We start from the raw sequence: 115,343 nt of genomic DNA, 5'->3' as shown, positions 1-115,343 counted from the left end.
GGTTTCAGCGCGTCGTTCAACTGGCGCTATGTCGGATCGCTGACCAATGCGGACAATTCGGGTGATCCGGCGATCGGCGGCACCGACGCGCGGGCACGGACCAGCTACTACCGGGTCGCACCGCAGAGCTATTTCGATCTCGCGCTCAACTTCGCGATCGCCAAGCAGTTCTCGCTGCGTCTGATCGCGAACAACCTGTTCGACAAGAATCCGCCGATCGTTGTGGACTCGTACAGCGTCGCGCTCGCGCGGACCAACACGATCCCGTCGCGCTACGACTCGCTCGGCCGCAACATCGCAATCGGTACCACGATCAAGTTCTGATCCTTCCTCTCCCCCGACCTGAGGGCTCGCCAGCGATGGCGGGCCCTTTTTTTGTGCCGTACGACGTGGCTATGGGTTGGCGGACGGGGCCAGTTCGGCGGGGCGGTGCGTTACAGCATCGAAGGAGCCGACATGAAGATCATGACGCTACGATCCCCCGCGGGTCTCGACAATATCGTGGTCGCCGAGCGGGGCGATCCAGGCGCGCCGCCGTCGGGCGCGATCCGGGTTGCGCTGCATGGCAGTTCGATCAATTTCCACGATCTCGGCGTTGCGCTTGGTCGGATGCCGACCGGAGACGGTCGCGTGCCGCTGTCCGATGGCGCGGGGATCGTTGAAAGCATTGGCGAGGGCGTGACCGAGTTCGCGGTCGGCGATCATGTGGTCTCGTGCTTCTTCCCGGATTGGCAGGACGGCGCGCCCACCATCGGCGATTTCAGCCGCACGCCGGGCGACGGTATCGACGGGTTCGCGCAGACCCACGTCGTGCTGCCCGCAACTGCATTCACCAAGGCACCCAAAGGCTATGATTCCGTCGAGGCCGCCTCGATCACGACTGCGGGCCTCACCGCGTGGCGCGCGCTGGTGGTCGACGGCAAGCTGAAGGCGGGGGACACGGTGCTCCTGCTCGGCACGGGCGGTGTCTCGATCTGGGCGTTGCAGATCGCCAAGGCGATGGGGGCGACAGTGGCGATCACATCGTCGTCCGACGAAAAGTTTGCCCGTGCCCGCGACCTGGGGGCCGACTTCACGCTCAACTATCGGAGCGAGCCGGGCTGGGGGCGAAAAGTCGCGGACTGGACCGGCGGGCGCGGCGTCGACCATGTCGTCGAGGTCGGCGGCCCTGGTACGTTGGCGCAGTCGATAGACGCGGTCAGGGTCGGCGGGCACATCTCGTTGATCGGCGTGCTGACGGGGATCGGCGGCGAGGTGCCGACCGCAGCGCTGATGGGCAAGCAAGCGCGGTTGCAGGGCCTGATCGTCGGTAGTCGGCGCGAGCAGCAGGATTTCGTCCGTGCGCTGGAAGCGACCGCGATCCGCCCGGTGATCGACCGTCGTTTCGCGCTGGACGATCTCGCCGAGGCGTTCGCGTTCCAGCAGAGCGGCGGGCATTTCGGCAAGATCGGGATCGAGTGGTAAGGAGGATGACGAACATGGCCGAGACGAAGAACGCGATACTGTACCGGATGATCCTGCCGGATCACACCTGCCCGTTTGGCGTACGCGCGAAGACGATGCTCGAGCAGAACGGCTTCCAGGTCGACGACCGAATCCTGCGGTCACGGGACGAAGTCGACGCGTTCAAGGACGAGCACGGCGTCGCTACGACTCCGCAGGTGTTCATCGATGGCGAGCGGATCGGCGGCAGCGACGATCTTGAGCGGTATCTCGCAGCATGACGACCAGCGAACCCTTCCCATCGGCCACAGGTCTGTCGCGCACTGCATCGGTGGCGATCGTCGCGGCAGTATTAGGCGTTAGCGCTGTGCTCGGTCGACGCAATGCCCCGGATCCGTCGCATCCGCGGATTCGGCGCTGGTACAAACGCCTCGACAAACCGAGCTTCACGCCACCCGACGCAGTCTTCGGCGCGGTCTGGCCGGTGCTCGAAACCGGGCTTGCGGTCGGCGGTTATCGTCTGCTTCGTCAACCCGCCGACAGCACGCGTAACGCCGCGGTAGGCCTGTGGCTGCTCAATACCGGCATGATCGGCGCGTGGACCGAGATCTTCTTTCGCAAGCGCGATCTCGATGCCAGTGCGATCGCGTCCGGCGCGATGATCGTCAGCGGCGCCGCGTATGTCGCGACCGCCGCGAAGGTCGATCGTCCGGCGGCGATCCTTGGCGCGCCGTTCGTGGCGTGGCTGGGGTTCGCGACGGTTTTGGCGGCGCGGATTTCGGCGCGAAACGACGATGGAGCCGAGACGACCACATGACCAAATTGACGGTCTGGCATGACGGGTCCTGCCCGCTGTGTCGGCGCGAAATCGCGCTGATGCGGCGGCTCGATCGTCGCGGTGCGATCGAGTTCGTCGACGCGAGCGCGCCGGGCACGGTCTGCCCGACTGACCGCGATGCGCTGCTGGCACGGTTCCATGCCTCGGAAGACGGTCGGATGCTGTCGGGCGCGGAAGCGTTCGCCGCGATGTGGCGCGCCATACCGGTGTTACGGCCGCTCGGCCTAGCGGCGCGAAACGCCATAGTGCTCGCAATCCTCGAGCGAACGTATCGGGGATTCCTCCACGTCCGCCCGAGGCTTCAGGCGCTGATGCGCTGACTTACCACGCGGCTCAGCGCTGGTATCTGGCGATCAGCGCGCGGCGCAGCATCCGGTCTTCGAGCGAGTAATACAGCGCAATCTGGTCGCCGTGCGCAACCGTCGAGGCCGCGAACGCGATATCGGTGGCATCGCGGTTTACGGCGGGCGGGGGGAGCAGCAATGGCTCGATCCCGCGACCGGTGACGCGCGCGAAGTCCGGGCTGAAGCTGATCCAGCCGATCCGCCAGCGGGCGTCGTGCGTCGCGCCATTGTAGAACATCACCGGATCTTCCCCCGGCATTTGCCACATCGGACCGGTCGATAGGTGCCAATTGTCCCAGCTGTCGTCGCGGATGTCGAACGGGTCGGGCTGGACGGTCCACGGTCCTTTGGCGGTCGGCCCGGAGGCCATGCCGATCCGCGACGCGCCCTGCGCGGCATATTCGTAGAACAGCCGCCAGTCGCCCGCATAAGTCTGCGCGAGCGTCGCTTCCTTGATGTTGCCTTCGCCGGGCGGGGCTTTCAGGACCAGATCCTGCTTGGTCAGTGCGGTGAGATCGAGCCCTGCTGCCAGGATCATGCAGCCCTGCGACCGGGCCGCATCGACGCCGGTGTAGTAGACCAGATATTCGTTGTTCGGGGTCACCAGGACGGTCGGGTCCTCGCATCCTCCAAGATCCTCGGCGCCGGGGCCCGGGACGATCGCAAGCCCCGGATCCATCGTGAAGGTCAGGCCATCGCGACTCTCCCCGCGCGCGATGACGCCAGTCGGGTCATGCGGGCCAAGCGGATTGGGCACGCCGCGCACCATGATCCGGTGGAGATTACCTTCCTTCCACACGAAAGGGCTCATCAGGTCCATGCCGTCGATCACCGAGCCTGCGGAAATGGCGACCGTGTCGAGCTGTTCGACCGCGTAGGTGATCATCGGTCAGGCGCCCTGTGCAACAGTAAGCGACAGCGCGCCGTCGATCGTGACGGTGGTGCCGGTGATATAGTCCGCGGCGGGGGACAGCAGGAACGCGACGAGCGCCGCAACCTCGTCGGGACGACCGGCACGCTTCCACGGGATCGCCGCTTCCTTGGTCGCCAGCTCCTTCGGATTGTCGACCGCGGACTGGTTCATCGGCGTCAGGATCATGCCCGGCGCCACGCCGTTCACCGCGATGCCCTTAGGCGCCAGTTCGAGCGCAAGCGTTGCGGTCAGCTGAGCCAGCCCGCCCTTTGCCGAATCGTAATCGACGCCGCCGGGGCGGGGCGCGCGCTCGTGGATAGAGGAGATGTTGACGATACGGCCCTTGGCGCCCTTCGCTTCGAGCCCGCGCACCAGTCGCCGGCAGGTGAGGAACGGCCCGTAGAGATCCGAGCGGATGACGCGGTCGAACTGCGCCAGTTCCATGTCGGCGAGCATCACGCCGCTCATGTTGAGCCCGGCCGAATTGACCAGCAAGCTGACCGTGCCGAACGCAGACTCGGCTTGCGCGAACAGTCGTTCGATCGCCGCCTCGTCGCCGACATCGGTCTGCACGGCGATCGCGCGCTCCTTCCCGCCGATCGCTGCACAGACGGCATGCGCCGCGTCCGCGTCCTTAAAATAGGTAATCACGACGCGCGCGCCGGAGTCACCCAGGCTCTTGGCGCAGGCGGCGCCGATCCCGGACTCGCCCCCGGTCACAATGACCACCTGATCGTCGAACAGGCTCATCGTATCGTTCTCCGTAAAACATGACGGCTAAGGGGGCGTCATTTCGGAGGTGCAACGCACCATCGATACCAAGGATGCGTCTGTATACGATGACATCTATGTCACGATCCGCACCGTCCGAAACGGCCGGATCAAGGGCGGATTTGGCCGCTCCCCTGGACGAGATATTTGTAGCTCGTCAGCTGCTCGACCCCAACCGGTCCGCGCGCGTGCATCTTGCCGGTGGCGATGCCGATCTCGGCGCCCATGCCGAATTCGCCGCCGTCGGAAAACTGCGTCGAGGCGTTGTGCATCACCACCGCGCTGTCGATCGCGAGCATGAACCGGCGCGCGGCGGCGGCGTCGCGCGTGAGGATCGCATCGGTATGCCCCGACGAGTGTTCGGCGACGAAGGCGATCCCCGCCTCGAGCCCATCGACGATCTTGATCGAGGCGATCGCGTCGAGATATTCGGTATCCCAGTCGTCCGCGCCGGCCGTCGCGAGCCGCGGCTCGATCGCGACCGCTTCGGCGTCGCCGCGCAGTTCGCAATCGGGCATTGCGTCGACCAGCGCGGGGAGCAGCGCGGACGCGATCGCACGATCGACGACGATGCTTTCGGTCGCGCCGCACACGCCGGTACGTCGCAGCTTGGCGTTGCGGATGATCGCCACCGCTTCGGCGACGTCGGCCTCGGAGTGGACATAGCTGTGACAATTGCCGTCGAGATGGAGCAGTGTCGGCACGCGCGCCTCGCGCTGTACCAGTTCGACCAGACTACGACCGCCGCGCGGGATGGCGAGATCGACATGGTCGACCGCACGGAGCAGTTCGCCGACGACCTGGCGGTCGGGCGTGTCGACGGTCTGGACCGCGTTTTCGGGAAGACCGGCAGCCCGCAGACCCGTCTGCATGCACGCGACGATCGCGGCGGTCGAACGGCGGCTTTCGGATCCGCCGCGCAGGATGATCGCATTACCCGATTTGATGCAGAGCCCGCTGGCGTCGGCCCCGACATTGGGGCGCGATTCGTAGATCATCGCGATCACGCCGATCGGCACGGCGACGCGGGTGATCTCCAGTCCGTTCGGCCGGGTGAACCGGGCCAGTTCGCGGCCGACCGGGTCGGGCAGTTCGGCGATATCGTCGAGCGCCTGCGCCATCGCCTCGATCCGTGGTTCATCGAGCCGGAGCCGATCGAGGAAAGATTCGGGTTTGCTGTCGGCGACGCTCGCCACGTCCGCTGCATTGGCCTCTAGCAGTGTCGGCACGGCATCACGCAGCGCAGCGGCGGCGGCGCGCAGAGCTTGGTTTCGCGCCGCGCCATCGCTAACGGCGAGACGCCGGGCTGCGCGTCGTGCGTTCTTGCCTAGCCGTCCTACCATTTCGGCGGCGGGGCCGGGGGCGGGGTCGCTTGCGGCGCGGGCAGGGATCACGTCCATCACGGTCATCGACAGTCTTTCCAGTCGGCAGGTTGCGGCACTCGCCCAGACCCTGCCGACCTCTTACCGTCGCGACTGCCCATGGCGCAATCGCGAGGGCAGTCTCGACGGCCGCGTCAGTCGATGTCGACGGGGTTGGTGACGATGATCGTCGGTCGTCCCGCGGCGAGATCGCGGGCAGCCAGACTGAAAGCCTTGAAATGGTCGGAGGCCATGTGCTGCTGCACGGCGGCATCGTCGACATAGAGCTCGTTGAACACGAAGCGCTGCTCTCCCTCGGCTTCGCGCCACAACTCGTAGTGCAGAACGCCGGGTTCGGCCCGCGAGGCGGCGACGCAGGTCTTGGCAGCGGCGATGAAGGCGTCATCCTTGCCAGGCAGCACGGACACCAGCGCGACGATTTTCACGGTCATGTATCTCTCCTGTTTTCGTAGCGTCCGCCGTGCTCCCGCCGCCGCCGCGACGCAACCGTCTCGTTCACGCGCACAGCCCTGCCGGCGGACCGACGGGGGCCGGCACCGAGGGCGGACCCTGCAGCGAAGGCGAGGCGGTCGGACGGGTGAGGTCCGTGGCGGCGGCATAATAGGGGTCGGTCTCCGCTTCCGCGAGCGTAACGAAACGAAATCCCATCGACGCGTAGAGGCTCAGCAATCTGGGCAGCATGCGTGCATCGAACGCGCCGACGTGCATCAGCAGCACATAGGGGATGTCGTGCCCGAGTTGTGCCTTGGCGCGGGCGCGTGATGCGAGCGCCGCGGTGCGCGCCGCCGCGAGATATCCGGTTTCGAGCGTCGCGATCGCCGCCGGATCGCGCTTCGCGGCGCAGGCGGCGTAGGGCGGGTTCCAGTTATAGTCGTCGAAGCTCATCGTGACCGCGGCGACGCGGTAGCCGCGCGCCTTCAGCGCGTTGCGGACGGCGTCGCGGTCCGCGATCGACTTGCCTTCGGACAGGAACGGGTAGCGGAACCAGTGCCAGTCGGTGCCTTTGGCGACACGCGCGAGCGGGGCTTCGTTGCGGACGATATCGGCGACGAACGCGCTGGCGCCGACCTTCGCCAGATCGCCGTGCGAATAGGTGTGATTGCCGAGTGGTAGTCCCGCGGTACGCCATGCCGCGATCGCGGCTGCGGCATCCGCCGGATTATCCAGCCCGAACCCCGCATTCATGAACCCGAAGGCGGGTGCTCGGGCCGCGGCGAGCGCGGTGGTGATACCCCGGATCACGTCGGCGCGCGTCTGTCCGGGCGCGAGCGGACCGTGGGCCGGGATATCGTCGAAGGTGAGCGCGATCGCCGGGCGCGTATCCGCACTGCTCCTCAACGGTACGGGGGCGACAGGAACCGGCGCGACCGCACCGATCACCTGGCGCGTCGCCTTGCCGAACAGGGTCAGCGGAACCGCCTCGCCCATCTTGCGATATCCCGCCTCGGACGGGTGGAGGTGGTCGCCCGAATCATACGCCGGAGCGAGCCGGTCGGGATGCTCGGGGTCGCGCATCACGCGGTCGAAATCGATCACCGCGTCGAACGTGCCGGACGTGCGGATGAAGGTGTTGATCGCCTGGCGGTCGGCTTCTGTGGCGGGGCCGGGGTGGTAATAGTCGTTGCCCCCGAACGGCGTGATCGTGCTGCCGATCATCGTGATGCCGTGGGTATGCGCGCGGGCCACAAGCTGGGTGTAAGCTCCGGTGACCTGCGCGACGATCGCCGCGTGCTGCGCGGGTGTCGCGGGCGCTTCTCGCGTCAGCACGCCGAGATCGTTGACCCCTTCGAGTAGGATCGCCCAGCGCACTCCGCTGCGCGCGACGACATCGCGGTCGAACCGCGCCATCAGATTGGGACCGAGCCCGTCGAGCAGGATGCGATTGCCGCCGATCCCGGCATTGACGACGCCGATCCCGCGCGTCGCCGGGGTGCCACGGAGGCGTTCGGCGAGAATATCGGTCCACCGCGTGTTGTGGTTGGGCTTTACGCCGTAGCCGTCGGTGATCGAGTCGCCGATCGCCACGATCGTGCCGGTGTTTGCGCCTATGGTCGTGGCGCCCGACACTTCGAGATCGGCGAGCGTGTACCAGTGCGTCGTCTGTTTTGCGCCGGCGAACCCCGGATCGGCGACGTGATCGCCGGCGAGCGTGTAGCTGAAAGCGCGAGCGCCGGGGTGGCCGGTCTGCGGGACGGCAGCTTCGGGTAGATACAGGCTGATGGCGACGTCGGCGCCGGGCGCGACCGGCATCGCGACGGGGTCGGAATAGAGTTCGGCGCCTGCTGGAATGATCGCCCCCGCCTGCCCAGCGAACGTCAACGCCGCGCCGCCGCCGACCTGGGGTGTGGCGGGCGCGCTCGTTCGCGCGATCCGGGCTGAGCCGATCGCGAGTGGCTGCGTCCCGAACGCGTTCGACAGGCGCACGCGGACCCGGTCTCCGCCTGCCGATAGCCGTATGATCTGGCGAAGCGTGACGGCGGCCGCCCGATCCGCGGGCAGTGCATTGTCGCCTTCCGCGATCATCTGCGACGATCCCCAGCTGGCCATCCAGTGCGGGGTGGACACGTGCCGGGTGGAGACGTGGCGGGCGGTATCACGCGCGTCGGCGCTTGCGACTATCAGCACGCCGGCGAGGATTGCGGTTGCCCAACGGCTCATCGGTCGATCCTTGCAGTCTTTGCATCGTGGCGAGGCTTGCGGGCAGGCGCTGCTGCGATCGCGCCCGCAATGGCTGCGCGCATCGGCTTTGCGACGAATGCCGCGTCGTACGGGCAGGGGCGGCGACGCGCTTTGTCCGCCCGCGGCTCGAACCCTTCGATCCAGCTGTAGCGATCGGTCATCCCCCACAGCATGATGTCGCGCAGCGAGGGGTAGGCGAGCATCAGGTCGAGATAGCCGCGGGTATAGTCCGCAACCGCGCGATCGCGCACCGCGATATCCGCGGGCAGCGCGTTATCGCGGACGTCGAGCTCGGTGATGACCAACTCATAGCCCATCGCCGTCACCGCATCGAGGAAACGCCGCCACTCCCCTTCGAGCGCGGCGATGGTCGCGCGCGTATCGATGCCCTGCGTGATGATATGCGATTGCACGCCAAGCGCATCGACGGGGATTTTTCGCCGCCTGAAACCCTCGAGCAGCTTGAGCACGCCCGCACGGTGATGCGCGTTGCCGGGCTCCCAACTCATATAGTCGTTGTAGACGAGCTGCGCGTGCGGCGCCGCCGCGCGCGCGGTGTGGAACGCGAGATCCAGCGTCGCCTCCGGCCCGCCCAGCGCGCGCGACAATGCGGTCTGGTAGAGGCTTCCGTCCGCTGGCGTCACCGCCTCGTTGACGACATCGTAGCTGCCGATCCGAGACCCGTAGCGACGGCAGACGGTGGTGATGTGTCCGACCAGCATCTGCTCCGCAGCCCGTTTTGGATTGGCGCCGAAGTCGTACGCTTCCTCCCAGCGGGGCATCCATTTGGGCTGGTGCCACAGGAGATTGTGGCCGCGCACCGGCAGTCCGTTCACCTCGGCCCAGGCCATCATCGCGTCCATGTGGGTAAAGTCGAAACTGGTCGCGGTGGGCCGGATCGCCTGCCATTTCATCTGGTTCTCAGGGACCAGAAGTCCGCAATCCCGTTTGAGCAATGCGGCATAAGCGGGGTTTGCGAACGATCCGCGGTCGGCCCCCGGGGGGCTCCAGCCGAAACAGGATCCCAACCGCATGCCTTTCGGCGCCGCGATCGACTGAAGCCCGGTCCCGTCCGTCCTTGGTACTGCTGAACTTTGAAACGGAACCCTGGCACTGGCGCACGCCGAAACCGCTATTCCGCCGAGCATCGCAAGCCCGCGGCGTCGCGTGATCTCACCCGAATTCAGCCGATTGCTCATGCGTTTGCGCCTTTCTTCGAACGACATGCCGGGCGGCATGGCTGGGGGCCAGACCTGCGGGATATCAGGTACATCATTGCGGGTTGCCCGGAGCATAGGGAAAACGCTGCGCCTTGTACCACGCCAGATCATGCGCGGGCGGCGCCGTGCCGGCAGGGAGCGCCCGACCGTTGACTGACATCCAATAGGCAAGGCTCGCATCCCGCCACCACTGAGCTTCGCGCTGTTGCACGGCCAGATAGGTGGCGGTTTTTGCCCAGCGCTCGGCATCGATATCGGGTTTGAGCGCGTCCCATTTGCGGCTCATGTCCGCGACGTAAGCGACGCCTGAGTCGTATTCATGGACCATCTCCGCCCATAATGTCTGGCCCGACGCCATCCGCCGATCCCAGGGGACATGGTGGAACCACAGCAACTCGCGTTCCGGCGTCGTTGCCGGATCGGCAAGTCGGCGGGCGAGGGCGGGGGCGTACTGCGCGACCGCGTTGCTGCCGGTGCGCGTGCGGTCGAAGCCGATCCCGGCTTTGTCGGCGCGGTGGTAATAGACCGGGTTCCATTCGGGGCGCTTGAGGTCGGCGATCCACGGTCCGGGGCCGTAATGATGCCCCGTCGCCATGACGTGCGCGAGGCCAAGCGGCGTCATGTAGTCGACCACCGCCTCGCGCGAGCCCATCATCATCGCGACGATCGGATCGACGATCTTGGGCGAGGGGGCGAAGGTCATCGCCGCCCATTCGCGCGCGACCGGCGCTGCGCCGAGCGTCGGATCCCACGCCATCCGGCCGAACGCGTACCAGTTCGCCTGGTTGAACGTCGAGCCCGCCCAGTCGCGGTCGCGGCCGATATTGGCGACGCCTGCCATCCCGGTCAGCGTGTGACCCTTGACCGAGCCGTCGACGACATCGGCGACGGTCTCGCCCGGCCGCTGCATCGTCTCGCTGCCGAGAGTCTCGGCGAACAGCGGGCCGAGATAGGCGAGGTGCGTGGCGAAACCGAGATATTCCTTGGTGATCTGGAATTCGATCATCAGCGGAGTCTTGGGCATCGCGCCGAACAGCGGATGGAACGGTTCGCGCGGCTGGAAGTCGATCGCGCCGTTCTTGACCTGGACGATGACGTTGGATGCGAACTTGCCGTCGAGTGACTTGAACTCGGTGTATGCCTGTTTGGCGCGGTCTTCCGGGTCGGTTTCCGCGTAGACGAACGCGCGCCACATCACGATGCCGCCATGCGGGCGCACCGCGGCGGCGAGCATGTTGGCGCCGTCGGCGTGGCTGCGATGATAGTCGCGCGGACCGGGCTGACCCTCGCTGTTCGCCTTCACCAGGAATCCGCCGAAGTCGGGGATCGCGCGGTAGATCTCGTCGCTCTTCGCCTTCCACCACGCGGCGACCTGCGGATCGAGCGGATCGGCCGTCTTAAGACCACCGAGTTCGATCGGGGCCGAGAACCGCGCCGACAGATACACCTTGATCCCGTACGGCCGAAACACGTCGGCAAGCGCGGCGGCCTTCGCAATATACGGCGCGGTGAGGCTGTCGGCCTTCGCGTTGACGTTGTTGAGGACGGTGCCGTTGATCCCGATCGACGCGTTGGCACGGGCATAGTCCGTGTAGCGCGGGTCGTGGAAATCGGGGAGCGTCCACCAATCCCACAGCGAGGCGCCGGCATAGCCGCGCTCGACCACGCCATCGAGATTGTCCCAGTGGTTCAGCACGCGCAGTTTCACGCGCGGCGTCGAGGTCAGGTCGATCCGGTCGAGGCTGCCGCCGGTCTGGAGGTGACGCAGCAAGGCGAAGCTGCCGTAGAGCACGCCACGATCGGTGTTGGCGGTGACCAGGAGCACCCCGCGGTTGCCGAGCGTGACCTGGCGGACGCGGTACCCCTCGTCGCCAAGCGCTGCGAGCGGAAGATGCAGCGCGGCGACGGCGCGATCATCGGCGGTGGCTAGCAGGATGGTCGGCGCGCTCGTGCCGAACAACGCCGCGCCCCGCCGCAGTTCCTCGGCCGCTGCGCGGAACGTGGCCGTATCGCCGCGCGCTTCGATCGTCGGAACGCGGTGCGTACTCGTGGCCGCCAGCGTGCGATAGCGAAGCCAGAGGTCGTACCCGTCTTCGGCATACGCCGTTCCGGTCATACCAATTATCGCCGCAAAAAGCAGCGCGAACCTAACGATCAATCGGCTGAGTGCCGTCATAATCCTCTCCCGCGGTTCCACGATCGATTGACAGGATCGCGGATGACCAGTCATGGTATCGCTATCACGACGATGGCTTCGACAGCAATGCCGCGTTTCAGATCGGGAGATGAAGATTGCCGGGCACACCAACTGTTACGATCGCACCGACGCGGCGCGACCTTCTTGGGTTGTTCGGATCGGTTTCCGTCGGCGGATTGATCCCCGGTATCGCGCAGGCTGCGACCGCGTTGCCGATCTACCGTGACGCGCGTGCGCCGGTCGATCTCCGGGTTCGCGACCTGATGGCGCGGATGACGCTGGAAGAGAAAGTTGGCCAGACCATTTCGCTGTGGGCGACCAAGGCGGACGTGATGACGCCGGGCGGGCTCGATTTCGATCCGGCGCGCGCGTCGGCGGCGTATCCGGCGGGGTTCGGCCAGGTCACGCGGCCGTCCGACAAGCGCGGCGGGCCGTCGGTGGCCGCAGTCGCCGGCGGGACGGGGGCACAGTGGCGCGGGTCGGCCTCGACGATCGCTTTCGTCAACGCGGTGCAACACTGGGCGCGCGGCACGCGGCTCGGCATCCCGGTGATCTTCCACGAAGAGTCGCTGCACGGCTACATGGCGCCCGACGCGACGATGTTCCCGCAGGCGATCGGCATGGCGGGCAGCTTCGACCGCGACCTCATGCGACGCGGACAGGCGATCATCGGTCGCGAAGTGCGCGCGCACGGCAGCCACCTCTCGCTGTCCCCGGTCGTCGATATCGCCCGCGACCCGCGCTGGGGGCGGATCGAGGAAACGTTCGGCGAGGATCCGTATCTGTGCGGCGAAATGGGCGTCGCCGCGGTCGAGGGCTTACAGGGCGACAGCACGACGCTGGCACCCGGCAAGGTCTTCGCGACGCTGAAGCACATGACCGGGCATGGCCAGCCCCAGGCGGGCAACAATATCGGCCCCGCACCGATCGGCGAACGCGAACTGCGCGAGAGCTTCTTCCCGCCGTTCCGCGCGGTCGTGACGCGTACCGGGATCGGCGCGGTGATGCCCTCGTATAACGAGATCGACGGCGTACCGAGCCATGCGAACCACTGGCTGCTCGGCGAGGTGCTGCGCGGCGAATGGGGATTTTCGGGCGCGATCGTCAGCGATTACGGCGCGATCGAGGAGCTTGACACGATCCATCACGTCGCGCGCGACCTCAACGGGGCGGCGAAGCTCGCCTTGGCGGCAGGGGTGGACAGCGCGTTGCCGGACGGGATCGCGTTTCGGACGTTACCTGCGCAGGTGCGGGCGGGGACGGTGCCGATCGCGGCGGTCGATGCGGCGTGCGCGCGGATGCTGGCGTTGAAGTTCCGCGCCGGTTTGTTCGAGGAGTCGGCAGTCGATCCCCGTGCCGCCGCTCGCCTGACCGGTAACGCGGAAGCACGCGGCGTCGCATTGGACGCGGCGCGCAAATCGCTGTGCCTGCTGACCAACGACGGCACGCTGCCGCTCGCGCCCAAGGGCAAGATCGCGGTGATCGGGCCGAATGCGGCGATCGCGCGGCTTGGCGGCTATTCCGCGCCGCCGCGCGAGACGGTGTCGCTGCTCGACGGCGTTCGGACGTTCGTGGGTAATGCAGCGACGATCGTCCATGCGCAGGGCGTGTTCATCACGCAGAGCGAGGACCGGTCGCAGGATGCGGTGCTGCTCGCCGATCCCGCCAGGAACCGCGCGCTGATCGCCGAGGCGGTCGCGGTCGCGCGCGGTGCCGACACGATCATTCTCGCGATCGGCGATACCGAGCAGACCAGCCGCGAGGGGTTCTCCAAGAACCATCTCGGCGATCGCACGACGCTCGACCTGATCGGCGAGCAGAATGCGCTGTTCGATGCGCTGCACGCACTGGGCAAGCCGATCGTGGTCGCCGCGATCAACGGGCGTCCGCCAAGCTGGCCCAATGTGATGGCGAAGGCCAACGCGGTGCTCGAATGCTGGTATCCGGGGCAGGAGGGCGGCACGGCGATGGCCGAGGCGCTGTTCGGGCGGATCAATCCGGGCGCCAAGCTGCCGGTGACCGTGGTCCGCGAAGTCGGGCAGGTGCCGCTCTATTACAACCGGAAGCCGTCGACCGAGCGCGGTTATCTGTTCGCAGAGACGGCGCCGCTGTTCCCGTTCGGCCACGGCCTCAGCTACACGCGCTTCGACATCAGCGCACCGCGGCTGTCGGCGGCGAAGATCGGCATCGCCGGTAGCGTCGGGGTCGAGGTTGACGTCGCCAATATCGGGCAGAGGGCTGGCGACGAGGTCGTGCAGGTGTATGTCCGCGATCAGGTGTCGTCGGTGGCGCGGCCGGTGATGGAGTTGAAGGGGTTCGAACGCGTAACGCTCGCGCCCGGCGAGCGGCGGACGCTGCGGTTCACGCTGGGGCCGGATGCGTTCGCGTTGTGGGACGTCGACATGCGCGAGGTCGTCGAACCCGGCCTGTTCACGATCATGGCTGGATCGAATTCGGCGCAGGTGAAGACCGCAATCCTCGAGATCGCCTGACCCATCGACAAGCGAGGGTGCGCGGGCAGGCCGCGCACCCTCGGCAGATTACCAGATGTGAACGCGCTGCGCCGGCATCAGGTAGAGCGCATCGCCGGGCTTGACGTTGAACGCAGTATACCAGGCGTCGACATTCCGGACGATGCCGTTGACCCGGTAGAAGGGCGGTGAGTGCGGATCGGTCAGCAGACGCGCGCGCGCCGCGCCTTCGCGGAGCTTCGCCTGCCATGCCTGCGCATAGGCCAGGAAGAACCGCTGGTCGCCGGTGAGACCGCCGATCACCGGTGCCTTGCCGTGCACCGACTGGTATTTCCGATACGCCGCATAGGCGGTTTCGACGCCGCCGAGATCGCCGATATTCTCGCCGAGCGTTAGCGCGCCCTTCACGTGCACGCCGGGAATCGGCTCATACGCGTCGTACTGCTTCGACAGCGCGGCGGTATGCTTCGTGAAGGCGGCGCGCGCTTCGGGCGTCCACCAATTCTCGAACTTGCCCGATGCGCTGAACTGGCTGCCCTGATCGTCGAAGCCGTGGCCCATCTCGTGGCCGATGATCGCGCCGATCGCGCCGTAATTGACCGCTGCATCCGCGTTGGGATCGAAATAGGGCGGTTGCAGGATCGCCGCGGGGAAAGTGATCTGGTTGTTGAGCGGGTCGTAATAGGCGTTCACGGTCTGCGGCGTCATGCCCCACAGGCTGCGATCGACAGGCTTGCCGAGGCGCGACAGGTCGAGTTGGTGGTCGAACTCGCCCGATCGCATCGAATTGCCGAGCGGATCGCCGCGGACGATATTGAGCGCGCTATAGTCGATATACTTGTTTGGGTGGCCAATCCGCGGATCGAAGGCTGCGAGCTTGGCGAGCGCCTGCGTCTTGGTCGGCGCGTCCATCCAGGTGTTGGCCCCGATCCGCTCCTTGTAGGCGGCGCGCAGGTTGGCGATCAGTTCGCCCATCTTGGCTTCGCTCTGCGGCGGGTAGTGGCGCTTGACGTAGACTTCGCCGACGGCCTCGCCCATCGTACCGTTGACGACGGCGATGCCGCGTTTCCAGCGGGCGCGCTGCTGCGGCTGGTCGGCCATCGTCTTGCCGTAGAAGTCGAACGTCGCCTGATCGAACGCCCTGGGGAGGACAGGTGCGCTCGCGGACGCGAGGCGGAACTTCATCCAATCCTGCCAGGTCGAGACCGGCGTTGCGGCGAACAGCTTGGCCAGCTCGGTCAGCGCGGTTGAGTTCGTCATGTAGACGATCGGGAAATTGCCATAGCCGGCGGTCGTCAGCAGCAGCGGCCAATCGAAACCGGGCGCCAGCGCCTTGCGACCGGCAGCGTCCATCGGCTTCAGCATCGCCTTCAGGTCGCGCGATTGGACGGGGGACCACTGCACCTTCGCCATCGCGGTTTCGAGCGCGACGATCCGGTCCGCCTTGGCCGACGCGTCGGCAATCCCCGACAGCGTCAGGATCTTCTCGACATAGGCGCGGTAGGCGGTGCGGAAGGTGTCGTACTTGGCACCCTGTTCGAGATAGTAATCGCGTCCGCCCATCCCGAGCGAACCCTGTCCGGCGGCGACCGCGTAACGCGTCGGATCGGCAGGATCGGGCAACTGGCCGATCTCGACCGGCGAGGCATAGCCGACCGTCGAGAACAGCGTCTGCAGTTTCTGCTTGTCGCCGGCCGCATCGATCTTCGCGAAATAGGGCTTCAGGGGTGTCGTGCCGGCGCGTTCGATCGCCGCCTCGTCCATGAAGCTGGCGTAGAGATCACCGAACTGTTTCGCGCCCGGCCCGACCGCCGCAGGATCGCGCGCGGCGTCGTCGAGGATGGTGCGAACCTGTTGCTCGGCCTGATCGGCCAGGACGACGCTGCCGCCGGCCGAGGTCCGGTCCGCGGCGATCTCGGTACGCTTGTTCCAGTTGCCGTTCGCGTAGGTCCAGAAATCGTCGCCGGGTTTCACCGATTTGTCGGCGGCGGTGAGATCGATTCCGAAGGTTCCGTAGCGCGTGCCGGTCGCGGCGGCGGTTGCGGGCGCCGTCTGCGCGAGCGCGGGTGAGGACAGCGCCAGTACAGCGACGCTCAGCGACAGACGCGAAACATGGTTGAACAGCATCGAGGCTCCTGTGGAAATTGCCGACCGAGTCCAGAGGTATCGGGGCGGGGATCGAATGGGCGAACACGGCGAGGTCGGGCTTTCGCCCTGTTGGGGGGAAGCTGACGCGGAACAGGGACCGTAGCAATATGAATTCGATCGCGATTGGATCGGTCGTCTGTCCTCGGCACGACGGTCTGCTCGGACAAGATCAACCAGTGGCAGGTTGGCTTGTTCGGCCCTCGTTGCAGGCGAAGGCGGTCTTGCCGTGAGATCCTGTCACGCAATTAGTCTTACATATTGACCGCGCTTCGAGGGCCCAATATCGGTTGCGGCAGATAAAAACGGGAGGATCGAAATGCGCCAACTGTATCGCAACGTCGCGCTGGCAATGACTCTGATGACGACCACGGCGATGTCCGCCTCCGCGCAGGATGCGCCCGCGGCCGCTCCGGCTAGCGCCACGGCGACGGTCGGTATCGATGCGAGCCGGCCCGGCCCGGTGATGAACCGACAGGTATTCGGACAGTTCGCCGAGCATCTCGGCCACGGCATCTATGGCGGGATCTGGGTCGGCGAGAAGTCGTCGATCCCCAACGACCACGGTTATCGTCGCGACGTGCTGGAGGCGCTGAAGGCGGTCAAGGTGCCGATGGTGCGCTGGCCGGGCGGGTGCTTCGCCGACGAATATCACTGGCGCGACGGCATCGGCACGCGCGGCAAGCGGCCGATCAAGATCAACACCAACTGGGGCGGCGTGAACGAGGACAACGCGTTCGGGACCAACGAATTCATGGGGTTCGCCGAACGCTTGGGCGCCGAAGCGTATATCTCCGCCAACGTCGGCAGCGCGCCGCCGAGCGAAACCGCGCAGTGGCTCGAATACATGACCTCGCCGAATGGCTCGACGCTCGCCAAGGAGCGCGCGGCGAACGGCCACCCCGCACCGTACAAGGTGCCGTATGTCGGCATCGGCAACGAGCTCTGGGGCTGCGGCGGCAACATGCGCGCGGAATATGCCGCCGACCTGACCAACCGCTACGGCGTGTTCGCCAAGTCGGGGAACGGCAAGATGCTCCGGATCGCCAGCGGCCCCAGCGAGGGGGATTACGACTGGACCGACACGATGATGCGGATCGCGGGCAAGAACATCGACGGCCTGTCGCTGCATTACTACACGCGGCCGCGCGACAAGGTCTGGACCGACAAGGGCCCGGCGCTTGGCTTCTCGGAGCATGAATGGGCGCTGACGATGCAGCATACGCTGCAGATGGACGAGTTCGTCACCAAGCATTCGGCGATCATGGACAAATATGATCCGGGCAAGACCAAGTGGCTGGTCGTCGACGAATGGGGCACGTGGTATGATCCGACGCCGGGCAGCAACCCCGGCTTCCTGGTGCAGCAGAACAGCGTCCGCGATGCGGTGGTCGCCGGGCTCAACCTCAACATCTTCGCGCATCACGCCGATCGGGTGAAGATGGCAGCGATCGCGCAGATGGTGAACGTGTTGCAGGCGATGCTGCTGACCGACGGCGCGAAGATGGTGAAGACGCCGACCTATTGGGTGTTCGACCTGTACAAGCCCTGGCAGGATGCGACGACGCTGCCGGTCGATCTGAAATCGCCCTGGTATCACGAGTCCGAAGTGGCGGTGCCGGCGGTCAGCGTCTCGGCGGTGCGCGATGTCGCGGGCAAGGTACATGTCGCGCTCGTCAACCTCGATCCGCATCGTGCGATCCCGGTGGCGATGACGCTCGCGGGCGTTCAGGCGAGCGGCGTGACCGGGCGGATCGTCACGGGCACGACGATGGACGCGCATAACAGCTTCGAGCAGCCCGATACGGTACGACCGGTCGCGTTCAACGGCGCGCAGGCGGCGGGTGGGACGGTGTCGGCGACGTTGCCGCCGATGTCGGTGGTCGTGCTCGACCTGCAATAAGACGGCGCCCTACCGCTCCCGGTCGGGAGCGGTAGGGCTTTCGTATTCAGAGCGGTAGCGGCAACGCGCGCGTGGTGGTGAACGCCGCCGACTGGCCGGGGACGCCGGTGCCGGGTTGGCCGCTGCCGACCGTCACGCGGTATTTACCGGCGATTACCCGGCGCGTGCCGTCGGTCGATACGCTGCTGAGATCGCGCGGCGACAGGTCGAAGCTGACACTGCTGCGTTCGCCCGGTTTCAGTGCAATGCGCTTGTATCCGCGCAACGCCACGCGCGGCGTGCCCGGGTGGTCCGGGAAATTGAGATACAGCTGAACCACTTCGTCGCCGGCCCGTGCGCCGGTGTTGCGGACTTCGGTGGTGACCCGCAGTCCCGTTTCGGGGCCGGTGGCGGCGGGTGTCACCTTTAATGGCGTGTAGGCGAAGCTGGTGTAGCTCAGGCCGTGGCCGAAGGCGTAGACCGGCTTGCCCTCGAAATAGCGGTAAGTCCGACCTTTCATCGCATAGTCGCTGAAGGGCGGCAGGTCGGCGACGCTGCGATAGAAGGTGAGCGGCAGGCGGCCTGCGGGGTTGGTCCGGCCGCTCAGGACGTTGGCGATCGCGCGGCCCCCGGACTGTCCCGGATACCACGCCTCGACGACCGCGGCGGCGTTATCCTTCGCCCAGGCGAGGTTGATCGGGCTGCCGTTCATCGCGACGACGATCACCGGCTTGCCGGTCGCCTTGGCCTTGGCGAGCATCGCCACCTGGTCCGCAGGTAGGTCGAGCGTGGTCTTGTCGCCGCCTTCGAAGCCCGGCACCGTGACGCCGGTCTCCTCTGCCTCCAGGTCGGAGGTTAGGCCAACGACCGCGACCAGCACATCGGCGGTAGCGGCTGCGCGAGTCAGGTCGGCATCGGGGGAGGCCGAGATCCGCTTCCACACGAGGTCTGCACCGTCGTTCGACGTGACGCGGAACGGATAGCGGCGGCCCTTGACGAGGTCGAGCGTGGTGAAGGTCGGCAGGTCGTTCCACTGCGACCCCTTGCGATCGGACGCGACCGCGCCGGCGAATTCGAGCACGCCGCCTTTGCCCGAGAGGCCGACCCGGTAGGTGCCGCTTTCGGGGGGAGTCAGCGATCCCGCCCACACCGTGCGGTGGTGCGTGTCGACCTTGGCGAGCGAGAGATTATAGTCGCCGACGTCGCGCTCGACGCGTTCGGCGACGGGCGTGTCCTGATAGCGGATCGCGTCGAGCTGCTGCTTCATCGTCGCGGGATCGAACAGCGCTGGCAGCTTTTTGGTCGGGTTGTAGTAGCGCACGAGGACGCCCGGTTTGCCGTCGGGCGTGCGCAGCGCCGACGTCGGTACGCGGTCGCCGTCGGTGACCGAGGGGGAGAACGGCACCAGCGTGACGTCGCCCGCCGGCATCACCGACCGTAAGCCGTCGAGGACCGACACCGGCGGCGCGGACAACGGTGACGAGTAATTGCCGCGCAGCACCCGCGTCGCGTCGCCGAGCGGGCCGATGACCGCAAGTTTCGTGCCCGGCTTGAGCGGCAGGATGCCGGCGTTCTTGAGCAGGACGAGGCTTTCCTCGGACGCCTTCAACGCCAGCGCGTCGTGCGCGGGCGTGCCGATCTGCGCGACCGGTACGACACGATCGCGCCCGGTCTGTATCCCCGGCAGGTCGCCGTTGCGGATGCGCGCGGAGAAGAGCCGGACCAGCGACCGATCGATGTCGCCGACCGAGATCAGATCGCGGTCGAGCGCCTCGCGGAAGCGTTCGCCGAGCCCCGCCTGATCGCCGAGCGTCGCGGTGTTACATTCATTGTCGACGCCGGTTTTCAGGGCGGTAGCGACGGCGCTCGCCTGATCGGGGGCGTAGTGGTGGTTGTCGGCGATATCCTTCACCGCATCGCAGTCGGACACGACGAAGCCGGTAAAGCCCCAAGCCTGGCGCAGATGATCCTTGAGCAGCAGGTCGCTCGCGCACGCTGGCTGCCCGTCGATGCGGTTATACGCGCACATGATCGAGCCGGCACCGCCCTCGACGATCGCCGCGCGGAAGGCGGGGAGATAGGTGTCCTCCAGATCGTGCGGCGAGACGAACACGTTGGCCTTGTGCCGCGTCGATTCAGGCCCGCTGTGCACCGCGAAATGCTTGGGCGTGGCGATCACGTCGGGCAGCGACGGATTGGGCCCTTGCATCCCGGTGACGAAGGCGACCCCCATATGGGCGGCGAGGAACGGATCCTCGCCATAGGTCTCCTGCCCGCGACCCCAGCGCGGATCGCGGAAGATGTTGACGTTGGGCGACCAGGTATCGAGCCCGGTGCCGATCCGCCCGAGCCGTCCGGTCTGGCGGCCCAACGTGTGCAGCGCGCGGACCTCCGTGCTGATCGCACCGGCGACATCGTGGACGAGCGGCGCATCGAAGCTGGCGGCGAGGCCGATCGGTTCGGGGAAGTTGGTGGTCGGCACCGGGCCGAGCGCGCCGTGAAGCGATTCGGTCCACCAGTTGTAGGCGGGAATGCCGAGCCGCGGGATTGCCGGCGCGACGTTAAGCAATTGCGGGAGCTTCTCGTCGACGGTCATCCGCGCGACGATCGCCGTGGCGAGCGCGTCGGCCTGGGTACGCGCTGCATCGGTCTGCGGTGCTGGCGACATCTGCGCCTGAAGGGGCAGGGCGGCGAGCGCAGCTCCGGTCAGCATGAGTGCGCGCATTGCGCCGAACATCGACTTGCCCTTCGCTGTGTTTCGCGAGTTTAACACCCCAGCATCCTCCTTTATTTTGTAGGAGTGACCTTAAGCCGGGAGGGGGCGCAATGGCTACGACATTTCGTTGGTTCGACTTAGCTCGGTAGTATTTTTACTGTGACGCGGAATATAGAATACTATCCTGCCGCGTTGACAGGGCTTGCATCTAGCCTGACAAGATCCCGCATAATCAGAGGATACGCGCGCTGACTTGCAGGGTCATGCGTGACGATCGGCACGGACGAGGATCAGACAATGCGCACTACTCGCCGACACGGGATAACGGCTGCTCTGACGGTTTTGCTGTCGACCACTGGGGTGCAGGTTGCGGCGGCGCAGGCCGATCCGCTGACGCCGACCGGCCGCTGGAGTGCGAACCAGCGCGGCGATGCCGCGCTGCCGCCGATGGGCTGGAGTTCGTGGAACGCGTTCGCGACCGACATCACCGAGGACAAGATCCTCGCATCGGCGCGGGTGATCGCGGACACGGGACTGGCGGCCAAGGGCTATCGCTATATCAATATCGACGATGGCTGGTGGTTGAAGCGGCGTCTGTCGGATAGCCGGATGATGATCCGATCGGCGAATTTCCCGTCCTCGGTGATCGCGGGCAAGGACCCGAGTTTCCGGCCCTTCACCGACAAGTTGCACGCGATGGGGTTCAAGGCGGGGATATATAGCGACATCGGGCGCAATTCCTGTGGTCAGGTCTTCACCTCGACGATGCCCAACCAGCCCGAAGGCAGCGTGATGGAACGCGAGATCGGGCTGTACGGCCATGTCGACCAGGATATCCGGCTGTATTTCAAGGACTGGGGGTTCGACTTCATCAAGGTCGATGCGTGCGGCATCCGCGGTTTGCCGGCGAGCAACCCCGCGGTCAAAGCCGGCAAGTACCGCGCGTTCGTGCCGCTGATCGACGCGGACTCGCTGGCGCGCACCGACATCCCCGCGGTGCGCGGGTTGTACACCCAAGTCGCCGACGCGCTGGCGAAGTATAACGACGCGAACGACTATCTGTTCTCGCTGTGCCTGTGGGGATCGGCCGATGTCCGCGCCTGGGGCAAGAACATCGGCGGCATATCGCGGACCAGCGAGGACATCTCGCCGCATTGGGGGCGGATGCTGCACAATCTCGACACCGTGTCGCGGCGCGCGCTGTATGCGCATCCCGGATCGTGGAACGACCCCGACATGCTGTTCGTGGGCAGCGGCGATTTCGACGAACGGCACATGACCGAAGCGAAATCGCATTTCGCGCTGTGGGCGATCGAGAACGCGCCGCTGTTCATCGGTTACGATTTGCGTAAGGCGTCGCCGGCGTTGCTCGACCTGATCGGCAACGCGCGGATCATCGCGGTCAATCAGGATCGCGCGGGCAATCAGGCGACGCTGGCGTTCGATACCGACGAGGTGCAGATCTTCGTCAAGACGCTGGCCAACGGCGACAAGGCGGTGGCGGTGTTCAATCGCGGCAGCGGCGCGGCGGACGTTGTCCTGACCGCCGATCATCTTGCCTATCGCGATACCGCCGATGTCGAACTGACCGATCTGTGGACCGGCGCGCACAGCAAATTCCGCAAGCAGCAGAGCCTGAAGCTGGCCCCGCGCGAAACGCTGATCTTCACCGCGAAGGGCGATCGGCAGTTGCGCGACGGCGTGTTCCTGTCCGAGCAACCGGGCAGCGTCAACCCGGCGGTCGACGGGGTGGAAACGCCACAACCCGATCCGCTGGTGCACCGTGCGCCGCTGGCGTGGCAGGGCACGCGAGGAGCGGGGGATTTTCCGCGCTACGGTGGCTGGGGCGGGGCGCGCGTCGATCGCACGCCCTACGACCAGCCGCTGGGGGTGGCGGGGGAGGCGCTGCCGCACAGTCTCGGCGTGCTCGCCAATTCGCGGCTGGAGGTACGCAACACCGGCTATCGCACGCTGCGGACGCGTGTAGGGATCGACGATTCGACGACCGACCGTGCGCGGGCGGTGACCTTCCTGGTGTACGGCGATGGGCGGCTGTTGGCGCAGTCGCGGGCGGCGCGGGGCGGCGAGGCGACGCAGGAGCTGTCGGCAAACGTCGCGGGGGTGAAGATCATCGAACTGGTCGCGCGCAGTCCGGGTGCCGGTGGCGCGCAGATCTCGGTCGACTGGGGCACGGCTGCGCTCACGCGTTGACGAAACGGACGACGTCGGCGGCTAGCCCTTTCGCGCAAGACGTGTTTCCCCGCGAAGGCGGGGATCCAGACTGGGCTCCCGCCTTCGCGGGAGAACACGGAAGGGCATGCTGCCATGCCCCGGCGGACTCGTCCTTGTTCGAAGGGATGGGCATCGACGACGTCGGTGGCGCGCGTCATTCGGCATATGGGCAGTGTTCTGGCGTTGCGGCAGTCCGACGATTGCGCGTCACCGGCATGACGAAGAAAAGGGCTGATCTGTCGGTCTCGAACGTGAATGCCGATCCGCCCTAACGCGTTGCTCAGCGCTCCATCGCGCTGCGCGTATCCTCCAGCGCGAGCGTGACGAGCGCGGTCATCGCCGCGCTCGCGCCTTCGGCATCCTCGGCGGCGATCGCGTCGAAGACCTTGACGTGATCGGGGATCGGATCGCGCGGCAGCGCGCGCAGGCGTTGCTTGTACTGCGTCGTCCAGTTCACCGCGGCGCCGATCGACGCGCTGAGCACGACCATCGCGTCGTTCTGCGTCGCCTGCAATATCGTGTCGTGGAACGTGCGGTCGGCTTGGCGACCCTGCTCGGTCGCGAGTGAAAAGCGCTTCATCGCGGCGAGCGCGTCGCGCATGATCTTCAACTCGGCCTTGTTGCGCCGTGCCGCCGCCATCGCCGCGGCGGCGGGCTCGATCACCATCCGCATCTCGAACAGGCTGCGGACGAGTTGCGGATCGGGTTCGCCGGTAAACGCCCAGGCCAGCACGTCGGGATCGAGCAGGTTCCAGCGATTGCGCGGCAGCACCCGCGTTCCGGCCTTGGGCCTGCTCTCGACCAAGCCCTTGGCGGTCAGGACCTGGATCGCCTCGCGGTAGGCGCCGCGCGACACATTGAGTTCCTCGGCGAAGGCGATCTCTCCCGACAGCGTCTCACCCGGCGAGAATTCGCCCGACAGGATCGCCACGCCGAGCTTGTTCGCCACCGCGCCACGCAACCTGCGGCCCGACGATCGCAGCGGCGACGTCGCGTCGGGGGCCGTGTCCGGTGTCGCAGAGAAGGGTTCGTCCATAACTTCGTACTATGCCTCTATCGTCGCGGGACAACACTACCAATTGCTCGGAGCAATCGGAACAGGTGTTTGACGATCGCGGCAGTCGCTGTCGCCGACGCAAAGGCAGGCCCCGCGGCGATACGATTCCCGTGACAGGATCGTCTCGCCGCGGGGCCGGGCATCACATGAAGCGGTTCATCAGGTTCTCGATCCGCTCCTGCCGACCCGAGCGCGGCTTCGGATCGATCGCCCGCTCGCCCGCCAGATCGGCGATCGTCGCGAGGTCGCTGGTGCCGATCATCTTGCCGAGTTCACCGTTCCAGCCGGCGTAACGCTCGGTCTTGAACGCGTCGAGACGACCGTCCTCGATCAGCGCCGCGGCGTTGAGCAGGCCCTTGGCGACGACGTCGATCCCGCCGACATGACCATAGAACAGGTCGATCGGGTCCATCGACTGGCGGCGGACCTTGGCGTCGAAGTTGAAGCCGCCGGTCTTGAACCCGCCAGCGCGCAGGATCTCGACCATCGCGAGCGTGAGTTCCTCGACCGAGTTCGGAAACTGATCGGTGTCCCAGCCATTCTGCGGATCGCCGCGGTTGGCGTCGATCGAGCCGAAGATGTCGAGCGCCGCGGCGGTGGCGATCTCGTGCTCGAAGGTGTGGCCCGACAGCGTGGCGTGGTTCGCCTCGATGTTGACCTTCACCTCGTTCTCGAGGCCGTAGCGCTTGAGGAAGCCGTACACGGTGGCGGTGTCGAAGTCGTACTGGTGCTTGGTCGGCTCGTGCGGCTTCGGCTCGATCAGGATCGTGCCCTTGAAGCCGATCTTGTGCTTGTGCTCGACCACCAGGTTGAGGAAGCGGCCGAAATTGTCGAGCTCGCGCTTCATGTCGGTGTTGAGCAGCGTCTCATAGCCTTCGCGACCGCCCCACAGCACGTAGTTCTCGCCGCCCAGACGGTGCGTCGCCTCAAGCGCGTCGCGGACCTGCATCGCGGCGAATGCGAACACCTCGGGGTCGGGATTGGTCGAGGCACCGGCGGCGTAGCGCGGGTGGCTGAACGCGTTGGCTGTGCCCCACAGGAGCTTGCGACCCGACGACGCCTGGAGCTTTTCGAGGTGGTCGACCGCTTCGGCGAAGAATTTGCGATGCTCGGCCACCGAGTTCGCGTCGGCCATCACGTCGACGTCGTGGAAGCAGTAGAACGGAACGTCGAGGCGCGTGAAGAAATCGAATGCCGCCTCGCGCTTTTCCGCCGCCGCCGCGCTGTCGTTGGCGCCGCGATGCCACGGGCGATCGAACGTGCCGCCGCCGAACACGTCGGAGCCGGGCCAGCAGAAGGTGTGCCAGAAGCAGGCGGCAAAGCGCAGATGCTCGGCCATCGTCTTGCCGAGCACGACCCGGTCCTTATCGTAGAAGCGGTAGGCGAGCTCGTTGGTCGTATCTGGGCCCTCGTACTTGATCGGGGCGATGTCGGCGAAGAAGTCGGCCATCAAAAATTCCTTGGCGAGTTTTTGGGGGTGATGCGGGAATAGGCGGCACGGAACGCGTCGCGCTTGGCCGCGAGCGTGTCCGCGATGGCGGGATCGGGGACGATGGTGCGGGCGACGGGCGGCGCGACGCAGACCGAGGCCGGATCGCCGCCGTCGACCGCGAGCTGTGCGAGCCGGGCGGCACCGAGCGCGGGGCCGACCTCACCGCCTTCGAGATAGACGAGTTCGACATCCATCGCCGCGGCGATGATCCGGCCCCAATAGCCCGAGCGCGCGCCGCCGCCGATCACCGACAGGCGATCGACTGTGGTGCCGGTCTCGCGCAGCACGTCGAGCCCGTCGGCCAGCGCAAAGGCGACGCCCTCCAGCACGGCCTGCGCTAGGCGATTGCCGTCGGTGTCGTTGTCGAGCCCGAGGAACGCGCCGCGGACGTCGGCGTCGTTGTGCGGCGTCCGCTCGCCCGACAGATAGGGGAGGAACAGCTCGGGGCCGCCGGCCGGACCGACCGATTCGGCGCGCGCAAGCAGGTCGGCAACGCTCTGCGTGCCCGTGATCCGTGCCACCCAGTCGACGCACGAGGCAGCCGACAGGTGCACCGACATCTGATGCCACAGGCCGGGCAGCGCGTGGCAGAAGGTGTGCGCGGCGCGCTCCGGGCTGGGCCTGAAGTCGTCGGTGGCGACGAAGATCACGCCCGACGTGCCGAGCGACAGCAGCGCGTCGCCGTCACGCACGACGCCGACACCGACCGCGCCGGCCGCGTTGTCGCCGCCGCCCGCCGCGACCGGCACGCGCGGCATGCCCCAGGCCTCGGCGATGTCGGCCTGCAACTGGCCGGTGATCGCCGAGCCTTCGAACAGGCCGGGCATATTGGCGGTGGACAGGCCGCATGCCGACAGCAGCGTGTCGCTCCAGCGTCGCGCGCCGACGTCGAGCCACAGCGTGCCGGCGCTGTCCGACAGATCGGACGCCTTGTCGCCGGTCATCTGCAGCCGGACGTAATCCTTGGGCAGCAGCACCGTCGCGATCTTCGCAAAGACGTCCGGCTCGTGATTGCGCAGCCACAGCAGCTTGGGCGCGGTGAAGCCCGGCATCGCGATGTTGCCGGAGATCGCGCGCAGTTCGGGGACCGCAGCCTCCAACTCCGCGCACTCCGCAGCGCAGCGCCCGTCGTTCCACAGGATCGAGGGGCGCAGCGGCCGGTCGTCCGCGCCGAGCACGGTCGCGCCGTGCATCTGCCCGGCGAGACCGACGCCGCGAACCGAGCGCCGGACGCTGGGGTCGATCGCCAGCACCGCCGCATTGGTCGCGCGCCACCACGCATCGGGATCCTGTTCGGACCAGAGCGGGTGGGGGCGCTGCACGGTAAGCGCGGCAGTGCCCTGGCCGACGACCGCGCCGGCTTCGTCGAGCACCACCGCTTTTACGCCGGACGTGCCGATATCGATTCCGAGAAACATGCGATTACTTCTTGAACGGATCGATGGTGCGGATCGAGCCATCGGGATTGAAGGTGAGCTCGGTCATCTTCGCCGATCGCAGATGGTTGCGGTTGGACAATTGCGTATCGTGGTAGACCAGCTGCCACGTGTTGCCGACCTTCAGGATCGAATGATGCGTCGTCCAGCCTTGCACCGGCAGCAGGATCTTGCCCTGATAACGGAAAGGGCCAAGCGGGCTGGTGCCGGTCGCATAGGCGATGAAGTGCGTGTCGCCGGTCGAATAGGTGAAATAGTATTTGCCGCCGCGCTTGAACATCCACGAGGCTTCGAAGAAGCGCCGGTCGTGATCGCCGCCGAGCAACGGCTTGCCGGCTTCGTCGAGGATCGCGACGGCGCGCGGGGGCGCGGCAAACTGCTTCATGTCGGGCGTCAGCTTGGCGACCTTGGGCATCAGCGCGGGCTTGCCGTCCTGCTTGAGGTCGGTGTCGCCGGCGTTCGGATCGAACCTGCCGGTCGCCCAGCGCTGCAATTGGCCACCCCAGATGCCGCCGAAATACATGTAGCTCGCGCCGTCGGTATCGGTGAACACCGCGGGATCGATCGAATAGCTGCCCTTGATCGGCATCGGTTCGGCCTTGAACGGACCGACCGGCGACTTCGACGTCGCGACGCCGATCCGGAAGACGCCCTTGGCGTCGCGCGCGGGGATGTAGAGGTAATAGGTGCCGTTCTTGTACGCGGCGTCCGGCGCCCAGCTCTGCTTCGACGCCCAGGGGATGTTCTTCACGTCGATCGCGACCGGATGGACCGTCACCGGTCCGCCGACCCGGTCCATGCTGAGGACGCGGTAGTCGTGCATCGCGTACTGGTTGCCGAGATCGTCGTCGGGGATGCCCGCGTCGACGTCGTGGCTGGGATAGATGTAGATCTTGCCGCCGAAGACATGCGCGGACGGGTCGGCGGCGTAGATCTCACGAGTCAGCGGTTGCGCGCGATACTGTTTGCCGTCCGGGCTGACCGTCGATCCGGTCTTGGGCGGCGTCGATTGCGCGCCGGAGATCGTCGCGGTGAGCGCGATGGCGGCCAGGGCCACGCCGGGGAACAGACTGTAGCGCATTGCGGATCGGTCCTCTCTCTGTACCGCCTGCTCTCTATGAAGCCTGTCGGTGAATATCGATACCGCTACCATATGCCCGGTATCGCCATTGGGCAAGCGTTCACGCCCTACGGCGTAGAATTCATTCCCGAGTTTCGGCGATCTCCCTCGGCGCTCGTATTTACGGTACGCTTGGGCGAATCTTGCCGCGCCGGTTGCGGTCCCCGATCGTTGCGCTAACACCCCTGTCATGACAGTTCATTCGCCAGCGCCAACTCGCTCCTCGCGCCGCGGAGGCTCGACTCCCACCATCAGCGATGTGGCGGCGCGCGCCGGGGGTTCCCCGATGACCGTCTCGCGCGTGATCAACGGCGAGACCAACGTGCGGCCCAAGACGCGCGAGACGGTGAATGCGGCGATCGCAGCGCTGAACTATGCGCCCAATCCCGCGGCGCGCAGCCTAGCCGGGGCAGGGCAGACGCGGATCGGTCTGTTGTACAGCAATCCGAGCGCAGGCTTCTTGAGCGAATTCCTGCTCGGCAGTCTCGAACAGGCGAGTCGCCGCGATGTGCAGATCGTCGTCGAGAAGTGCGAACTGGGCGATCACGAGCTCGAGGTGACCCGACACCTGATCGAGGGCGGGATCGACGGCATCATCCTGCCGCCGCCGCTGTGCGAAGCGGCCGGCGTTCTCGACCTGCTTGCCAAGGCCGGCATCCCGGCGATCGCGGTGGCGACGGCGATGCCATCGGCGGACCAGCTGGCGATCGGCATCGACGATCGCGAGGCGGCATCGATGATGACCCAGCACATCATGGACCTTGGCCATCGGCGGATCGGCTTCATCACGGGCGATCCCAACCTGTCGGCCAGCGCCCAGCGCTATGCGGGCTATACCGCCGCGCTCGAACAGGCGGGATTGCCGTTCGATCCGAGCCTGGTCGCCGACGGCCTGTTCACCTACCGCTCGGGGCTCGACGCCGCGGAGCAACTGCTCGCGCTCGAAAATCCACCGACCGCGATCTTCGCGTCCAACGACGACATGGCGGCGGCAACGGTGGCGATCGCGCATCGACGCGGCATCGACGTGCCGGGCGACCTGACGGTCTGCGGATTCGACGACACGACGCTGTCGACCGCGATCTGGCCCGAGCTCACGACCATTCACCAGCCGATCGCGGATATGGCGCGTGCGGCGGTCGATCTGCTGGTCACGGCCATTCGCCAGTCGGGCAGCGGCGCGAAGATCGAACGCCACCAGACGCTCGATTTCACCCTGATCCGGCGGCAGTCCGACGCCGCGCCGCGCCGGAGGCCGCGCGAGAGCCGCACTTGACGCGCGCACCAGACTTGATAGCGATACCATAGAGACGCGGATCGGCCGATCGATACCAGCGCCATTGTTGAGGATTGGGTGTGATCGAACCGACGCTAGATCCTCGCAAGGACCGGCACCACGCCGGTGGACGCGGCTGTCGATCCGCCGCGCCACGGCCGTCGCGGTCGCCCGCATGATCGGCGTTTCCGAAACATCTGGACGACTGGCCACATGCTGAGGCCGCGTCCGCACACCATCACGCAACATGCACAAATCAGCCGATAATAACGGCATTTAGGAGGGGTTATGTCGGAGAGTATCAGAGGATCGGGCGGATCGGCGGTGAACTACGGTTTCATCACCGCGATCGTCGCCGTCGCGACCATCGGCGGGTTCATGTTCGGCTATGATTCGGGCGTGATCAACGGCACGCAAAAGGGGCTCGAAGCGGCCTTCGCGCTCGGACGGCTCGGGATCGGCGTCAATGTCGGTGCGATTCTGGTCGGGTCGGCGATCGGTGCATTCGGTGCCGGCCGATTGTCGGATGCGATCGGTCGCCGCAGCGTCATGATGCTGTCGGCAGTGCTGTTCCTGGTATCGGCGCTGGTCGCGGGCGCGGCGGGCTCGTCGGCGATCTTCATTCTGGCGCGGATCATCGGCGGCCTCGGCGTCGGCGCCGCCAGCGTCACCTCGCCGGTCTATATCTCCGAAGTCACGCCGGCGGCGATCCGCGGGCGCCTGTCGAGCGTCCAGCAGGTCATGATCATCTCGGGCCTCACCGGCGCGTTCGTCGCGAATTTCGCGGTCGCGCGCTATGCTGGCGGCTCGACCGCCGAGTTCTGGCTTCACCAGTCGGCGTGGCGCTGGATGTTCTGGTTCCAGGCGATCCCGGCCCTGGTCTATCTGATCGCGCTGACGGTCATCCCGGAAAGCCCGCGCTTCCTGGTCGCCAAGGGGCGCGACGAGCAGGCACGCACTGTCCTGACCCGGCTGTTCGGTCGCGAGGAGGCCGATCGCAAGGTGATCGAGATCCGCAATTCGCTCGCCAAGGATCACCACAAGCCCAAGCTGTCCGATCTGCTCGACAAGACCACCGGCAAGGTCCGGCCGATCCTGTGGGCGGGCATCGGTCTCGCGATCTTCCAGCAGTTCGTCGGCATCAACGTCGTGTTCTATTACGGCGCGGTGCTGTGGGAGGCCGTGGGCTTCACCGAGGACAACGCGCTCCAGATCAACATCCTGTCGGGCGTCCTCTCGATCGCGGCGTGCCTGTTCACGATCGCGACCGTCGACAAGATCGGCCGCAAGCCGCTGTTGCTGGTCGGTTCGGCGGGCATGGCGGTCACGCTGGCGATCGTCGCCTATGCGTTCTCGACCGCGGTCACCGACGCGGCGGGCGCGGTCAGCCTGCCGGGTCACAACGGCCTGATCGCGCTGATCTCGGCCAACCTCTACGTGATCTTCTTCAACGCAAGCTGGGGCCCGGTGATGTGGGTGATGCTCGGCGAGATGTTCCCGCAGCAGATCCGTGGTTCGGGGCTGGCGGTCGCCGGTTTCGCGCAGTGGATCGCCAACGCGGCGATTTCGGTGAGCTTCCCGGCGCTGGCGGTCTCGCCGGGGCTCAGTGTGACGTATTTCGGCTACGCGTTCTTCGCGGCGGCGTCGTTCTTCTTCGTGAAGGCGATGGTCAACGAGACGCGCGGACGCGAACTCGAAGACATGCAGGGGTGATCCTCGCGGGAGGGCTTCGGCCCTCCCGTTGTTTCAGGGGATAACGATTATCGGTCGAGCAGCATCCGCTCGATCTGTGCATATCGCTCCGCTCAAGCGTGCCCAACACGTCGCTTTAGTACGCGGCCTTGGCGTCGCGCGGTCGCGCTGCGTGTCACCGGATTACGGGCCGGTATCCGCACGGTTCGGCGGCGGATTTTCCTAATTTTTCAATGCCCGTCGCGTTTGACGTAGGTGAAACCGTTAACGATTGTAATTTATCAGCTATCCCGAAAGGGAAGCCCGTGCGTGACTATCTAGAGAAGGCTCGGCTTGACGCTTTGCACCAGCTCAAGCTGCTCGATACGCCGTCGAGCGAGAGCTTTGATCGTATCACGCGCATGGCCAGCCAGATTTTCGGGCTTCCGGTAGCGGCCATTTCGCTGACCGATCGCGATCGACAGTGGTTCAAGTCGCGGGTCGGAATCTCTCACGACTCGATCACGCGACGAAAGGCGCCGTGTTCGCAGGTCGCCGAATCGACGAGTCCGCTGGTCATCGAGGACTTGCAGGCGGACTGTTTTTACGCCGAAAGCCCGTTGGGTCTTGCCGGCACCCGGTTCTACGCGGGCGCACCTTTGGTAACGCGCGACGGCTATGGTCTCGGATCGCTTTGCGTGCTCGGCACCGAGCCTCGGCAAGCGTCCCCCGCCGAAATGGCCGCGTTGACCGATCTGGCTGCGATGGTGATGGCGCAGATCGAACTGCAGCATGCCTTTGGCCGGATCGATCCGATCAGCGGCATGCCCAACCGCAATCAGTTCTGCGAGGATCTGGTCGATCTGGCGCGCGATCACCGCGGCGAGCAACGCCTGGTGGTCGTCGTCGATCTGGCGCGCGACGAGCAGATCAACCGGATCATGCGCGTGATGGGCGGCAAGCGCGTCGACGAGTTGATTCGGGAGGCGGCACTCTCGATCCGGCAGGCGTTGAGTTCCTCCCGTGTCGCCTATCACGTCGGCCCGGCGCAGTTCGCCTTTCTGGGGCCACGCGATGTCGACCAGGACGCGTATATGGCGGTGCTGGCATCCGCGTTCGCGACGATCCGGGCGTCGTCGTCGGCCCGGTTCGTGACCAACGTCGCGATCGGCGTTCGCGCGTTCACGCTGGGTGACGCGGCGGCCGACGACGTGTTGCGCGCGGCGGCCAGCGCGGCGCAGGATGCCCGGCAGGTGGATGGTGCGATCGCGCTGTATTCCCCGGCCAGCGACATCGCGCATCGCCGTCAATATACGCTTTTGCAGGACTTCGGGACCGCGCTCGAAGCCGGCGATCAGCTTCGGCTGATGTTTCAACCGCGTGTCGAACTGGCGACGCGGCGCTGTATCGGCGTCGAGGCGTTGCTGCGATGGCGGCACCCGGTGCTCGGTGAGATATCGCCCGCCGAATTCATCCCGATCATCGAGCACACGTCGCTGGCCCGACCGACCACGCAGTGGGTGCTGGACGCGGCGATGGACCAGCTCGTCGGCTGGAACGAGGCCGGCATAGGCGTTGCGGTTTCCGTCAATATCTCGGCCGCCAATCTCGAAGAGACGGACCTGATCGAACGCATCCAGCTGGGGATGCTGCGGCGACAGCTGCGCCCCGATCAACTCGAGATCGAACTGACCGAAAGCGCGATCATGGATCACCCCGAGCAGGCGCTGGCGATGCTAGCGGAACTGGCGACGGCGGGCATCTGCCTCGCGATCGACGACTTCGGCACGGGGCATAGCAGTCTCGCCTATCTGCAGAGGCTGCCGGCGCAGGTGGTCAAGATCGATCAGGCGTTCGTGCGCAACCTCCGTGCGACGAGCGGCGCGGACTTCGTGCTCGTCGAGACGATGGTCGGCCTTGCCCAGAAGCTGGGCTACCGCGTCGTCGCCGAGGGCGTCGAAAGCGAGGACGCGGCCAACGTCCTCGCGCATATCGGGTGCGAAGAGGCGCAGGGCTTCCTGTTCGGGCGACCGATGGACGCGTCGAACTTCGTACGGTGGCTGTCGAGTTCGGATACGGGGAACGCGCCGATCACCAGCGCCGCCTGAGGCGCGTGCCACTGTCGTCGGCCGGTCGGGCGCAGGGCGATAAATAGCGTTTGTCGGCAGGCGCTGGTCGCTCCGAGGGGAATCGAACCCTTGACCTCTACAGCCCTTGCCATCGAAGCGGAGGGGGCAGGTCTTCGGCTGCGTAGTCGATCTGGAGCACGCGTCGGCGACGTGGTGGATCGGCTGCGCGCGAGCCGTGAACTATCGGCGTCGCGTAGAGCCAGACATCGCCGCGGTTCGCGCGGCACAGGCGCTCGCCGCGCTCCTCGACGACATGCTCGATGCTCGCTTCCGGCAGGTGACCGAGCCGGTGGGAGCCGGGTGCGATGCGGAGCGGGGCATTCGTGGCGTCGATGGGATCGAGGTGGACGCGGATCGTGACCATCCTCTCCAGCAACGCGAAGGGCGGTTCGACCTGGACGAGTACGGCCTTCACCGTCCAGGGGCCGAACCCGTCGATGGCAGCACGCTGCTCGACGACGATGGTGCGATCCTGATGCCAGCCGAGCGCCCAGTTCCGGGCTGGCGTCTTGTCGAACAGCACGGCTCGGACGGGGCGTGCGTTGGGCCCCAGGGCATATCCGGCGATGCGGCCAATGGGACCGTCCACCGCGAGCATGCCGCGCAGGGCAGGGGCGGACCCGATCCGCACGCCGGGGACGTCGCGGGGTAGGTCTGCCACGGCCTGTTCGATCGAAAGACACGCGGCAGGATCCAAGGCTCCCGCAAAGATCTGCGCGCCGTCGTCTTCGAAGCGCAGATCGGTTTCTACGGGTTGGGCCTGGGGATTCATCACGTCAGGCTGGCGGGTTGCCCGACCCGCCATTGAGAGCACCGGGATGTTTGTGGGCATCGGCGGAGGAGCTTCGCGCAGGCGTCGCGTCGGCGCTGCTGCCGGCGAGCATGCCGTTCAACGAGCTGCCGGTCATGCCGAGTTCGGCCATCAGGCCATCGATGAGCGGGCCACCGACGCGGTAGCGCATCGCCGCTGCGACCGCGGCATCAGCGAGATTGCCCTGACCGCCGCCGGATGCGCCGTCGCTGCTCCCGTCGCCGTGTAGCCCTCGGGCATCGAGGATGCTGATCTTGTCGATGTTCTCCATCGGCTTGCTTGCCGCGGCGATGATGGCAGGCAGCGCTTCGAGCATCGCGCGGCGGATCAGCAGCGCTGTCTGCGCGTCGCTCAGCAGGTTAGTCGCCTCGTTGATCGATGCTTGACCCGCCGCATCGACCTTGAACGCTGCCTCGCGCCCTTCCGCACGGGCCTTCTCGGCATCGGCTTCGGCAGTCGCTTCGGTGCGCAGGGCACTGGCGCGGGCCTCTGCGGCTTCCTTATCGGCGGTTGCGGCGACGGTGATGCCGACCGCCTCTTCCTGCGCGCGCTGGGTGGCGGCGATCACCGCGACGTTCTTGTTGCGGTTGGCGATCTCGGTCGCCTTGGCAGTCGCGACGCTTTCCTCGGCGCGGACGGCGAGCGCACGCGCCTCGTTGGCGGCGGCAGTCGCGGTCGATTCCTCCTCGGACTTCTGCGCGGTCTGCACCGCCGTCGTGATGCGTGCGATCTCGATCGTGCGGTCGCGTTCAATGGTTGCGGTCTGGATCGCACCGTCGCGGGCGATCGTCGCGGTCTGGATCACCTTGTCGGCTTCGGTCTGCGCGACGGTCTGCGCCTGGCTGGCGGTGATCCGCGCGATTTCGGCGAGACGGGTCTGCTCGGCTTCGGCGGTCGCGATCGCGGTCGCCTGTTCGGCGCGGCGGGCGGACAGCGTCTGCTCCTGCGTCAGGCGCGCCTGCTCTGCGGCCTGCGCGATCTCGAGCGACTGGTTGTTGGCGTCGAGGTTACGCTGCTCGATCTCGACGCGGTTGGTCGCGACGATGTCGTTGCGGATCTTCTTGCGCTCCTCGATCGTCCGCGTGAGCACGGTCAGCCCCTCGGCATCGAACGCGTTGTTCTCGTTGAAATGCTCGAACGCGGTCTGATCGAAATGCGTGATGCTGACGGACTCGAGCTGGAAGCCGTTCATGTCCAGGTCGGTCATCAGCGCCTCCTGCACCTTCTGGATGAAGTCGGCGCGGTTGGCGTGGAGGTGCTCCATCGTCATCGTCGCGGCCACCGATCGCAACGCCGAGACAAGTTTGCCGTCCAGCAGCGACTTCACCGCATCGGGGCTGTTGACCGAATCGCCGAGCGTCTGCGCGGCGGCGGCGATCGATTCCGCGTCGGGCTTCACCTTGATGTGGAACAGCCCGACGACGTCGACGCGCAGCTTGTCGAGCGTGATCAGCGCGTCCTTGTTGAGACGCGACACCTCCAGCTTCACGGTGGTCAGGCGGACCTGCATCAGTTCGTGCAGCACCGGGATGACCATGATGCCGCCGTTGAGGACGACCTTCTCGCCACCGAAGCCGGTGCGGATCAGCGCCACGTCCTTGGTCGCGCGCCGGTATAGCCGGGTCAGGATGATGCCGATCACCACCAATGCGAACAGCACGATGCCGGCGTAGATCAGGACGTTCAGAAGCTGTGCGGGCATGAAACCCTCCCCGGTTATGATTGTGGTCGGATCGACTGCAGAAGCGCGTTGGCGTCGGGCAGTGCGTAGAAGAGTTTGCCGTCGCGGCGGACGATCAGCGCGGTCTCGCCGGTGGCGATCGCGTCGTCGTCGTCATGCGGCTCGACCATGATGAAATGCGCCTGCCCGTGTTGGTCGACGATCTTCGCGCGGGCCGGCGATCCGCGACGCGCGGTGCCTTCGAGGATGGTGCCGCGGCGGCGCAGGAAGTCGTCGGTCGAGATCACGCTGGTTTCGAAGCCGGGCATGATCCGGGCAAGGCCGTTGGCGGCGAGCGTGTTGAGCAGGCTGCCGACGATCAGCGCGCCACCCGAGGCGACGCCCCAGTGCAGCGGGCCGCCGATCAAGGCGGTCGAACCCTGCTGGATGGCGATCCCGGCCAGCGTGAAGCAACCAAGCAGAGACGTCAGCCAGATCAGGATCGGCAGTTCGTGGCCAAGTCCGAGCCAGTCGAGCACGCCGCCGCCATCGGCTTCGGCATGTACGTCCGCGTGGAGATCGAGATGGCCGAGCCCAAGACCGATGGCCTCGATCAGTCCGATCCCGATCATCACCACGAACGCGATCGCGAACGGCACGTAGGCGGGCGTCAGGAAGATCGCGAACATAGGCCGTAGTGCTGGTTCGGGTTCTGCATCGGCGAATGGGTAGCGGACAGATGATAACGCTTCGTTGCGAAACGCCGGCCGATCCGGTCTTTGCACGCCATGTGTCGATACTCCCCGGAGCAAGGCTAGCCCTACGCCGAGGCATTCGCAACGCGGGCCGAGGGAAACCGGCCGGGTTTGGATTCATCCTCTGCACAGGATCTGCACGACAAGCGAACGGATCGCACACGGACCTCGCGATCCGACGCTCACGGGACCGCGGCAAAGCCGATCCTCGACGCCCTGTTCGTCACGCGCCGGGCGATCTGGAATAACGGATCGGCACGACTGGCGTCGATTGCCGCCGCCGCGTTCGGCATGGTGCTGGTCGACGATCCAAGCGTTCTCGAATGGCTTCTGTTTTGGACCGCGGTATCGCTTGCCGCACTCGTGCCACGCCACGGGCTCGACGATGCGCTGGCTTGGTCGCGCAGGCTTGGCTGGCAGGCGATGTCGGCCGTTATTGCGCCGTTGAAGGATGCTGTGCGACTGTCGCTGGTCAACCAGCATCGAGAACTGCCCTCCGATGGCGTGCGCGCAATCGGGGCTGTCGTCGCGTTGCCTTTGATGGGCGGCGGTGATCCTTGCGCTGTTCGCAAGCGCCAATCCGCTGATAGGTCAGGCGTTTTTGCGGATTGTTCTCTGGATCCGCGGTCGGTGACGTGGCGCACGCTGTTTGCATTTTTCGTGGTGGTCACGATCGGGGCAAGCTTGCGGCCAAGTCCGCCCCCGACGTGGGCGTCGCGTTTAGATGATTGCTCGATCGGCACGGCGTTCGAGCCGGGCGTGCCCCACCCCGCAGGATTCGGTTCGTTCGACGGCGCAAGGGATACTGCCGAAATGCCCGCGCTGACCGATCATATGAACTCGCGCATGAGACATTGACGAGCGAGGCCGGACAGCATGAACTGCCGACATGGGAATAGTCGCGTTCAGGAAGGGTTGGGGGTGGTTGCTGCTTGCGGCACTCACGCTCTCGACGATCGGCGACGAAATTTCGCTGATCACCCTGATGTTTCGGACAGCGGGCGACCGAACCGCTTTTGCCGTGCCGATCCTGCTGGTGGCCCAGTTGCTGCCGGGTCTGCTCGTCACGCCGTACATCGGCCGCCTCGTCGATGCGCACGATGCGGGCAAGCTGCTGGCCGGTGCGGCGCTGGCGGATGCGATGGTCCTGTCCTGGATGGCGTATCATCCCGATCCGGTCTCCACGATGCTCGGTGCCGGCGTACTCAGCATCCTGTTCGCGGTCGGGGGAACGGCGACCTTCGCATTGATCCCGGTGCTGGCCACCGGGCTGGGAATGACGTTGGCGCGTGCGAACGCGGTGCTGGAGTTCGTGCGCAGCGCCGGAATGCTTGCCGGGCCAGTCGTCGGCGGCGCGCTGGTGGCATGGGGCGGCGCAGGCAACGCGTTGCTGATCGATGCGGCGAGCTTCGCGTTGCTGGCTGTGGTCGTGCTGGGGAGCGGGTTGCGGCGGCCGGTCGAGGTCGATGTGGATGCCGATGCGGATGACCGAGCCCGGACGCTGTTTGCCGAGTATCTGCCGGTGCTGCGCCATCGGCGGATCGTGATCATGATCGGTGCCCTCGCATTGGGAGTCTTCGCCAGTGCGATTGCCGATGTCGCGTTCGTGTTCCTGGTCACCGTTTCGCTGGCGGCGGGTGCGATGGCGTTCGGGCTGCTCACCGCGTGTTGGGCGGGGGGAATGATGGCGGGCGCGGCGGCGGCCGGGGTTTGGCCGATGCTCCGCCCGGCCCCACTGGCCTTTGCGTCCGCCATCGTGATGGGCGCGATGATGCTGGCGATCGGCGTAGTAGGCGGGATTGCCGGCATGACGATGACCTCCGGGCTCGTCGTTGTGGGGATCGCCTTCGTGATCGGCGGTGCGGCGAATAGCGTGCACAACGTCGCGGTGCGGACGATGCTGCAACGCGAGGCTCCTGCGGGCGCACACGGCAAGGTGGCCGCGATCTACAGCGCCGCGACGAGCAGCGCGGGTATCCTCGGATATATGGCCGGGGGGATGTTCATGCCGACAGGGGCGATCGACGCCTATCTGCTTGGTGGCGCGCTCGGCGTCGTAGCAGGAGGTGTCGGCTGGCTTTTGTTCACGGCGTCGAGGTCGAAGGATGCGTGATCATGTCCTGGGCCGACCGAGAACGGGCCGGCGGTGCGGGCCTTGAGCATCTCCATCGCACGTACGCTGAGGATCGACCTGCCGGGCTGGTCCAAATTGGCCGATCGAGGCGATGCCGGGCACTCTTCGAAGCATCGTCCACATGTCGGCTTATCTGCGATACCAACATGATTGCGTTGACCGGAGCGCGGGTAAAACGCACCGCATAAACCTGGGTAATTTGAATGCTTTGCGCGTGGTGGAGCCACGGGGAATCGAACCCCGGACCTCTGCAGTGCGATTGCAGCGCTCTCCCATCTGAGCTACGGCCCCGCGCGGTTGGCCACAGGCCAGGATCGATGGCTTAGCGGCTCGATTTCGCTGTTGCAACCGGGTTGGTGAAGCCCTTCGCTCTGCTTCTGGCCCGCCGTCGCAGCGGTGCGTCGTGTCGGCGTCAAGCGACGGCAAACACAGGAACAATCGACGACCTTGGCATTTGTAGACCTCGGAATGCACGACGCCGCATACGACGACGCCGGCAACCGCAGGACAGCAATTAGGAGGCTCCTATGGTCTACGAACGCAATACCAGAGATCGTCAGTCGGGTGACTATTATGGTCGGCCGAACTCGCAGGATTACGGTCGCGATTTCCGCTCCGATGGTGGCGACTATGGTCGATCCAATGCGCGCGATTATGCAGCAGCCGGTAAGTTCGATCGCGACAATGATCGCGGGGACCACGGGTATCGCGGGCGCGACGATCAGGGTAGCCGTGACTATTATGGCGGCCACAACGATCGCCAGCAGCCATCGGGCGGCGATCGCTATGGTCAGTCGCGCTACGGACAGGCGGGAGGCCAGTCCTACGGCCAGCAGGGCTATGGTCGCCAGGATTCGGGTCAGCCGCGTTATGGCCAGCAAAGTTATGGCCAGCGCAGCCAGGGTTCGGGCGATACCGACTATCATGGCAGCTATGCGTCGGACGGGCGTCGTTTCGAGGACGTAGGGCGCAACCGTCATGCGGACGACGACAACCGCACGTCGCGCGGCGGCAGCCGTAACGAGGGGCGTGACTATGGTCGCCAGCCGCAGGGCTATGACTATGACGATCGCGGATTCATCGCGCGGGCAGGCGACGAGGTTCGTTCGTGGTTCGGCGACGACGAGGCCGAGCGCCGCCGCGAAGCCGATGCGCGCTATGACGAGCGGTCCTATGGCGGCTCGGACAACCGGTCGTTCGGCAATCGGTCGTCGAACCCGCATGACGATCACTATCATAGCTGGCGCAGCACGCAGATTGCCGCGCTCGACCGCGACTATGACGAGTATCGCCATGAAAACCGCTCCAAGTTCGAGACCGAGTTCTCGTCATGGCGTAATGAGCGGCAGGGCCAGCGTAGCTCGCTGTCGCAGGTCGCCGAGCATATGGAAGTCGTCGGGTCCGACGGCAGCCATGTCGGCACGGTCGACAAGGTGAAGGGCGACCGGATCCTGCTGACCAAGAACGATCGCGATGCGGGCGGCGTGCATCACTCGATCCCGTCGCGCTGGATCAAGACCGTTGATGGCAAGGTGACGCTGTCGAAGTCGGCCGACGAAGCAAAGGCGGCGTGGAAGGAAGAAGAGCGTAACTCGGCGATGTTCGACTATGGCGATCGCACCGGCGGCGACAAGAAGGACGCCGGTACGACGGGGTATGCTTCGACCACGCAGGCCGGCAGCACTGCCGGCGCGACGTCGACCACGAGCACGACATCGGACACGCTCGGCAAGTCCGGGTCGACCACATACTAAGCGTTTGAAAGCATTGGCTGACGTCGCGTGACGTCAGTCGAAACGAGCCCGGGCGATACCGTCCGGGCTTTTTTGCGGGTTGCGTTGGGTGTGCGTTTCGCCATACCCGCAACACGAATAATCAAGACAGGAGCAAGTTTATGGCCCGTGCATGGAGCCTGAAGGCACGTCCGCAAGGCATGCCGAAGCATACCGACTTCGCCATGATCGATCTCGACCAGTCGACGCTCGGCGCCGGCGAGGTGCGGATCGCCAATCGCTGGCTGTCGGTCGACCCGTACATGCGCGGGCGGATGAACGACGTGAAGAGCTATGTCCCGCCATTCGCGCTGGGCGAGGCGATGCAGGGCGGTGCGGTCGGCGAAGTGGTCGAGAGCAACGACGACGGCATCAAGGTCGGCGACATGGTGCTGCACATGGCCGGCTGGCGGGACGAGGCGGTGGTCCCGGCCGCGCAGGTGCAGAAGCTGCCCGCGCTCGACGTGCCGGCGCAGGCGTTTCTGGGTCAGCTCGGCATGCCGGGGATGACCGGATATTTCGGCCTGCTCCAGGTTGCCGAAGCGAAGGCAGGCGACACGGTGTTCGTGTCGGCGGCGGCTGGCGCGGTAGGATCGACCGTCGTGCAGGTTGCCAAGGCCAAGGGCATGACGGTGATCGGCTCGGCCGGCGGCGCGGAGAAATGCGCGTGGGTGAAATCGCTCGGTGCGGATGCGGTGATCGACTACAAGAGCGACGTGCCGGTAGTGAAGGCGCTCGGCCAAGCGGCTCCGAAGGGTATCGACGTGTATTTCGACAACGTCGGCGGTGAGCATCTCGATGCGGCGCTGGCGCATGCGAACATGCATGCGCGGTTCGCGGTGTGCGGGATGATCGACGTGTACAACAGCGGTGCGGCGACGCAGCTGAAGTATCTCGCGCGGCTGATCGGTAACCGGATCCAGATCCGCGGGTTCATTGTCAGCGACTACATGAATCGCGCCGAGGAGTTCTACAAGGACATGGGCGGGATGCTGGCGGCGGGGACGCTGAAGCGGCAGGAGACGGTGCACGAGGGGCTCGAGACGATGCCGGATGCGTTCCTGGGGCTGTTCTCCGGTGGGAATACGGGGAAGATGCTCGTCAAGGTTTGAGTTCGTATCCCCAACATCTCATCGTCATTCCCGCGCAGGCGTGGATCCATGCTGGCAAGCGTAGCGGTCTAACCGCCAGCGTTTGAGAATATGGGTCCCCGCCTCCGCGGGGATGACGATGGTTGTGATCCTTCCTACAACCACTTCGCCTGCTTGAACTTCACGTATAGCGCGGCGCAGACGACCCCGATCACGCCTAGTACGACGAAATACCCGTATTCCGTTTTCAGCTCGGGCATGTTCTCGAAGTTCATGCCGTAGATCCCGGCGATCGCGGTCGGCACGGCGAGGATCGCGGCCCAGGCGGCGAGCTGGCGGGTGATCGCGCCGGTGCGTTGCTGCTCCAGCAAATTGCTGAATTCGAACACGGAGGTCAGCACTTCGCGCAGGCCCTCGACCATCGTCTGAACGCGGCGGACGTGGTCGAGCACGTCGCTGAAATACGGTTTCGCCTCGGTATCGATGCAGGGGAGGTCGAGGCGGACGATCTTGCCCGCGACCTCGCCCATTGGCCCGAGGATACGCTGGAAGCGGATCATCTCGCGTCGCAGCCCGAAGATCCGGACGATCTCGTCGCGGCCGAGGAACGCGTCGATCGTGCGTTGCTCCATCGCGAGCACCTCGTCCTCGATGCTTTCGACGATCGGGAGATAGCCGTCGACGACGTAGTCCAGAATTGCGTGGAGGACGTAATCGACGCCGTTTATCAGCAGTGTCGGCGCGGCTTCGAGCTGTTCGCGGAGTGCCTTGTGCGAGCGCGCCGAGCCGTGGCGGACGCTGATGATATGGCTGTGGCCGACGAAGATCGCGGTTTCGCCGTACGCGATCTTGTCCTGCTCCAGCTGCGCGGTGCGGGCGACCACGAACAACTGGTCGCCATAGACGTCGACCTTGGGCAACTGATCCGCCTTGATCGCGTCCTCCACCGCCAGGGGGTGGAGATTATACTGGTCCTTCAGCGTCCGCATCTCGGCGTCGGTCGGGTCGCAGATGCCGATCCAGACGAACTCGGAACGGTCCGCGGGACAGTCGACCTTTTCGTCGATAGAGACCGCGCGGACGCGCTTGCCATGGCGATAGAGATACGCGGCGACGACCGTCATGGAGCCTCGAGGATTACGCGGACTGGGCTCGCGCCGGTATCAGAACGCCGGGAGGACCGCACCTCGATAATGCTGCTCGATGAAGGTCTTGGTCGCCGGGCTGCGCAGTGCCGCGATCAGCTTCACGACGCGCGGATCCTTCTCGCCGCCGGGCAGGCCGACGACGAAATTGACGTAGGGGCTGTTCTTGTCCTCGATCGCGAGCGCATCGCGGACCGGGTTGAGCTTCGCGTCGAGCGCGTAGTTGGTATTGATCAGCGCGAGATCGACTTCGCCGAGCGTGCGGGGGAGGGTGGCGCCTTCCAGCTCCTTGAAGTTCAGGTTGCGCGGGTTGGTGGCGATGTCGTTGAGGCTCGACAGCGGGTTGGTCGGGTTCTTGAGCATGATCAGCCCGGCCTTCTGCAGCAGCAGCAGCGCGCGGCCGCCGTTGCTCGGCTCATTCGGGATCGCGACGGTCGCGCCGTTCGGTACCTGCGCGATCGACTTCCACTTGCGCGAATAGGCGCCGAGCGGTTCGACGTGGACGCCGGCATAGGTGACCAGATGCGTGCCGCGCGAGGCGTTGAACTCGTCGAGATACGGCTTGGTCTCGAAATAGCTGACGTCGATCTGCTTCTGCTCGACCTGGAGATTGGGCTGAACGTAGTCGTTGAAGACGCGGATCTGGAGGTCGACGCCTTCCTTGGCGAGCGTCGGCTTGATCGATTCCAGGATTTCCGCGTGGGGTACTGCGGTCGCGGCGACGGTCAGCGTTTTGCCGTCATTGGTCTTGGTTCCACCGCAGGCGGCGAGCGCGAGCAGCGAGAACGAGGCGAGCAAAATGCGGCGGTTCATGGCGATTCCTAGCGGCGTTAAATCAGCGGCGGGTGAAGTGGCGGGCGAGCGCGTCGCCGGCATATTGGATGATCTGGACGAGCACGACCAGCAGCACGACGGTTACGACCATGACGTCGGTCTGAAAGCGCTGATAGCCGAAGCGTATCGCGAGATCGCCGAGGCCCCCTGCGCCGACCACGCCCGCCATCGCGGTAAACGAGACGAGCGCGACCGCGGTCACGGTGGCGCCGGCGATCAGTCCGGGCAGCGCCTCGGGGATCAGCGCGCCGGTGACGATCTGGCGCGTGGTGGCGCCCATCGCCTGCACCGCCTCGATCGTGGTGCGGTCGACTTCCTTGAGCGATCCTTCGACGAGCCGTGCGTAGAAGGGCGCGGCGCCGACGACGAGCGGGGGGATGGCGCCGGCGACGCCTAGCGAGGTGCCGACGAGCATCACGGTGAGCGGGATCATCACGATCAGCAGGATGATGAACGGCACCGAGCGGAGGATGTTGACGATGATCCCGAGCACGGCGTTGGCGACGCGGTTCTGTGACAGCCGGCCCCGGTCGGTGAGGTAGAGCAGGACGCCGAGCGGGAGGCCGAACGCGATCGTCAGGATCAGCGATCCGCCGAGCATGATCAGCGTGTCGAGGCAGGCCTGGCCGATGTCCGACCAGTCGATGTTGGCGAAGAAGCTCATGCCGCCAGCGCCGCCAGCATGCGCTGCGTTGCCGGGTGGGCGGCGTTGGCGAAGATGTCGGCGACGTCGCCGGTCTCGACGATGCGGCCGCGTTCGAGCACGGCGACGCGGTCGCAGACGTAGCGGACGACGTCCATTTCGTGCGTGATCAGGACGATCGTCAGGCCGAGGTCTCGGTTCAGCTCTCGGAGAAGGGTCAGGACCGAGCGGGTGGTTTCGGGATCCAGCGCGCTGGTCGCTTCGTCGCAGAGCAGGATGTCGGGGTCGGTGGCGAGCGCGCGGGCTATGCCGACGCGCTGCTTCTGGCCGCCGGAGAGTTGGGCAGGGTATTTGGCGGCGTGATCGGCGAGGCCTACGCGGTCGAGCAACGCGGCGACTTTCGTCTCGCGTTCAGCTTTGGATACGCCCGCGAGCACCAGCGGGAACGCGACGTTCGCGGCGACCGTGCGCGACGACAGCAGGCCGAAGTTCTGGAAGATCATGCCGATCCGGCGGCGCAGCGCGCGCAGGTCCGCCGCGGACAAAGCGGCTACGTCGACACCATCGACTTCGACCCGGCCCGTAGTCGGGCGTTCGAGCGCGTTGATAAGGCGGATCAGTGTCGACTTGCCTGCGCCGGACTGGCCGATGACGCCAAATACGCCGCGCGCCGGAATTTCCATCGACACGCCGTCGAGGGCCGCCGCCTCGCTTGCCGGGTAGGTTTTAACGACCTCGGTGAGACGGATCATGCGGTGCCCATGACCTGCGCCGCGAACCGTTCCATTTCCTCGGCCTGCGGACTCATCTGGAGCAGCAGCAGGTCGAGACCGGCCGCCTCGTATTCCGCGACACGCTCCTTCAACTGCTCGGGCGTGCCGACCAGATTGGGGCGCAGGCCGCGGTTGGAGACGGAATATTCCTGGATCTTGAGTTCGCGTTCGAGCTGCGTGCCCGACAGCCACTGGTCGAAGTTCGCATAGCCCGCCGGGAGTTCGGTGACGCTGGTGATGCGCTCGAGTTCGCGCTTCGCCTCCGCCTCGCTGTCGCGAACGATCGCATAGGCGGCCATGCCGTATTGCATCGGCGCGCCCCCGGCTGCCTCGCGCCGCGCCGCCATGTCGGCGATTTTCGGGGCGATCGCGTCGGCGGGGTCGCCGTGCATGACGTACGCGTTGCACTGCGCGGCAATCATCGCCTTGGCCTTCTCGCTTTCGCCGCCCGCGTAAACGGTCGGGCGCTTGGCGGGCTTGGGTGAGCAGATCGCTTGTTCGGTGGTGTAGAACTGGCCCGCGAAGTCGAAGCGCTCCTGCGTCCACAACCCATCGACGACGGTCAGCCACTCGGCGGTTCGGGCGTAGCGATCGTCGTGCTGGTCGAACGGGAGGCCGTATTGCTTGGACTCGTCCGCCCACCAGGACGACACGACGTTCAGCGCGAGCCGCCCGCCCGAAATGCGGTCGATGTTCGCCGCGGCCTTGGCGAACAGCGCGGGGTGGTGGAAGTTCGGGCGGACCGCGACCATCAGCTCGATGCTGTCGGTCACCGCCGCGAGTGCCGCCGCGGTCGACCACGCATCGAGCGCGGGCTGTTCGATGCCCTTGATGTCATTGAGGTTCAGCTCGGCGATCAGCGTCAGGTCGTAGCCCCAGCGCTCGGCATTCTGCGTCAGCGCCTTGGTGTACGCCCAGCTTGCCTCCATCCCCTCGTCGGGGACATTGCGAAGCCAGCCGCCGAAGACGGGAGTCCAGTAACCATAGCGCATCAGCGGGCCTTCTCGATCTGTTCGATCAGGTAATCGACGAGGCGGTCGTGCGGATCCCAGCCGAGCACATCCAATGGCTTGGCGACGAAGTTCGACAGTGCGTTGATGTCGTAGAAGCGCGCGACGCCGTCGCGGTCGTCGATCATCACCTCGACTCCGCCGACGTCGAGATCGACCGCGCGGGCGATCGCCTCGGCGGCGTCCTTCAGCGTATGCGAGGGCTCGACCGCTGCCATCTTGATGCCCGAGCCGGGTACGACGCAGGCGTCTGCCGGGCAGAGATCGAACGCGCCGCCGCCTGCGACTTCGATCGCGTAAAGGAATTTGCGGTCGAGCGTCTCGATCCGGGTGATCGCGCCGTCGCGGACGGGGACGTATTCCTGGACCAGCAGCACGCCGTCGACGCTGCTTGGGAGTCTTGCATCGGCGACGGCGGTGCGGAGTTCGTCGAGGCTGTCGAAGCGGATGATGCCTGCGCCGGATCCGCCGATGTTCGCCTTCACGACCAGCGGGAAGCGGAGCGTCTGCGCGGCGGGGACAACGTCGGCGGCGCGGTGGACGACACGCGTTTCCGGGATTGCGAGGCCGAGCGAGGCGATCAGCGACAATTGCCGCGCCTTGGAGGCGTCGATCGCGAGGACGTCGGTGCCGTTGATCACGCGTGCGCCGGTGCGGCGCCAGTGATCGAGCATCGCCATCGTGTCGAAGATCGGATGCTCGTCGTTGCGCAGGAAGCTCGACATCGCGATGCGGTTGAAGACGACGGGGGCGGGGGCGCTCTGGTCGGCGGGGTTCCAGAACCCGTCCGGCGTCGCGCGCGAGAAGCCGACGCCGCGGCGGTCGAGGGCGGCGAACAGCGGTTCGAACCAGAGCGGGTGCTCGTAGAGAATGGCAAGATCGGTCATCGTGCCCCGGATACGCATTGCGCGCGGGCGTGCAAACCCAAGCAAAACTTTGCCACGCGCAATATCGTGTCGCGGGGGCGCTGACAGAAAGGGGGCGACGCGGTAGCGTGGCGGATGATCTCCAGATTCGTCACGCTCGCTCTTGCCGTTCTCGGCGCCGTTTCCGTCTCGGCGCAGGAGGCTCCGTCTGCGCCGCCGCCCGCTGCTCCGGCGACCGTCTCGATCGTGATGACGACGAGCGAGGGGGCGATCACGCTAGCGCTGGAGAAGGAGCGAGCGCCGCTGACGACCGCGAACTTCCTGCGCTATGTCGACCAGAAACGGCTCGACGGGGTGACGTTCTATCGGGCGATGAAGCTCGGCGCGGACGCCGGGTTGATCCAGGGCGGGCCGCGGGGTGATGCGAAGCGGCTGCTGCCGCCGGTGAAGCATGAGCCGACCAGCCAGACCGGGCTGTCGCATGTCGACGCGACGATCTCGATGGCGCGGTTTGCGCCGGGGAGCGCGACGGCGGATTTCTTCATTACCGTCGGGCCGGTGTTGTCGCTCGATGCGAATCTGGCTGGGAGCGGGGATCCGGCCGGGTTCGCGGCGTTCGGGCATGTGGTGGAGGGGATGGATGTGGTGAAGCGGATTCTTGCTGCGCCGACTTCGCCTACTGCCGGGGTTGGGGTGATGAAGGGGCAGATGATCGCTGCGCCGGTTGAGATTTTGACGGTGCGGCGGGTAAAGTAACGGGCGTCGGATAGAGAGCGATTACGCTTCTCAGCGACCACCCCGGCGAAGGCCGGGGGCCAGTTGGGGGACGTCGCCAACTGAGCGTTGCGCGTCGTTACTGCAACCTTTCCAACTGGGCCCCGGCCTTCGCCGGGTGGCGCACCAATCAGGGTGGTGCAGAATACTGACGGCTGCCCCCGGTTTTGTGTTTCCCCGCGAAGGCGGGGACCCAGACTGGGCTCCCGCCTTCGCGGGAGAACAAGGGGGCGGGGGCTGGCCTTCGCCCTCAGGCGGGCGCCATCACCCGGATGATCCCGGCAGCCACCTTGGCCGTCACCGGAGTCTTCGCCAGAACTTCCCCATCGATCGAAATCGGCAATGGCGGGATCGTGTTGATCTTCAGGCTCTTCCCCCGAAAATCGCGTACTTTCTCGTGACGTGACTCGAGCCGGAACACGCTGGCATACCAGTTCTGCACCAGTCGCCGCTTCACGTGCCCCATCACCGCCTGCACCACGATCTCGCCCGAATCGACCGCGGCCGCATCCACCAGTTCGGTGCCGCCATGATAAGGCCCGTTCGAGATTCGCACCTCGACAACGCGGATTTTCACCGCGGTCGGGCCTTCGCCGACGATCAGCGTGAACGGGCGGAAGCGCATGTATTGATACGTCGCCCACGCGAGGTAGCCGACCTTGCCGAAAACCTTCTTCAGCCCGTGCGGCACCGTCTCGGCGATCTTCGGGCTGATCCCCATCGCCGCGCAGTTCGCGAAATAGTCGCCGTCGATCATGCCGAGATCGATCCGGCGTGGCTTGCCGGTACGGATCACCTCTACCGCGCCTTCGATATTCAGCGGAATGCCGAGCGTGCGCGCGAAGCTGTTGGCAGTGCCGAGCGGTAGGACGCCCAGGATCACGTCGTGGCCCACCATCAAGTCCACCAGCCCGCTGACCGTGCCGTCGCCGCCGCCCAGGATCAGCAGGTCCGGCTTCTTCGCCAGCGCCCGCAGGACGGTCGCTTCCAGGTCCTTCGGATCCTCGACCGCATGCGCGTCGACCTCATAGGGCAGCCCCGACATAGCCGCGCAGGCGCGCTTGAACAGCTTCTGGCCCTTGCGCGACTTGGCGTTGACGACGAGCGCCGCGGACGTGATCGTATCGTTCGACATAAGGCCCCCAACGCACGGCATGCGGTTTCGCACCCGTAACGCTTCTCCCGTAAAACTTGATCCGTCGCCGCGCATCCCGCAAAGCCCGCCGCATGACCGCAAGCTATCCCGCGCTTCGCCTCCGTCGCACCCGCGCCTCCGCCTGGAGCCGCCGCCTCCATGCCGAGACCGTGCTGACTCCCGTCGACCTGATCTGGCCGCTGTTCGTCGCCGAAGGAGAGGGTGTCGAGCAACCGATCGCCAGCCTGCCGGGCGTGTCGCGCTGGTCGGTCGACGGGATCGTCGCGCGTGGTCGCGAGGCGCGCGACCTCGGCATCCCGTGCATCGCGCTGTTCCCGTATACGCAGGTCGAGCGCCGGACCGAGGATGGCCGCGAGGCGCTCAACCCCGACAATCTGATGTGCCAGGCGATCCGCGCGCTAAAGGACGCGGTGCCGGAGGTCGGCGTGCTGACCGACGTCGCGCTCGATCCGTACACCAGCCACGGCCATGACGGGGTGGTCGACGCGGCCGGCTATGTCGTTAACGACACGACCGCCGAGATGCTCGTCGCGCAGGCCTTGAACCAGGCCAACGCGGGCGCCGACATCATCGCGCCGTCGGACATGATGGACGGCCGGATCGGCATGATCCGCAGCGCGCTGGAGGCGGAGTCGCACCACAATGTGCAGATCATGTCCTACGCCGCCAAATACGCGAGCGCGTTCTACGGTCCGTTCCGTGACGCGGTCGGCTCGCGCGGGCTGCTGAAGGGCGACAAGAAGACGTACCAGATGGACAACGCCAACGCCGAGGAAGCGCTGCGCGAGGTCGCGATGGACCTGGCGGAGGGCGCCGACACGGTGATGGTCAAGCCCGGCCTGCCGTATCTCGACATCATCGTCCGCGTCCGCCAGGCGTTCGAGGTGCCGGTGTTCGCGTACCAGGTGTCGGGCGAATACGCGATGATCGAGCACGCCGTCGCGGCGGGCGCGGCGGAACGCGATGTGATGGTGCTGGAGACGCTGATGTCGTTCAAGCGCGCTGGTTGCTCGGGTGTACTGACCTATCACGCGGCGCATGCGGCAAAATTGCTGAATGGCTGACACTGTCGGCGCGGACGACAGGCCGCTGATGGCACGCTGGTGCCGGACGATGTTCGTGGCGACGATCCTGACGGGGTCGTTCCTGTTGTTCCTCGTCCAGCCGATGGTGGCGCGGATGGCGTTGCCGCGGCTGGGTGGCGCGCCGGCGGTGTGGAACTCGGCGATGCTGGTGTACCAGGCGTTGCTGCTCGCGGGCTATGCGTATGCGCATTGGCTCGGCCGGGTGCGGCCGCGGGCGCAGGCGGCAATCCACCTTGGCGTGCTGATCGTCGCGGCACTGTGGTTGCCGATCGGGCTGATCGCGATGGACCTGCCGGTGGATGCGCTGCCGGCACTCTGGGTGCCTTGGCTGCTCGGGCTGTCGATCGGGCCGTTGTTCTTCGCGGTCTCCGCGCAGGCGCCGCTGATCCAGCGCTGGTTCAGCGCGGCGAGTGGCGGCGGCGATCCCTATGCGCTGTATGCCGCGTCCAATCTCGGCAGTTTCGCGGGGCTGATCGCGTACCCGCTTCTGGTCGAGCCCTTGATGGCGATCCATGCGCAGAGCCTGCTGTGGAGCGCGGGCTATGTCCTGCTGATCGTACTGGTGCTGGCCTGCGCCACGCGCCTGCCGAAGACCCTCGCGAGCGAACACGTCGTCGCCACCAGCGCGCCGCCGGGTGCCAAGCGGATCCTGCATTGGATCGCGCTTGCGCTTGTCCCGTCGGGGATGATGCTCGCGACGTCGACCTATATTTCGACCGATATCGTCGCGATGCCGCTGCTCTGGGTGATCCCACTCGGACTGTATCTGCTGAGCTTCAGTGTCGCGTTCGCCAACGATCGCTGGCTCGCCGACCTGCTGACCCGGATCGCGCCGATCACGATTTTGCTGTTCGGCGGGGTCATCATGAGCGGTGGCTACACCGAGCGGCCCTTCTTCAGTGCCGGCATCGCGCTGGTGCTCCTGTTCATGATCTCGGTCGCGCTGCATACCGCGCTCTATCGCAAGCGGCCGGCCCCCGACCGGCTGACCGGCTTCTATCTGGCGATGTCGGCGGGCGGGGCGCTCGGCGGCGTGTTCGCCGCGCTGGTGGCGCCGGTGGTGTTCGACTGGACCTATGAATATCCGCTGCTGATCCTCGCGGCTGGGGCGCTGGTGCCGCAGGTCTATCTGATCGCGCGGTTGCGCAATCTTTGGATGGCGAAGGGAGGGGTGAAATGGGTCGCGCTCGCTGCGATCGTTCTCATCCCGCTGGTCGTCGCCGGTCTGCGTATCGGTAACCCCGACGGCCTGTTGGGCGACAGCCAGCAGGGTATCGCTTTCCTGATCGTCGCGACGATCGGCTTCGCGGCGATCGGCGCGCGATTGCCCTACATGATCGTGCTGGCGGCCTCGCTCGTCCTGTTCGGTGGCTATCGGTCGCTGGAACTGTCGATCGAGCCCGGCGCGCGCGTCCGCAGCTATTTCGGCGTCTATACCGTGCGGAACGAGCCGGGGCCGGATGGCGGCACGCGCGAACTCGATCACGGGACGACGGTCCACGGCATCCAGCTGCGCGGTTCGCCGGCGCGCGAGCGGACGCCGACCACCTATTATGCGGTCGGTTCGGGCGTGGGGCAGGCGATGCTCGCCGCACCCGCGCTATATGGTCCGACCGCGCGGATCGGTGTCGTCGGGCTTGGGACGGGGACGCTGTCGTGTTACGCAAGGCCCGGCCAACGCTGGCGGTTCTACGAGATCGACCCGGCGGTAGTCGCGATCGCGCGCGATACGGGCCAGTTCACCTATCTGTCGCGATGCCTGCCCAACCCCGATATCCGGATGGGCGATGCGCGGATCGCGCTGGCGCACGATGCGTCGAACAGCCTCGACCTGCTCGCGCTCGATGCGTTCTCGTCCGATTCGGTGCCGATGCACCTGATGACGCGCGAGGCGTTTGCGACCTATGGCCGGGTGCTCGCGCCGGGCGGTCTGTTGCTGGTGCATATCTCCAACCGCTTCATCGATCTCGAACCAGTGGTGGCCGCGGCGGCACGCGAGGGCGGCTGGACCGCCGTGATCCTGCGGTATCGTCCGTCGAGCGTGCTCGTCGACCGTGCCTCGGCGTCGGACTGGGTGGCGCTGTCGCGTGATCCGCGCGCGATCGCGGCGTTACGCGCGAAGGACCCTGGTTGGACCATGCCGACGCCGCGCAAGGGTTTTGCGGGGTGGACCGACGACTATTCGACGATCCTGCCGTTGCTGAAGGGATTCTGAGCTTCTCGTCCTCTCCCTGGCGGGGAAGGACAAGACGGGCAGTTCAAGCCGAGGGCAGGCTCGCCTGGATGCGCGCGATCGTTGCGCCCTGCCGGTCGGCTTCGGCCTGCGCCTTGTTGCGGATCGTCGCTAGCGCGGGATAATCGGGCTGCAACGTGGCCGCACGGTCGGTGGCGCGCGATTCCATGTCGGTGACCAGCGACGAGCTCTGCGCGCGCCAATCGTCGAGCCCGGCGAGGGCGGTCTGCGCCGCGATCCACGGCTCGCTGCCGACCGCCGCACCGCGCGCGGTCCGCGCCAATGCCTCGGCCTTCGCCGCATCGCGCGCGAATCCGGTGGCGATCGCGTCGAGCTTGCCGGACAGCGTCGCGATCTCCGCGTCGAGCGCCGGATCGGGGGCCGCGACCGCCGCTTTCACCGCGGGTTCGGCAAAGCCGAGCTTCTCGATCGGCCGGGCGCCGAGCGACGGATAGCTGGTCCTGTCCTGGCTGCACGCGCCGGTTGCGAGGACGAGCGCGAGCGATACGTGACGGAGCGAAGCGGCGTGTTTCATGTCCGCCGCTCTATGCTGCGAAAGCTTTGCGCACAACTTTCTCGCGGCAAACCCTTGCACCGCCGAAAATGCCTGCTATCAGCGCCCCTCCAGTGCACCCATAGCTCAGCTGGATAGAGCATCAGACTACGAATCTGAGGGTCGGGCGTTCGAATCGCTCTGGGTGCACCAGGATTTTCCGCTTCATAGCGGGCTTGTCGAACCGGACACGGGACGGCGATGCACCCATAGCTCAGCTGGATAGAGCATCAGACTACGAATCTGAGGGTCGGGCGTTCGAATCGCTCTGGGTGCACCATTTTCCTTATATCGGCGGGTCGCGCGAGAGCCGTTTCGGCAGCATCGATGCGGTATCCGGACGCGGTCGGTGGTACGCCGACTGATCCCGGTCGCCGAAATGCGACTTTGACCAAGCCGCGGCGTTGAGATGCCGGACCATATTCAGGAGATCACGATGCGGCGTACGGGCAAGGGATTGATCGGAGGGGCGCTGCTGGCTGCGGTGTCGGGGCTGGGGCTGTCGCTCTATTCGAGCCGGCTCGCGCGCCATGCCGAAGATCTGGTGCCGCCCGACGGACGCTTTCTCGACGTCGACGGGGCACGACTTCATTATATTGATGTCGGATCGCAGACCGGGCCGACGATCGTCATGGTCCACGGCCTCGGCGGACAATTGCGCAACTTTAGCTATGCGCTCGTCGATCTGCTCAAGGACGAATACCGCGTCATCGTCGTCGATCGGCCTGGCTCGGGCTATTCGGTCGCGACCGGGAACACCACGCCAGGGCTCATCGCGCAGGGTGCGATCATCGCCGACTTCATCCAGAAGCTCGGGCTCGATCGGCCGTTGTTCGTCGGCCATTCGCTGGGCGGCGCGATCGGGCTTGCGGTCGGTCTCGATCATCCTCACCTCGTCCGCGCGCTGGCGTTGATCGCGCCGCTGACCCAACCGCTGGAGCAGGTGCCCGAGAGTTTCCGTGGGCTCGCGCGGATTCCTGCCGGCGCGCGTCTCGCGTTCGCGCAGGTGCTGGGGACGCCGCTCAGCCGGCTGACGGCGACCAGGACGCTGCAGGGCGTGTTCGCGCCCGAAGCGGTGCCGGAGGACTTCGTGACCCGCGGCGGCGGTGCGCTCGCGGCGCGACCGGTCGCGATCGCGGCGGCGGCGGCCGATCTCGCCGGGGCGAACGATGACGTGACGGCGATGGCGGCGCGCTATGGTGAAATCCAGCTGCCGACGCGCATCCTGTACGGGCGGCAGGACGCGATCCTCGATCCGGCGTGGAATGGGCACCGGACTGCGGCGGTGATTCCGGGGGCTAAGATCGACACGATCGAGGGGGGGCATATGATCCCGATTACGGCGCCTGAGGCTTGTGCGCGGTTTGTGAGAGCTGCGTTTGCGGCTGGGTGAGTTTGCGGCTGGGGCAGCGTACTCGAGTAAGCTATCCGCCCCGGCGCAGGCCGGGGTCCAGTTGGAAAGGTCGATGTAACTGAGGACGGCGCTCCATTAGCGACGTTCCCCAACTGGGCCCCGGCCTTCGCCGGGGTGGTTGCAGTATGGTCGGAACCGACACACAGCCAATCGAGCGGCAACTCCCGCTCCTTGTTCTCCCGCGAAGGCGGGAGCCCAGTCTGGGCTCCCGCCTTCGCGGGAGAACAAGCTTTAGGTTGGAGTCAGCCCGCGACGGGGAGCTTCACTTTGCCGGCTTCGTCGCGTTCTAGAGCGCCGTAGGATAGCACGACTTCCAGCAGCAGCGGGCCGCCATAGATGTGCGGGAACAGCTGTCCCCCACGCGACTCCTCCCACTTCACGTCGTCGCCGAGCGCTTCGAGATCGATCGCCGCGACGTGCAGGTCCGACTGGCCGGCGAAGTGCTTGTCGACCGTTTCCGTCAGCTGCTCGGCGGTCGACAGGTGGATATAGCCATCGGCTACATCCACCGGCGCACCCGCAAAGCTCCCGCTTTCCAGGGTCGCCAGTTGCTCCCCGGTCAGCACCTTATAGGCGATCGGATCGCGACTCATTCGCCGTCCTCCGGTCCTGCGGCGGTATCCTCGCCGATCGTCGCGCCGGTATCAGGCGCGACCTCCGGCACGGCGTCCGCCAGGTTGATCTCGGCGTCTTCCTCGGTTTCCTCGATCCGTGCGGCCGAGACGACATGCTCGCCCTTCGCCACGTCGAACAGCTTCACGCCCGCCGAATTGCGACTGATGACGCGGAGCGACGCGAGCGTCGTGCGGATCAGTTTCGCCTGGTTGGTCACCAGCATCAGCTGATGGCCCTTCGCCGCGGCGAAGCTCGCCACGACGGGGCCGTTGCGCGCGATGTTGTCGATGTTGGTGATGCCCTGGCCGCCGCGACCGGTGCGGCGGTAATCATAGGCGCTCGACAGCTTGCCATAGCCGTTCTCGCAGACCGTCAGGATGAACTGCTCGCGGTCCTTGAGATCGTTGTAGCGGTCGGCGCCCATGCCGTGATCGCCCTCGCGCTCGCCCTTCCACGGTGCGAACTTGAGATACGTCTCGCGCTCCTCAGGCGTCGCGCCGACACGGTGCAGGACCGACAGCGAGATGACCTCGTCGTCGCCCTTCAGCGTGACGCCGCGCACGCCGGTCGACGTCCGGCTCTGGAACTCGCGCACGTCGTCGCCCGCGAAGCGGATCGCCTTGCCGAGCTTGGTCGCGAGCAGCACGTCGTCATGCTCGCTGAGCAGTGCGACGCCGATCAGCTTGTCCTCCGAACCCTCTTCGAAGCGCATCGCGATCTTGCCGTTCGACGGCACGTTGGTGAACGCGTCCATCGCGTTGCGGCGCACGAGCCCGCGCTGCGTCGCGAACATCACGTGCAGGCGGCTCCACTCGCTCAGATCCTCCGGCAACGGAAGCACGGTCGAGATCGTCTCGCCCGGCGCCAGCGGCAGCAGGTTGATCATCGGGCGACCGCGCGTGGCGGGGCCACCCTCGGGCAGGCGCCAGACCTTGTAGCGATAGACCTTGCCGAGGTTCGAGAAGAACAGCACCGGGGTGTGCGTCGAGGTGACGAACAGCTCGGTGACGACGTCCTCGTCCTTCGTCGACATGCCCGCGCGACCCTTGCCGCCGCGGGCCTGCGCGCGGAACGTGTCGAGGCTGGTGCGCTTGATATAGCCCTGCATGGTCACGGTGACGACCATGTCCTCGCGCTCGATCAGGTCCTCGTCGTCGATGCCGTTGGCGGCAGCCGCAATCTCGGAGCGGCGCGGGGTGGCGAATTCGTCGCGGATCGCGATCAACTCGCCGCGCATCACTTCGTACAGCTTCGCACGGTCGCCGAGGATGTGGAGCAGCTCGCCGATCGTCGCGGCCAGCGCCTTCAGCTCGTCGCCGATCTCGTCGCGACCGAGCAGGGTCAGGCGGTGCAGGCGGAGATCGAGGATCGCGCGGACCTGCGGTTCGGACAGCTTGTAGATGCCGTCGGCCTGCTTGTCCTCGACCGCCTCGACCAGCGCGATGTACGGCGCGATCTCCTCGACCGGCCACTCGCGCGCTAGCAGCTTGCCGCGGGCTTCGGCGGGGCTCGACGAGCCGCGGATGATCTTGACGACTTCGTCGAGGTTGGTGACCGCGATGACGAGGCCGAGCAACAGGTGCGCGCGCTCGCGCGCCTTGGCGAGTTCGAACTTCGAGCGGCGGGTGATGACCTGCTCGCGGAACGTGATGAACGCGCCGATGATGTCGCGCAGGTTGAGCAGTTCGGGACGGCCGCCGCGGATCGCCAGCATGTTGGCGGGGAAGCTCGACTGCGCCGGCGTGTGCCGCCAGAGCTGGTTGAGCACCACGTCGACGGTCGCGTCGCGCTTTAGGTCGATGACGATGCGGACGCCCATGCGGCTCGATTCGTCGCGGATGTCGCTGACGCCTTCGATCCGCTTGTCCTTGGCGGCTTCGGCGATCTTCTCGACCAGGCCGTTCTTGCCGGTCTGGAACGGGATCTCGGTGAGGACGATCGAGCGACGGTCACCCTTGCCCTCCTCGACGATGTGGCGCGAGCGGACGATGATCGAGCCGCGGCCGGTCTCGTAGGCGGACTTGGCACCCGCGCGGCCGAGGATGATCGCGCCGGTCGGGAAGTCGGGACCGGGGACGATCTCGAACAGTTCCTCGGTCGTGATCGCGCCATTGTCCATGTAGGCGAGGCACGCGGCGATGACTTCGCCCAGATTGTGCGGCGGGATGTTGGTCGCCATGCCGACCGCGATGCCGCCCGCGCCATTGACCAGCAGGTTCGGGAACCGCGCCGGTAGCACCGAAGGCTCCCGCTCCGAGCCGTCATAGTTGGGCGTGAAGTCGACCGTATCCTTGTCGAGATCGCCGAGCAGCGCGTTCGCCACCTTGCCGAGACGCGCCTCGGTGTAGCGCATTGCCGCGGGTGGATCGGGATCCATCGAGCCGAAGTTACCCTGGCCGTCGATCAGCGGCACGCGCATCGACCAGTCCTGGGTCATGCGGGCCAACGCGTCGTAGATCGAGCTGTCGCCGTGCGGATGGTATTTACCCATCACGTCGCCGACGATGCGGGCCGATTTGCGGTAGGGCTTGCCGGCGACGAAGCCGCTTTCGTGCGCGCCGTACAGGATGCGGCGATGGACGGGCTTCAGGCCGTCGCGGACGTCGGGCAGTGCGCGCGCGACGATGACGCTCATCGCATAGTCGAGGTAGCTCGACTTCATCTCGTCGACGATCGAGATCGTGGCGATGCCGGCGGGCTCGCCGCCCTGGGGTTCGGCGAGTATGGTCTCGTCGGTCAAATCTGAACGCTTTCGGCTTGTTGCGGTGTTGTGACACACCTTAGCCGAGGGGGGGGCACCTTACTACCCCCGCGCACGCGTACGCACGCGAGGGAGCAAGGTTTCATCGTTAATTTGGGGGGTTATTTGCAGGCGGTCTTGGTCTTGTTGCCGGCGAGCGAGCAATCGTACGTCACGGTCTTGCCGTTCGCGAGTTTGGCGGTGACCATGCGGCCCTTCTTGACCGTGGTCGTGCGCTTAGCGACCTTGGTGTTGCCCATCGGCGTGGTGGTCTTGGTCGTCGTGGTGTGCGTCGCGACGGTCTTCGGCTGGACGATCTTGGTCTGCGCCTGCGTGGCGGCAACCGCAGCGCCGCCGGAGAGCAGCGCGCTACCGGCGAGGATCGCGAGGGGGAGGGACTTCTTCATGCGGGTATCCTCTCGTTTCGGCCTTGGTGGACGATGCGCAGAGACTGCGCCGAGGGACCTGAACGGAGTGTGGCGACGAGGTGAAATCGGCGTCATGCGCCGGAGGGGGGCGGTGTGGACGAGCCCCACCCGCTCCGTCATGCCGGGCTCGTTCCGGCATCCACGGTTCCGTATATTCGACGGAATTGGATATGCGGAACAGTGGACCCCGGAACAGGTCCGGGGTGACGGAGGGGGGATGCAACCACGTCGGTTCTCCTGCGCACGCAGGAGTCCAGGGTTACGGGCGGTAGCGTTTGGTATCCGGGGTTCCTGCGTGCGCAGGAGAACAGCGACTAAGGCGTGACCTCTACCCCGTCCCAGGCGAACAACTTGCCGCTGTCCGGTGCGCGCAGGCCGTCGATGACGTCGAGCAACTGCACCGCCGCGCGGTCCGGCTTGAACAGGTTGCCGGGGGTGACGTTGCCCTGGAACGGCTTCGACAGGCCGGTGTCGACTGTGCCGGGATGCAGGCCGACGACGATCCCGCTGGAGTTCCGCCGCTTGTCCTCGATCGAGATCGTCTTCACCAACTGGTTCAGCGCCGCCTTCGACGCGCGATAGCCGTACCAGCCGCCGAGCTTGTTATCGCCGATGCTGCCGACACGAGCAGACAGCACCGCGAACACGATCCGCCCCGCCTTCGGCATCGTCGGCAAAAAGTGCTTCGCCACCAGCGCCGGGCCGATCGCGTTGATCGCGAAGTTGCGCGCCATCCACGCCGGATCGAGCTCGCGCATCGCCTTCTCGGGCCCCTTGTCGCCGTCGTGGAGCAACCCCGTCGCGACGATCACCAGCGTCGGCGACCCAACGCGCAAAGCTGCCGCAGCAATGCTCGCCTCGTCCTCCAGATCGAGATGCCGATCACCACTCTCCGAACGCGCGAACCCGTAGACCTTGTCGAACGCCCCTTCCTCGATCAGCGCCTCCTCAAGCGCCATGCCGATCCCACCCGACACACCGATGACGACCGCGCTGCTCACTTGCGCACGAACCGGAACTGCGCGTCGCTGCTGCCCGCCGCGTCATAGGCATAGCCGTCGCTGTCGAAGCCCTTGATCCCCTCGATGTCGTCGACGCGGTGTTCGACCAGCCACCGCGCGACCATCCCGCGCGCTTTCTTCGCATGGAAGCTGACGAACTTCTGCGCCTCGCCCTCGCGGAAATCGATCGCGACGACGCGGATGGAGGAGGGCAGCTTGCCGTCCGCCGCAGCCCAATATTCCTGGCTGGCGAGGTTGAGTATCGTGCCTGATCCCTCCGCCTCGACGTCGTCGGCGAGCAGCTTGGCGATCCGGTCCCCCCACCAGTCGGTCAGCTTCGTCTTCCGCGGCGCCCAGCGCGTGCCCATCTCCAGCCGGTAGGGCCGCATCAGGTCGAGCGGACGCAGCAATCCGTACAGTCCCGACAACATCCGCACGTGATCCTGCGCGTAATCGACCGCCGCCTCGTCGAGCGTCTTCGCCTCCAGCCCGGTGTAAACGTCGCCGGCAAACGCGAACATCGCCGGTCGCTCGGGCAGCGTGTCGAAATCGCGGAACCGGTCCGCGTTGAGCTTCGCCAGTGCGGGCGAGATATGCATCAGCTCGGACAGCTTCTTTTGCGTCAGGTGCGCGGCGGCATGCGCCAGCGTCTTCGCCTCTGCGGCGAACCGCGGCGCGGTCGGGTCGAGCTGGGGCAGCGTGCTCTCGTAATTGAGCGTCTTGGCGGGCGAAAGAACAGCGATCATGCCCGCGATCTAGCGGCCGCAATGGGCACGTTCAATCGACGTTCACGCGCAAAAACGCTTTGATGGGATCCAAGCCGCTTGCTTGAACGTATCCACGACGGACCATATAGCGTCGCCGCGCGCCACGAAGGTATTCGAGGTCGGCGCAGAGGGAGAGTTTCCGCATGAAGACCATTTCGAAGCTTGCACTGATTGCGGCGTTCGCCACCGGCACGAGCGGCCTCGCGCTGTCGACGCCTGCGTTCGCCAAGGACAAGAAGGCCGACGCGGCGCCAGCGATGAAGCTGAGCCCCGAAGTGCAGAAGCCCGGCGTGGCCGCGCAGACCGCGCTGGCCGCCAAGGATTTCGCCGGTGCGCAGACCGCGATCGACCAGATCGATGCCGCCGCCAAGACCGATTACGAGAAGTATATTGGTGCTGCGCTGCGCTATCAGCTCGAGAACGACAAGATCGTCGCGACGCAGACCGCCAACCCGAACGCGCCGGTCAACGAGACCACGCTCGCCAAGCCGCTCGATGCACTGATCGCCAATGCGGCCACCCCGGCGGCGGATCGCGGCAAATATGCGTATCGTCGCGGTGCGCTGGCGTTCAACGGCAAGCAGTATCCGATCGCGCTCCAGTATTTCGCGAAGGCCAAGGAACTCGGCTATACCAACCCGGACCTCGGGTTGCAGATCGTCAAGGCGAAGATGGAAAGCGGCGACGTGACCGGCGCGACCGCCGATCTCGACGCTGCCATCACGCAGATGACCGCGGCGGGCCAGAAGGCCCCCGAGGATTATTACCGGTACGCGATCGCCAAGTCCTACGCCGCCAAGCGTAACGCCGACACGATGGCATGGCTGAAGAAGTGGGTCACCGCCTATCCGTCGGCCAAGAACTGGCGCGACACGCTGATCCTCGCGGGGATCCAGCAGAACGCGCTGATCACGCTGGACGAAGCGCAGAAGGTCGACATCTTCCGCCTGATGCGGGCGACCAATTCGCTCGCCGACCAGACCGACTATCTGCAATATGCGGACAGCGTGAACCGTCGCGGCCTGCCGAGCGAAGCACAGGCGGTGATCAAGGAAGGCATGGCGCAGGGCAAGATCCCCGCCGGCAACGCGATGTCGAAGGGCCTGCTGGCCGACGCGACCAAGAACATCGCTGCCGATGGTCCGCTCGCTGGCCTCGAAAAGCGCGCGACGACCGCAGCCAACGGCAAGCTCGCCGCGGGTACGGCCGATGCGTATCTCGGGCAGAACAACTACGCCAAGTCGGCCGAGCTTTATAAGCTGGCGCTGACCAAGGGTGGTGTCGACGCCGACGACGTCAACCTGCATCTCGGCATCGCGCTCGCGAAGTCGGGTGACAAGGCCGGTGCTGCGGCTGCGTTCGCCGCGGTCAAGGCCTCGCCGAAGGCCGACGTCGCGGGCCTGTGGACGACCTGGCTGGCGGCACCTGCCGCATAAGGCGATCCGCTTGGATCTGGGGAAGCGGGGTGGCAGCGATGCCGCCTCGTTTTCGTTTCAGGTGACGCGACCGAGTTTGGGCAGCGCGCCGAGGGTTTGTCAGTCGCCGACCACCACCGGGATGCCCGAGAGCGCCTTGGCGGTGCGGATCGTCAGCGACGTTTTCACGCTCGCGACGTTCGGCGCCGGCGTCAGGTGGGTCGTTAGGATTTCCTGGAAGCTCTTCAGGTCGGCGGCGACGATCTTCAGGATGAAGTCGATCTCGCCGTTGAGCATGTGGCATTCGCGAATCTCGGGAATGTCGGCGATGTGATTCTCGAACGCGGCGAGGTCGTGCTCGGCCTGGCTGCGCAGCGAGACCATCGCGAACACCGTGATCGGAAAGCCCAGCCGGCTCGCGTCGAGATCGGCATGATAGCCGCGGATCGCGCCGGCTTCTTCGAGCGCGCGGACGCGGCGCAGGCAGGGTGGCGCGGTCAAGCCGACCTGATCGGCCAGATCGACGTTTGTCATCCGTCCGTCCGCCTGCAACAGCGACAGGATCTGCCGATCGATCCGGTCAAAACTCATTTCACGCAACTCCCGAGCAACATCGCAAACCAATTGGTTCGTTCCCCATAGCCATAAGATTGTTGCGGCGAAACGCAATTGTCCCACTATGCGACGAACCCGCCGGCGCCGGAAAATGCGGAGTTCCTTCGAAGAGTCGCGCGCGTTAAGGAATCGCAACGGCGGGCATGCTAGGTCATCCGTTCCGGGAGACAATGTGCGGTTCGACGACAGCCTGAAGACGATCCTCTCTGCAGACATGGCCTCCGAATTCGGAGCGCAGTCGGCATGGCGGCAACTCGTCGACCTGATGGGCCGTGGTCGCATCGCGTGCGACGCGCCGTCGATTGCAAGGTTGCGCATGCTGCGTCCGGAAGTGCCGGTCGCGGTTCGTGCGGCCAGTGCGCGCGCGCTCGCCTTTGCCGCGCCGGATGCGTTGCTGGTCGGGTTCTTCGCCGAAGACGCGTTGGCGATCGCTGCGCCAGTGTTGCGCACCGCGAGGCTGGCGCCGGACGCGTGGCTGGCGATCCTGCCGCGGCTGACGCCGGCGGGTCGCTCTGTCCTGCGGCATCGTCGCGATCTGCCTGATGCCGTCCAGCGCGGGTTGCAGAGCTTTGGCCCGATCGATTTCGTCCTGCCGCAGCCTGAGGCCGTGCCCAATGCGGTAGTGGACGATGATCAGGCCGAAGCGGTGCCCGAGCCCGTCGATACCGCCGTAGCCGCTCCGATCACCGCAGAAACCGCTACGGTCGAGCCGGCGGCGGTTGCTGCGGAAACGGCCACCGCCGAGCCCGTGGCGGCTGTCGCAGAAACAGCCACCGTCGAGCCGGCAGCTGCGGTGTCGCCGCTGCCGAGCGCGCCGCTGAGCGAAACACCGTTCATCGCGCTCGGCGACGTCGCGCGTGGATTGCCGTTCATGGCGGAGGCGCTGCGCCATGCCAAGCTGGCCGAGAGCGCCCCGGCGATCGACGACGAGCAGACTGCCGGCACCGATGTCGAGCGGTTCGAGATCTCCGATCTCGTCGCGCGGATCGAGGCGTTCAACAAGGATCGTACGGTCGATGCCAGCGCTCCGGCGGCCGTATCCATCGAGGTCGAGACCTTCCGGTACGAAACCGACTCGCACGGCGTGATCCGGGTGATCGAAGGCGTCGCCCGCTCGGCGCTGGTCGGCGTGTCGCTTGGCTATGCGGCAAGGCAGGGCGAGGCGCAGCTCGATGGTGCCGTGGCGGGCGCGTTCAGGCGGCGGTCGCGGTTCAGCGACGCGCGGCTTGAGGTTGGTGGATTGTCCGACGCGTTCGGATCGTGGCGGTTGTCCGGCGTACCAGCGTTCGAGCACGCGTCCGGTCGGTTCATTGGTTTTCACGGGACCGGACGACGACCGCGGCGCGACGAGACCGCCGAGCCGGCGCGCGCGTCTTCGCCGGTATCCGACTCACTGCGCCAGCTTGTCCACGAGCTGCGGACGCCGACCAATGCGATTTCCGGGTTCGCCGAGCTGATCGAGACGCAGTTGCTCGGCCCCGTCTCGCCGACCTATCGCGACCGGGCGACGGCGATCCGCACGCAGGCGAGCGATCTGCTCGCGGCGATCGACGACCTGGATATCGCGGCGCGGATCGAAGGCCATGCGCTCGATCTGCGGCCGACTGCGGTAGCGGTGCTGCCGTTGCTGGACCGCGTCGTGGCGGATCTGAAGCCGCTTGCCGTGCTGCGCGGTACCAGTGTCGCGATCGTTGCCCCGGCGGGCGATTGCGACATCCTGGGCGACGATCGTGCGGTCGAACGGCTGATCGGGCGGTTGATCGCGGCGCTGGTATCGGCGGGACGCCCCGACGAGCGGCTCGGCATAGTCGTTCGACCGGTCGGCGAGACGGTGACGATCGCGTTCGACCGGCCTGCCTCGCTGGCGGCGCATGTGACCGATGTCCTGCTCAGCATCGATGCCGAGCAGGAGAATGACGGCGAGGGCGCGCCGTTGCTCGGTACCGGTTTCGCGCTGCGACTTGCGCAGAATCTGGCGGTTGAGCTTGGCGGGGTGCTGACGATCGGCATCGACACGCTCACGCTGCAACTCCCGGCGTCGGACGCGCGCAACGTCGGTGACCAGACCGAGCTTATGGTCGACGAGCGACGGTGATCGCCGATCGCGCGTATCGCCCGCCACGGCCGACCAACGCGCAACGCATCGTCTGGCCGGATACGTTCGGTACCCGCTTCACGGTCATGGTCGATGTCGAGGAAGAGTTCGACTGGGACGCACCGCCCGATCCTCGCAACCGTGCGACCACCGCGATGGCCGCCTTTCCCGACGCGCATCGTCGGTTCGCCGAGCGCGGTGTCGGGCTTACCTGCATGGTCGATCATCCGATCGCCACCGATCCCCGTTCGGTCGCGATCCTCTCGCGCGTCCTCGAGGACGCGCGGTCGGAGATCGGTGCGCAGCTGCATTCGTGGGTCACGCCGCCGTTCGAAGACGGTGCCGCCGACACATCGAGCTTTGCAGGCAATCTGCCCGCTGCGGTCGAGGCGGCGAAACTCGAAACGCTGACGAGCGAGATCATCGCGGCGTTCGGCGTTCGACCGCGCGTCTATCGGGCGGGGCGCTATGGCATCGGTCCGAATAGTTTCGACCTTCTGAGACGGCTGGGCTACGAGATCGATAGCTCGGTGCGGTCGGGATATGATTACCGTGGCAAGGGCGGCCCCGATTTCGGGCTGGCGGACGCGCAGGCGTATCGCGTGCAGGGGATCGTCGAGCTGCCGTTGACGACGGTTTTCACTGGTCATGCTCGGAAGGGCGGCGCGCGCCTGTATCGGGCGTTGGGTGGTATCCCGAAGGGCAGGGGGCTGTTCGCGCGTACCGGGCTGTTGTCGCGGATCGCGCTGACTCCGGAGGATATGCCGATCGAAGCCGCGCTTGAAGCGGTCGCGGTTGCGGCGGGCGAGGGGCTTCGGTTGCTCAACCTGTCGTTCCACTCGCCGTCGCTGGTGCCGGGGCATACGCCGTATGTGCGCGACGCGGCGGACTTGAAGCGATTCCACGGGTGGTGGGCGACGATGTTCGACGAATTCGATCGCCGTGGTATCCGCAATGCGTCGCTCGATGAGATCCTGACGGCGCTGGCCTAGGCAAGCGCCGGTCGCAGCTTGTTCGACTTGGCGGGCGAGCAGGCGATGTCGGTCGATTCGCACGCCCCATCTCCAACGTACTCCCCTCCCTGGAAGGGAGGGGCAGGGGGTGGGTTTCCGCATATTTCACCGTTTGGGGCTCAAGCTGGCCGACCCACCCCCAACCCCTCCCTTCCAGGGAGGGGAGACCGCTGTGGATTTGGGCTTCGCTAGAGCTTTCAACTGGTCGTCTTAGCTGCACGCCCAAAACGAGAAAGGGCGGCCCGTTGCCGGACCGCCCTCTTGGTAAGCAATACTGAAAGCGAGATTAGCGCTTCGAGAACTGGAAGCTGCGACGGGCCTTCGCCTTGCCGTACTTCTTGCGCTCGACGACGCGGCTGTCGCGGGTCAGGAAGCCTGCTGCCTTCACCGATGCGCGCAGCACCGGCTCGAAGCGGGTCAGGGCCTGGCTGATGCCGTGCTTGACCGCGCCGGCCTGGCCCGAAAGGCCACCACCCTTGACGGTGCAGACGACGTCGTACTGACCTTCGCGCTCGGTGATCCCGAACACCTGGTTGATGACGAGACGCAGCGTCGGACGTGCGAAATACACTTCCTGGTCACGACCGTTGATCGTGATCTTGCCGGTGCCGGGCTTGACCCAGACGCGTGCGACGGCGTCCTTGCGACGGCCGGTCGCATAGGCGCGGCCCTGCTTGTCGAGGATCTGCTCGCGCAGCGGCATCGGCTCGCGTACGGGCTCGTTCGAGACCGGCGCTGCGATATCGCCTTCGCTGGTCGGCAGAGCCTGCTCGGCGGGGGCAGCCGGCGCGGGCTGGTTGGTCAGGCTCGCGAGATCGGCGAGCGACTGGCGGTTGTCGGACATTATGCGCCCACCTTGTTCTTGCGGTTCATGCTGCCGATGTCGAGCACGGCAGGGTTCTGTGCCTCGTGCGGATGCTCGGTGCCCTTGAAGATACGCAGGTTGCGCATCTGCTCACGACCCAGCGGGCCGCGCGGGATCATGCGCTCGACAGCCTTTTCGAGAACGCGCTCCGGGAAGCGGCCGTCGAGGACCTTGGCGGCAGTGATGCCCTTGATGCCGCCGGCGTAACCGGTGTGCTTGTAATAGATCTTCTTCGCGGCCTTGTTGCCGGTGAAGCGAATCTTGTCGGCGTTGATCACGACGACGTTGTCACCGCAATCGACATGCGGGGTGAACGACACCTTGTGCTTGCCGCGCAGGACGTTGGCGATGATCGATGCGGCACGGCCGACGACGAGACCTTCCGCGTCGACGATATGCCACTGCTTCTCCACCTCAGCCGGCTTTGCCGACTTGGTGGTCTTCATGAGCGCCTTCATGGGCGTTAGACCTTCCAGATTGAATGCAAGCGCACCAAGGGGAGGCCCCGCAGCGCGAATGCCGGCCTAATGCTGAAAGGGGGGCTTCAAGTCAAGCTTTCCGCCGGTTTCCTGACGGGTATTATTATACCCGCTGCTTGATACGGGGTGCTGTGCCGACTGCGTGGGCGGCGAACATCGCGGCGATCAGGAGGAGCGCGGCGTTGCCCTGGTGCGCGACCGCGACGTCGATCTGCACGCCGGTCATCAGCGTTGCGATGCCGAGCATGATCTGAAGCGTGACGAGGCCGACGACGAAGAACCCCGCGCTGCTGCCGGTCTTGGTCGCTTTGATCGCGAGCCAGATGAGGCCGGCGGCGGCGGCGAACGCGAACCAGCGGTGGATGAACTGCACGACGATCGGGTTGTCGACCGCGTTGCTCCAGGCGGGGTTCACCATCGGCACGTCGGCGGGGAACAGCCCGTCGCCCATCAGCGGCCAGCTGGCGAACGCGTACCCCGCGTCGAGACCGGCGGTGAACGCGCCGTAGACGAGCTGTACGAACAACAGCGCCAGCGCGACGATCGCTACGGGTGCGAGGCGGGCAGGGGCGGCGAGCGGATTGCGGTGTAGCGCCATCAGGTCGAGCGCGGTCCAGACGATCCCCGCGAGGATCGTCAGCGCGGTCAGCAGATGGACGGCGAGTCGGATGTGGCTGACGTCGGTTCGCACCGACAGGCCCGAGGCGACCATCCACCAGCCGATCGCGCCCTGGAACGCGCCGAGCGCGAGAAGTGCCGACAGCCGCGAGCCATAGCCGACCGGGATACTCTTGCGCACCGCGAACCAGATCAGCGGCACCGCGAACACGAGACCGATCACGCGGCCCCATAGCCGGTGGAGATATTCCCAGAAGAAGATCGCCTTGAACCCGCCGACCGTCATGTCGGCGTTGAATGCGGCATATTCGGGGATGCGCTTGTAGGCGTCGAACTCGGCCTGCCACTGCGCGTCGTTGAGCGGCGGGATGATCCCGCTGATCGGCTTCCACTGCGTGATCGACAGCCCCGACTCGGTCAGCCGCGTGATCCCGCCGATGACGACCATCGCAACGATCAGGCCGGCTACCGTGAACAGCCACAGGGCGACGGAACGAGGACGGGCTTTGCTGAGAAAGGCGGCGCTGGGTTGAAGCATGATGAGGAGATAGTAGTTTGCGAGGCGGGGCGCCATCGGTTCGTGGTGCGCCATTGCTTCATGTTGCCGAAGGTGCCGCGGGTGGGGGGGATGGTGTTGAACTATTTCTCCGTCATCCTGACGAAAGTCAGGATCCAGAGTTACGCACGCTGCCGCTTGAGGCTCTGGATCCTGACTTTCGTCAGGATGACGACGGATGGCCACTACGCGATCCCTGGCGGCGATCCGATCTGACGAACCCAAAATCCTCCGCAAGAAAAATGCGATGTAATGTTGTATCCTTTCGTTGAGACATCTATATCGGCCGAACGATGACGCCCTCGGCCACGCATACCCACCGCTTCGCCGGTCTCGATCGCTATGCGATCGGGCTGTCGGGCCTGTGCATGGTGCATTGCTTGGCGACCTCCGTGCTGGTCGCGCTGATGTCGACCGCGGGCGGTTTCCTGCTCGACCCGATCTTCCACGAAGTCGGCCTGACGATCGCGATCGGTCTCGGTGCGCTCGCGCTCGGGCGCGGTGTGCTCAACCACGGCTATATGATGCCTGCCGCGATGGGCGCGCTCGGGCTCGGCATCATGGCGGGCGCGATGACGCTGCCGCACGACAGCGGTGGCGGCGAGACGCTGTGGACGATCGTTGGCGTCGGCCTGCTTGCATTCGGCCACGATCTCAACCGTCGCGCGGAAAGCTGAGCGGGTTGCTGGAACTCTTCCGGCATCCTACTTCATCCAGCATGGCGCACGCTCACAACCACACCGAACCGCAGGGCGCCGATCTCACCGTCGCAGCACAGACGACGCTCGAAAAGGCTGGCGAGCAATGGACGACGATGCGCGCCAGCGTGTTTGCAGCCCTCGCCAGCTTCGAGAAGCCGGCATCGGCCTACGACATCGCCGAGGCCGTCTCGAAGGCCGAAGGTCGCCGCGTCGCCGCGAACAGCGTGTACCGCATCCTCGATCTGTTCGTCGGCGCGAACCTCGCGCGGCGAGTCGAGAGCGCGAACGCCTATGTCGCCAACGCACACCCGGATTGCCTGCACGACTGCATCTTCCTGGTCTGCGACTCGTGTGGGCAGACCACGCATCTCGACAACGACACGATCACCAAGGGCGTCCGCAGCGCGGCGGAAGCGGCCGGCTTCTCCCCGGTCCGCCCGGTGATCGAAGTCCGCGGGCGATGTGCGGACTGCGAGGCGAAGTAGCCGCCTTCTTGTCCGTCATCCTGGGCTAGACCCAGGATCCAGAGCCCAGCAGCGCCGCGATTCAGGCTCTGGATCCCAGCGTTCGCTGGGATGACGGCGTTATTGGGTAACGACGGGTTAGAAGGGCTTTATTATCCCAAATCCTTCCCCATCCGGATCATCGGCACCGGGACCTCGCCCGGCGTCTCGATCCGCTCGATCGGCAGATACCCGCAGGCTCGGTACAGCGGCTCTCCGGCCAGCGTCGCCATCATCTCCGCCCGCGCAAACCCGGCCTCTCGCGCTGCGGCCTCGCAAACCGACAACACCAGTCGCCCGACACCCCGCCGCGTAAAGTCCGGGTCGGTATACATCGCGCGGATCCGCGCGGCATCGCGCATCGGATCGAGCAACGCCGCATCGCGCAACGCCGTGCTGTGATCGCCGCCATAGAGCGTCGCGCGCCGACTCCAGCCGCCACATCCGGCCAGCCGACCGTCCGCCTCGACCAGCAGATACGTCCCGTCCGCGATCAATTGCGTATCGAGCCCCATCACCGCGCGGCTCGCCTCGACCTGTGCCGGCGTGAGGAAGTCACCCTGCAACCCGCCGATCGCGCGCGCCATCAGCGCGGCGATCGCTGGGATATCCGCCTCACCGGCAACACGGTGCGTAAAGTTCATATTTGTGCACTTCCCGAGCGATTCCAGTGCGAATGCTACGCCAGGACACGGTAACAATCGACACGATACGCGCGCTGCATTAAGCCCGTCCGATGGCCGACCTTCCCTCGACACCGCTGCTCGACACCGTTTCGACGCCCGACGACCTCCGCAAGCTGCGCCCGGACCAGCTCCGCCAACTCGCCGACGAACTGCGTACCGAGACGATTTCCGCGGTCGGCACCACCGGCGGGCATCTCGGCTCGGGCCTCGGCGTGGTCGAGCTGACCACCGCGATCCACTATGTCTTCGATACCCCGCGTGATCGGCTGGTGTGGGACGTCGGCCACCAATGTTATCCGCACAAGATCATCACCGGACGCCGCGATCGGATTCGCACGCTGCGCCAGGGCGGGGGGCTCAGCGGTTTCACCAAGCGTAGCGAGAGCGAATACGATCCGTTCGGCGCGGCGCATTCCTCGACCTCAATCTCGGCGGCGCTCGGCTTTGCGATCGCCAACAAGATTGCCGGCACGCCCGGCAAGGGCATCGCGGTGATCGGTGACGGCGCGATGTCCGCGGGCATGGCGTACGAGGCGATGAACAACGCCGCGCAGGCGGGTAACCGGCTGGTCGTGATTCTCAACGACAACGACATGTCGATCGCCCCGCCGGTCGGCGGATTGTCGGCGTATCTCAGCCGAATCGTGTCGAGCCGCGAGTTCCTCGGCTTTCGCGACCTCGCGCGCAAACTCGCCAAGCGGCTGCCACGACCGATCGCCAGCGGCATGCGCAAGACCGACGAGTTCGCGCGCGGCATGACGATGGGCGGCACGTTGTTCGAGGAACTCGGCTTCTATTATGTCGGCCCGATCGACGGCCATAATCTCGAACACCTGATCCCGGTGCTCGAGAATGTCCGCGATGCCGAGGAGGGCCCGATCCTTGTCCACGTCGTCACCAAGAAGGGCAAGGGCTATGCCCCCGCCGAGGCTGCCGCGGACAAGTATCACGGCGTCCAGAAGTTCGACGTGATCTCCGGCGTGCAGACCAAGGCACCGCCAGGGCCGCCGCAATACCAGAACGTGTTCGGCGCGCAGCTCGTCGCCGAGGCCGCTAAGGACCCGCGGATCTGCGCGATCACCGCGGCGATGCCGTCGGGCACCGGCCTCGACGCGTTCGCCAAGGCGTATCCCGACCGGTTCTTCGATGTCGGCATCGCCGAGCAGCACGGCGTCACCTTCGCCGCCGGGCTCGCCGCGCAAGGGATGCGGCCGTTCTGTGCGATCTATTCGACGTTCCTCCAGCGCGCGTACGACCAGGTCGTGCATGACGTCGCGATTCAGAACCTGCCGGTGCGTTTCGCGATCGACCGCGCGGGTCTCGTCGGTGCGGATGGCGCGACTCACGCAGGGTCGTTCGACGTCACGTACCTCGCGACGCTGCCAAATTTCGTCGTGATGGCCGCGGCGGACGAGGCGGAGCTCGTCCACATGACGCACACCGCGGCGCAGTACGACACCGGCCCGATCGCTGTGCGCTATCCGCGCGGCAACGGCACCGGGGTCGCGCTGCCGGGGACCCCGCAACTGCTGGAGATCGGCAAGGGGCGTGTCGTGCGCGAGGGCAAGACGGTCGCGATCCTGTCGCTCGGCACGCGTCTCGAGGAAGCGCTCAAGGCTGCCGAGGTTCTGGAGGCCAAGGGGTTGAGCACGACGGTAGCGGATCTCCGCTTCGCCAAGCCGCTCGACGTCTACCTGATCCGGAAACTGCTGACAACGCACGAAGTCGCGGTGACGATCGAGGAGAACTCGGTTGGTGGCTTTGGTGCGCACGTGCTGACGATGGCGTCAGACGAGGGCTTGATCGACGGTGGGCTCAAGCTGCGTACGCTGCGTTTGCCGGACGTGTACCAGGATCAGGACAAGCCCGAAGTCCAGTATGCCGAAGCCGGGCTCGATGCGACCGCGCTGGTGGATACCGTGCTCAAGGCGCTCCGCCACAATTCGGGCGGGGTTGCCGAAGCGCGCGCATGACCGGGCCGACTAAGGGGCTTGTGATCATCGTTCTGGCGATGGTCGTGATGGTGTCGTTGAATATTGCGATGTGGCGGCGGATGCGGGGTAGCGTTGATAAGCGCCCATGACGCCAAAGTGATCTGGTCCGATCTGGATCTAACATCGCGCGGCGAAGAATAGTCCAAGATTGGTCAAGCTGTTCTTCGCGGTAGTCAATTCCGTAGAGCATGCGCGCGCGCGATCTTCATCGATCAGCAAATCGATAGATGACATCCAGATCCGACTGAAATCCTTTTGCAAGGATCTGTCGATTGCTGCACGGTGATTTCCTTGACTGACAAGGAAATCACAGATGCGCGTGTCGGGGTATCAGGTCGATCCGCTCCGCCTTTATGATGGCCCGGAGTTTGCCGAATATTGCATTGCGCAGTCGGCGTATCTGCCCGCGTCACGCGATAGGTCAGCGTGCGCGACATGTGCGCTGGGCAAATTGTGCGACGCGGGATTTCAAGAGCAGGTATCACGGGTCGCCGCCGGACTGAATCCCTCGCTGACCGAGTGTAAGACGTTCGATCCGGCATCGCTCGAACCCGAAAGATTGCTGGCCGGACTGGATGATGCCGAAGCCGCGTTCGCGCGAGCTCACATTTTCGTTAGCTGAAGGATAGAGTTATGGAACAGGAAATTTCGGCCGTACAGTTCGAGGCCAAGAAGCAGCTGGCATCAAAAAGCGAGCAGATCGGCACCGTGCAAATCCAGGCCAAGAAGCAGCTTTATGAGAAGACAGCCTCGATCGGCCGTCATCAGCTCGATGCCAAGCGCCAGATTGCAGAAAAGACCGCTGCGCTCGGACAGCATCAATTGTCCGCAAAGCAGCAATTGTCCGTGAAGGCCGCTACCCGGTTCGAAAATCCCGGCCGGAAATCCTAGTTGCGAACGAGAGCATCGATACGTTCGAGGTCGTCAGGCTCCGTGCGTATCGACGCTCGCTTGCTTACCCGCCGAGATAATGCGTCTGCGCGGCATCTGTCGCACTGACGGCCAGGATTGAGCGTGCCTTGCTGGGCGGTAGAGCTTGCCCGCGACCATCGCCACTCGCCGCGATGACCCGGTCGAGCAGATCCTGCCCTTCACGCCACCAGCCGATCCCACTCGCGGCATTCAGATGCCCTTGCGGCCCGGCATCGACGAAGTGGCTGCCCCAGTCCGCTGCCATGCTGTGCGCGCGCTCGGGCGTGACCCAGGGGTCGTCGCTGCTCGCCACGACGATCGATGGGAATGGCAGCGGCGTGCGCGGCGTCGGCGAGAAGCCCTTCAGTTCGGCCTGCGCGCCGCCACGATCTACGTCCGCCGGCGCCACCAGCAACGCGCCGGCTACCGGCCAGCCATAAGGTTGTGGGCTGAGTTCGGCCCACCACGCCACTGCGAGGCACCCGAGGCTGTGCGCGGCGAGGATCACCGGCGCCTGTGCCTGCCGGATCGCTTCGTCGAGCCGCGTTACCCAGGCGTTGCGGTGCGGCGTGTTCCACATGCCGAGTTCGACGCGCACCGTGTCGGGCCGCGCCTCTTCCCATAACGTCTGCCAGTGCGAAGGACCCGATCCACCAAGGCCGGGCACGGTCAGGATCGTCGGCTGGACGGAATCATACGGTGCGAAACTACCCACAGCGCTTCTCCTTCTCCAAAACCTCGTTCTTCGAGGTCGGGAGCGTGGCCGAAAGACGCTCTAGGGCACGCCATTTGGTCACGATCCCATGCCTTCAACGTAATCCTACTCGATCGATAGGCAATGGCATTGCGGCGAAAGGAAGGCAGCTTGCGGCAATCGGATCGGGCGGCGATAGCGGGCGGATGGTGAAGGTACGTGCAGACCAAATGCTGGTCGACAGGGGGCTGGTCGAGTCGCGGACGCGCGCGCAGGCGCTGATCATGGCGGGCCTCGTCTTCGCGGGGACGAAGAAGGTCGACAAGCCGGGGCAGACGCTCGCGGAAGACGTGCAACTCGACGTGCGCGGTCGTGATCATCCCTGGGTCTCGCGCGGCGGGATCAAGCTGGCGCACGGCCTCGCGCATTTCGGTTGGGACGTGGCCGGCGCGGTCGCGATCGACGTGGGCTCGTCGACCGGCGGCTTTACCGACGTTATGTTGAAGAACGGTGCGGCGAAGGTCTACGCGGTCGATAGCGGCACCAACCAGCTTGCCTGGTCGCTCCGGCAGGATGACCGCGTCATCGTTCACGAGCAGACCAGCGCGCGTATTCTGACGCCCGCGCATATTCCCGAGGCGATCGACCTGATCGTCTGCGATGCGAGCTTCATTGGCTTGGCCAAGGTGCTGGAGCGGCCGATGTCCTTCGCCAAGCCCGACGCGCGGCTGATGGCGCTGGTGAAGCCGCAGTTCGAGGCGGGGCGCGGCGAAGTGGGCAAAGGCGGGGTCGTCCGCGATACTGCGATCCACCAGCGGGTCTGCGACGAGGTCGCGGCGTGGTTGACGGGGCAGGGGTGGAGCGTGGTCGGTGTGGTCGAGAGCCCGATCACGGGGCCTGAGGGTAACGTGGAGTTCCTGATTGCTGCTTTGCATGGGCGGCCGGCTTCTGAACAGCGGCTATCGGACGTGCCAAACGAGACGCAATCACCTCCGTCATCCTGACGAACGTCAGGACCCAGAGACACGCAGGGTGCGGTCGGTATCCTGGATCCTGACGTTCGTCAGGATGACGGCGTGGGGAAGCACCGTGCCGGAATGAACCACTAGCGGAACGATTGTTGTCGGCGCACGGTTTACCGAACGCCAAATGCGCGGCAGGACGAGGCCGCGTAGAGACGGAAGGATTTGTGTGGGCGGTATCGCTTCGAAGGGCCAGTTGAGGATGTCGTTCCTCCGCTGGGCGGTCGTGACCGTGCCCCTGATCCTGTTACTGGGCTTCGTCTCGGGGCGTTCGGTGAGCGTCGGCAGCGAGAATGCCTGGTACATGGCGCTCGCCAAGCCTGCGCTGAACCCGCCGGGCTGGGTGTTCCCGGTTGTCTGGACCACGCTTTACATCCTGATCGGGCTGGCGCTCGCGATGATCCTCAACGCGCGCGGCGCTCGGTTGCGCGGGCTTGCCGTCGCGCTGTTCGTCGGCCAGTTCCTGCTCAACCTCGCCTGGACGCCGATGTTCTTCGGTGCGCACAAGATCGGGCTGTCGGTACTGGTGATCGTCGCGATGCTGGTGCTGTCGATCGCCGCGACCTTCGTATTCGCGCGCATCCGCCCCGCCGCGGCGTGGCTGATGGTGCCGTACATGGTGTGGATCAGCTTCGCCGGCGTGCTCGCGTTCAGCATCGGGCGACTGAACCCCGGCGCCGAAACCCTTGCGCCCACGGCGCATACGTCCCAAATGCTGTGACGCAGCAGCCGTTTCGGCACTCACTGGGATTTTGAAGCAATGCAATCCGAAAACCGCGTGTTCGACGATATCGTCAAGGTCTTGAACGGCGCGGCCGGTACGCTTGCAGGCGTCGGTCGCGAAGCCGGTTCGGGTGCGCGCGAGCGTGCACGCGAATGGCTTGGCGGGCTGGATTTCGTCAGCCGCGAAGAGTTCGATGCGGTCAAGGCGATGGCCGCGGCCGCGCGCGACGAGAACGATGCCCTGAAGGCGCGTCTCGATGCGCTCGAAGCGAAATCGACGGTCATTGCGCCGCTCGGGGCGTCGGTCGACTGACTTTTCCACAGTTTTCCGCAGAAATGGGGCCGATGGGGTTGTCGGGGCGTTTTTGCCTCGGCACCCTTTGTTGTGCGATAAGGATCGCCAGGACCCTGTGATGCTTGAACACGCCGACCACGACCACGAAGACGCCGCTCCGATCGACATGCTCGAAAGCTATTACGCTGCGCATGGCTGGGAGCACGAGCGCCACGACGACGAGATCGTCGCGACCGTCAAAGGCAGCTGGGCGACGTACGAGTTGCGCGCGTTGTGGCGTGAAGACGATAGCGTCCTGCAATTCCTCGCTTTTCCCGATATAAAGGTGCCCGACGAACGCCGTCTCGCGGTGTACGAGACGATCGGCCTGGTCAACGAACAGCTCTGGATCGGTCATTTCGAACTCTGGTCGACGAGCGGCATTCTGTTGTTCCGGCACGCGGCGATGGTCGATGGCGGCGACGACGGGACGATGTCGCTGGAGGCAGCCGAACTGCTCGTCGAATCGGCGATCGAGGAGTGCGAGCGCTTCTATCCCGTGTTCCAGTTCGTGCTGTGGGGCGGCAAGAGTCCCAAGGAAGCGATCGCCGCGGCGCTGATCGAAACCCACGGCGAGGCATGAGCGGGCGCTTTCCAGCAGGTCCGCTGTGGCTGATCGGCTGCGGCAACATGGGTGGTGCGATGCTGCGGCGCTGGATCGCCGCCGGGCTCGATCCCTCGACGGTGACGGTGATCACGCGAAGCGGGAAGGGCGCGCCCGAGGGAGTTCGCTCGATGACCGCGCTGCCTGACGAAAATGCCCCAGCAACGCTGATGCTTGCGCTCAAGCCGCAACAGATCGATGCGGCGCAGGCCTTGCTCGCGCCCATGCGCGGCGCGCCGACGCTGCTGCTGTCGATCCTGGCTGGTGTCGATCACGCAACTTTGTCGGAACGGTTCGCAGCGGATACGATCGTTCGGGCGATGCCCAACCTGCCCGTGGCGATCGGCAAGGGCGTGACGTCTCTCTATACAGTTGCCGCGTCGGACGAGGCGATCGCAGCGGCAGAGGCCTTCGCCGTGCCGCTCGGTCACTATGAATGGATCGCCGACGAAGCGCATTTCGATGCGGTGACCGCGCTCGCAGGCTGCGGCCCGGGCTTCGTATTCCGATTCGCCGACGCACTGGCCAAGGCCGGCGTGGCGCTAGGGCTGCCCGCAGAGCAGGCGGCGCGGCTGGCGATGGCCACGCTTGAGGGCGCGGCGATCATGGCGGCTGATGCGGACGTATCGCCTGCCGTCTTGGCGGACCGCGTGGCGAGTCCCGGCGGATCGACTCGGGAGGGTATGAACGTGCTGGACCGCGACGATGCGCTGGTTGCGTTGCTCACCCAAACATTGGCTGCATCCGAGCGGCGCAATGCCGAGATGGCCGCCGCCGCGCGCTGAAGTGGGCGCTCAGCCGCGCAGGCCGAATACCTGCGAGCGATCGCTTTCCGGTACCAAGCCTTCCAGCACCGCCCAGAACCCCGAGACCGCGCTCTGTCCGGCGCTGGCATAGGCTTCGGCCATGCGAATCCGCGCCGCCTCGAACAGGTCGCGTTCCATCTTCGCGCCTTCCGGGGTGAGCTTCAGCAACCGTTGGCGGCGATCGCGCTCACCGGGGCGCGTTTCGACCAGCTTGCGTTCGGCGAGCTCGTTCAGCACGCGGCCGAGTGATTGCTTGGTGATCGCCAGCAGTGACAGCAATTCGCTGACGGTGAGATCGGGTTTGCGCGCGATGAAATACAGTGCGCGGTGGTGCGCCCGGCCAAGCCCTTCTTCGGCGAGGCCCTGGTCGATCGACCGCGTCAGGTGGCTATAGCCGAAATAGAGCAGCTCCATGCCGCGGCGGAGTTCGGGTTCGCGAAGGAACAGGGGCGACGCAGGCGAAGCTGTGGCAGACATGTTGACCGGTTTAGCCATCGCCCGTAGTCGTCGGCAACCCGCCTTGAGAGAGAATTCGATGTCCGCTCCAGCTTTTACGCCCTCTTCAACCTTCCGCCACGAGCCAAACGCGGCTCCGGTCGAGGCGAACGAGCGCGCGAAGCGGCTGATCGATCCCGGATTCGGGCGAGTCTTCACCGATCACATGGCGATGATCCGCTATAGCGATGCCGAGGGCTGGCACGATGCGCGGATCACTGCGCGTGCGCCGCTGACGATCGATCCGGCGTCGTCGGTGCTGCATTATGCGCAGGAAATCTTCGAGGGCATGAAGGCGTATCGACTCGCGGACGGCGGCACTGCGCTGTTCCGTCCCGAGGCGAACGCGCGCCGCTTTCAGGATTCGGCGCGGCGTCTCGCGATGCCCGAACTGCCGACCGAACTGTTCCTCGAATCGGTCGAGCGGCTGGTGAAGACGGACGCGAACTGGATTCCGGAGAGCGACGGCGGCGCGCTGTACCTGCGCCCGTTCATGTTCGCCTCCGAAGTGTTCCTCGGCGTGAAGCCCTCGGCCGAATATCTCTACATGGTGCTCGCCTCGTCGGTCGGCGCCTATTTCAAGGGTGGCGCGCCGACCGTGTCGATCTGGGTGAGCCAGCAGTACACGCGCGCCGCACAGGGCGGCACCGGCGCCGCCAAGTGCGGCGGCAATTACGCCGCCAGCCTGCTTGCGCAGTCCGAGGCGATCCGCAACGGCTGCGATCAGGTTGTGTTTCTCGACGCGGCCGAGCGCCGCTGGGTCGAGGAACTCGGCGGGATGAACATCTTCTTCGTGTTCGACGATGGCAGCATGGCGACGCCGGCGCTGACCGGCACGATCCTCCCCGGTATTACGAGGGACTCGATCCTGACGCTCGCGCGTGCCCAGGGCATCACCGTGCGTGAGGAGGGCTACACCTTCGATCAATGGCGCGCCGATGCGGCGAGCGGCCGGCTGGTCGAGGCGTTTGCCTGCGGCACCGCGGCGGTGGTGACGCCGATCGGCACGGTAGCGAGCCCCGAGGGGCGTTTCACGATCGGTGACGGTGCTCCCGGTGCTCTGACGATGCGGATGCGCGACGCGCTCGTCTCGATCCAGCGCGGCACCGCGCCCGACGACAACGCCTGGCTGCACCATCTCGCGGTTTGACGTCCGCGAGGGCTTTTCACGCGGCGCGGCCCCGCTATAAGGCCGCCTCTGTTGGGGCGTCGCCAAGTGGTAAGGCAGCGGCTTTTGATGCCGCCATGCGCAGGTTCGAACCCTGCCGCCCCAGCCAAGTCTTGATCTATTTTGCCAAGCGAACCGGAAGCCTCGAGGTTTCCAGCTCTGCGTGAATTAGACCATCGCGTTGCGTCAAGCGCCGCCAGATGGTTTCCTAGCTTGTCCTTTGAACTAATCCTGACGACTAGTCCCTGCGCTTCGTTGAGTGCACAGCAGCATAACGCGGCTCGAATCCGCCGCGACGGTTATGGCGGCAGCTCGGTGCGACAATGAGGAGGCGGCGAACACAGCAGAGTACAGCGACGAGGTTGACGTTGTCGTTACAATATAACATTGCGGGGCAACGGAGAAATCAAACTGTGTCGACCGCGACTGCCGCTACATCCTCCATTGCAACGTCCGCTACTTCGCCAGCCGAAAGGGACGACGTCGTTTCTGCGCCGCCGGTGCGCCGTGGTGCTCGAATCGAGTCGATCGATGGGCTGCGCGGCCTCGTCATGCTGTTGATGTTGGTCGATCACACCCGCGAATTCTTCTATTATGGTCATCAGGTCGCAGATCCGATGGACCTGACCACGACGTCCCCCGGCTTGTTCTTCACAAGGCTGGCAGCCCATCTGTGCGCGCCCGTCTTCGTCGCGCTGACCGGACTCGCCGCCTGGCTGTACGGCGCGCGCAAGCCCGTGATGGCGACCTCCGCCTTCCTGGTGAAGCGGGGGGCGTTCCTGATCGCGCTGGAACTGACGATCGTCGGGTTCGCCTGGTCTTTCACTTTGTCACCAGCGACGGTATTCCTGCAGGTCATCTGGGCGATCGGCTGGTCGATGCTCGCCTTGGCCGCACTGGTGCATCTCCCGCGGATCTGGATCGCCGCGATCGGTGTGACGATCGTCGTCGGGCACAATCTGCTCGATCCGATCACCTTTGCAGTGGGCGAGCCCGGACATGCGATCTGGGCCGTGCTGCACGATCGGGGCTTTGTCGATCTGTGGGAAGGAACGCGCGCTCGGACCTCTTATCCGGTCTTGCCGTGGATCGGCGCAATCGCGCTGGGCTATGCGATAGGCCCTTGGTTTGCGGCTGCGACCGCGCCGACGACGCGGGTGCGCCGGTTGTGGACGGTCGCGGTAGGCCTGTTGGCCGCGTTCTGCGTGGTGCGCGGGCTGAACGGTTATGGCGATCCGACCGCGTGGATCGGCGGCCCGACCCCATCGCTCACCGCGATGTCGTTTCTGAACGTGACCAAATATCCCCCGTCGCTCGATTTTCTGCTGCTGACGCTGGGGATCGGATCCGCCTTGCTGGCGCTATGGGACAGTCGATCGCCGCGGTGGCTGGCGGTGTTGGGCAGCGCGCCGTTGTTCTTCTATATTCTACATCTCTACGTGCTGCATATCGTCCAGATTGCTGCGGGCGCAGTGACCGGTGCAGCGGGGGCGGACGTGCCGTCGGTCGGCTGGATCTGGCTGATCGCCGCCGCCGTGCTGGGGCCGCTCTGGCTCGCGACCCGGTCATTCGCGACGATGAAGCGCAAAAGCGATCGGTGGTGGATGCGGTACCTGTGATGGCGACGCTTTTGGCCGGACGCTTTCAGGAGGCGTGATCGCGTCGCCGAGGTGCAGCCTCTGCGAGTGATACACGGTCGACTTCCGGCGTCTGGCAGGAGCGACGGGTCAATTGTGCCGGTTTGATGGCGTTGGACGTCCGCAACTCGGCGTATAGTTGGTGTTATTACGTTAGAGCACGGCCGCTCCAGCAAAGCGGTCTATACCCAAAGCTCGGCGCATAACCCGGCTCTTGGGCTATGCTTCAGATCAATCGGATGGGAGCCGCGTCTCCGCCGATGCGTCGGCATCTGCGGAGACCTCAGGACGCAGGGCTTGCCGCCCGCGAGAGCGATGTGATCGACCTTCAGGCGGCCTTTGCGGCCATCCGCGCGGCCAACTTCTCTTCCTCGGTCCAGACTTTCCGCACGCGCTCCTTGGTCGGCTTGACCTGCTTGACGGGGCCACCGCCGAGCACGGGTGCGCGCTGGGTGGAGTGGCGCGCCACTTCGCAATGCCATTCGTGATCGTCCTGGACGGTCAGCGTGCGACCGATCTCGCGCTCGACATCATGCAGCCAGGCGCGCTGCTCGGCATCGCACAGCGTGATCGCGAAACCGCTGCGCCCGGCGCGCCCGGTGCGGCCGATACGGTGGACATAGCTCTCGGGGAGGCTCGGCAGATCGTGGTTGAACACGTGCGTCACGGTGTCGACATCGATCCCGCGTGCGGCGATATCCGTCGCCACCAGGACCTGCACGGTGCCGGCACGGAACGCGTCGAGCGCGCGCTCGCGCTGGCCCTGCGACTTGTTACCGTGCAGCGCCTCGGCAGTGATGCCCTCTTCGCTGATGAACGCGCACACTTCGTTGGCGATGTTCTTCTGGAGCGTGAAGACGACCGCCTGGCCCATGTCGGGCGTACGCAGTAGCGCCAGCAGCGCAGCCTTCTTGTTGGCAGCGTCGAGGAACATGACCGACTGGTCGATCCGGTCGACCGTCGTCGACGGCGGCGCGATCTCGACCTTGGCTGGATCGCGCAGGAGGCTCTCGGCCAGCGCGGCGATCGACTTCGGCATCGTCGCCGAGAACAGCAGCGTATGGCGGTCCTGCGGCAGCGTCGCGACGATCCGCTCGATCGGCTTGGCGAAACCCATGTCGAGCATCTGGTCGGCCTCGTCGAGTACCAGCGCTTCGAGCGCGGACAGATCGCACAGCCCCTGGTCGATCAGATCGAGCAGACGGCCCGGTGCTGCGACGATGATGTCGACGCCGTCCTTGAGCGCATTGACCTGATGGAACTGGCTGACGCCACCGAAGATCGTCGTCACGCGCGGCTTGATGTGGCGGCCGAAGCTCTCGAAGCCCGCGGCGATCTGCGACACGAGTTCGCGCGTCGGGGCGAGCACGAGCACGCGCGCGCCGCCCTTGGGGGCAGGGCGGGGATCGGCGGCGAGGCGGTGCAGCAACGGCAGCGCGAAGGCGGCGGTCTTGCCCGTGCCGGTCTGCGCCATGCCGAGCATGTCGCGGCCCTGCAGCAGCATCGGGATCGACTGCGCCTGGATCGGCGTCGGGCTGGTATAGCCCTCTTCCGTTAGCGCCTGCAGCAAAACCGGGGCGAGGGCGAGATCGGCGAAAGTCATGGTCATGATCAAGCGGCGCCTCCGGCGCAGAGCAAAGCGGCACCGTGAAGGGCTTGGCATAATGAGGAGGCGCGCGTCTAGGATTGATGCTGCACCGCGTCAATGTGGAAAGCGGTGGACTGCTTCAGGCCCTCTAGGGCCGTCGGCTCAGGACCCGATCATCTACGGCGTGCCGCACCGGAACCATCCGCATCCAAAGCTACGCCGATCGCCTTTCCGGTGTAGGCGATCGTCCGACCGATGCCTTCGCCGAGCCCGACGCCATTACCCGCGGCGACCGACACCACATGAAAAATGCGCGAGGTCGGCATGCCTGGATAGCGGCCCTGTCGCGCGCCGATCGTCAGCGTCCCGGTCTTGTCGTCCAGCGCAAGATCGATCGTAGCGCGCTCGCCGCGCCGCCAGCCTTGGCGGTCGCCCGCGTCGTCATAGAGCGTGAAGCGTCCGTCGCGACCGCGGTATACGCGCAGTTCGGTCGGCAAAGCGGGCGACTGTTCGGTATATTGGACGCGTTGCCCCAGCGGCAGGATCGTTCCCGCCGCGATGTGCAGCGGGATCTGCCCGATCGGCGCGGCCACCGTGACGCGCGTGCCGCCAGTCAGCCGTGCGCCCGACCAGAAATCATACCAGTCCGTGCCCGCCGGCAGATAGACCTGTCGCGACGTCGCACCCTTCTCGACCACCGGGCTGACCAGGATCGACCGACCGAACAGATATTCGTCGCGCAGATCTCGCGCCGCTTCGTCGTACGGGAACGCGATCCCCGCCGGGTACAGGAATGAGGCGCCGTGCTGCGTGACCTGCCACGACTGCGCATACAGGAACGGCAGCAAGCGGTAGCGCAACGCGACCGCATCCAGCAGCGGACCGCGGGCAGGCTCGGGGAAGCTGTAGACCTCCTTGCCGGCGCCGGTTCCGTGGATCCGGAACATCGGGTTGAACACGGCGAACTGGAGCCAGCGTGTGAACAGTTCCTGATAGGCGGGATCGTCCGGGCTGCCGCCGAAGAACCCGCCGATGTCGGCCGACCAATAGGGAATGCCGGTCATCGAGAAGTTGACGCCGGCGGGGATCTGCGCGCGGAACACGTCCCACCGGCCGGCAACGTCGCCCGACCAGGTGATCGCGGCATTGCGCTGCTGCCCGGCCCACGCCGACCGCGTCAGGATGATCGGGCGCTTCGCGGCGAAGTCGGTCGCCATGCCGTCGTGCACCGCGCTGGTGTGCATCAGCGGATACGCGTTGTAGACATCCGCGCCGGATCCGATCGCGGTCCGCACGTCGCGCATCTCGCCCCAGTGGCCGCCGAGTTCAGCCTCGCTCCCGTCGAGCCAATAGCCGTCGAAGCCGACCTTGCCCAACCGCTCCGAGACGAACCGCCAATAGGTCGCGCGCGCGGTCTTCGAGAACGCGTCGTACCAGCGACCTTCGCCGGCGGGATAGACGTTGGGATAGGTCTTTGCGTACAGCCCGTCGACCGCGTCGAGCGCCTTGGTCGTGTCGAGGCCGCGGTCGAAGCGCGGCCAGATCGACACGATGCTGTGCACATTCTGCCGGTGCAGCGTGTCGAGCATCCCCTTGGGATCGGGATAGCGCGCCGGGTCCATTTGGTGGCTGCCCCATTCGCCGGGCTTCCAATATTGCCAGTCCTGGACGACCGCATCGAGCGGGATCTTCATCGCACGATAGCGTGCTGCGACACCGAGCAACTCGGCCTGCGATCCATAGCGCTCCTTCGACTGCCACAGCCCCCAGGTCCAGCGTGCCATCAGCGGCGCTTGCCCGGTCAGGCCACGATAGGCGCCGATCACGTCGTCGACATCGGGGCCGCCGAACAGGAAATAATCGATGCCCTTGCCAGCCTGCGATCGGAACACGATCCGGTCGGTGGCCTGCGGTACGGCGACCGCGACGTCGGTCACCGCAGGATTGTTCCAGAACAGGCCGTAGCCCGCGCTGGAGACGAACACGGGGACGCCGACATCGGTGTTGGCCTGCTGCAACCGCACCGTCGTGCCGCGATAATCGGGCAGTCCGGCTTGATGCTGGCCAAGACCGTAGATCGCCTGGCCGCCGCCGATCTCGAACCGCTGCTGGACGCGCCCGTCGGGCTCCGGCGCGTCGCCCAGTCTTCGGGTCACCGGATCGCTTTCGCCGATCAGCGGCTTGCCGTTAGCACCGAGCAACGCGACCCGGCCATCGGCCTTGGCGATCGTCACCCGCATCGAAGGGGTCGCGATCACGAAGCGATCCACGTCTTCCGTCATGGTCCAGGCAACGCGCGCGGGCCTGCCGAGGACCGCGAGACCAGTGTCTAACTCTGACACCTGGGCCGCAGCGACCGTCACGCGGATCGCACGCTCGCCCCACACCGTCACGCGGAGGACGCCACCAGGTACCCTGAACCGGGCGCCGTCGCTGGTCTTCTGCTCCAACGTCGTGCGCGCCGCGGGAGCTTGCGTCTCGGAGGATTGCCAGGGAGTCTGTGCGCCCACGGGGGTGGCGCTGGCGATCGCGCCGACCACTGCCGCGCCGATCCAAGTATGTCGCATCCGTCCTCCCGGTCCGGACTTGAACGCCGGCGCGACGGGAGGTTATGTCAGAGTATTGAGCGGGTCAAACGATCCGCCACTAGACGGTATTGGTTACCCCGTCCGTTCAGCATTACCGGCGGGCGGAACTGTCGAGCATGCGCGCCGGACTGACGATCGCGCGGTTTCGTCCCTCGCGCTTCGCCTGATACAGCGCGGCATCCGCGGTTTGGATCAGCGTCGTTCCATCGCGCGACATGTCGGGGTTCCAGGTCGCGAGCCCGAACGACATGGTCGTCGATCCGAGCCGTTTGCCGCCCTGCTCCAGCGTGAGGTCGGCGATCGTCTGGCGGACGATTTCGACGCGGTTCAACAGCGTTTCCGCGGTCGTTCCCGGCGCGATGATCGTGAACTCCTCGCCGCCGAAACGGCATACGACGTCGCCGTCGCGGAAGCGGGCGCGCAGTTCATTGGCAACCGCGTGCAAGACGAAGTCGCCCGCATCATGCCCGAACTCGTCGTTGAACCGCTTGAAGTGATCGATATCGCACATCACCAGGCTGAGCGCCGGACCGCCGCGCGCGGCGCGGGCGATCTCGATCGCCAGCGTCTCCTCCATGTAGCGGCGATTGAACAACCCGGTCAGCGGATCGCGGATCGTCTGTTCGCGCAGGTCGCGCTGCAACCGGTGGTTGACGAGCGCCGAGGCGATGTTCTCAGCGAGTACCGTCAACTGAAAGCGGCTGTCGCCGGTGATCATGCCCTGCAGATACAGCACGCCGATGACTTCGCCGGACGCGAGGAGCGGCTCGCAGTGATAGACCGTCGCCGCATCGCCAACGTGCGCGCAGACGATATCGCCGTCCGGTACCGCGACGAAGTGGCTCTGGCCGCGGCGCAACGCCCAGCATTGGTCGGGCGCGAACCCGTCGGTTTCGATCGCGACGCCGCCCCAGGTCGCCATCGGCGTCAACAGGTTGCGCGAGTTGTTGTGGACGAACAGCGCGCCGGGCAGTCCCGGCAGCACGCGCGGCACGAACAGCTGGACGATCTGCGCCAGTTCCATGTCGGTGCGCGCGGCCTGCATGCGGTGCGCCATCCCGCCGAGAAGCTCGATCGCCTCGCCGCGTTCGCGCATGCTGTCGGCGTTGCGGACCAGTTCCCCATTGGCATGCTGAAGCTGGTGCTCGCTCTCAACCTGTTCGCCGACCGCAGCCTCCAGCAGTTCTGCCATCGCGTTGTAGCCGGTCGCGAGGTCGTCGAACTCGCGCGACCCCATCGCGCTGGTGATCCTGGCACTGCGGTCGCCCTTGCCGAGATCTGCCATCGCCTCCTTCATCAGGACCGAGGGGCGTTTGATCCCGCGAATGACGAGCCCGGACACCAGGATGACGATCAGCGCGATGATCGCCACGCCTGCGATGGCGAGCCGACGCACGCCTGTCAGCCGCTGCCCCGCCGCGTCGGTCCGCTGCGTCTGAAGGTTGCGCTCCTCAGCCAAAAACTCGCGCGCTCGGAGCGTGATGGTCGACATCAGGTCCCGCCCGCGCCCGCTGGCCACCATCGCCGCAGCCCTGTCGAATGCGCCCACCTGGCCGAGGTCGAGGGGACCACGCAGAATCGCGGTCCGTTCGCGGATCAACCGACGAAGCTCGTTGGCGCGCATGTTCTGAACGGGATTGTCGGCGGTAAGCAACACGACCTGCGAGATATCGCTCAGCGAACCCGTAACGCGATCTTCGAACGACTGCGCGAACGCCGGGTTGTGCGTGATGATGAAGCCGCGCTGGCCCGACTCCGCGTCACGAAGCTCGCCGAGCGCCTGGGTCATCGTTTCGATGACCTCGGCCGAATGCGTCACCTGACCGAAGCTGTCGCGTGTGTCGAGCGAAGCGTGGATGAGCAAGGCCGCGAGTGCCGTCAGGGCAACGACTACGACGACGCCCAGCATGGCTATGCGCGAGGAGAGCGACGACAACATGTCTTAATTCTAGCGCGAAAGACGTTGCCAAAGTCTGACCATGCCGGAAAAATTCGAAATGGTTTCTTACTGTCCAGGCCGTATCCGCTCGGCAGTGCGCCGGTTGAACGCCGTCATTGCCGCGGCGGCAGGCACGTCGGGCCGCGCGAGGAGCACAATCAACCCGAACCGGGTTTATTGATATATGTTGTCGAAATTATACGTAACTTGTTAGTGTTTCGCAGGCAGTTAGGTCCGCAAGACCATGCCAAACCAGCGAAATTTTCGAAGCGAATCGTCGCGTGGCAGCCATTGGCGACGCGCGGCGACCAGTGCGCGCGACGATATCGTCTTTGCGGGTCGAACCGCGGCCGGTCCCTCGCTCGACGATTCCGCGGATCGAACGGGCATGCTCGGCACGGCAATCCGGTTCGCCGCGTCGCTGCTGAACTTGGTGCCGTTTTCGCGCGTCGTCGCGGGTCCGAAGGCGGTCATCGTCCTCCTCGTCCTGGCTGTGACCTTGTGCCTCGGCACGCTGATCTACGTCCAGCATGCCAACAGCGTGATCGTCGACCGCGACATGGACGCGGCGGTGTCGTTGAGCGAGATCGCGGCACGGTTCGATCACGAAGACGGCAATCTGTACCGGCTGATGGTCGACGAAGCGGCGAGCGGACCGTCCGCGGGCGGCGAACATCGTCTTGGCCGAATCAGCGCCCGGATCGATCGGATCAGTGCCGATCTCGCGGCGCAGCAGCAGGCCATGTCGCCGCACGATCGCGCGCGCGCCGCCAACGTCGTCGTCGAACTCGCGAAATATCGCGAGGCGGTCGACGTGGTCTCGTCGATGCTGGAGATCGATTTCGCGACCAGCGTCGGCATGCTTCGGCCGTTCCGCGCCAATGCCGATCACGTCCTGACGGCGATCAAGGGTATCGCCGCGTCGGGCATCACCGACGCGCACCGCCATGCCGAGGAGGCCGCCTGGCGGACCCGTCTGCTCGTCGCGCTGGTCACGACCGCGATGCTGATCGTCGCGGCGCTGTCCTATGCCTGGCTTGCGCTGGCGGCGACACGCGGGACGCAGTTGCGCGCGGAAATCATCCGGCGCGGCGTCGCCGAACAGGAGGCGCTGCTGCTGGCGCGGACCGACGCGCTGACGGGGTTGGTCAATCGACGCGTGTTCGTCGGCGATATCGAACGCGCGGTCGGCGCGGCGCTGGCGTCCGACAGCAGATTGTCGGTGATCCTGACTGATCTCGACAGTTTCAAGGACGCCAACGACACGCACGGCCACGCGGCAGGCGACACGGTGCTGAAGGTGGTGGCGCACCGCCTGCGGGTCGTCTTCGGGGCGAACAGCACGATCGCGCGGCTGGGCGGCGACGAGTTCGCCATCCTCCTGCCGCAGGACCAGGAGCATAGCGACGTGATGGCGCTGGCCCATCAGGCGAGCGTCGCGTTGCATGAGCCGCTCGTATGGCGCGGCAACATGATCAAGGTCGGCGCCAGCATCGGCGTCTCGCGGTTCCCCGAGGATGGATCCGAACCCGACGACCTGCTGCACGCCGCCGACATCGCGATGTACGAGGCCAAGCGCGACCGGATACGACGGGTCTGCCTGTTCGCCCCGGCGATGGAGCTCGACCGTCTCGAACGGCGCCGGATGGAGCAGGAACTGTGCGATGGCATCGTGCGCGGCGAGATACGGCCTTTCTATCAGCCGATCATGCGGTTCTCGGACGGCCAGCTCTATGGCTTCGAGGTCCTCGCGCGGTGGTATCATCCGCGTCTGGGGCTGCTGACGCCCGACAGGTTCGTCCGGATCGCCGAAACGACCGGGCAGATCACCGAGATGACCAAGTCGGTCCTGCGTCAGGCGTGTATCGACCTCAGCCATATGCCCGATCATCTGCGGATGGCGGTGAACATATCGCCGATGCAGCTTGAGGAGCCGAACCTCGCCGAGACGCTGATCGGGATCATCCGCGATGCGCACGTGATCCCGTCGCGGATCGAGATCGAGATCACCGAGGACGCGGTGATGGACGACGTCGTCGCCGCCGAACGCGTTCTCGACACCTTCCGTCGGAGCGGGATCTCGATTGCGCTCGACGATTTCGGCACCGGTTATTCGAGCCTGTCCCACCTGCGACGGTTCAAATTCGACAAGATCAAGATCGACCAAAGCTTCGTCAGGTCGATGCACGAAAGCGTCGAAAGCGAAAAGCTGATCGATGCGATCGTCGCGCTGGCGGTGAATTTTGGCATGGAAGTGACAGCCGAGGGCATCGAAGACGCGCAGACCGCGAGCCTGCTCGCACAACGCGGTTGCACGCAGGGGCAGGGCTATTTCTTCGGCAAGCCGACCGCGTTCGCGCAGGCTGCCGCGCTCGTCACGCGCGGTGAGCGCGAAGCGGCGTGACAATGTCCGTGCCGTATCGCGCGCGGTCCGCAGGTGGCGCGCGTCGACCCAAGCCAGCCACGATATTCTCCGCGACGACCCGTTTTTCTACGGGCACCGGGCATCGCTCATTGTCGAACCCGCTGTCATGCGGGACGAACCCTTAGGATCAACGTGAAATCTCTGTCGTATCTCGCGGGTCCCATCCTCGCCTTTTCGGCCGTGCTGCCGACGCAGCCGGCACCGTCGGCGGTGCTCAACGTGCCGGTCGCGGCGCGCGTCATCACCTTCGTGCAGCCGGCGCCGGTCGGCGTCGTGCCGGTCGCGATCGTGTACGAGCCCGGCAATGCCGCATCGGAAGCGGACGCGGCGGATATGGAACGCGCGCTGTCGAACGGCATCACCATTGGGCGGGCGACGCTGCGGACGCGGCGCGTGGCCGTGTCGAACCTCGGACAGCTGAGCGGGGTCAAGGCCGCCTTCGTGACGACGGGCCTGCGTGCATATCAGGACGAGGTCGCGGCGGCGGCCGGCGCGCAGTCGGTTCTGACGATCACGGCGGACTCTGCCTGCGTCATCAGCGGGAAGTGCGTCGTCGGCATCACTAGCCCGAACCGGACGCAGATCATCGTCAGCAAGGCGGCGGCGCGACGCAGCGGTATCCGCTTCGGCTCGGCATTCCTCATGCTCGTCAAGGAGGTCTGATCGTGCGGTATCATACTTCGCTTCGTCTCGCCGCAATCACGATCCTGCCGCTCGTCGCGATGCCCGTCCATGCGCAACGCATGGATTACGACCTGCTGCGCCAGACGATGGGCGAACCCGTCACCAAGAGCGTCACCGGCAAGCCGCAACGCCAGTCGGAAAGCCCTGCATCGACGATCGTCATCAACCACGAGCAGATCCTGCGCTCGCCGGCCAAGGACGTTCCGAGCCTGCTCAGTACCTATGCCGGGATCGACGTGAACCACTGGACCGCGGGGCAGAGCGACATCGCCGTGCGCGGCGGCGTGCAGACGTACAACCCGCGGCTGCTCGTGCTGGTCAACGGGCGCCAGGTCTATCTCGATCACTACGGGATGACCGACTGGAACCTGCTCGGCATCCAGCTCGAGGAAATCCAGCAGATCGAACTCGTGCGCGGCCCGGTCGGTGCGCTGTTCGGGTTCAATGCGGCGAGCGGCGTCGTCAACATCATCACGATCGATCCGCTGGCGAGCCGCAAGATCTTCGCCACCGCCGAGGCCGGCAATCATGGCTATGGCCGGATCGCCGGTGCGCTCAGCATGCCGGTCTCCAGCGCGATCGGACTCCGGGTGTCCGGCGGGCACATGCGCGAGAACGAGCGCGCGATACCGGCCGACCAGATCCAGCCTGCGCGCGCCGACGACGTGATCCGCGACGACGTGTCGGCGACGGTCGATGCCGATCTCGACGCGCAGACCCAGTTGAGCGTGACCGGCGGCTATGCGCGCAATCGCCAGTTGGAACTGCTCGTCACGCAGATCTACAGCGAACAGCTCTACAGGACGCGCAATATCGGCGTGCACGTCGACCGCGACACGCCGTGGGGCAGCATCACCGCGCAGGTGTACAACAACTGGCTCGATGCCCGATACGGGATCGGATCGAACGATCCGGGACGCGCGCCGATCGCCGCGCTGCAGACGTTCGATCTTTCGGCACGCACCTTAGTCGCGCAGACCTCGGCGCTGGTCCGGCTGAGCGGCAACGATACCGCGCGGGTCGGTGTCGAGTACCGCGACAACCGCGTCGACAGCGGCGTGACGTTTTCGCGGATCACCGACTATTCGGTCCTCTCGGCCAATGCGATGCTCGACGTGCGGGTCGCCGATCCGCTGTCCGTGAACCTTGCCGGCCGGATCGACACGCTGTCGCTGGGGCAATCGGGGACGATCGCCGCAATCACCGCCAACACCGCGCCTGACTTCGACCGCTCGTTCACCGCATTCAGCTTCAACGCTGCGGCGGTCTATCAGCTGGGGGTCCGGCAGACCGTCCGGCTGAACGGCGGGCGCGCCGTGCAGGCGCCGTCGCTGGTGGTGTTCGGGATGAACATCCCGGTGACGTTCGTCGGCGTGCCGCTGCCGGTCGTCGTCGCCGGCGATCCGGCGATCAAACCGGTCGAGGTCTGGAGCGCCGAACTCGCCTATGATTACCGGATCTCCGACGCGCTGGAAATCAAGACGGTGGCGTTCTTGACCCGCACGAACAACGCGATCGCCTATCCCGGTGACAATCCGGTGCTCGAGATCCACGGCGTGACCGATCCGTTCCTCGTCACGCGGGTCGCCAATATCGGGAATTTCCGCACGTACGGGGTGGAGCTGTCGGCGCGGGGGGCGATCCGGGACCATGTCACCTGGCGCGCGAATTATTCCTTCACGCAGACCGACGAGGCATTGCCGGGGAATGCCCGCGGCATCGAATATTCGTTCCTGCCCGGCGAAGCGACTGCGCGGCACAAGGCCAATGTCGTGATCGATTATAGCGACGCGCGTTGGTCTGGATCGGTTGTCGGCCGGTACTCGTCGGCGACGCGTCAGCTCAGCACGCGGCCCGATACGTTTCTCGATCTGTTCGACGTGTCGGCCGCGCTCGCGCTCGACGCGAAGGTCGGTGTCCGCTTGTCACGGACGGTCTCGGCGTGGGTTGCGGGTGAGAATTTGACGCACGCGTCGGGGGCTGCAGGATCGCCGCTGCCCGCGGATACGCGGGTGCGATCGGGGATCAGCTTTTCGTTCTGACCGCTGCGATCAGGCTCCGACGCCGCGCTCGTGGGCCCAGACCACGGCGGCGCTGCGTCGGTTGACGCCGATCTTGGCGTAGAGCCGCGCGACATGGTTTCGGACCGTGTTGCGCGACAGGCCAAGCCGCTCGGCGATCGCTGCATCGTCGAGATCCTGGCAGATCAGTTCGAGCACTTCGCGTTCGCGTTTGCTGAGATCGGTCGAGGGGGCGCTGGTCCCGGGCAGCGCACGCGGGTTCCGCAGCGTCGCCAGCTTGTCCATGATCGAGCGGCTGAGCCAGTTGGCGTCCTTCATCACCGCATCGATCGCTTCGACGAGATCGAGTTCGCCGCGCCGCCGTGCCGAGATGTCCTGATACAGCCATAGCACACAGGGTTCGCCGTCGACGCTGATCCGTTCGGCGGACACCAGGCAATCGAGCCCTTCGCCGTTCTTGTGGAGCAGCCGGACGTCGTGGCCGCGAAAGCCGCCGCGCTCGCGGATTTCGGTTTCGAGTCCTTCGCGCTGAGCCGCATCGTTCCATAATTGCAGGTCGTCCGCGACCTCGCCAATGACCGCCTTCTCGGTGTAGCCGGTGAGCGTCTTGAATGCGGCGTTGACCTGCGCGATGCGGTTGTCGTCGCCCTGCGTCACGACCATCGCGATCGGTGCCATCTCGAACACCGAGGCGAAATGGCGTTCGCTGGCCTGCAACGCGCGTTCGGCCTGACGACGCGGTTCGAGATCGGCGAAGGTGAACAACAGGCAGTCTTCGTTCGCGACCTCGATCGGCTGGCCGGCCAGCACGACCAGCGTCTTGTCGCCGCTCGCCAGCGGCAGCTCGGCTTCGAGCTGCGGCACCGTCTTGCCCGCGGCCACGCAGTCCCTGACGAACGGCTTGCGCTGCACCTCGGTCAGGAAATCGAACTCGAACAGCGTCTTGCCGATAATCTGGTCGCGGCTGTAGCCCGACAGGTCGAGAAACCCCTGATTGGCGAGCACATAGCGCTGGTCGGCAACGCGGATGATCAGCGCCGGCGCCGGGTTGGCATGGAACATCGCCTCGAACCGATCCTCGGCATCGAACCGTTCGGAGACGTCGTTGATGACGAGCCCCAGGCAATCGGGCTCGCCACCATGCTCGTCCATGACGATATCGCGAACCTGGTGCACCCAGCGTGGATCGTCCGCACCCGCCGGGCCGACCTCGACGATCAGGTCGGGAAAGCTCTCCCCCGCGAGCAGTCGCATCAGCGGGTATTCGCGGCGCGGGATCCTCTTGTGATTCCGGTGGCGCAGATCGAACCGCGCGGCGTACTCGTCGGCGGTCTCGCCCAGATCCTTCACCGAGGATATCCCGTGCATCTTCAGTGCGGCGGGATTGGCGCTGAGGATGACGCCGGTCGGGTCCATCAGGATCACGCCCTCGAGCAGGCCGGTCATGAGCTGTTCGAGATGGTGCAGCGTGGGGGCGTGGAGCGGCGGATGCGAGGTCTTCGTCATACCCCGTCCAGCGCCGGCCGGGGTACTCTTGTTCCGCACCGCGCAGAACAAAAATACCAATCACCCCGGTACTTCTGCACCAACCGGCAAAAGATGCGATCTGAACGGAACCGCGCATCCGACTGTTGAGCATCCCGTACTACAACCACCCCAGGGAACCTCATCATGAACCTCATCATCCTTCTCGTCGTCGGCGGACTCATCGGCTGGGTCGCCAGCATGATCATGCGGACCGATGCGCAGCAGGGGATCTTCCTCAACATCGTCGTCGGGATCGTCGGCGCGTTGCTCGCCGGGTTCCTGATCACGCCGCTGATCGGTGGCGCCTCGATCATGGACGGCGCGCTCAACATCCAGTCGATCCTGATCTCGCTGGTCGGCGCGGTCATCCTGCTCGCGATCATCAACCTGTTTCGTCGCGGCACGGCACGCTGAGCAAACGGCGCGGCAGTTCCAGCGTGGAACTGCCGCCCCGACTGCGGATTATCGAAGAACAAGAAACAAAGGAGAGTATGATGACTGTTCGAGCATTTATGGCCTGTGGCGCAATGCTGCTGGCGTCGAGCGCCGTCGCACAGACCGCGACGCATACCGGCGCGCACAACCCCGCTATCAAGAACAACGACGCAGCCCATGTCGCCGCCCCCGCCAGCGGCGCCAATTCCTTCTCGCAAGACCAGGCGCGCGGTCGGTTGACCAAGGCCGGCTATCGATCGGTGTCCGCGCTGACCAAGGACAAGGACGGCGTCTGGCGCGGGATGGCGACCCGCGGCGGCAAGAAGGTCCATGTCGGGCTCGACTACAAGGGCAACGTGACCGCGCGCTGATCCCAATCCTTAGGAGAGAAACGATGACCAAGACACTCACACGCCTGTTCGACGACTATGCCGACGCAACCGCCGCGCTCCACGATCTCGAGCGGCTGGGCGTACCGCATAGCCATATCAGCATCGTCGCGAGCAACGCCGACGGCGCGCATGGCGATACGGACACGACGCTCGGCGACGTCGACGACCGCGGCGATGTCAGCCGCGGTGTCTCGACCGGCGCAGCGGTCGGCGGCGTCGGCGGCCTGCTCGCCGGGCTCGGTCTGCTCGCGATCCCAGGCCTTGGCCCGATCGTCGCGGCCGGCTGGCTCGCCTCGACCGTGGTCGGCGCCGGAATCGGTGCGGCCGGCGGGGCCGCGACCGGCACCATCGTTGGCGCATTGAAGGACGCAGGCCACTCCGAAGAAGACGCGCATGTCTATTCGGAAGGCGTCCGTCGCGGTGGCACGCTGCTGAGCGCGCGCGTCGAGGACGATTTGGTCACCGAAGCCGAAGCGGTGCTCGATCGCAACCGCTCGGTCGACGCGACGACGCGCGGCGCGGCGTATCGCCAGGACGGCTGGAGCCGCTTCGACGAGGCTGCTCCCGCCTATACGCGTGACGAAGTCGCTGCCGAGCGGAGCCGGTATCGGCCGACCACGACGTCGACGACCTACTGAGCTACTACGGCTTAAATAAAGACGGCGGCCTGTTGGAAAACAGGCCGCCGTTTTTCGTCAGAACCGCGTGGAAATCGTCGCGCCGTAGGTCCTTGGATCGCCGGGTTGGCCGACGATCAGGCCGGTGCTGCCCGACTGGGTTGCGAGTACATCATAGTAATGCTCGTCGAACGCATTGCGGAGCCAGAGAAACGCATTGATCCCCTCGCGCTCGCGGAACCCGACGCGGAAGTTGCTCAGCGAATAGCCGTTGATCTCGGTATAAATCGACTCCGACGGGTTCGACGAGAAATGCGACCGGTAGCTGCCGTCATAACCGACATAGAGCTGGCCATCCTTGCCCGCGATCCGCGCCGGCAGGTCGTATTCCGCCCCGTAGGAGAGCGCGAATTTCGAGACGCCGGGCAGGCGCTGCCCCGAGATGTCGCAACTCGCCGGGCTGTACGACGGCCGGGTCGCGGTGCCGGCCTGGCCCGCGGGGCTCGCCGGGTGCGTCGCATCCGCCGCGGTGCCGCCGGTCAGTTCGGGCGGGCAGGGCGCATCGACGAACTTGACGTATTTGGCGTCGGTGTAGGCGCCGTTGACGTACAGGTTCAGCCGCTCCGACGGCCGGAACGCGGAGTCGAATTCGAGACCGCGCGTGCGTACCTTGCCCGCGTTCGCGAGATAGCCGCGCAACACCGAATACTGGTTGTTGGTGACGGTCGCCTGGTAATCCGCGATCTCGGTCCAGAACCCGGCGATGTTCAACGTCACGCGCCGATCGGCGAACTGCGTCTTCAGCCCCAGCTCGTAATGATTGACCTTTTCCGGCTTCACGGTCGCCGAGGCGAGGATCGGATTGTTGTTGGCGTCGAGCGGCAGACCCGACAGATTGATGCCGCCCGATTTATAGCTGCGCGCATAGGTCGCATAGGCGTGGATGTCGGGGGTCACGGTGTACGACGCGGTGATGTCGCCCGACAGGTTCCAGTTATCGAATTTCGGCTTGTAGCTTTGCGGTGCGAGCACGCCGCGCTGATCGGCTGTCAGCGTGGTGCCGCCATTGCCGGTGGTGACGACGGATACGTAATCGCCATCCTTCTTGTCGTAGTTCAACCGCAGGCCGGGCGCGATCTGAAGCTTGTTCGTGGCATGCCAGGTGAGCTTTCCGAACAGCGCGGCGCTGGTGTTGGTGAAGCCGATCGTATTGCGGCTGGTCAGCCCGTCGAGCACCGACGGGTTGCAGGCCGCGGTGGTCGCGGTCGCGCATCCGGTGGCGCCGGGCGCGACACCGTTGCCGGGATTGAGCAGGAACCGGCTCGCCGCGGGCCCCTGCACCTGAAGACCCTGCGTATCGATCGTCTGGTGGAAGTAGAAGACGCCGACCGTGTAGTCGACCGCGTGCGTGCCGTTCGATCCGACCCGCAGTTCCTGGCTGAACTGGCTCTGCTGCGACGGGTTTGCCGAGACCGGGGTGATCGGCAGGCCGATGAAGTCGCGATCGTTCGACGGGTCCCAATGCCAGAACCGCCACGCCGTCACCGACGTCACCGTCGCCGGGCCGAGATCCCAATTCGCGAGCAGCGATGCGCCGCCCAGTTCCTGCTTCGCGCGCAACGGCGTATCGACGTCGGTCACGCGGTCGAACGCGTTCGTCGAGGGCACGACATAGCCCTGCGCCGCGGCGAGCGCCGCATATTGCCGGTTGAGCGGGCGCTGCGTCGTGCCGACCCGCGCGTAATATTGGACGCAGCAATTGGGGTTCTGCCGGCCGTAATCGCCGTACAGCGTCAGGTCGAGATTGGAGGCCGCACGCCACAGCAGCTGGCCGCGAAATCCGAGATTGTCCTGGCTGTTGAGATAGGTGTCGGTGCGCGAATTGTAGATCGTGCCGCGCCGTGTCGTGATCGACGTCGACAGCCGGATCGCCAGCTTGTCGTCGACCAGCGGCCCCGACACCGACGCCTTGCCCTGGAAGAAATCGTAATTGCCGCCGCTCAGCTCGACGCGCGCCTCGGGCGTGAAGCTCGGCGCGCGTGTGGTGACGTTGATCGCGCCCGCGGTGGTGTTCTTGCCGTATAGGGTGCCCTGCGGTCCGCGAAGGATCTCGATCCGCTCGGTATCGGTGAAGTCGAACGTCGCCGAGGCGATGCGGCTGTAATAGACCTGGTCGACATAGATGCCGACGCCCTGTTCGATGCCGTCGTTGGTCAGCCCGAACGGCGCGCCGAGCCCGCGGATGTTGGCGGCCGAATTGCGCGGGTTGGTCGAATAGAATTGCAGCGTCGGTGCAAGCTGCGTGATGCGGCTGACATTGTACGCGCCGGTGTCGGCGATCGCGGTGCCGCCGATCACCGACATCGCGATCGGCACGCTCTGGACGGTTTCCGCGCGGCGGCGTGCGGTGACGAGGATGTCGCCACCTCCATCGCCCGACGCCGGGCCTGCGCGTTCCTGCTCGCCTGTGGACTGCGCCGATTGCGCGGCCGACGTCGCTACGGGTGCTGGCTGTGGCGGCGGGGTCTGCGGCACCTGCTCGGCACTCTGTAACGTCATCAGCAAAGCAGTCAGCACCATATCGCGTCCCCCGAACCTGTGCCGATAAACTCCATTGATATAGTGGGATTACCAATATCTATTTTGATCGGATGCCTAAAGCTCAGCTTTGAGGGGGCGGGATGGTGGCGCCGGCCGGACGGTATATAGACGCGGGAATGACGAAGGAGAGCCGCATGAAACCGCCGATCGGACGCGATACACGTCTGTGCATGTCGTTGTCGGCGAGGCCCGGCAATTTCGGCACTCGTTTTCACAACCGGCTCTACGCACTGACCGGGCTCGATTATTTGTACAAGTCGTTCTCGACCTCCGACCTGCCTGCGGCGATAGGAGGCATTCGCGCGCTGGATATTCGTGGCTGTGCGATCTCGATGCCGTTCAAGGAGGCGGTGATCGCGCTGCTGGACGGTCTGGCGCCATCGGCGAGTGCGATCGACAGCGTGAACACGATCGTCAACGACGACGGCGTGCTGACCGGGCACAACACGGATTACGGTGCGGTCGTCGATCTGGTCAGCGATATCGATCGATCGCTCGCGTTCGTGCTGCACGGCTCGGGCGGGATGGCGAAGGCGGTCGCCGCCGCGCTGAGCGACAGCGGTTTCCGCGATGGCACGATCGTCGCGCGCAATGCGGCGGCTGGGCGGGCGCTCGCCGATCTGTACGGATATCGTTGGGCATCCGAAGCGAGCGGGGCGGCGGCGCTCCTGATCAACGTGACGCCGATCGGGATGACCGGGGCGGATGCGGACGCTCTGGCATTCTCGCCCGACATGATCGCGGCGTGCGACATCGCGTTCGACGTGGTGCAATATCCGCCCGAGACGCCGTTCCTGCGCGCCGCCGCGGACGCGGGCAAGCGCTGCATCACCGGGACCGAGGTCGCGACTCTGCAGGCGCTGCAACAGTTCGTGCTCTACACCGGCGTGACGCCCGATGCCGCGCAGGTCGCCGACGCGGCCGAGTGGGCGCGCGCGAACGCGTAAGCCGCGCGCACCTATTTCGTCAGGTCGGTGAGCAGCGAGCGGTAATAGGTGATCGCCAGCGGGATGTTGTCGATCGGCGTGCGCTCGTTGAGGCCGTGGCTGAAGTCGTCGGACTGCTTGATGAAGGTCGGGCTGACGCCGTAGCTAGGTACGCCGACCGAGCGGTACCACATCGAATCGCTCGCGCCCGCCGACATGCTCGGGAAGATCGGCACGCCGGGGCGGATCTTGGCCATCGCCGTCTTGACCGCACCCATCAGGTCGGCGCGCAACGGCGAGGCGTCGGTCGGGTTCGACCCTTCGGTGACGTCGCTGAACTTGACGCCGGGGTCGGCGGCGACCTTGGCGAGTTCGGCCATCACGGTCGCCGGTTTCACGCCGGGGAAGATGCGGCAGTTGATGTTCGCGGTCGCGCGCTGCGGCAAGGCGTTGAGCGCGTGACCGCCGCTGATCATCGACGTGACGCAGGTCGTGCCGATCTGGCCGACATACCCTGGGTTGGCGGCGAGCGTCTCGATCGCCTTCTCGTCCTTGGGATTGGCGGCGAAAGCGCGCATCGCGGCACCGATCTCGGGCGTCTGGCGCGGTGCGACGCCCTCGAAATAACCCTTGGTGATCGGCGACAGCTGCGGCGTGAATCGATAGTCGCCGATTTTCACCAGCGCGGCGGCGAGTTGGTTGATCGCGTTCACTTTGCGCGGGGCGGACGAGTGGCCGCCCGCACTGGTCGTTTCGAGCTGGAAGTCGGCATAGGTCTTTTCCGCCGCGCCGACCGTGAAATATTCGGCCTTGCCGTCTTCGCCGTACAGCCCGCCGCCGCCGTCGATGTTGAGCGCCATCTCGGCGGTCTTGAGCCGGTCGGCGATCAGCGACGACGTCTTCATGACGGTTTCCTCGTCGCCGGACAGCGCGAGGACGATGCCGCGCTTGGGTTTGTACCCCGCCTTCTTCATGTCGAGCAGCGTCGCGATCGCGAGCGCGGCATCGAGCTTCATGTCGGTGGCGCCGCGGCCGTAGAGATAGCCGTTCTCGACCACTGCGGTAAACGGATCGCGTTGCCAGTCGGCGGGCTTGGCCTCGACCACGTCGATATGCCCGGAGACGACGATCGGCTTCAGCGCCGCATCGGACCCCTTCCAGGTCGCGATCAGATAGGCGGTGTCGTCGACCGGGGTGACCGTCACGTCGCTCGCCGCAAAGCCGCCGCCGACCAGCACCGACTTCAGATAGGCGGCGAGCTGCGGCGTCTGGTTGCCGGGACCGCGCACGCTGCGAAACGCGATCATCTTCTTGGCGATTTCGAGGCCGTTGGTGGCGGCCGGCGAGCTCGTCGTCTGGGCGGTGGCGGGAATCGCGGCCGTCACGGCAGCGCAGGTCAGGAGCAGCTTTAGTGGCATCTCATGTCCTTGAATACGCATTAGAACTTCGCGCCAGCCCGCAGCCCGATCGTGCGCGGGGTGCTGGTGACGATATAGGTCCGCTGCGAACAGGTGCCGCATTGCTGGTAGCGCGACAGCTCCGCGCGTTCGTCCCACAGGTTCTGGACGAATACCTCGAAGGTGAAGTTCGACACCTCCGCGCCGACCGAGGCGTTGCCGGTGGTGTAGGCTTGAAGCCGCCCCAGCGTCGCCGCCTGCGCCAGTCGGATATCCGCCGACGCCGAACTCTGATGTGCGACGAGGCCCTGGATATACGCCTTCGCGGTGCCGATCGGCATGCTGTAGCGCGCGGTGCCGCTCGCCTTGAAGCGCGGCGTGATCGGCAGGCGCGTCCCCGATGGCGCGAGCACGTCGGTGCCGTCACCGCTGCAGATCTGCGTCGCGCACAGGTCGTTGCGCGTCTTCGCATCGGTGTACGAGCCAGCGGCAGTCAGCGAGAGGCCGCCGGTCGAATAGTTCGCATCGGCTTCCGCGCCCCGGATCCGTGCATTGGGCCCGTTCTGGATGATCGTGAAGCTGTTCGCGCCGAGGAACGAGAACTGGAACTTGTCCCATTGCTGTTGATAGATCGCGGCGTTGAACCGCAATCGCTCGAACAGCGTCGTCTTCAGGCCGAGCTCGTAATTGGTCAGGAAATCCGCGTCATACGGCGCGACGTCGCCGCGACGATTGATCCCGCCCGGGCGGAAACCGCGCGAGAAGGTGGCATAGGCCAAGACCTTGTCGGTCGGCTTGAAGGTAAGGTTGAAGCGGTAGGTCGCGCCCTGGCCCTGCGTCTTCTTCGGGATCAGCCCGGTCGTCGTGTAGGTCGCAAGATTGGTGCACGGCGAGCCCGAGACCGTCGCTGGCAACAGCGTCGAGGTGTCGCCACCGTCCAGATAGGCCTGCCGCAGGGTCTGGCCATTGGCGAGATAGCATCCTGCGACTCCGGTCTGGCCGCTGCCCGCGGCGTTGAACGGCGTGGCGGTGTAGGGTCGGCCGTCGGCCGGATCGATCGCCGGGTTGCGGCCGAAGCCGTAGAAGCCGATCAGCGAATTGTCGTAGATGTACGCGCGGCCGCCCGCGGTTGCGGTGAGGGTCGGCAGGATGTCGAAACTCGCCTCGCCGAACACCGCATAATCGGTGTCGACGCGCTTTTGCTGGGTCAGCCACAAGGTACCGGGCGATCCGTTGACCGACACTGCGGTGCCAAGATTGGCGATCTGGTAGTCCTGGAAGATCGCATTCGTCTGGCGCTGGTAGAAGGCGCCTGAAACGACCCGGAAGCGATCCGCCGACGGCGAGGCAACGCGGAATTCCTGGCTAATCTTCTTGAAGTGATCGGTGCCGATGATCTTCTGCCGCGGATCGATCGTCTTGCCGGCATTGTCCTGGTAATAGAAATAGCCGGCGAGCCCGCCCGCGGACGAGTACATCGAGTCATACGCCTCGGCGTAATCGGTATAGTCGCTCGACGTGAAGGTCTTACGGTCGAGATACGCGCCGGCATAGGTGACGTCCCAGTTGCCGACCTTGCCCTCGATCGTCAGCGCGCCCTGGATGAACCGGTCGCGGCGGTATTCGGGGAAGAAATGCTGGACCTGGAGATCGCCAACCTTGGGGTCGTAGCCATAGGTGCCGTGGTTGCGCTGTTCCTGGTACAGGACGGTCGGCGTCACGGTCCAGTTGCTGTCGAGATCGACCTTCAGCGCGGCGCGGCCGCCATAGGTCTCGGTGTCGTTGTAGTTCTTCTTCACGAATGCGGCATTGTCGACGACCACGCCGCCGTTCGCGGAAGTGCACGAGGTCGCGGTCGGCTCGGGCAGGTAGCTGCGGCACCCGGCGACATTGTCGATATAGCCTGCATCGCGCTGATAGAAGCCGACCACGCGCAGCGCCGCCGACCCGGACAGCGGCATATTGAGCATGCCCTCGAGCTTGCTGCCGATGCCGCCCGACTTGACGCTGTTCACCTCGCCATCGACCCGGCCGTAGAAACCGCTCAGATCGGGCTTGTTGGTGATGATCCGGATCGTGCCGGCTTCGGATGACGCGCCGTAGAGCGTCCCCTGCGGTCCGGCGAGGCTCTCGATCCGGGCGATGTCGTAGATGTGGACGTCGAGCGTACCGCCGATCGTCGTCACCGGCTGCTCGTCGAGATAGGTACCGACCGAGGGCAGCGGGCCCGAATGATTGCCGTCGCCGCCCGATGCGACGCCGCGCATGTAGACGACGGTCGATCCCGGCTGCGTCGTCTGGAACGACACCGACGGCAGCAACTGCGTATATTGGTTGAAGTTCGAAATGTTGAGATCGTCGAGCCGCTTGGTCCCGATCGCCTGGATGCTGATCGGAACGCTCTGGATGCTCTGGTCGCGCTTCTGCGCGGTGACGACGATGTCGCCTTCGTACTCGCCTGCGGTTTGCGCGGCAGGGGCGGCTTGTTCGGCAGGGGGCGCAGGATCTGTCTGGGCGTAGGCGGGAGACACCATTGCCGACGAGGCGAGAAGTGAACCGATCAACAACCGACGATCGAATATGTGCATGCGCGAGCCCCCAAGCGAATAATGGACAGAGACTGTGGTGCGGTGCAGCAAAGGTCAAACCATGCTGACGTATTTTGCAGCTTTATTACGCGAGCGTGACGTTTTTGCCACGGATCATGCGCGTAGCAGGTCTCCGAGTGCAGTTTTCAGCGGGTCGAGCCATATTTCGTATGGTCGCCAGGCATCGACGCCGTCGCGGTTGATCGGGCGGCGGACTTGCTCCGAACTCGCGGTCCGGACTGCGCGATCGGTCTCGTGAAACGCGAGGCAGGCGGGTTCGTAGTCGAGCCCGCACGCGGCCAGCAGCGCCCGGACCTCGACCTCGGTGTTGTCGATCAGCGCTTCGTGATCGACGCGGTGGACGCGGCCCGGCGCGACCGTGTCGACGTGGCGCATCAGCCTGACGTAATCGCGGTAATAGCGGCCGAGATCGTCGAGCGAATAGCTGAACGTCTGCCCCCGCGCATAATGCTGTTTGAAGTTGGAGAAGCAGCAGTCGAGCGGGTCGCGCCGCGCGTCGATGATCCGCGCGTTCGGCAGCGCGAGCAGGATCAGCGGCACGTGCGCCCAGTTGTTGGGGAGCTTGTCGATGAAGAACGGGCGCTCGGTACGGCGCTGGATCGCGGCGCGGCGCAGATACTCCTCGCCTGTCTCGCGCAACGCTGTCGCCGATAGGGTGTCGATCGCGCCCGGATAGTCGGCGATGCTGCGCGCGATCGCAGGCATGTCGGGGAGTTCGGTGGTGCCCTCGACCAGGGTGTGGCTGGCGAGGATCTGTTCGATCAGCGTCGAGCCGGCGCGGGGCATGCCGAGCACGAAGATCGGGTCCGGGGCATCGCATCCTTGGCCGCGGCGCGCGTCGAGCAGGGCTGGGGTCAGCACCGCGATGCTGCGGTCGACGAACATCGTGGTTTCGTCGGCGTCGTACGAAATCCGCGTGCGGCGCAGCGTGTTGCCGGCGTCGTAATGCGCGAACGAGCGGGCAGCGTCGCCGCGATCCTCGAACGCCTTGCCGAGCGCGAAATCGAGGTGGAACCGATCCTCGTCGCCGAGGTCGTCGCATGCGAGCGCCGCCTCCATCGCGACGATATCGCCGTCGTCGAACCGCACCGTCTTGAGGTTGGCGAGGCTCCACCACGCATCGCCCAGCGTCGGCTGGAGTGACAGCGCACGCCGATACGCGGCGATACCGTCGTCGCGGCGCCCGACGGTCTTGAGCATATGGCCGTAACTCAGCCACACGCGCGGTTGATCGGGGGCGTCGTGCAGCACCTTTTCGTACAGCGTGATCGCATCCTCGAACCCGCCGAGCCGACCGAGCGCCGCTGCCTTGAGGTTGGCATGGCCGGGATTGTCGGGCTCGTCGGCGATCACCGCATCGAGCAGGGTCAGCGCCTCGGGCGCGCGGTTCTGGCGGTAGAGCACGAGCGCGAGGTTCGCGCGCGCCGCGGTGAACCCGGGGGCCAGTTCGACCGCGCGCCGCAACAGCGTCTCGGCGTCCTTGTACCGCCCGATCCGCCCGGCGAGTTCCGCCAGCATGCGGATCGCGCGCGCATCGAACGGATCGCGCTTGAGATAGGCCTTCAGCAGCGGCTCGGCGACGTGGAGCTGATTGTCGTGCAGCGCCAGCGCGGCTTGCATCAGGTCGCTCGACCAGCGGGGAGTGGGGAGGGAATCCATCGCGCCGAACAGTCGGAGAGCATCGCCCCAGCGTCAAGCATGCATCCGCACTCGCGCGCGCATGGCTGACCTACGCGGTCACGCGGTCAATGCGTCCACGCATAGGGACCCACGACGGTCCCGACGAACCCGCCCGCGGACTTGGTGCTGAGAAAGCGTGCGTCGACCTTGTCCGACAGCGTGCGGCGGGTACCCGCGACCTGATAGTCGAACGCCATCGTCCCACCGTCGGCGCGGATCGTCAGCGTGACGGGACCGGCCGCGACGGGGACCGACGCGACCAGCCGCTCGCGCCCGTCGGCCGCGGTATACAGCGCGACGACGGTCTTGCCGGCGATCCGCGTGACCCCGAAGACCAGATAGTTGCGGTCGCTCTGCATCGCCGCGAGGCCGGCGCGGTCGCCGTCCGTGTCCGGCGCGAATTTGACCGTGGTCGACATCGTCGCGACGTGATGCTGCTGACGCCGCCCGACGAACGCGGGCACCCCCGACAGGTCGCCGATCGGCGTACCCTTGCCGAGCACGAGGTCGCCGTGATCGAGCCGGTAGAACGGCTGTTTCGGGGTGCGCACGCCGATCCACTGCATCGCCAGCTTGGTGCCGTCGAATTCGTCGACATAGCCGAAATCGCCGCTCGTCGGGATCTTGGTGGCGGGTTGTTCGGGCAGATCGGGCGTTTTGCCGACGAACGGTATCGCCTGGCCCTTGGGCAGGATGATCGGCCAGCCATCCTTCCACGTCACGGGCAGCAGGAACGTCTCGCGACCGATGTTGTAATAGTCGCCGTCATACGGGCGCACCGCGAGGAAGGTGGCCCACCAGTCGCCCTTGGCGGTCTGGACCAGTTCGGCGTGACCCGACGAGGTGATCGGATTGGTGCGGGCGGGATCGAGGTCGCGTTGCGTCAGGATCGGGTTGCCCGCGAACGGCGCGAACGGCCCGCGCAACTGCCGCGACCGGAACACGACCTGCGAATGGTTGACGCTCGTGCCGCCTTCCGCCGCGGTCAGGTAATACCAGCCGTCCTTGCGGAAGATATGCGGTCCCTCGATCCAGACTGGTTTCTTCGACAGGTCGACGCCGCCGTTGATCAGCTGCGTGCTCTCACCGACCATTTTCCCCGCGCGCCAGTCGAATTCCTGGATCCAGATCGCGCGGTGCCCGTCGTAGCGCGGCGGCTCGTTCGGCGCGCGGTTGTTGACGACATAGGCCTTGTCGCCCTCCCAGTAGATCGACGGATCGATCCCCTCGAATGGCAGCCAGGTCGGATTGGACCACGGACCCGCGGGGTTCTTCGCGGTGATGACGAAATTGCCTTTGCACTCGACGCAGGTGTTGACGATGTAGAATGTGCCGGCGTGATACGAGATATCGGGCGCGAACACCGCCTGCGAGGTGCGCATGCCGGTAAAGTCGAGCTGTTCGGGCCGGTCGATCGCGTTGCCGATCTGCGTCCAGTGGACGAGGTCCTTCGAGGTGAAGATCGGCAGTCCCGGGAAATGCGCGAACGACGACAGGACGAGGTAGAAGTCGTCGCCGACGCGGGTGACGGACGGATCGGGGTAATAGCCCGACAGGATCGGATTGCGGTATTCGCCGGGGCCGACTTTGACCTGTTCCTGTGCGTGGCCGTCATAGGTGAAGCGGCTGAACCGGGGGGCGTCGCTTGCCGAGGCGGTGGCGGTGGCCGTGCCTGCAAGCAGGAGGGCGGTCGCGCGCAATGCGGCGCCTGCATATCGATCGAAGCGCGTCATGGTGGTCCTCTCCCGTCGTCTCGCGGCACTGAACGCGCCTGCTGCCTCAGCACTATAGCGCTAACATTCTCGAAGGCCAGCCGCGCGCCTTCGAGTGGCGGAAGGTGGCTTGGGGGTAGCTAAGATACCGGTACCAAGTTACGCTCCGTCCCAACGCAGGTGCAACGGGCGGCGTGGTGAGTGCCGGACAGAGTCCGGTCTTCCGCAGATCCGCTCGTGACGATCGCGGAAGGGAGAAGGATGACCGAACTGTCCGCCAAGGGACCGCACGCATCGCCGTCGCGTCGCGAACTGCTCGAAGGCGTGGGAGCTACCGTCGCGTTCTCGGTGCCGGCATTGGCGTTGCCGATACCAGTAGATGCCGCGACGCCGGCGCAAGGCGAAACGCGGTTATGGTATCGGCAACCGGCCAAGGTCTGGACCGAGGCGCTGCCGGTCGGCAACGGGCGGCTCGGTGCGATGGTGTTCGGCGGCACGACCCGCGAGCGGTTGCAGCTGAACGAGGACACGTTGTGGTCGGGCGGGCCGTACGATCCGGTGAATCCGGACGCGCGGGCCACGCTGCCCGAGGTGCGGCGGCTGATCGAGGCGGGCGCGTTCGCCGAGGCGCAGACGCTCGCCAATGCACGGCTGATGGGCGTGCCGAAGACGCAGATGGCGTATCAACCGGTCGGCGACCTGCTGCTTGATCTGCCGGGCGCAGCGGGAGAGGCGAGCGCCTATACCCGCGAGCTCGATCTCGATGCGGCGATCGCGACGACCAGCTTCACGCTCTGCGGGACGCGGTTCCGGCGTGAGGTCTTGGCATCGCCAGAGGATCAGGTGATCGCGGTGCACATGACCGGCGATCGGCCTTTCGACCTACTGGTCGGGCTGACGTCGCCGCAACCGGGCGCGGGTGTCGTCGCGGCCGGGGGGATGCTGACTTTGACCGGTCGCAACGATGCGCGGGCGGGCGTTGCGGGCAAATTGCGGTTTGCAGCACGCGTGCGGGTCATGGCGGACGGCGGCAGGGTGGCGGCGGATGGCGAGCGTCTGCGCGTCACCGGTGCCCGGTCGGTCACGCTGCTGGTCGCGATGGGCACGAGCTATCGTCGGTTCGACGATGTCGGCGGCGATCCCGAGGCAGGGACACTGGCGGCGGTCGAGGGCGCCGCGCGGCGCGGCTTCGCTCGGCTGCGATCGGACGCGACCGCGGCGCACCGCGCGCTGTTCCGGCGGGTAAGGCTCGATCTTGGCCGGACCGCGATCGCGGACCGGCCGACCGACGAGCGCGTCCTGGCCGATCGCGCCGCTGCCGACCCGGCGCTCGCCACGCTGTACTTCAATTACGGACGCTATTTGCTGATCGCGTCGTCGCGACCGGGCAGCCAGCCGGCCAACCTCCAGGGAATCTGGAACGCGGAGACCAGCCCGCCCTGGGAGTCGAAATATACCGTCAACATCAATACCGAGATGAATTACTGGCCCGCCGAGGTCACCGCGCTGCCCGAATGCGTCGCGCCGCTGGTCCAAATGGTGCGCGAGTTGGCGGTCACCGGCGCGCGGACCGCGAAAACGATGTACGGTGCGCGCGGCTGGGTGTGCCATCACAACACCGACCTGTGGCGCGCGACCGCGCCGATCGACGGCGCGCAATGGGGGCTGTGGCCGACCGGCGGCGCATGGCTGTGCACGCATCTGTGGGACCATTACAACTATAGTCGCGATCTCGAGTTCCTGCGGTCGATCTACCCGCTGCTGCACGGCGCGGCGCTGTTCTTCCTCGACACGCTCCAGACCGATCCGAAGACCGGCGCGCTGGTCACCAATCCGTCGCTCTCGCCCGAGAACGTGCATCCGAAGGGCGCGTCGATCTGCGCGGGGCCGGCGATGGACCTGCAGATCCTGCGCGACCTGTTCGACCAGACCGGCAAGGCGGCGACGTTGCTCGGCATCGACGCGGCGTTGGTCGCGGAACTGGCGGCGGCACGCGCGCGGCTGGCGCCCGACAAGATCGGGCGCGGTGGTCAGTTGCAGGAATGGCAGGCCGACTGGGATGCCGACGCGCCCGAGCAGCGTCATCGCCACGTCTCGCATCTCTACGGCCTGTTCCCGAGCGAGCAGATCGATCTCGACGCGACGCCTGCGCTGGCCAGGGCGGCACGGCGTTCGCTCGAGATCCGCGGTGACGAATCGACCGGCTGGGCTACCGCGTGGCGCGCGAACCTGTGGGCGCGGCTGCGCGACGGCGAGCACGCGCACCGCATCCTCGCCTATCTGCTCGGCCCTGCGCGCACCTATCCGAACCTGTTCGACGCGCATCCGCCGTTCCAGATCGACGGCAATTTCGGCGGGACGCGCGCGATCGCGGAAATGCTGATGCAGAGCCGTGGCGACGAGATCCTGCTGCTGCCGGCATTGCCGCGCGCATGGCCGACCGGGTCGATCACCGGCTTGCGCGCACGCGGCACGTGCGTGGTGGACGTGCGGTGGGAGCGCGGCACGCTGAGCGACGCGGTCTTCCGTTCCACGATCCACGGACGCCGCCGCATCCGGTTGGGCGACCACGCCGTCGACGTGACGCTGGTGCCGGGGCGCAGCGTCAGGCTGCGCGGTGCCGGACTGACGCAGGCATGACCGCCACATGCCCATCTTTGCCGCTCTTCGAGGAATCGCAACCATGACGAAATTCCTGATGGCCGTGCTCTCCTTCGGGCTGGCGCTATCCGGCGCGGGCCATGCGCAGGTCGCGACCACCACGCCGCCGCCGGTCGCGGGTGCCAAGCCGGTGACGGTCGAGCGCATCACGGTCCACTCGCGCGCGATCGAGGGCAATCTCGAAGGCAACAGCGCGGATCGCGTGGTGCTGGTGATGCTGCCGCCGAGTTATCGCAGCGCCCCGACGCGGCGCTATCCGGTGGTCTATGCGTTGCACGGCTATTCTATCGGTGCCGAGCAATGGGCGAAGGAAATCCATGTCCCGCAGACGATCGAAGGCGCGTTCGCGAAGGGCGCACGCGAGATGATCGTCGTGCTGCCCGACAGCAAGACGGTGCATAACGGCTCGTTCTATTCCAGTTCGGTCACGGTCGGCGACTTCGAGCAGTTCATCGCGCACGACTTGGTCGGCTATGTCGATGCGCATTACCGGACGCTGGCGGACCGCCACAGCCGCGGGCTCGCGGGGCATTCGATGGGCGGCTACGGCACCGCGCGGATCGGCATGAAGCATCCCGACATATTCGGCGCGCTGTACATGATGAGCCCGTGCTGCCTGTCGATACGCGCGCTCGGCACGCCCGACGCGGCGGCAGAGAAGACGTTGCGGGCGCTGCGCTCGCCGATCGAAAGCGCCGGCCTGTCGTGGGGATTGCGCGCGCAACTCGCGACCGCGGCGGCGTGGTCGCCGAACCCGAAGGCACCGCCGCTGTTCCTCGACCTGCCGATCAAGGACGGCGTCGCGCAACCCGACGTGATCGCGCGCTGGGCGGCCAACGCGCCACTGTCGATGCTCGATCAATATGCCGGCAATCTGCGGCGCTATGCGGCGATCGGGCTCGACGTCGGCGATCGCGACGGGCTGAAGGGCGATGCGCTCGCGCTGCACGAAGGGCTCGACCGCTACGGCATCGCCAACCAGTTCGCGGTCTATCCCGGCGACCATACCAGTGGTGTCGCGGGGCGCGTCGAGGACGTGATGATCCCGTTCTTCTCGCGCAGCCTGGCGTTCGCACGATGAGGGGCGGGGCGTTGATCGCGGCGCTCGCGCTGCTGGCGATACCAGCGTCGGCGCAGGTCTGGCGGTCGGATCAGGGGAACGGCACTTTCCGCAATCCCGTGCTGTTCGCGGACTATCCCGATCCCGACATCATTCGCGTCGGCCGCGACTATTATTTCGCGACGACGACGTTCGCCAACGTGCCGGGGATCACCATCCTGCACAGCCGCGATCTAGTCAACTGGACGCTCGCCTCGCATCTCGTCGATCGGCTGGAGGGCAAGCCCGAATATGATCTGAAGGGTGGCAACGCGTACCGGCATGGGCTCTACGCCTCGTCGTTGCGCTATCACGCGGGCACCTATTATCTCGCCAATACGCCGGTCGGGCAGAAGACGCGGATCTGGTACGCCAAGGACGTACGCGGGCCGTGGCGCTATCACGAATTGGAGCGGGAGGCGTTCGATCCGGGCCTGTTCATCGAGCCCGACGGACGCGCGTATGTCGCCACCGCCTCGACCGCCGACGGCACGATCACGCTGCTCACGCTCGACAAGGATCTGACGCACGTCACCGACGCGCGGAAAATCCATTACATCAAGGGCGCGGAGGGCTCGAAGATCATCCGCCGCGGTGCGTATTATTACCTGTTCAACGCGTTGCCGCCGCGCCTCGGGCTGACGGTGTCGCGTTCGCGCAGCCTGTTCGGGCCGTGGGAGACGCGCGATCAGATCGACGACACGACCGGCGGTCATCAGGGCGCGCTGGTCGATTTGCCCGATGGCCGGTGGTTCGGGTTCGTCATGGAGGATAGCGGCGCTGTCGGCCGGATGACCAATCTCAGCCCGGTATTCTGGCGCGACGACTGGCCGGTGTGGGGCACCGCGGACGCGCCCGGTCGCGTACCCCGGATCGCGCAAAAGCCGATCGCCGGCTTCCCATTTGCCGAGCCCGCCACCTCCGATGATTTCGCGGGTCCGCGTCTCGGCCTGCAATGGCAGTGGAACCATAATCCGGACCCGAGCCGGTGGTCGCTGACCGCGCGGCCGGGCTGGTTGCGGCTGAAACCGACGGTCGCGCCACGCTTCTGGTCGGCGCGCAACACGTTGACGCAGAAAGGGCAGGGGCCTGCGAGCCGCGCCGAGGTGAAGCTGGATATCGGTCATCTCGCGCCGGGCGATCGATGCGGGTTCGGGACGCTGGGGCAATATAGCGGCAACCTGACGATCGAGCGCGACGCGGGCGGCACGGCCGCGGTGGCGATGGAGGTGACCGAAGACACGGTCGACGGTGCCCGTACCGAAACGCGCGGTCGCAGCGTGATCGGTGCCGGCCGCGCGCTGTGGTTGCGCACCGATATGGATTTCACGATCGATCGTGCCCGCGTCGCGTATAGTCTCGACGGCCGCCGCTGGACCGGGGTCGGCGGCGACTTCCCGCTCGCCTTCGCGTGGCGGACGGGGACGTTCCAGGGCGAGCAGTTCGCGCTGTTCTGCTACGCGTCGAGCCCCAGCAGGGGCTGGCTCGACGTCGACTCGTTCACGCTGAGCGCGCTCGAACCCCGATCGACGTTTAAGTTCCGGAACGCGCCCCCGCGGTAATCATCGCCGCGGCGCGACGGGTATCTCGAACGTGCCGACCGGGAGCATCGCGTCGTCGGACAGGTTCACCGATGGCGCATCCGCCCAGGCATAGCGGACGCGGGTGACGGGCTTGCCGTCGCCCGGCAGCGTTACCGTGGTGCCGGCGACGCTGCCCGCGGCATAGCGGCAGGTGCCCGGCGCGGTGTCGCACAGTTCGAACCCGATCGCCTGGTTCGCACCGCGAGCGTGGAGCGCACCGGTCACGTCGCCGAAGCGCAGCGCTATGCCGCCATCGGCACTCGCATCCGCGGCGGCGATGGCGGGACCGGACGGCCCGCCCGGCGCGCCATAAACCGCCGACCGCATGACCTTCGCGAGCCGTTGCCCGACCTCGTGCTTCTCGCCGGGATGGATATCGAGCGCATCGCCGATGTCGAGTGCGACCGCGATCCCGGCATGGCTATCGGCGGCGGCGACGCGGCGCTGCGCGTCGCGGACATAGCCCCACCCGCTGTCGCTCGGCGCGCTGGTCGGCTTGCCGTAGTTCGCGAGCTGGACGATCCCGAACCCCGTCTCGGGCGTACCGAACCGCGTGCGCCAGTCCGCGATCAGCGCGGTAAGGCGGCGGTCGTAGCCGGGGATGCCGGTATCCGACTCACCCTGATACCAGGCGATGCCGGCAAGCTTGGTCGACGCCAGCGGCGCGATCATCGCGTTGTACAGCGTGCCGTCGCCATTGATGTCGTCCCACGGCACGCGCGGTGCGGCGCCGTCGAGCCGCTTGGCGACCGCATAGCGCCAGCCGCTGCCGAGCGCGGCGCTGCTGCCGTCGGCGAAGGTCACGCGCATCGTGTCGGCGGGGCCGGTCATGCCGCCGAACGCATAGACGTCGTCGTCGTTGACGGTGATGACGTTGCTGCCGGGCTTCAGCGTGCCGACCGGCAGCGTGTAGACGCGCGCCTTGCTGGCGAGGCTGCTGCCACCGACGCCCTGGCCGTTGACCCAGGTCCGGTCGGCATCGTCGATCGTGCCGAGCGACAGGATCGCGGGTCCGCGCGCCTGTGCCGCGGTGACCTCGACCGTCCGCTCATACCAGATCATCCCGTTATAGTCGGCGAGTTCGGGCACGCCCCAGGTTTCGAAATTGGTCATCGCCGGCACCGGCTTCCAGTCGAGTACGGCTGCCGGCTGCCACGGTTCGCGGCCCACTGCGTCGCCCGACCCGGTGCGCCACCAGCTTTCCCAGATCGTCGATGCCTTGTGGTCGGCGGCAGCGGGATCGCGCGCATATAAAGCGAGCAGATCGGCTTCGGCGCTGAGCCCTGCCTTGCGCAACGCGGGGTCGCTGAGCCACGCGCTGATCCGCGATCCGCCCCAGCTCGAATGGATTGCGCCGATCGGCACCTTGGCGGTGCGCCGCAGCGCCTGCACCATGTAGAAACAGGCGGCGGAAAAGGTCGGTACGGTCGCGGGCCCGGCCGCAGCCCAGCGCGGTTGCTCGGCGAAGCGCGCGACGGGGCTTGCCGCCGAGACCTTGGCGACGGTCAACAGCCGCAGCTGGTCGTCGACCGCCGGATGCGCGTCGGGGAACAGCGTCTGCGCGTTCTCGACCGCCAGCTCCATGTTGCTCTGGCCCGAGCACAGGAAGACGTCGCCGATCAGGATATCGCGGACCACCGCGGCACCACTGTCGGCAGCAATCGTCAAATCATACGGACCACCGGCGGGCAGCGCGGGGAGGCGCGCCTCGAACCGGCCGTCGCGCCCGGCCTTGGTCGTCACGGTGCGACCGGCGAGCGCGATCAGGATCGTCTCGCCTGCTGCCGCATCGCCGCTCAGCACGATCGGCTGGCCGCGCTGGATCACCGCATGATCGCCCAGCACGCCATCGAGACGCGGCGCGGCCAAGGCCGGGGAGGCCGCACCGGCGATAGCGGCGTAGAGCGCGAGGCGCAGGGCGGTCTTCATCGGATCGTTTTCCTTGAGGTTCGGATCGAACAGGGATCGACGGGGCGGCTTAGATCGGCTGGAGCCCGTGCTTGACGATGCGGTCGATCAGGTCGCGGTGACCGGGCAGGCTGCTCATCATGCGCTGCGTCTGGACGTGGTTCTCGCGTCGCGCGCGGCGCGCCAGTTCGGCGTCCGCCTCGATCGTGCCGGGCATCACCGCGGTGCGCGCGCCCATGCCGTAGAGCACGTATTGATAGCTGGCCGACGGGAAGACCTCCTCGGCGCGATCGAACTCGTCATGGATCCACGGCGACTGATATTGCCACAGCTCCATCAGCCCGCGCAGCCTGTCGGGGATTGACTCGGGCCGCACATTGTCGCGCCAGAAGTCGGTGTCGGTCCGTTTGGTCAGCGTGTAATGCAGCTTGAGGAAATCGATGATCCGGCCCCAGCGATAGGTCGTCGTCTCATTGAAGCGGTTGGCGACGACGCCCATCACCTCGCGACAGACGGGCATCTGCTCGGCGATCATCTTGGCGGACAGTTCGATCAGGACGATCGCCGACGCCTCGAGCGGTTCGAGGAACCCGGCGGCGAGCCCGACCGCGACGCAATTGCCCTTCCAGAATGTTTCGCGGTGGCCGGCACGGATCGAGAGTTTCCGGACGGGCAGGTCTTTCCCTGCCGGACCGAGGTACGCGCGCAGTTCCTGCTCGGCGGTGTCGACGTCGATATGGCTGCTGGAGAAGACATGCCCGACGCCGCGGCGGTGGGGCAGGCCGATATCCCAGATCCAGCCGGCGGACTGCGCGGTGGAGATGGTGTGGCTGGCGATCGGATCGTCGGGTCGCTCGTACGGCAGCTGGACGGCGAGCGCAGTGTCGCAGAACAGCGTGTCGGTGCAGCTTCGGAACGACACGCCCATCGCGTCACCGATCAGTCGCGCGGCAAATCCGGTGCAGTCGACGAACAGGTCGCCCTCGATCGACACGCCCTGTGCGGTCTCGACGCGCGCGATATCGCCGGTCTCGTCGAGGATGACCTCGGTGACGTCGGCCAGGACATGGCGGACGCCGAGCGTGTCGCAGCAATGGCGTTGCAGGAAATGCGAGAATTTCCCCGCGTCGAGATGATAGGCGTAGTTCGCGACCCCGTCGAATTCGGGCGTCGCCATCGTTTTGGGGGCAAGGCCCTCGTCGCAGATCCGTCCCTGCGGCGTGACCGCGTCGCAGAAACTGTCGGCGCCATCCTCGGCCAGCCAGTGCGGCGCGAGGTTTACCGCACCGAACTGCTGCGGGAGCATCAGCGGGTGGTAATAGCCATCATCGACCGCGCCGGTGGTCCAGCGGTTGAACCGCGCGCCCTGTTTGAACGCGGCGTTGCAGTGGCGGAACAGCTCGGTTTCCGACACGCCCATCTTGCGCAATGTCGCGCGCAGCGTCGGCCACGTGCCCTCGCCGACGCCGATGGTCGGGATGTTGGGCGATTCGACCAGCGTCACGGTGAAGCCGTGCTCGCGCTGGCCCTTGTGCCGCGCGGCGATCACGCCCGCGGTCAGCCAACCGGCCGTACCCCCTCCGACGATGACGATGTTTCTGATCTGGTGCATGGGTCAGCGTATTCGAAAAATGGCGGAGCACAACATCGTCATGCTCCGCCAGGGGGGAGAGCTCAGAAGCGGAAGCGCGCGCCCAGCGTGTAGCGGCGACCGTAATCGAACACGTCGAGCAGCTGGTTGCTGTAGCGACCATGCGTGCTCTGCTGGTTGTTGTTGACGTTCAGCGCCTCACCGAAAATGCTGAAATTCTTGGTGATGTCGTAGCTGCTCGTCAGATCGACCTGGAAGCTCTGGTTGACGAAGGTCGGCTCCGCACCGAACGAACCGGTATTCTGGTTCTGCCCGAATTGGAGGAGATACTTGTCGCGCCAGTTGGCCGCCGCACGGAACTGGAAACCGCTCTTGTCGTAGAAGCCGACGAAGTTCGCCGAGTTGGCGAGCCCCGTCACCGCGAAGCCCGACTGGGTGATGTTCTTGTCATCGTACGGACGGTTGGTGTTCACGAACGTCGCGTTGGCCTGGAAGCCGAACCCGGTGTCGCCGAACACCTGCTGCCACGCCAGCTCGACGCCGCGGACCGTCGCATTCGGACCGTTGATCTGCTGCGATACCGCGAACGATGCGGGTTGGCCGGTGGTCGGATCGACCACTCCGTTGATCGTCTGCCGCGTCACGCCGCCGATGATGAAGTTGCTGACGTTCTTCAGGAAGAAGTTGACCGACAGATACGAGTTGCGGCGATAATACCATTCCGCACCCAGATCGAAATTGTCCGCGAGATACGGTTTCAAATTCGGGTTGCCGCCCGCCGCCGACAAGGCTCCGACGCGCTGGCCGTTGCCGACGTTGAGGACCGGCGTCAGCAGGTTGAGCGCCGGACGGGTCAGCGTCCGCGACGCATCTGCCCGCAGTACCAGCTTGTCGGTCAACTCGAGCTTCATGTCGACGCTCGGCAACAGGTAGGAATACGAGCTCTTGTTATTGACCGCCTGGATTTCGGTGTAGGTCGGGATGCTCAGCAGCGTCGGATCCGCCGCGCTCGTGACGATCGAGGTCGGCAGGCGTCCCTGACCGGTCGCGTTGAGATTGGTCACCTCGTTGCGGACGCCCGCGTTGAAGGTGAACGGCAGGCCGCCGACTTCGGTCTTGAAGTTGGCGCTGACATAGAGCGACCACGTCTTTTCCTGGACGCGCAGGACGCTGCCCGGATCGACCGCCTCGTCGAATGCGCCGGTAAAGCCGTTCACGCCGGCATAGTTATAGCCCGGGATGTTCTGCGTCTGCGGATTGCCGAGACTGCTCAGGTAATTCTGATACGCGACCGGGCTGAACACGAAGACCGACGGCGGCAGGCTGCCGTTGAACCCGGGGATGAAGTTGTTGAGGCTGACCGAGCCCTTATACAGATTGGCGGGCAGCGGCGAGATCCCGGTATCACGACCCGACGGCCCGCCATAGCCGGCATAGGCCTGCCAGAAATTGTTCGTGAAGGTGCTCTGGTTGCGGAAGTTGAAGGTGTCCTGGTAATATTGGCCACCCGCCTTCAGCGTCAGATTATCCTGCTTCCAGGTGGCGTTGCCGCGAAACTGGAACAGCTGATCGGTATTGTGCTGCGTCTGGTTGACCGTGACGTGCGAGCCGATCAGCGCAGGATTGGCCCAGTTCGCGGCATCGCCGGCGGGACCGAAATTGCTGATCGACGGGAAGGAATTCTTGCTGTCGCCATCGACGTTGAAACGCAGCGTATTGCCCAGGTTGCCGCCATAACCGATGTCGCCGTT

Annotated in this window: 92 protein-coding genes and 4 tRNA genes (2 of these 96 cut by a window edge); 47 read left to right on the top strand and 49 right to left on the bottom strand. The window is 65.9% G+C overall.

Translation table 11 applies throughout. The annotated features are described in order from the left end of the window. From C8J47_RS12695 to C8J47_RS12675, 5 genes are all read left to right on the top strand, one after another. Positions 1–324, top strand: partial view of a TonB-dependent receptor domain-containing protein gene (locus C8J47_RS12695; protein ID WP_259467531.1) — the 3' end only. The gene continues 2,772 nt to the left of window position 1, outside the view; the window shows 324 of its 3,096 coding nt (coding positions 2,773–3,096); the start codon falls outside the window, past its left edge; its stop codon occupies positions 322–324. Between the two features lie 132 nt (positions 325–456). Beyond that, positions 457–1,464 carry an NAD(P)-dependent alcohol dehydrogenase gene (locus tag C8J47_RS12690; RefSeq protein WP_121885982.1) on the top strand — a complete coding sequence of 336 codons (1,008 nt, stop codon included), beginning with the start codon at positions 457–459 and terminating at the stop codon, positions 1,462–1,464. Positions 1,465–1,478: 14 nt separating this feature from the next. After that, complete coding sequence (locus tag C8J47_RS12685) at positions 1,479–1,724, top strand: glutaredoxin domain-containing protein (RefSeq protein WP_121886226.1); 246 nt, start codon at positions 1,479–1,481, stop codon at positions 1,722–1,724. Further along, complete coding sequence (locus tag C8J47_RS12680; RefSeq protein ID WP_121885981.1) at positions 1,721–2,260, top strand: TspO/MBR family protein; 540 nt, start codon at positions 1,721–1,723, stop codon at positions 2,258–2,260. Before C8J47_RS12685 ends, C8J47_RS12680 begins: the two co-directional genes overlap by 4 nt. After that, positions 2,257–2,601 (top strand): thiol-disulfide oxidoreductase DCC family protein, encoded by a 345-nt coding sequence (locus C8J47_RS12675; RefSeq protein WP_121885980.1) that lies wholly within the window; start codon positions 2,257–2,259, stop codon positions 2,599–2,601. The genes C8J47_RS12680 and C8J47_RS12675 overlap by 4 nt, the downstream gene beginning before the upstream one ends. A 13-nt stretch (positions 2,602–2,614) precedes the next feature. Here the strand turns inward: C8J47_RS12675 and C8J47_RS12670 are convergent, their stop codons facing one another. The 7 genes from C8J47_RS12670 to C8J47_RS12640 all read right to left on the bottom strand — a co-directional run bounded on the left by C8J47_RS12670 (position 2,615) and on the right by C8J47_RS12640 (position 11,706). Next, a complete protein-coding gene (locus C8J47_RS12670; RefSeq protein WP_121885979.1) occupies positions 2,615–3,511 on the bottom strand; it encodes a glycosidase in 897 nt (298 codons plus the stop codon). Between the two features lie 3 nt (positions 3,512–3,514). After that, positions 3,515–4,288, bottom strand: coding sequence for an SDR family NAD(P)-dependent oxidoreductase (locus C8J47_RS12665; RefSeq protein WP_121885978.1), 774 nt, complete (start codon positions 4,286–4,288; stop codon positions 3,515–3,517). A gap of 131 nt (positions 4,289–4,419) precedes the next feature. Further along, positions 4,420–5,652, bottom strand: a complete 1,233-nt coding sequence (locus C8J47_RS12660; RefSeq protein WP_259467572.1) for a glutamate-5-semialdehyde dehydrogenase — start codon at positions 5,650–5,652, stop codon at positions 4,420–4,422. A gap of 173 nt (positions 5,653–5,825) precedes the next feature. Then, the gene (locus C8J47_RS12655; RefSeq protein ID WP_082470682.1) at positions 5,826–6,122 is read right to left on the bottom strand and encodes a putative quinol monooxygenase; all 297 of its coding nucleotides are present in this window, start codon (positions 6,120–6,122) and stop codon (positions 5,826–5,828) included. A gap of 64 nt (positions 6,123–6,186) precedes the next feature. Then, positions 6,187–8,349: a GDSL-type esterase/lipase family protein gene (locus C8J47_RS12650; protein ID WP_121885976.1), complete on the bottom strand. Its 2,163-nt coding sequence runs from the start codon at positions 8,347–8,349 to the stop codon at positions 6,187–6,189. Beyond that, positions 8,346–9,404, bottom strand: coding sequence for an endo-1,4-beta-xylanase (locus tag C8J47_RS12645; RefSeq protein ID WP_259467530.1), 1,059 nt, complete (start codon positions 9,402–9,404; stop codon positions 8,346–8,348). Before C8J47_RS12645 ends, C8J47_RS12650 begins: the two co-directional genes overlap by 4 nt. Positions 9,405–9,642: 238 nt before the next feature. Beyond that, positions 9,643–11,706, bottom strand: coding sequence for an alpha-glucuronidase family glycosyl hydrolase (locus C8J47_RS12640; RefSeq protein ID WP_259467529.1), 2,064 nt, complete (start codon positions 11,704–11,706; stop codon positions 9,643–9,645). A 176-nt stretch (positions 11,707–11,882) separates the two neighbouring features. Here C8J47_RS12640 and C8J47_RS12635 point away from each other — a divergent pair, with 176 nt between their 5' ends. After that, complete coding sequence (locus tag C8J47_RS12635; RefSeq protein ID WP_404969280.1) at positions 11,883–14,279, top strand: glycoside hydrolase family 3 N-terminal domain-containing protein; 2,397 nt, start codon at positions 11,883–11,885, stop codon at positions 14,277–14,279. Positions 14,280–14,327: 48 nt separating this feature from the next. Here the strand turns inward: C8J47_RS12635 and C8J47_RS12630 are convergent, their stop codons facing one another. Further along, on the bottom strand, positions 14,328–16,385 hold the full coding sequence (locus C8J47_RS12630; RefSeq protein ID WP_121885974.1) for a M13 family metallopeptidase: 2,058 nt from the start codon (positions 16,383–16,385) through the stop codon (positions 14,328–14,330). Positions 16,386–16,764: 379 nt separating this feature from the next. Between C8J47_RS12630 and C8J47_RS12625 the strand changes: the two genes are divergently transcribed. Then, on the top strand, positions 16,765–18,306 hold the full coding sequence (locus C8J47_RS12625) for an alpha-N-arabinofuranosidase (RefSeq protein ID WP_121886223.1): 1,542 nt from the start codon (positions 16,765–16,767) through the stop codon (positions 18,304–18,306). Between the two features lie 46 nt (positions 18,307–18,352). On the opposite strand, the gene C8J47_RS12620 is transcribed toward C8J47_RS12625, so the two are convergent. Continuing rightward, entirely contained in the window at positions 18,353–21,010 is a 2,658-nt protein-coding gene (locus C8J47_RS12620; RefSeq protein WP_404969279.1) for a glycoside hydrolase family 3 C-terminal domain-containing protein, read from the bottom strand. A gap of 288 nt (positions 21,011–21,298) precedes the next feature. Here C8J47_RS12620 and C8J47_RS12615 point away from each other — a divergent pair, with 288 nt between their 5' ends. Then, positions 21,299–23,212: an NPCBM/NEW2 domain-containing protein gene (locus C8J47_RS12615; RefSeq protein ID WP_121886222.1), complete on the top strand. Its 1,914-nt coding sequence runs from the start codon at positions 21,299–21,301 to the stop codon at positions 23,210–23,212. 301 nt (positions 23,213–23,513) lie between these two features. Here C8J47_RS12615 and C8J47_RS12610 read toward each other — a convergent pair whose 3' ends face one another. From C8J47_RS12610 to C8J47_RS12595, 4 genes are all read right to left on the bottom strand, one after another. Further along, positions 23,514–24,269 (bottom strand): FadR/GntR family transcriptional regulator, encoded by a 756-nt coding sequence (locus C8J47_RS12610; protein ID WP_121885972.1) that lies wholly within the window; start codon positions 24,267–24,269, stop codon positions 23,514–23,516. A gap of 163 nt (positions 24,270–24,432) precedes the next feature. Continuing rightward, positions 24,433–25,743, bottom strand: coding sequence for a xylose isomerase (xylA, locus tag C8J47_RS12605; RefSeq protein WP_121885971.1), 1,311 nt, complete (start codon positions 25,741–25,743; stop codon positions 24,433–24,435). Then, the gene (gene xylB, locus C8J47_RS12600) at positions 25,740–27,200 is read right to left on the bottom strand and encodes a xylulokinase (protein WP_121885970.1); all 1,461 of its coding nucleotides are present in this window, start codon (positions 27,198–27,200) and stop codon (positions 25,740–25,742) included. Before xylB ends, xylA begins: the two co-directional genes overlap by 4 nt. Before the next feature lie 4 nt (positions 27,201–27,204). Beyond that, a complete protein-coding gene (locus C8J47_RS12595) occupies positions 27,205–28,299 on the bottom strand; it encodes a glycoside hydrolase family 43 protein (protein ID WP_121885969.1) in 1,095 nt (364 codons plus the stop codon). Positions 28,300–28,528: 229 nt separating this feature from the next. On the opposite strand from C8J47_RS12595, the gene C8J47_RS12590 reads away from it, so the two are divergent. The 3 genes from C8J47_RS12590 to C8J47_RS12580 all read left to right on the top strand — a co-directional run bounded on the left by C8J47_RS12590 (position 28,529) and on the right by C8J47_RS12580 (position 33,393). Further along, positions 28,529–29,614, top strand: coding sequence for a LacI family DNA-binding transcriptional regulator (locus tag C8J47_RS12590; RefSeq protein WP_121885968.1), 1,086 nt, complete (start codon positions 28,529–28,531; stop codon positions 29,612–29,614). A gap of 288 nt (positions 29,615–29,902) precedes the next feature. Beyond that, positions 29,903–31,327, top strand: coding sequence for a sugar porter family MFS transporter (locus C8J47_RS12585; protein WP_056047701.1), 1,425 nt, complete (start codon positions 29,903–29,905; stop codon positions 31,325–31,327). A gap of 284 nt (positions 31,328–31,611) precedes the next feature. After that, positions 31,612–33,393 (top strand): GGDEF and EAL domain-containing protein, encoded by a 1,782-nt coding sequence (locus tag C8J47_RS12580; RefSeq protein ID WP_121885967.1) that lies wholly within the window; start codon positions 31,612–31,614, stop codon positions 33,391–33,393. 97 nt (positions 33,394–33,490) lie between these two features. On the opposite strand, the gene C8J47_RS12575 is transcribed toward C8J47_RS12580, so the two are convergent. The 3 genes from C8J47_RS12575 to C8J47_RS12565 form a co-directional block, all read right to left on the bottom strand. After that, on the bottom strand, positions 33,491–34,075 hold the full coding sequence (locus C8J47_RS12575; RefSeq protein ID WP_259467527.1) for a phytanoyl-CoA dioxygenase family protein: 585 nt from the start codon (positions 34,073–34,075) through the stop codon (positions 33,491–33,493). A gap of 115 nt (positions 34,076–34,190) precedes the next feature. Further along, a complete protein-coding gene (locus C8J47_RS12570) occupies positions 34,191–35,927 on the bottom strand; it encodes a flotillin family protein (RefSeq protein ID WP_259467526.1) in 1,737 nt (578 codons plus the stop codon). A gap of 14 nt (positions 35,928–35,941) precedes the next feature. Then, positions 35,942–36,574, bottom strand: coding sequence for an OB-fold-containig protein (locus C8J47_RS12565; RefSeq protein ID WP_121885965.1), 633 nt, complete (start codon positions 36,572–36,574; stop codon positions 35,942–35,944). A gap of 177 nt (positions 36,575–36,751) precedes the next feature. On the opposite strand from C8J47_RS12565, the gene C8J47_RS12560 reads away from it, so the two are divergent. Together C8J47_RS12560 and C8J47_RS12555 are read left to right on the top strand one after the other, a co-directional pair. Continuing rightward, on the top strand, positions 36,752–37,498 hold the full coding sequence (locus C8J47_RS12560; RefSeq protein ID WP_121885964.1) for a hypothetical protein: 747 nt from the start codon (positions 36,752–36,754) through the stop codon (positions 37,496–37,498). Between the two features lie 67 nt (positions 37,499–37,565). After that, complete coding sequence (locus C8J47_RS12555; protein ID WP_259467525.1) at positions 37,566–38,753, top strand: MFS transporter; 1,188 nt, start codon at positions 37,566–37,568, stop codon at positions 38,751–38,753. 236 nt (positions 38,754–38,989) lie between these two features. On the opposite strand, the gene C8J47_RS12550 is transcribed toward C8J47_RS12555, so the two are convergent. After that, positions 38,990–39,065: transfer RNA gene (locus C8J47_RS12550), tRNA-Ala, on the bottom strand. A 236-nt stretch (positions 39,066–39,301) separates the two neighbouring features. On the opposite strand from C8J47_RS12550, the gene C8J47_RS12545 reads away from it, so the two are divergent. Further along, a complete protein-coding gene (locus C8J47_RS12545) occupies positions 39,302–40,528 on the top strand; it encodes a DUF2171 domain-containing protein (RefSeq protein WP_121885962.1) in 1,227 nt (408 codons plus the stop codon). Positions 40,529–40,668: 140 nt separating this feature from the next. Beyond that, on the top strand, positions 40,669–41,658 hold the full coding sequence (locus C8J47_RS12540) for an NADP-dependent oxidoreductase (RefSeq protein WP_121885961.1): 990 nt from the start codon (positions 40,669–40,671) through the stop codon (positions 41,656–41,658). Between the two features lie 134 nt (positions 41,659–41,792). Here C8J47_RS12540 and C8J47_RS12535 read toward each other — a convergent pair whose 3' ends face one another. Genes C8J47_RS12535 through C8J47_RS12510 form a run of 6 tightly spaced genes read right to left on the bottom strand, consistent with a single transcriptional unit; the run spans position 41,793 to position 46,929 of the window. Continuing rightward, the gene (locus tag C8J47_RS12535) at positions 41,793–42,761 is read right to left on the bottom strand and encodes a magnesium and cobalt transport protein CorA (protein WP_121885960.1); all 969 of its coding nucleotides are present in this window, start codon (positions 42,759–42,761) and stop codon (positions 41,793–41,795) included. Between the two features lie 39 nt (positions 42,762–42,800). Next, positions 42,801–43,595 (bottom strand): MetQ/NlpA family ABC transporter substrate-binding protein, encoded by a 795-nt coding sequence (locus C8J47_RS12530; protein ID WP_121885959.1) that lies wholly within the window; start codon positions 43,593–43,595, stop codon positions 42,801–42,803. Between the two features lie 22 nt (positions 43,596–43,617). Next, entirely contained in the window at positions 43,618–44,280 is a 663-nt protein-coding gene (locus tag C8J47_RS12525) for a methionine ABC transporter permease (RefSeq protein WP_056062682.1), read from the bottom strand. Further along, positions 44,277–45,011, bottom strand: coding sequence for a methionine ABC transporter ATP-binding protein (locus C8J47_RS12520; RefSeq protein ID WP_121885958.1), 735 nt, complete (start codon positions 45,009–45,011; stop codon positions 44,277–44,279). Before C8J47_RS12520 ends, C8J47_RS12525 begins: the two co-directional genes overlap by 4 nt. Beyond that, positions 45,008–46,024 carry an LLM class flavin-dependent oxidoreductase gene (locus tag C8J47_RS12515; protein ID WP_121885957.1) on the bottom strand — a complete coding sequence of 339 codons (1,017 nt, stop codon included), beginning with the start codon at positions 46,022–46,024 and terminating at the stop codon, positions 45,008–45,010. The genes C8J47_RS12520 and C8J47_RS12515 overlap by 4 nt, the downstream gene beginning before the upstream one ends. Continuing rightward, positions 46,024–46,929, bottom strand: coding sequence for a RimK family alpha-L-glutamate ligase (locus C8J47_RS12510; protein ID WP_121886221.1), 906 nt, complete (start codon positions 46,927–46,929; stop codon positions 46,024–46,026). Before C8J47_RS12510 ends, C8J47_RS12515 begins: the two co-directional genes overlap by 1 nt. 114 nt (positions 46,930–47,043) lie before the next feature. Here C8J47_RS12510 and C8J47_RS12505 point away from each other — a divergent pair, with 114 nt between their 5' ends. Continuing rightward, on the top strand, positions 47,044–47,664 hold the full coding sequence (locus C8J47_RS12505; protein WP_121885956.1) for a peptidylprolyl isomerase: 621 nt from the start codon (positions 47,044–47,046) through the stop codon (positions 47,662–47,664). A 268-nt stretch (positions 47,665–47,932) separates the two neighbouring features. Here the strand turns inward: C8J47_RS12505 and C8J47_RS12500 are convergent, their stop codons facing one another. Continuing rightward, entirely contained in the window at positions 47,933–48,817 is an 885-nt protein-coding gene (locus C8J47_RS12500) for a diacylglycerol kinase family protein (protein WP_056062698.1), read from the bottom strand. Positions 48,818–48,909: 92 nt separating this feature from the next. Here C8J47_RS12500 and hemB point away from each other — a divergent pair, with 92 nt between their 5' ends. Together hemB and C8J47_RS12490 are read left to right on the top strand one after the other, a co-directional pair. Further along, positions 48,910–49,902, top strand: coding sequence for a porphobilinogen synthase (hemB, locus tag C8J47_RS12495; protein WP_121885955.1), 993 nt, complete (start codon positions 48,910–48,912; stop codon positions 49,900–49,902). Then, on the top strand, positions 49,895–52,138 hold the full coding sequence (locus C8J47_RS12490; protein ID WP_259467524.1) for a fused MFS/spermidine synthase: 2,244 nt from the start codon (positions 49,895–49,897) through the stop codon (positions 52,136–52,138). Before hemB ends, C8J47_RS12490 begins: the two co-directional genes overlap by 8 nt. Before the next feature lie 43 nt (positions 52,139–52,181). Here C8J47_RS12490 and C8J47_RS12485 read toward each other — a convergent pair whose 3' ends face one another. Beyond that, positions 52,182–52,691 (bottom strand): hypothetical protein, encoded by a 510-nt coding sequence (locus C8J47_RS12485; protein ID WP_121885954.1) that lies wholly within the window; start codon positions 52,689–52,691, stop codon positions 52,182–52,184. 94 nt (positions 52,692–52,785) lie between these two features. Here C8J47_RS12485 and C8J47_RS12480 point away from each other — a divergent pair. From C8J47_RS12480 to C8J47_RS12470, 3 genes are all read left to right on the top strand, one after another. Further along, a tRNA-Arg gene (locus tag C8J47_RS12480) sits at positions 52,786–52,862 on the top strand. Between the two features lie 50 nt (positions 52,863–52,912). Then, positions 52,913–52,989: transfer RNA gene (locus tag C8J47_RS12475), tRNA-Arg, on the top strand. A gap of 156 nt (positions 52,990–53,145) precedes the next feature. Beyond that, positions 53,146–54,102, top strand: coding sequence for an alpha/beta fold hydrolase (locus C8J47_RS12470; protein WP_121886219.1), 957 nt, complete (start codon positions 53,146–53,148; stop codon positions 54,100–54,102). A 263-nt stretch (positions 54,103–54,365) separates the two neighbouring features. On the opposite strand, the gene C8J47_RS12465 is transcribed toward C8J47_RS12470, so the two are convergent. The 5 genes from C8J47_RS12465 to yaaA form a co-directional block, all read right to left on the bottom strand. Continuing rightward, entirely contained in the window at positions 54,366–54,716 is a 351-nt protein-coding gene (locus C8J47_RS12465) for a DUF952 domain-containing protein (protein WP_121885953.1), read from the bottom strand. Next, positions 54,713–57,478 carry a DNA gyrase subunit A gene (gyrA, locus tag C8J47_RS12460; protein ID WP_121885952.1) on the bottom strand — a complete coding sequence of 922 codons (2,766 nt, stop codon included), beginning with the start codon at positions 57,476–57,478 and terminating at the stop codon, positions 54,713–54,715. Before gyrA ends, C8J47_RS12465 begins: the two co-directional genes overlap by 4 nt. Positions 57,479–57,600: 122 nt before the next feature. Next, a complete protein-coding gene (locus C8J47_RS12455; protein ID WP_121885951.1) occupies positions 57,601–57,885 on the bottom strand; it encodes a hypothetical protein in 285 nt (94 codons plus the stop codon). A 335-nt stretch (positions 57,886–58,220) separates the two neighbouring features. Beyond that, complete coding sequence (locus tag C8J47_RS12450; RefSeq protein WP_259467523.1) at positions 58,221–58,907, bottom strand: SDR family NAD(P)-dependent oxidoreductase; 687 nt, start codon at positions 58,905–58,907, stop codon at positions 58,221–58,223. Beyond that, positions 58,904–59,653, bottom strand: a complete 750-nt coding sequence (yaaA, locus tag C8J47_RS12445) for a peroxide stress protein YaaA (RefSeq protein WP_121885950.1) — start codon at positions 59,651–59,653, stop codon at positions 58,904–58,906. The genes C8J47_RS12450 and yaaA overlap by 4 nt, the downstream gene beginning before the upstream one ends. 164 nt (positions 59,654–59,817) lie before the next feature. Here yaaA and C8J47_RS12440 point away from each other — a divergent pair, with 164 nt between their 5' ends. Beyond that, on the top strand, positions 59,818–61,110 hold the full coding sequence (locus tag C8J47_RS12440) for a hypothetical protein (RefSeq protein WP_056047773.1): 1,293 nt from the start codon (positions 59,818–59,820) through the stop codon (positions 61,108–61,110). A 99-nt stretch (positions 61,111–61,209) separates the two neighbouring features. Here C8J47_RS12440 and C8J47_RS12435 read toward each other — a convergent pair whose 3' ends face one another. Continuing rightward, complete coding sequence (locus C8J47_RS12435) at positions 61,210–61,680, bottom strand: Lrp/AsnC family transcriptional regulator (RefSeq protein ID WP_056047776.1); 471 nt, start codon at positions 61,678–61,680, stop codon at positions 61,210–61,212. Positions 61,681–61,876: 196 nt separating this feature from the next. On the opposite strand from C8J47_RS12435, the gene C8J47_RS12430 reads away from it, so the two are divergent. Together C8J47_RS12430 and C8J47_RS12425 are read left to right on the top strand one after the other, a co-directional pair. Continuing rightward, the gene (locus C8J47_RS12430) at positions 61,877–63,799 is read left to right on the top strand and encodes a HAMP domain-containing sensor histidine kinase (RefSeq protein WP_259467522.1); all 1,923 of its coding nucleotides are present in this window, start codon (positions 61,877–61,879) and stop codon (positions 63,797–63,799) included. Next, positions 63,796–64,791 (top strand): polysaccharide deacetylase family protein, encoded by a 996-nt coding sequence (locus tag C8J47_RS12425; RefSeq protein WP_310886130.1) that lies wholly within the window; start codon positions 63,796–63,798, stop codon positions 64,789–64,791. The genes C8J47_RS12430 and C8J47_RS12425 overlap by 4 nt, the downstream gene beginning before the upstream one ends. A 307-nt stretch (positions 64,792–65,098) precedes the next feature. On the opposite strand, the gene rpsI is transcribed toward C8J47_RS12425, so the two are convergent. The 3 genes from rpsI to C8J47_RS12410 all read right to left on the bottom strand — a co-directional run bounded on the left by rpsI (position 65,099) and on the right by C8J47_RS12410 (position 67,312). Next, the gene (gene rpsI, locus C8J47_RS12420; protein WP_082441435.1) at positions 65,099–65,656 is read right to left on the bottom strand and encodes a 30S ribosomal protein S9; all 558 of its coding nucleotides are present in this window, start codon (positions 65,654–65,656) and stop codon (positions 65,099–65,101) included. Next, the gene (gene rplM / locus C8J47_RS12415) at positions 65,656–66,135 is read right to left on the bottom strand and encodes a 50S ribosomal protein L13 (protein ID WP_060524218.1); all 480 of its coding nucleotides are present in this window, start codon (positions 66,133–66,135) and stop codon (positions 65,656–65,658) included. Before rplM ends, rpsI begins: the two co-directional genes overlap by 1 nt. Positions 66,136–66,259: 124 nt before the next feature. Further along, positions 66,260–67,312 (bottom strand): COX15/CtaA family protein, encoded by a 1,053-nt coding sequence (locus C8J47_RS12410; RefSeq protein ID WP_121886216.1) that lies wholly within the window; start codon positions 67,310–67,312, stop codon positions 66,260–66,262. 311 nt (positions 67,313–67,623) lie between these two features. Here C8J47_RS12410 and C8J47_RS12405 point away from each other — a divergent pair, with 311 nt between their 5' ends. Together C8J47_RS12405 and C8J47_RS12400 are read left to right on the top strand one after the other, a co-directional pair. Continuing rightward, a complete protein-coding gene (locus C8J47_RS12405; protein WP_056047781.1) occupies positions 67,624–68,007 on the top strand; it encodes a MerC domain-containing protein in 384 nt (127 codons plus the stop codon). Positions 68,008–68,048: 41 nt separating this feature from the next. Further along, positions 68,049–68,516: a Fur family transcriptional regulator gene (locus C8J47_RS12400; RefSeq protein WP_121885948.1), complete on the top strand. Its 468-nt coding sequence runs from the start codon at positions 68,049–68,051 to the stop codon at positions 68,514–68,516. Between the two features lie 131 nt (positions 68,517–68,647). Here the strand turns inward: C8J47_RS12400 and C8J47_RS12395 are convergent, their stop codons facing one another. Then, positions 68,648–69,178 (bottom strand): GNAT family N-acetyltransferase, encoded by a 531-nt coding sequence (locus C8J47_RS12395; RefSeq protein WP_121885947.1) that lies wholly within the window; start codon positions 69,176–69,178, stop codon positions 68,648–68,650. A gap of 92 nt (positions 69,179–69,270) precedes the next feature. On the opposite strand from C8J47_RS12395, the gene dxs reads away from it, so the two are divergent. From dxs to C8J47_RS12380, 3 genes are all read left to right on the top strand, one after another. Beyond that, complete coding sequence (gene dxs / locus C8J47_RS12390) at positions 69,271–71,193, top strand: 1-deoxy-D-xylulose-5-phosphate synthase (RefSeq protein ID WP_121885946.1); 1,923 nt, start codon at positions 69,271–69,273, stop codon at positions 71,191–71,193. Positions 71,194–71,527: 334 nt separating this feature from the next. Next, complete coding sequence (locus tag C8J47_RS12385) at positions 71,528–71,836, top strand: hypothetical protein (protein WP_121885945.1); 309 nt, start codon at positions 71,528–71,530, stop codon at positions 71,834–71,836. A gap of 11 nt (positions 71,837–71,847) precedes the next feature. Then, positions 71,848–72,105, top strand: coding sequence for a hypothetical protein (locus tag C8J47_RS12380; protein ID WP_121885944.1), 258 nt, complete (start codon positions 71,848–71,850; stop codon positions 72,103–72,105). Between the two features lie 64 nt (positions 72,106–72,169). Here C8J47_RS12380 and C8J47_RS12375 read toward each other — a convergent pair whose 3' ends face one another. Next, positions 72,170–72,841 carry an alpha/beta hydrolase gene (locus C8J47_RS12375; protein ID WP_121885943.1) on the bottom strand — a complete coding sequence of 224 codons (672 nt, stop codon included), beginning with the start codon at positions 72,839–72,841 and terminating at the stop codon, positions 72,170–72,172. A gap of 185 nt (positions 72,842–73,026) precedes the next feature. On the opposite strand from C8J47_RS12375, the gene C8J47_RS12370 reads away from it, so the two are divergent. The 5 genes from C8J47_RS12370 (at position 73,027) to C8J47_RS12350 (ending at position 76,288) form a co-directional block, all read left to right on the top strand. Continuing rightward, positions 73,027–73,824, top strand: a complete 798-nt coding sequence (locus tag C8J47_RS12370) for a TlyA family RNA methyltransferase (protein WP_121885942.1) — start codon at positions 73,027–73,029, stop codon at positions 73,822–73,824. A gap of 220 nt (positions 73,825–74,044) precedes the next feature. Then, positions 74,045–74,563: a TspO/MBR family protein gene (locus tag C8J47_RS12365; protein WP_121885941.1), complete on the top strand. Its 519-nt coding sequence runs from the start codon at positions 74,045–74,047 to the stop codon at positions 74,561–74,563. 39 nt (positions 74,564–74,602) lie between these two features. Then, positions 74,603–74,878, top strand: a complete 276-nt coding sequence (locus C8J47_RS12360; RefSeq protein WP_121885940.1) for an accessory factor UbiK family protein — start codon at positions 74,603–74,605, stop codon at positions 74,876–74,878. 100 nt (positions 74,879–74,978) lie between these two features. Then, positions 74,979–75,482 (top strand): YbjN domain-containing protein, encoded by a 504-nt coding sequence (locus C8J47_RS12355; protein ID WP_056047803.1) that lies wholly within the window; start codon positions 74,979–74,981, stop codon positions 75,480–75,482. Beyond that, positions 75,479–76,288 carry a pyrroline-5-carboxylate reductase gene (locus C8J47_RS12350; RefSeq protein WP_121885939.1) on the top strand — a complete coding sequence of 270 codons (810 nt, stop codon included), beginning with the start codon at positions 75,479–75,481 and terminating at the stop codon, positions 76,286–76,288. Before C8J47_RS12355 ends, C8J47_RS12350 begins: the two co-directional genes overlap by 4 nt. 9 nt (positions 76,289–76,297) lie before the next feature. On the opposite strand, the gene C8J47_RS12345 is transcribed toward C8J47_RS12350, so the two are convergent. Then, positions 76,298–76,786 carry a MarR family winged helix-turn-helix transcriptional regulator gene (locus tag C8J47_RS12345; RefSeq protein WP_231420344.1) on the bottom strand — a complete coding sequence of 163 codons (489 nt, stop codon included), beginning with the start codon at positions 76,784–76,786 and terminating at the stop codon, positions 76,298–76,300. A gap of 58 nt (positions 76,787–76,844) precedes the next feature. On the opposite strand from C8J47_RS12345, the gene C8J47_RS12340 reads away from it, so the two are divergent. From C8J47_RS12340 to C8J47_RS12330, 3 genes are all read left to right on the top strand, one after another. After that, positions 76,845–77,954, top strand: a complete 1,110-nt coding sequence (locus tag C8J47_RS12340; protein ID WP_056047813.1) for a branched-chain amino acid aminotransferase — start codon at positions 76,845–76,847, stop codon at positions 77,952–77,954. A 52-nt stretch (positions 77,955–78,006) separates the two neighbouring features. Continuing rightward, positions 78,007–78,081 (top strand) — tRNA-Gln (locus C8J47_RS12335). Positions 78,082–78,472: 391 nt separating this feature from the next. Next, a complete protein-coding gene (locus tag C8J47_RS12330) occupies positions 78,473–79,591 on the top strand; it encodes a DUF1624 domain-containing protein (protein ID WP_259467520.1) in 1,119 nt (372 codons plus the stop codon). A 346-nt stretch (positions 79,592–79,937) separates the two neighbouring features. Here C8J47_RS12330 and C8J47_RS12325 read toward each other — a convergent pair whose 3' ends face one another. The 3 genes from C8J47_RS12325 to C8J47_RS12315 all read right to left on the bottom strand — a co-directional run bounded on the left by C8J47_RS12325 (position 79,938) and on the right by C8J47_RS12315 (position 85,724). Next, positions 79,938–81,218 (bottom strand): DEAD/DEAH box helicase, encoded by a 1,281-nt coding sequence (locus C8J47_RS12325; protein WP_121886215.1) that lies wholly within the window; start codon positions 81,216–81,218, stop codon positions 79,938–79,940. Positions 81,219–81,370: 152 nt separating this feature from the next. Further along, complete coding sequence (locus C8J47_RS12320) at positions 81,371–83,764, bottom strand: glycoside hydrolase family 31 protein (RefSeq protein WP_121885937.1); 2,394 nt, start codon at positions 83,762–83,764, stop codon at positions 81,371–81,373. A gap of 112 nt (positions 83,765–83,876) precedes the next feature. Further along, positions 83,877–85,724, bottom strand: a complete 1,848-nt coding sequence (locus C8J47_RS12315) for a diguanylate cyclase (protein ID WP_183129102.1) — start codon at positions 85,722–85,724, stop codon at positions 83,877–83,879. Positions 85,725–86,112: 388 nt separating this feature from the next. Here C8J47_RS12315 and C8J47_RS12310 point away from each other — a divergent pair, with 388 nt between their 5' ends. The 3 genes from C8J47_RS12310 (at position 86,113) to C8J47_RS12300 (ending at position 90,875) form a co-directional block, all read left to right on the top strand. Then, a complete protein-coding gene (locus tag C8J47_RS12310) occupies positions 86,113–88,128 on the top strand; it encodes a bifunctional diguanylate cyclase/phosphodiesterase (RefSeq protein ID WP_183129101.1) in 2,016 nt (671 codons plus the stop codon). A gap of 153 nt (positions 88,129–88,281) precedes the next feature. After that, complete coding sequence (locus C8J47_RS12305) at positions 88,282–88,812, top strand: YfiR/HmsC family protein (protein WP_056047829.1); 531 nt, start codon at positions 88,282–88,284, stop codon at positions 88,810–88,812. A gap of 2 nt (positions 88,813–88,814) precedes the next feature. Continuing rightward, entirely contained in the window at positions 88,815–90,875 is a 2,061-nt protein-coding gene (locus C8J47_RS12300) for a TonB-dependent siderophore receptor (protein WP_121885936.1), read from the top strand. A gap of 9 nt (positions 90,876–90,884) precedes the next feature. On the opposite strand, the gene C8J47_RS12295 is transcribed toward C8J47_RS12300, so the two are convergent. After that, a complete protein-coding gene (locus C8J47_RS12295) occupies positions 90,885–92,360 on the bottom strand; it encodes a helix-turn-helix transcriptional regulator (RefSeq protein WP_121885935.1) in 1,476 nt (491 codons plus the stop codon). A 165-nt stretch (positions 92,361–92,525) separates the two neighbouring features. Here C8J47_RS12295 and C8J47_RS12290 point away from each other — a divergent pair, with 165 nt between their 5' ends. The 3 genes from C8J47_RS12290 to C8J47_RS12280 all read left to right on the top strand — a co-directional run bounded on the left by C8J47_RS12290 (position 92,526) and on the right by C8J47_RS12280 (position 93,846). Then, positions 92,526–92,795, top strand: a complete 270-nt coding sequence (locus C8J47_RS12290; RefSeq protein ID WP_056047837.1) for a GlsB/YeaQ/YmgE family stress response membrane protein — start codon at positions 92,526–92,528, stop codon at positions 92,793–92,795. 98 nt (positions 92,796–92,893) lie between these two features. Continuing rightward, positions 92,894–93,187 carry a hypothetical protein gene (locus C8J47_RS12285; protein ID WP_259467519.1) on the top strand — a complete coding sequence of 98 codons (294 nt, stop codon included), beginning with the start codon at positions 92,894–92,896 and terminating at the stop codon, positions 93,185–93,187. 23 nt (positions 93,188–93,210) lie between these two features. After that, the gene (locus tag C8J47_RS12280; RefSeq protein WP_121885934.1) at positions 93,211–93,846 is read left to right on the top strand and encodes a hypothetical protein; all 636 of its coding nucleotides are present in this window, start codon (positions 93,211–93,213) and stop codon (positions 93,844–93,846) included. A gap of 57 nt (positions 93,847–93,903) precedes the next feature. Here the strand turns inward: C8J47_RS12280 and C8J47_RS12275 are convergent, their stop codons facing one another. Further along, positions 93,904–96,405 (bottom strand): TonB-dependent receptor, encoded by a 2,502-nt coding sequence (locus tag C8J47_RS12275; RefSeq protein WP_183129100.1) that lies wholly within the window; start codon positions 96,403–96,405, stop codon positions 93,904–93,906. 155 nt (positions 96,406–96,560) lie between these two features. On the opposite strand from C8J47_RS12275, the gene C8J47_RS12270 reads away from it, so the two are divergent. Further along, entirely contained in the window at positions 96,561–97,373 is an 813-nt protein-coding gene (locus C8J47_RS12270; protein WP_121886212.1) for a shikimate 5-dehydrogenase, read from the top strand. A gap of 11 nt (positions 97,374–97,384) precedes the next feature. On the opposite strand, the gene C8J47_RS12265 is transcribed toward C8J47_RS12270, so the two are convergent. The 4 genes from C8J47_RS12265 to C8J47_RS12250 all read right to left on the bottom strand — a co-directional run bounded on the left by C8J47_RS12265 (position 97,385) and on the right by C8J47_RS12250 (position 104,771). Next, a complete protein-coding gene (locus C8J47_RS12265) occupies positions 97,385–98,770 on the bottom strand; it encodes a M20/M25/M40 family metallo-hydrolase (protein ID WP_121885933.1) in 1,386 nt (461 codons plus the stop codon). Positions 98,771–98,790: 20 nt separating this feature from the next. Next, positions 98,791–101,313 carry a TonB-dependent receptor gene (locus C8J47_RS12260; protein WP_259467518.1) on the bottom strand — a complete coding sequence of 841 codons (2,523 nt, stop codon included), beginning with the start codon at positions 101,311–101,313 and terminating at the stop codon, positions 98,791–98,793. A 138-nt stretch (positions 101,314–101,451) separates the two neighbouring features. After that, positions 101,452–103,017, bottom strand: coding sequence for a sulfotransferase (locus C8J47_RS12255; RefSeq protein WP_259467517.1), 1,566 nt, complete (start codon positions 103,015–103,017; stop codon positions 101,452–101,454). Positions 103,018–103,103: 86 nt separating this feature from the next. Next, positions 103,104–104,771, bottom strand: a complete 1,668-nt coding sequence (locus C8J47_RS12250) for a glycoside hydrolase family 43 protein (protein WP_121885930.1) — start codon at positions 104,769–104,771, stop codon at positions 103,104–103,106. A 240-nt stretch (positions 104,772–105,011) separates the two neighbouring features. Here C8J47_RS12250 and C8J47_RS12245 point away from each other — a divergent pair, with 240 nt between their 5' ends. From C8J47_RS12245 to C8J47_RS12235, 3 genes are read left to right on the top strand one after another with little or no spacing between them, the layout of a single operon-like run. Further along, positions 105,012–107,390 (top strand): glycosyl hydrolase family 95 catalytic domain-containing protein, encoded by a 2,379-nt coding sequence (locus C8J47_RS12245; RefSeq protein WP_121885929.1) that lies wholly within the window; start codon positions 105,012–105,014, stop codon positions 107,388–107,390. Between the two features lie 43 nt (positions 107,391–107,433). Further along, positions 107,434–108,492: an alpha/beta hydrolase family protein gene (locus C8J47_RS12240; protein WP_121885928.1), complete on the top strand. Its 1,059-nt coding sequence runs from the start codon at positions 107,434–107,436 to the stop codon at positions 108,490–108,492. Between the two features lie 11 nt (positions 108,493–108,503). Next, positions 108,504–110,072: a glycoside hydrolase 43 family protein gene (locus C8J47_RS12235; protein WP_259467516.1), complete on the top strand. Its 1,569-nt coding sequence runs from the start codon at positions 108,504–108,506 to the stop codon at positions 110,070–110,072. On the opposite strand, the gene C8J47_RS12230 is transcribed toward C8J47_RS12235, so the two are convergent. The 3 genes from C8J47_RS12230 to C8J47_RS12220 all read right to left on the bottom strand — a co-directional run. After that, positions 110,073–112,022 carry a sialate O-acetylesterase gene (locus C8J47_RS12230; RefSeq protein WP_121885926.1) on the bottom strand — a complete coding sequence of 650 codons (1,950 nt, stop codon included), beginning with the start codon at positions 112,020–112,022 and terminating at the stop codon, positions 110,073–110,075. It lies immediately after the preceding gene. 49 nt (positions 112,023–112,071) lie between these two features. Further along, entirely contained in the window at positions 112,072–113,613 is a 1,542-nt protein-coding gene (locus tag C8J47_RS12225) for a tryptophan halogenase family protein (RefSeq protein WP_121885925.1), read from the bottom strand. A 62-nt stretch (positions 113,614–113,675) separates the two neighbouring features. Beyond that, positions 113,676–115,343, bottom strand: the 3' portion of a protein-coding gene (locus C8J47_RS12220) for a TonB-dependent receptor (RefSeq protein ID WP_183129099.1). It continues 1,332 nt past the right edge of the window; only the last 1,668 of its 3,000 coding nucleotides appear in the window; its start codon lies off the right edge, out of view; it ends in the stop codon at positions 113,676–113,678.

The sequence above is a fragment of the Sphingomonas sp. PP-F2F-G114-C0414 genome, assembly GCF_003688595.1.
Classification (GTDB): domain Bacteria; phylum Pseudomonadota; class Alphaproteobacteria; order Sphingomonadales; family Sphingomonadaceae; genus Sphingomonas.
Note: the sequence above shows the minus strand (reverse complement) of the source record. Positions and strands in the feature narration are given on the sequence as shown.

Excerpts from the sequence above, each read along its gene's own strand:
- C8J47_RS12690 (WP_121885982.1), top strand. The coding sequence starts at position 457 with ATGAAGATCATGACGCTACGATCCCCCGCGGGTCTCGACAATATCGTG.
- C8J47_RS12685 (WP_121886226.1), top strand. The coding sequence starts at position 1,479 with ATGGCCGAGACGAAGAACGCGATACTGTACCGGATGATCCTGCCGGAT.
- C8J47_RS12680 (WP_121885981.1), top strand. The coding sequence starts at position 1,721 with ATGACGACCAGCGAACCCTTCCCATCGGCCACAGGTCTGTCGCGCACT.
- C8J47_RS12675 (WP_121885980.1), top strand. The coding sequence starts at position 2,257 with ATGACCAAATTGACGGTCTGGCATGACGGGTCCTGCCCGCTGTGTCGG.
- C8J47_RS12670 (WP_121885979.1), bottom strand. The coding sequence starts at position 3,511 with ATGATCACCTACGCGGTCGAACAGCTCGACACGGTCGCCATTTCCGCA.
- C8J47_RS12665 (WP_121885978.1), bottom strand. The coding sequence starts at position 4,288 with ATGAGCCTGTTCGACGATCAGGTGGTCATTGTGACCGGGGGCGAGTCC.
- C8J47_RS12660 (WP_259467572.1), bottom strand. The coding sequence starts at position 5,652 with ATGGTAGGACGGCTAGGCAAGAACGCACGACGCGCAGCCCGGCGTCTC.
- C8J47_RS12655 (WP_082470682.1), bottom strand. The coding sequence starts at position 6,122 with ATGACCGTGAAAATCGTCGCGCTGGTGTCCGTGCTGCCTGGCAAGGAT.
- C8J47_RS12650 (WP_121885976.1), bottom strand. The coding sequence starts at position 8,349 with ATGAGCCGTTGGGCAACCGCAATCCTCGCCGGCGTGCTGATAGTCGCA.
- C8J47_RS12645 (WP_259467530.1), bottom strand. The coding sequence starts at position 9,404 with ATGCGGTTGGGATCCTGTTTCGGCTGGAGCCCCCCGGGGGCCGACCGC.
- C8J47_RS12640 (WP_259467529.1), bottom strand. The coding sequence starts at position 11,706 with ATGACCGGAACGGCGTATGCCGAAGACGGGTACGACCTCTGGCTTCGC.
- C8J47_RS12630 (WP_121885974.1), bottom strand. The coding sequence starts at position 16,385 with ATGCTGTTCAACCATGTTTCGCGTCTGTCGCTGAGCGTCGCTGTACTG.
- C8J47_RS12625 (WP_121886223.1), top strand. The coding sequence starts at position 16,765 with ATGACGACCACGGCGATGTCCGCCTCCGCGCAGGATGCGCCCGCGGCC.
- C8J47_RS12620 (WP_404969279.1), bottom strand. The coding sequence starts at position 21,010 with ATGCGCGCACTCATGCTGACCGGAGCTGCGCTCGCCGCCCTGCCCCTT.
- C8J47_RS12615 (WP_121886222.1), top strand. The coding sequence starts at position 21,299 with ATGCGCACTACTCGCCGACACGGGATAACGGCTGCTCTGACGGTTTTG.
- C8J47_RS12610 (WP_121885972.1), bottom strand. The coding sequence starts at position 24,269 with ATGGACGAACCCTTCTCTGCGACACCGGACACGGCCCCCGACGCGACG.
- xylB (WP_121885970.1), bottom strand. The coding sequence starts at position 27,200 with ATGTTTCTCGGAATCGATATCGGCACGTCCGGCGTAAAAGCGGTGGTG.
- C8J47_RS12595 (WP_121885969.1), bottom strand. The coding sequence starts at position 28,299 with ATGCGCTACAGTCTGTTCCCCGGCGTGGCCCTGGCCGCCATCGCGCTC.
- C8J47_RS12590 (WP_121885968.1), top strand. The coding sequence starts at position 28,529 with ATGACAGTTCATTCGCCAGCGCCAACTCGCTCCTCGCGCCGCGGAGGC.
- C8J47_RS12585 (WP_056047701.1), top strand. The coding sequence starts at position 29,903 with ATGTCGGAGAGTATCAGAGGATCGGGCGGATCGGCGGTGAACTACGGT.
- C8J47_RS12570 (WP_259467526.1), bottom strand. The coding sequence starts at position 35,927 with ATGCCCGCACAGCTTCTGAACGTCCTGATCTACGCCGGCATCGTGCTG.
- C8J47_RS12565 (WP_121885965.1), bottom strand. The coding sequence starts at position 36,574 with ATGTTCGCGATCTTCCTGACGCCCGCCTACGTGCCGTTCGCGATCGCG.
- C8J47_RS12545 (WP_121885962.1), top strand. The coding sequence starts at position 39,302 with ATGGTCTACGAACGCAATACCAGAGATCGTCAGTCGGGTGACTATTAT.
- C8J47_RS12540 (WP_121885961.1), top strand. The coding sequence starts at position 40,669 with ATGGCCCGTGCATGGAGCCTGAAGGCACGTCCGCAAGGCATGCCGAAG.
- C8J47_RS12535 (WP_121885960.1), bottom strand. The coding sequence starts at position 42,761 with ATGACGGTCGTCGCCGCGTATCTCTATCGCCATGGCAAGCGCGTCCGC.
- C8J47_RS12530 (WP_121885959.1), bottom strand. The coding sequence starts at position 43,595 with ATGAACCGCCGCATTTTGCTCGCCTCGTTCTCGCTGCTCGCGCTCGCC.
- C8J47_RS12525 (WP_056062682.1), bottom strand. The coding sequence starts at position 44,280 with ATGAGCTTCTTCGCCAACATCGACTGGTCGGACATCGGCCAGGCCTGC.
- C8J47_RS12520 (WP_121885958.1), bottom strand. The coding sequence starts at position 45,011 with ATGATCCGTCTCACCGAGGTCGTTAAAACCTACCCGGCAAGCGAGGCG.
- C8J47_RS12515 (WP_121885957.1), bottom strand. The coding sequence starts at position 46,024 with ATGCGCTATGGTTACTGGACTCCCGTCTTCGGCGGCTGGCTTCGCAAT.
- C8J47_RS12510 (WP_121886221.1), bottom strand. The coding sequence starts at position 46,929 with ATGACCGATCTTGCCATTCTCTACGAGCACCCGCTCTGGTTCGAACCG.
- C8J47_RS12505 (WP_121885956.1), top strand. The coding sequence starts at position 47,044 with ATGATCTCCAGATTCGTCACGCTCGCTCTTGCCGTTCTCGGCGCCGTT.
- C8J47_RS12500 (WP_056062698.1), bottom strand. The coding sequence starts at position 48,817 with ATGTCGAACGATACGATCACGTCCGCGGCGCTCGTCGTCAACGCCAAG.
- hemB (WP_121885955.1), top strand. The coding sequence starts at position 48,910 with ATGACCGCAAGCTATCCCGCGCTTCGCCTCCGTCGCACCCGCGCCTCC.
- C8J47_RS12490 (WP_259467524.1), top strand. The coding sequence starts at position 49,895 with ATGGCTGACACTGTCGGCGCGGACGACAGGCCGCTGATGGCACGCTGG.
- C8J47_RS12485 (WP_121885954.1), bottom strand. The coding sequence starts at position 52,691 with ATGAAACACGCCGCTTCGCTCCGTCACGTATCGCTCGCGCTCGTCCTC.
- C8J47_RS12470 (WP_121886219.1), top strand. The coding sequence starts at position 53,146 with ATGCGGCGTACGGGCAAGGGATTGATCGGAGGGGCGCTGCTGGCTGCG.
- C8J47_RS12465 (WP_121885953.1), bottom strand. The coding sequence starts at position 54,716 with ATGAGTCGCGATCCGATCGCCTATAAGGTGCTGACCGGGGAGCAACTG.
- C8J47_RS12455 (WP_121885951.1), bottom strand. The coding sequence starts at position 57,885 with ATGAAGAAGTCCCTCCCCCTCGCGATCCTCGCCGGTAGCGCGCTGCTC.
- yaaA (WP_121885950.1), bottom strand. The coding sequence starts at position 59,653 with ATGATCGCTGTTCTTTCGCCCGCCAAGACGCTCAATTACGAGAGCACG.
- C8J47_RS12440 (WP_056047773.1), top strand. The coding sequence starts at position 59,818 with ATGAAGACCATTTCGAAGCTTGCACTGATTGCGGCGTTCGCCACCGGC.
- C8J47_RS12435 (WP_056047776.1), bottom strand. The coding sequence starts at position 61,680 with ATGAGTTTTGACCGGATCGATCGGCAGATCCTGTCGCTGTTGCAGGCG.
- rpsI (WP_082441435.1), bottom strand. The coding sequence starts at position 65,656 with ATGTCCGACAACCGCCAGTCGCTCGCCGATCTCGCGAGCCTGACCAAC.
- rplM (WP_060524218.1), bottom strand. The coding sequence starts at position 66,135 with ATGAAGGCGCTCATGAAGACCACCAAGTCGGCAAAGCCGGCTGAGGTG.
- C8J47_RS12410 (WP_121886216.1), bottom strand. The coding sequence starts at position 67,312 with ATGCTTCAACCCAGCGCCGCCTTTCTCAGCAAAGCCCGTCCTCGTTCC.
- C8J47_RS12405 (WP_056047781.1), top strand. The coding sequence starts at position 67,624 with ATGACGCCCTCGGCCACGCATACCCACCGCTTCGCCGGTCTCGATCGC.
- C8J47_RS12400 (WP_121885948.1), top strand. The coding sequence starts at position 68,049 with ATGGCGCACGCTCACAACCACACCGAACCGCAGGGCGCCGATCTCACC.
- C8J47_RS12395 (WP_121885947.1), bottom strand. The coding sequence starts at position 69,178 with ATGAACTTTACGCACCGTGTTGCCGGTGAGGCGGATATCCCAGCGATC.
- dxs (WP_121885946.1), top strand. The coding sequence starts at position 69,271 with ATGGCCGACCTTCCCTCGACACCGCTGCTCGACACCGTTTCGACGCCC.
- C8J47_RS12385 (WP_121885945.1), top strand. The coding sequence starts at position 71,528 with ATGCGCGTGTCGGGGTATCAGGTCGATCCGCTCCGCCTTTATGATGGC.
- C8J47_RS12380 (WP_121885944.1), top strand. The coding sequence starts at position 71,848 with ATGGAACAGGAAATTTCGGCCGTACAGTTCGAGGCCAAGAAGCAGCTG.
- C8J47_RS12370 (WP_121885942.1), top strand. The coding sequence starts at position 73,027 with ATGGTGAAGGTACGTGCAGACCAAATGCTGGTCGACAGGGGGCTGGTC.
- C8J47_RS12365 (WP_121885941.1), top strand. The coding sequence starts at position 74,045 with ATGTCGTTCCTCCGCTGGGCGGTCGTGACCGTGCCCCTGATCCTGTTA.
- C8J47_RS12360 (WP_121885940.1), top strand. The coding sequence starts at position 74,603 with ATGCAATCCGAAAACCGCGTGTTCGACGATATCGTCAAGGTCTTGAAC.
- C8J47_RS12355 (WP_056047803.1), top strand. The coding sequence starts at position 74,979 with ATGCTTGAACACGCCGACCACGACCACGAAGACGCCGCTCCGATCGAC.
- C8J47_RS12350 (WP_121885939.1), top strand. The coding sequence starts at position 75,479 with ATGAGCGGGCGCTTTCCAGCAGGTCCGCTGTGGCTGATCGGCTGCGGC.
- C8J47_RS12345 (WP_231420344.1), bottom strand. The coding sequence starts at position 76,786 with ATGTCTGCCACAGCTTCGCCTGCGTCGCCCCTGTTCCTTCGCGAACCC.
- C8J47_RS12340 (WP_056047813.1), top strand. The coding sequence starts at position 76,845 with ATGTCCGCTCCAGCTTTTACGCCCTCTTCAACCTTCCGCCACGAGCCA.
- C8J47_RS12325 (WP_121886215.1), bottom strand. The coding sequence starts at position 81,218 with ATGACCATGACTTTCGCCGATCTCGCCCTCGCCCCGGTTTTGCTGCAG.
- C8J47_RS12320 (WP_121885937.1), bottom strand. The coding sequence starts at position 83,764 with ATGCGACATACTTGGATCGGCGCGGCAGTGGTCGGCGCGATCGCCAGC.
- C8J47_RS12315 (WP_183129102.1), bottom strand. The coding sequence starts at position 85,724 with ATGTTGTCGTCGCTCTCCTCGCGCATAGCCATGCTGGGCGTCGTCGTA.
- C8J47_RS12310 (WP_183129101.1), top strand. The coding sequence starts at position 86,113 with ATGCTCGGCACGGCAATCCGGTTCGCCGCGTCGCTGCTGAACTTGGTG.
- C8J47_RS12295 (WP_121885935.1), bottom strand. The coding sequence starts at position 92,360 with ATGACGAAGACCTCGCATCCGCCGCTCCACGCCCCCACGCTGCACCAT.
- C8J47_RS12290 (WP_056047837.1), top strand. The coding sequence starts at position 92,526 with ATGAACCTCATCATCCTTCTCGTCGTCGGCGGACTCATCGGCTGGGTC.
- C8J47_RS12285 (WP_259467519.1), top strand. The coding sequence starts at position 92,894 with ATGGCCTGTGGCGCAATGCTGCTGGCGTCGAGCGCCGTCGCACAGACC.
- C8J47_RS12280 (WP_121885934.1), top strand. The coding sequence starts at position 93,211 with ATGACCAAGACACTCACACGCCTGTTCGACGACTATGCCGACGCAACC.
- C8J47_RS12275 (WP_183129100.1), bottom strand. The coding sequence starts at position 96,405 with ATGGTGCTGACTGCTTTGCTGATGACGTTACAGAGTGCCGAGCAGGTG.
- C8J47_RS12270 (WP_121886212.1), top strand. The coding sequence starts at position 96,561 with ATGAAACCGCCGATCGGACGCGATACACGTCTGTGCATGTCGTTGTCG.
- C8J47_RS12265 (WP_121885933.1), bottom strand. The coding sequence starts at position 98,770 with ATGCCACTAAAGCTGCTCCTGACCTGCGCTGCCGTGACGGCCGCGATT.
- C8J47_RS12255 (WP_259467517.1), bottom strand. The coding sequence starts at position 103,017 with ATGGATTCCCTCCCCACTCCCCGCTGGTCGAGCGACCTGATGCAAGCC.
- C8J47_RS12250 (WP_121885930.1), bottom strand. The coding sequence starts at position 104,771 with ATGACGCGCTTCGATCGATATGCAGGCGCCGCATTGCGCGCGACCGCC.
- C8J47_RS12245 (WP_121885929.1), top strand. The coding sequence starts at position 105,012 with ATGACCGAACTGTCCGCCAAGGGACCGCACGCATCGCCGTCGCGTCGC.
- C8J47_RS12240 (WP_121885928.1), top strand. The coding sequence starts at position 107,434 with ATGACGAAATTCCTGATGGCCGTGCTCTCCTTCGGGCTGGCGCTATCC.
- C8J47_RS12230 (WP_121885926.1), bottom strand. The coding sequence starts at position 112,022 with ATGAAGACCGCCCTGCGCCTCGCGCTCTACGCCGCTATCGCCGGTGCG.
- C8J47_RS12225 (WP_121885925.1), bottom strand. The coding sequence starts at position 113,613 with ATGCACCAGATCAGAAACATCGTCATCGTCGGAGGGGGTACGGCCGGT.